This window comes from Pseudomonas fluorescens, from assembly GCF_902497785.1.
GTDB classification, from domain to species: Bacteria; Pseudomonadota; Gammaproteobacteria; order Pseudomonadales; family Pseudomonadaceae; genus Aquipseudomonas; species Aquipseudomonas fluorescens_BO.
The window spans coordinates 115344-229577 of sequence record NZ_CABVHK010000001.1 but is presented as its reverse complement, the minus strand read 5'-3'; the positions used below and the strand labels follow the sequence as shown (position 1 = coordinate 229577).

Annotated in this window: 101 protein-coding genes and 8 pseudogenes (1 of these 109 cut by a window edge); 30 read left to right on the top strand and 79 right to left on the bottom strand. The window is 58.6% G+C overall.

Features of this window, described 5'->3' with window-relative positions:
• Positions 1 to 510: 510 nt before the first annotated feature.
• The 3 genes from F8N62_RS01115 (at position 511) to F8N62_RS01105 (ending at position 2683) form a co-directional block, all read left to right on the top strand.
• Positions 511 to 720, top strand: a complete 210-nt coding sequence (locus F8N62_RS01115) for a hypothetical protein (RefSeq protein WP_150709215.1) — start codon at positions 511 to 513, stop codon at positions 718 to 720.
• Between the two features lie 205 nt (positions 721 to 925).
• Complete coding sequence (locus F8N62_RS01110) at positions 926 to 1828, top strand: FRG domain-containing protein (RefSeq protein WP_150709214.1); 903 nt, start codon at positions 926 to 928, stop codon at positions 1826 to 1828.
• Positions 1829 to 2137: 309 nt separating this feature from the next.
• A complete protein-coding gene (locus F8N62_RS01105) occupies positions 2138 to 2683 on the top strand; it encodes a hypothetical protein (RefSeq protein WP_150709213.1) in 546 nt (181 codons plus the stop codon).
• A 173-nt stretch (positions 2684 to 2856) separates the two neighbouring features.
• On the opposite strand, the gene F8N62_RS01100 is transcribed toward F8N62_RS01105, so the two are convergent.
• The 3 genes and pseudogenes from F8N62_RS01100 to F8N62_RS01095 form a co-directional block, all read right to left on the bottom strand.
• The gene (locus F8N62_RS01100; protein ID WP_412071961.1) at positions 2857 to 3948 is read right to left on the bottom strand and encodes a methyl-accepting chemotaxis protein; all 1092 of its coding nucleotides are present in this window, start codon (positions 3946 to 3948) and stop codon (positions 2857 to 2859) included.
• A gap of 207 nt (positions 3949 to 4155) precedes the next feature.
• Positions 4156 to 4422, bottom strand: a pseudogene (locus tag F8N62_RS32225) (PAS domain-containing protein); the annotation flags it as partial.
• Between the two features lie 140 nt (positions 4423 to 4562).
• Complete coding sequence (locus F8N62_RS01095) at positions 4563 to 5141, bottom strand: lecithin retinol acyltransferase family protein (protein WP_150709211.1); 579 nt, start codon at positions 5139 to 5141, stop codon at positions 4563 to 4565.
• Positions 5142 to 5177: 36 nt separating this feature from the next.
• On the opposite strand from F8N62_RS01095, the pseudogene F8N62_RS01090 reads away from it, so the two are divergent.
• Both F8N62_RS01090 and F8N62_RS01085 read left to right on the top strand, forming a co-directional pair.
• Positions 5178 to 5816: pseudogene (locus F8N62_RS01090) on the top strand (tyrosine-type recombinase/integrase); the annotation flags it as partial.
• A 294-nt stretch (positions 5817 to 6110) separates the two neighbouring features.
• The gene (locus F8N62_RS01085; protein ID WP_057005066.1) at positions 6111 to 7565 is read left to right on the top strand and encodes a tyrosine-type recombinase/integrase; all 1455 of its coding nucleotides are present in this window, start codon (positions 6111 to 6113) and stop codon (positions 7563 to 7565) included.
• Positions 7566 to 7770: 205 nt separating this feature from the next.
• On the opposite strand, the gene F8N62_RS01080 is transcribed toward F8N62_RS01085, so the two are convergent.
• From F8N62_RS01080 to F8N62_RS01000, 17 genes are all read right to left on the bottom strand, one after another.
• Entirely contained in the window at positions 7771 to 8973 is a 1203-nt protein-coding gene (locus F8N62_RS01080; RefSeq protein WP_057005065.1) for an MFS transporter, read from the bottom strand.
• Entirely contained in the window at positions 8973 to 9713 is a 741-nt protein-coding gene (locus tag F8N62_RS01075; protein WP_057005064.1) for an alpha/beta fold hydrolase, read from the bottom strand. The genes F8N62_RS01080 and F8N62_RS01075 overlap by 1 nt, the downstream gene beginning before the upstream one ends.
• 42 nt (positions 9714 to 9755) lie before the next feature.
• Complete coding sequence (locus F8N62_RS01070) at positions 9756 to 10613, bottom strand: cache domain-containing protein (protein ID WP_057005063.1); 858 nt, start codon at positions 10611 to 10613, stop codon at positions 9756 to 9758.
• A complete protein-coding gene (panC, locus tag F8N62_RS01065; protein ID WP_126588901.1) occupies positions 10610 to 11494 on the bottom strand; it encodes a pantoate--beta-alanine ligase in 885 nt (294 codons plus the stop codon). Before panC ends, F8N62_RS01070 begins: the two co-directional genes overlap by 4 nt.
• A 4-nt stretch (positions 11495 to 11498) precedes the next feature.
• Positions 11499 to 12050, bottom strand: a complete 552-nt coding sequence (locus tag F8N62_RS01060; RefSeq protein ID WP_057005061.1) for a glutathione peroxidase — start codon at positions 12048 to 12050, stop codon at positions 11499 to 11501.
• A gap of 24 nt (positions 12051 to 12074) precedes the next feature.
• A complete protein-coding gene (locus tag F8N62_RS01055) occupies positions 12075 to 13199 on the bottom strand; it encodes an acyl-CoA dehydrogenase family protein (protein ID WP_150709210.1) in 1125 nt (374 codons plus the stop codon).
• A gap of 42 nt (positions 13200 to 13241) precedes the next feature.
• Positions 13242 to 14042: a crotonase/enoyl-CoA hydratase family protein gene (locus tag F8N62_RS01050; protein ID WP_057005059.1), complete on the bottom strand. Its 801-nt coding sequence runs from the start codon at positions 14040 to 14042 to the stop codon at positions 13242 to 13244.
• Complete coding sequence (locus F8N62_RS01045; protein ID WP_057005058.1) at positions 14039 to 15112, bottom strand: acyl-CoA dehydrogenase family protein; 1074 nt, start codon at positions 15110 to 15112, stop codon at positions 14039 to 14041. Before F8N62_RS01045 ends, F8N62_RS01050 begins: the two co-directional genes overlap by 4 nt.
• Entirely contained in the window at positions 15112 to 16260 is a 1149-nt protein-coding gene (locus F8N62_RS01040) for an acyl-CoA dehydrogenase family protein (protein ID WP_057005057.1), read from the bottom strand. The genes F8N62_RS01045 and F8N62_RS01040 overlap by 1 nt, the downstream gene beginning before the upstream one ends.
• A 110-nt stretch (positions 16261 to 16370) precedes the next feature.
• Positions 16371 to 17678, bottom strand: a complete 1308-nt coding sequence (locus tag F8N62_RS01035; protein WP_057005056.1) for an amidohydrolase family protein — start codon at positions 17676 to 17678, stop codon at positions 16371 to 16373.
• Positions 17679 to 17791: 113 nt separating this feature from the next.
• On the bottom strand, positions 17792 to 19069 hold the full coding sequence (locus tag F8N62_RS01030; protein ID WP_057005055.1) for a cytochrome P450: 1278 nt from the start codon (positions 19067 to 19069) through the stop codon (positions 17792 to 17794).
• A 139-nt stretch (positions 19070 to 19208) separates the two neighbouring features.
• Entirely contained in the window at positions 19209 to 19712 is a 504-nt protein-coding gene (locus tag F8N62_RS01025) for a carboxymuconolactone decarboxylase family protein (RefSeq protein WP_169850674.1), read from the bottom strand.
• Position 19713: 1 nt separating this feature from the next.
• A complete protein-coding gene (locus tag F8N62_RS01020; protein ID WP_057005054.1) occupies positions 19714 to 20889 on the bottom strand; it encodes a thiolase family protein in 1176 nt (391 codons plus the stop codon).
• A complete protein-coding gene (locus F8N62_RS01015) occupies positions 20886 to 21788 on the bottom strand; it encodes a 3-hydroxyacyl-CoA dehydrogenase (RefSeq protein ID WP_057005053.1) in 903 nt (300 codons plus the stop codon). The genes F8N62_RS01020 and F8N62_RS01015 overlap by 4 nt, the downstream gene beginning before the upstream one ends.
• Positions 21789 to 21801: 13 nt before the next feature.
• Positions 21802 to 22653: a fumarylacetoacetate hydrolase family protein gene (locus F8N62_RS01010; RefSeq protein WP_057005052.1), complete on the bottom strand. Its 852-nt coding sequence runs from the start codon at positions 22651 to 22653 to the stop codon at positions 21802 to 21804.
• The gene (locus F8N62_RS01005; RefSeq protein WP_020300781.1) at positions 22653 to 23717 is read right to left on the bottom strand and encodes an amidohydrolase family protein; all 1065 of its coding nucleotides are present in this window, start codon (positions 23715 to 23717) and stop codon (positions 22653 to 22655) included. Before F8N62_RS01005 ends, F8N62_RS01010 begins: the two co-directional genes overlap by 1 nt.
• Positions 23718 to 24063: 346 nt before the next feature.
• Positions 24064 to 24795 carry a TetR/AcrR family transcriptional regulator gene (locus F8N62_RS01000; RefSeq protein ID WP_057005051.1) on the bottom strand — a complete coding sequence of 244 codons (732 nt, stop codon included), beginning with the start codon at positions 24793 to 24795 and terminating at the stop codon, positions 24064 to 24066.
• Positions 24796 to 24978: 183 nt separating this feature from the next.
• Here F8N62_RS01000 and F8N62_RS00995 point away from each other — a divergent pair, with 183 nt between their 5' ends.
• On the top strand, positions 24979 to 26610 hold the full coding sequence (locus F8N62_RS00995; RefSeq protein ID WP_057005050.1) for an ATP-dependent acyl-CoA ligase: 1632 nt from the start codon (positions 24979 to 24981) through the stop codon (positions 26608 to 26610).
• A gap of 128 nt (positions 26611 to 26738) precedes the next feature.
• Here F8N62_RS00995 and F8N62_RS00990 read toward each other — a convergent pair whose 3' ends face one another.
• On the bottom strand, positions 26739 to 27539 hold the full coding sequence (locus F8N62_RS00990; RefSeq protein WP_126588877.1) for an SDR family NAD(P)-dependent oxidoreductase: 801 nt from the start codon (positions 27537 to 27539) through the stop codon (positions 26739 to 26741).
• Between the two features lie 101 nt (positions 27540 to 27640).
• Between F8N62_RS00990 and F8N62_RS00985 the strand changes: the two genes are divergently transcribed.
• The gene (locus F8N62_RS00985) at positions 27641 to 28381 is read left to right on the top strand and encodes a DUF2889 domain-containing protein (protein WP_057005048.1); all 741 of its coding nucleotides are present in this window, start codon (positions 27641 to 27643) and stop codon (positions 28379 to 28381) included.
• Between the two features lie 84 nt (positions 28382 to 28465).
• Here the strand turns inward: F8N62_RS00985 and F8N62_RS00980 are convergent, their stop codons facing one another.
• The 4 genes from F8N62_RS00980 to F8N62_RS00965 form a co-directional block, all read right to left on the bottom strand.
• A complete protein-coding gene (locus F8N62_RS00980) occupies positions 28466 to 29041 on the bottom strand; it encodes an aromatic-ring-hydroxylating dioxygenase subunit beta (protein ID WP_057005047.1) in 576 nt (191 codons plus the stop codon).
• Between the two features lie 90 nt (positions 29042 to 29131).
• Positions 29132 to 30532, bottom strand: coding sequence for an aromatic ring-hydroxylating dioxygenase subunit alpha (locus F8N62_RS00975; RefSeq protein ID WP_057005046.1), 1401 nt, complete (start codon positions 30530 to 30532; stop codon positions 29132 to 29134).
• Between the two features lie 123 nt (positions 30533 to 30655).
• Complete coding sequence (locus tag F8N62_RS00970) at positions 30656 to 31654, bottom strand: fumarylacetoacetate hydrolase family protein (RefSeq protein ID WP_020300788.1); 999 nt, start codon at positions 31652 to 31654, stop codon at positions 30656 to 30658.
• Positions 31651 to 32352 carry an SDR family NAD(P)-dependent oxidoreductase gene (locus F8N62_RS00965; protein ID WP_020300789.1) on the bottom strand — a complete coding sequence of 234 codons (702 nt, stop codon included), beginning with the start codon at positions 32350 to 32352 and terminating at the stop codon, positions 31651 to 31653. Before F8N62_RS00965 ends, F8N62_RS00970 begins: the two co-directional genes overlap by 4 nt.
• 139 nt (positions 32353 to 32491) lie before the next feature.
• Here F8N62_RS00965 and F8N62_RS00960 point away from each other — a divergent pair, with 139 nt between their 5' ends.
• Together F8N62_RS00960 and F8N62_RS00955 are read left to right on the top strand one after the other, a co-directional pair.
• Positions 32492 to 32890, top strand: coding sequence for a Zn-ribbon domain-containing OB-fold protein (locus F8N62_RS00960; protein WP_020300790.1), 399 nt, complete (start codon positions 32492 to 32494; stop codon positions 32888 to 32890).
• Positions 32890 to 34080 (top strand): thiolase family protein, encoded by a 1191-nt coding sequence (locus tag F8N62_RS00955; protein WP_020300791.1) that lies wholly within the window; start codon positions 32890 to 32892, stop codon positions 34078 to 34080. Before F8N62_RS00960 ends, F8N62_RS00955 begins: the two co-directional genes overlap by 1 nt.
• Positions 34081 to 34089: 9 nt before the next feature.
• Here F8N62_RS00955 and F8N62_RS00950 read toward each other — a convergent pair whose 3' ends face one another.
• The 6 genes from F8N62_RS00950 to F8N62_RS00925 all read right to left on the bottom strand — a co-directional run bounded on the left by F8N62_RS00950 (position 34090) and on the right by F8N62_RS00925 (position 39539).
• A complete protein-coding gene (locus F8N62_RS00950) occupies positions 34090 to 34875 on the bottom strand; it encodes an IclR family transcriptional regulator (protein ID WP_020300792.1) in 786 nt (261 codons plus the stop codon).
• Positions 34876 to 34963: 88 nt separating this feature from the next.
• Positions 34964 to 36550: an MFS transporter gene (locus F8N62_RS00945; RefSeq protein WP_020300793.1), complete on the bottom strand. Its 1587-nt coding sequence runs from the start codon at positions 36548 to 36550 to the stop codon at positions 34964 to 34966.
• A gap of 38 nt (positions 36551 to 36588) precedes the next feature.
• The gene (locus F8N62_RS00940; RefSeq protein ID WP_020300794.1) at positions 36589 to 37473 is read right to left on the bottom strand and encodes a fumarylacetoacetate hydrolase family protein; all 885 of its coding nucleotides are present in this window, start codon (positions 37471 to 37473) and stop codon (positions 36589 to 36591) included.
• Between the two features lies 1 nt (position 37474).
• Positions 37475 to 38425: a VOC family protein gene (locus F8N62_RS00935; RefSeq protein WP_032904513.1), complete on the bottom strand. Its 951-nt coding sequence runs from the start codon at positions 38423 to 38425 to the stop codon at positions 37475 to 37477.
• A gap of 66 nt (positions 38426 to 38491) precedes the next feature.
• A complete protein-coding gene (locus tag F8N62_RS00930) occupies positions 38492 to 39250 on the bottom strand; it encodes an SDR family NAD(P)-dependent oxidoreductase (RefSeq protein WP_020300796.1) in 759 nt (252 codons plus the stop codon).
• 52 nt (positions 39251 to 39302) lie between these two features.
• Positions 39303 to 39539 carry a ferredoxin gene (locus F8N62_RS00925; RefSeq protein WP_020300797.1) on the bottom strand — a complete coding sequence of 79 codons (237 nt, stop codon included), beginning with the start codon at positions 39537 to 39539 and terminating at the stop codon, positions 39303 to 39305.
• 361 nt (positions 39540 to 39900) lie between these two features.
• Between F8N62_RS00925 and F8N62_RS00920 the strand changes: the two genes are divergently transcribed.
• The 4 genes from F8N62_RS00920 to F8N62_RS00905 all read left to right on the top strand — a co-directional run bounded on the left by F8N62_RS00920 (position 39901) and on the right by F8N62_RS00905 (position 43686).
• A complete protein-coding gene (locus F8N62_RS00920) occupies positions 39901 to 41163 on the top strand; it encodes an MFS transporter (protein ID WP_150709209.1) in 1263 nt (420 codons plus the stop codon).
• Between the two features lie 27 nt (positions 41164 to 41190).
• Complete coding sequence (locus F8N62_RS00915) at positions 41191 to 41511, top strand: 2Fe-2S iron-sulfur cluster-binding protein (RefSeq protein ID WP_020300799.1); 321 nt, start codon at positions 41191 to 41193, stop codon at positions 41509 to 41511.
• A gap of 20 nt (positions 41512 to 41531) precedes the next feature.
• Complete coding sequence (locus tag F8N62_RS00910) at positions 41532 to 42767, top strand: NAD(P)/FAD-dependent oxidoreductase (protein ID WP_020300800.1); 1236 nt, start codon at positions 41532 to 41534, stop codon at positions 42765 to 42767.
• Between the two features lie 85 nt (positions 42768 to 42852).
• Positions 42853 to 43686: an oxidoreductase gene (locus tag F8N62_RS00905; RefSeq protein WP_020300801.1), complete on the top strand. Its 834-nt coding sequence runs from the start codon at positions 42853 to 42855 to the stop codon at positions 43684 to 43686.
• A 43-nt stretch (positions 43687 to 43729) separates the two neighbouring features.
• Here the strand turns inward: F8N62_RS00905 and F8N62_RS00900 are convergent, their stop codons facing one another.
• The 5 genes from F8N62_RS00900 to F8N62_RS00875 all read right to left on the bottom strand — a co-directional run bounded on the left by F8N62_RS00900 (position 43730) and on the right by F8N62_RS00875 (position 48753).
• Positions 43730 to 44080: a nuclear transport factor 2 family protein gene (locus F8N62_RS00900; protein ID WP_020300802.1), complete on the bottom strand. Its 351-nt coding sequence runs from the start codon at positions 44078 to 44080 to the stop codon at positions 43730 to 43732.
• Between the two features lie 23 nt (positions 44081 to 44103).
• On the bottom strand, positions 44104 to 45405 hold the full coding sequence (locus F8N62_RS00895; RefSeq protein WP_057005043.1) for an MFS transporter: 1302 nt from the start codon (positions 45403 to 45405) through the stop codon (positions 44104 to 44106).
• Between the two features lie 32 nt (positions 45406 to 45437).
• Entirely contained in the window at positions 45438 to 46226 is a 789-nt protein-coding gene (locus tag F8N62_RS00890; RefSeq protein WP_020300804.1) for an SDR family NAD(P)-dependent oxidoreductase, read from the bottom strand.
• A 166-nt stretch (positions 46227 to 46392) separates the two neighbouring features.
• A complete protein-coding gene (locus F8N62_RS00880; RefSeq protein WP_020300805.1) occupies positions 46393 to 47424 on the bottom strand; it encodes a hypothetical protein in 1032 nt (343 codons plus the stop codon).
• Positions 47425 to 47475: 51 nt separating this feature from the next.
• The gene (locus tag F8N62_RS00875; protein ID WP_020300806.1) at positions 47476 to 48753 is read right to left on the bottom strand and encodes a cytochrome P450; all 1278 of its coding nucleotides are present in this window, start codon (positions 48751 to 48753) and stop codon (positions 47476 to 47478) included.
• A 182-nt stretch (positions 48754 to 48935) separates the two neighbouring features.
• On the opposite strand from F8N62_RS00875, the gene F8N62_RS00870 reads away from it, so the two are divergent.
• Positions 48936 to 49601 carry a TetR/AcrR family transcriptional regulator gene (locus F8N62_RS00870; protein ID WP_020300807.1) on the top strand — a complete coding sequence of 222 codons (666 nt, stop codon included), beginning with the start codon at positions 48936 to 48938 and terminating at the stop codon, positions 49599 to 49601.
• Between the two features lie 99 nt (positions 49602 to 49700).
• Here the strand turns inward: F8N62_RS00870 and F8N62_RS00865 are convergent, their stop codons facing one another.
• The 8 genes from F8N62_RS00865 to F8N62_RS00830 all read right to left on the bottom strand — a co-directional run bounded on the left by F8N62_RS00865 (position 49701) and on the right by F8N62_RS00830 (position 60940).
• Positions 49701 to 51305 carry a phytoene desaturase family protein gene (locus tag F8N62_RS00865; protein ID WP_020300808.1) on the bottom strand — a complete coding sequence of 535 codons (1605 nt, stop codon included), beginning with the start codon at positions 51303 to 51305 and terminating at the stop codon, positions 49701 to 49703.
• A gap of 97 nt (positions 51306 to 51402) precedes the next feature.
• Complete coding sequence (locus tag F8N62_RS00860) at positions 51403 to 52224, bottom strand: SDR family NAD(P)-dependent oxidoreductase (RefSeq protein WP_032904481.1); 822 nt, start codon at positions 52222 to 52224, stop codon at positions 51403 to 51405.
• Between the two features lie 30 nt (positions 52225 to 52254).
• Positions 52255 to 53073 (bottom strand): enoyl-CoA hydratase/isomerase family protein, encoded by an 819-nt coding sequence (locus tag F8N62_RS00855; RefSeq protein ID WP_057005042.1) that lies wholly within the window; start codon positions 53071 to 53073, stop codon positions 52255 to 52257.
• Complete coding sequence (locus F8N62_RS00850) at positions 53070 to 54041, bottom strand: hypothetical protein (RefSeq protein WP_020300811.1); 972 nt, start codon at positions 54039 to 54041, stop codon at positions 53070 to 53072. The genes F8N62_RS00855 and F8N62_RS00850 overlap by 4 nt, the downstream gene beginning before the upstream one ends.
• A gap of 46 nt (positions 54042 to 54087) precedes the next feature.
• The gene (locus tag F8N62_RS00845) at positions 54088 to 56619 is read right to left on the bottom strand and encodes an efflux RND transporter permease subunit (protein ID WP_020300812.1); all 2532 of its coding nucleotides are present in this window, start codon (positions 56617 to 56619) and stop codon (positions 54088 to 54090) included.
• Positions 56620 to 56654: 35 nt separating this feature from the next.
• Entirely contained in the window at positions 56655 to 57785 is a 1131-nt protein-coding gene (locus tag F8N62_RS00840) for a WD40/YVTN/BNR-like repeat-containing protein (RefSeq protein WP_020300813.1), read from the bottom strand.
• Between the two features lie 95 nt (positions 57786 to 57880).
• Entirely contained in the window at positions 57881 to 59248 is a 1368-nt protein-coding gene (locus F8N62_RS00835) for a DUF1329 domain-containing protein (protein WP_020300814.1), read from the bottom strand.
• Between the two features lie 30 nt (positions 59249 to 59278).
• A complete protein-coding gene (locus F8N62_RS00830; RefSeq protein WP_149417026.1) occupies positions 59279 to 60940 on the bottom strand; it encodes a DUF1302 domain-containing protein in 1662 nt (553 codons plus the stop codon).
• 419 nt (positions 60941 to 61359) lie between these two features.
• Between F8N62_RS00830 and F8N62_RS00825 the strand changes: the two genes are divergently transcribed.
• A complete protein-coding gene (locus F8N62_RS00825; protein WP_020300816.1) occupies positions 61360 to 62205 on the top strand; it encodes an SDR family oxidoreductase in 846 nt (281 codons plus the stop codon).
• Positions 62206 to 62269: 64 nt separating this feature from the next.
• Positions 62270 to 63154 carry a DMT family transporter gene (locus tag F8N62_RS00820; protein WP_150709208.1) on the top strand — a complete coding sequence of 295 codons (885 nt, stop codon included), beginning with the start codon at positions 62270 to 62272 and terminating at the stop codon, positions 63152 to 63154.
• Here the strand turns inward: F8N62_RS00820 and F8N62_RS00815 are convergent.
• The 8 genes from F8N62_RS00815 to F8N62_RS00780 all read right to left on the bottom strand — a co-directional run bounded on the left by F8N62_RS00815 (position 63151) and on the right by F8N62_RS00780 (position 72901).
• On the bottom strand, positions 63151 to 63936 hold the full coding sequence (locus F8N62_RS00815; protein WP_020300818.1) for a tyrosine-protein phosphatase: 786 nt from the start codon (positions 63934 to 63936) through the stop codon (positions 63151 to 63153). The two genes, F8N62_RS00820 and F8N62_RS00815, sit on opposite strands and share 4 nt — an antisense overlap.
• Before the next feature lie 2 nt (positions 63937 to 63938).
• The gene (locus tag F8N62_RS00810; RefSeq protein ID WP_082643858.1) at positions 63939 to 65126 is read right to left on the bottom strand and encodes a phosphotransferase; all 1188 of its coding nucleotides are present in this window, start codon (positions 65124 to 65126) and stop codon (positions 63939 to 63941) included.
• Positions 65123 to 66160 (bottom strand): amidohydrolase family protein, encoded by a 1038-nt coding sequence (locus F8N62_RS00805; protein ID WP_020300820.1) that lies wholly within the window; start codon positions 66158 to 66160, stop codon positions 65123 to 65125. The genes F8N62_RS00810 and F8N62_RS00805 overlap by 4 nt, the downstream gene beginning before the upstream one ends.
• Positions 66161 to 66369: 209 nt before the next feature.
• The gene (locus F8N62_RS00800) at positions 66370 to 67731 is read right to left on the bottom strand and encodes a DUF1329 domain-containing protein (RefSeq protein ID WP_020300821.1); all 1362 of its coding nucleotides are present in this window, start codon (positions 67729 to 67731) and stop codon (positions 66370 to 66372) included.
• A gap of 27 nt (positions 67732 to 67758) precedes the next feature.
• Positions 67759 to 69426, bottom strand: coding sequence for a DUF1302 domain-containing protein (locus F8N62_RS00795; RefSeq protein ID WP_020300822.1), 1668 nt, complete (start codon positions 69424 to 69426; stop codon positions 67759 to 67761).
• Positions 69427 to 69490: 64 nt separating this feature from the next.
• Positions 69491 to 70981 (bottom strand): aldehyde dehydrogenase family protein, encoded by a 1491-nt coding sequence (locus F8N62_RS00790; RefSeq protein WP_020300823.1) that lies wholly within the window; start codon positions 70979 to 70981, stop codon positions 69491 to 69493.
• Positions 70978 to 72597, bottom strand: coding sequence for a GMC family oxidoreductase (locus F8N62_RS00785; RefSeq protein ID WP_057005038.1), 1620 nt, complete (start codon positions 72595 to 72597; stop codon positions 70978 to 70980). Before F8N62_RS00785 ends, F8N62_RS00790 begins: the two co-directional genes overlap by 4 nt.
• Before the next feature lie 52 nt (positions 72598 to 72649).
• Positions 72650 to 72901, bottom strand: coding sequence for a ferredoxin (locus F8N62_RS00780; protein WP_154220403.1), 252 nt, complete (start codon positions 72899 to 72901; stop codon positions 72650 to 72652).
• 294 nt (positions 72902 to 73195) lie between these two features.
• Here F8N62_RS00780 and F8N62_RS00770 point away from each other — a divergent pair, with 294 nt between their 5' ends.
• Positions 73196 to 73819 (top strand): TetR/AcrR family transcriptional regulator, encoded by a 624-nt coding sequence (locus tag F8N62_RS00770; protein WP_032904483.1) that lies wholly within the window; start codon positions 73196 to 73198, stop codon positions 73817 to 73819.
• Positions 73820 to 73824: 5 nt separating this feature from the next.
• Here F8N62_RS00770 and F8N62_RS00765 read toward each other — a convergent pair whose 3' ends face one another.
• Positions 73825 to 74736, bottom strand: a complete 912-nt coding sequence (locus F8N62_RS00765; RefSeq protein WP_020300825.1) for a LysR family transcriptional regulator — start codon at positions 74734 to 74736, stop codon at positions 73825 to 73827.
• Positions 74737 to 74878: 142 nt separating this feature from the next.
• Here F8N62_RS00765 and F8N62_RS00760 point away from each other — a divergent pair, with 142 nt between their 5' ends.
• Positions 74879 to 75784 (top strand): helix-turn-helix domain-containing protein, encoded by a 906-nt coding sequence (locus tag F8N62_RS00760; protein WP_020300826.1) that lies wholly within the window; start codon positions 74879 to 74881, stop codon positions 75782 to 75784.
• A gap of 39 nt (positions 75785 to 75823) precedes the next feature.
• Here F8N62_RS00760 and F8N62_RS00755 read toward each other — a convergent pair whose 3' ends face one another.
• From F8N62_RS00755 to F8N62_RS00720, 8 genes are all read right to left on the bottom strand, one after another.
• Positions 75824 to 76750 (bottom strand): quinone oxidoreductase family protein, encoded by a 927-nt coding sequence (locus F8N62_RS00755; RefSeq protein WP_020300827.1) that lies wholly within the window; start codon positions 76748 to 76750, stop codon positions 75824 to 75826.
• Positions 76751 to 76844: 94 nt separating this feature from the next.
• Entirely contained in the window at positions 76845 to 78092 is a 1248-nt protein-coding gene (locus F8N62_RS00750; protein ID WP_020300828.1) for an MFS transporter, read from the bottom strand.
• An 11-nt stretch (positions 78093 to 78103) separates the two neighbouring features.
• Positions 78104 to 78925, bottom strand: coding sequence for an SDR family NAD(P)-dependent oxidoreductase (locus F8N62_RS00745; protein WP_020300829.1), 822 nt, complete (start codon positions 78923 to 78925; stop codon positions 78104 to 78106).
• A 59-nt stretch (positions 78926 to 78984) separates the two neighbouring features.
• Positions 78985 to 80349, bottom strand: coding sequence for a phosphotransferase family protein (locus F8N62_RS00740; protein WP_150709207.1), 1365 nt, complete (start codon positions 80347 to 80349; stop codon positions 78985 to 78987).
• A gap of 38 nt (positions 80350 to 80387) precedes the next feature.
• Entirely contained in the window at positions 80388 to 80837 is a 450-nt protein-coding gene (locus F8N62_RS00735; protein WP_020300831.1) for a nuclear transport factor 2 family protein, read from the bottom strand.
• Between the two features lie 33 nt (positions 80838 to 80870).
• Positions 80871 to 81689, bottom strand: a complete 819-nt coding sequence (locus F8N62_RS00730; RefSeq protein ID WP_020300832.1) for an SDR family NAD(P)-dependent oxidoreductase — start codon at positions 81687 to 81689, stop codon at positions 80871 to 80873.
• 64 nt (positions 81690 to 81753) lie between these two features.
• On the bottom strand, positions 81754 to 83106 hold the full coding sequence (locus tag F8N62_RS00725) for a DUF1329 domain-containing protein (RefSeq protein WP_057005036.1): 1353 nt from the start codon (positions 83104 to 83106) through the stop codon (positions 81754 to 81756).
• A 66-nt stretch (positions 83107 to 83172) separates the two neighbouring features.
• Positions 83173 to 84843, bottom strand: coding sequence for a DUF1302 domain-containing protein (locus tag F8N62_RS00720; RefSeq protein ID WP_090234955.1), 1671 nt, complete (start codon positions 84841 to 84843; stop codon positions 83173 to 83175).
• A gap of 229 nt (positions 84844 to 85072) precedes the next feature.
• Here F8N62_RS00720 and F8N62_RS00715 point away from each other — a divergent pair, with 229 nt between their 5' ends.
• The 3 genes from F8N62_RS00715 (at position 85073) to folE (ending at position 89923) form a co-directional block, all read left to right on the top strand.
• The gene (locus F8N62_RS00715) at positions 85073 to 85522 is read left to right on the top strand and encodes a hypothetical protein (RefSeq protein WP_082643857.1); all 450 of its coding nucleotides are present in this window, start codon (positions 85073 to 85075) and stop codon (positions 85520 to 85522) included.
• Positions 85523 to 85717: 195 nt separating this feature from the next.
• Entirely contained in the window at positions 85718 to 89281 is a 3564-nt protein-coding gene (locus tag F8N62_RS00710; RefSeq protein ID WP_057005035.1) for an indolepyruvate ferredoxin oxidoreductase family protein, read from the top strand.
• Positions 89282 to 89365: 84 nt separating this feature from the next.
• On the top strand, positions 89366 to 89923 hold the full coding sequence (gene folE, locus F8N62_RS00705) for a GTP cyclohydrolase I FolE (RefSeq protein ID WP_057005034.1): 558 nt from the start codon (positions 89366 to 89368) through the stop codon (positions 89921 to 89923).
• A 28-nt stretch (positions 89924 to 89951) separates the two neighbouring features.
• On the opposite strand, the gene F8N62_RS00700 is transcribed toward folE, so the two are convergent.
• Genes F8N62_RS00700 through F8N62_RS00680 form a run of 5 tightly spaced genes read right to left on the bottom strand, consistent with a single transcriptional unit; the run spans position 89952 to position 96120 of the window.
• Positions 89952 to 90707 (bottom strand): SDR family NAD(P)-dependent oxidoreductase, encoded by a 756-nt coding sequence (locus tag F8N62_RS00700; protein ID WP_126588869.1) that lies wholly within the window; start codon positions 90705 to 90707, stop codon positions 89952 to 89954.
• Between the two features lie 18 nt (positions 90708 to 90725).
• Entirely contained in the window at positions 90726 to 91778 is a 1053-nt protein-coding gene (locus F8N62_RS00695) for a phosphotransferase family protein (protein WP_126588868.1), read from the bottom strand.
• A complete protein-coding gene (locus F8N62_RS00690; RefSeq protein WP_057005031.1) occupies positions 91775 to 93070 on the bottom strand; it encodes an acyl-CoA dehydrogenase family protein in 1296 nt (431 codons plus the stop codon). The genes F8N62_RS00695 and F8N62_RS00690 overlap by 4 nt, the downstream gene beginning before the upstream one ends.
• Positions 93071 to 93094: 24 nt before the next feature.
• Positions 93095 to 93832, bottom strand: a complete 738-nt coding sequence (locus F8N62_RS00685; protein ID WP_126588867.1) for an SDR family NAD(P)-dependent oxidoreductase — start codon at positions 93830 to 93832, stop codon at positions 93095 to 93097.
• Between the two features lie 50 nt (positions 93833 to 93882).
• Positions 93883 to 96120, bottom strand: a complete 2238-nt coding sequence (locus F8N62_RS00680) for a CoA transferase (protein WP_057005029.1) — start codon at positions 96118 to 96120, stop codon at positions 93883 to 93885.
• Between the two features lie 192 nt (positions 96121 to 96312).
• Between F8N62_RS00680 and F8N62_RS00675 the strand changes: the two genes are divergently transcribed.
• Positions 96313 to 96720, top strand: a complete 408-nt coding sequence (locus tag F8N62_RS00675) for a VOC family protein (protein WP_057005028.1) — start codon at positions 96313 to 96315, stop codon at positions 96718 to 96720.
• On the opposite strand, the gene F8N62_RS00670 is transcribed toward F8N62_RS00675, so the two are convergent.
• Genes F8N62_RS00670 through F8N62_RS00660 form a run of 3 tightly spaced genes read right to left on the bottom strand, consistent with a single transcriptional unit; the run spans position 96717 to position 99508 of the window.
• A complete protein-coding gene (locus F8N62_RS00670) occupies positions 96717 to 97496 on the bottom strand; it encodes an SDR family oxidoreductase (protein ID WP_057005027.1) in 780 nt (259 codons plus the stop codon). The two genes, F8N62_RS00675 and F8N62_RS00670, sit on opposite strands and share 4 nt — an antisense overlap.
• A gap of 24 nt (positions 97497 to 97520) precedes the next feature.
• The gene (locus tag F8N62_RS00665) at positions 97521 to 98549 is read right to left on the bottom strand and encodes an aromatic ring-hydroxylating dioxygenase subunit alpha (RefSeq protein ID WP_057005026.1); all 1029 of its coding nucleotides are present in this window, start codon (positions 98547 to 98549) and stop codon (positions 97521 to 97523) included.
• A 17-nt stretch (positions 98550 to 98566) separates the two neighbouring features.
• Positions 98567 to 99508, bottom strand: coding sequence for a Rieske 2Fe-2S domain-containing protein (locus F8N62_RS00660; protein WP_126588865.1), 942 nt, complete (start codon positions 99506 to 99508; stop codon positions 98567 to 98569).
• A gap of 376 nt (positions 99509 to 99884) precedes the next feature.
• Between F8N62_RS00660 and F8N62_RS00655 the strand changes: the two genes are divergently transcribed.
• Positions 99885 to 101066 (top strand): HlyD family secretion protein, encoded by a 1182-nt coding sequence (locus F8N62_RS00655; RefSeq protein WP_057005024.1) that lies wholly within the window; start codon positions 99885 to 99887, stop codon positions 101064 to 101066.
• Positions 101059 to 102585, top strand: coding sequence for a DHA2 family efflux MFS transporter permease subunit (locus F8N62_RS00650; protein ID WP_057005023.1), 1527 nt, complete (start codon positions 101059 to 101061; stop codon positions 102583 to 102585). The genes F8N62_RS00655 and F8N62_RS00650 overlap by 8 nt, the downstream gene beginning before the upstream one ends.
• Here the strand turns inward: F8N62_RS00650 and F8N62_RS00645 are convergent.
• A pseudogene (locus F8N62_RS00645) lies at positions 102573 to 103127 on the bottom strand (methyl-accepting chemotaxis protein); the annotation flags it as partial. The gene F8N62_RS00650 and the pseudogene F8N62_RS00645 overlap by 13 nt on opposite strands.
• 50 nt (positions 103128 to 103177) lie before the next feature.
• Here F8N62_RS00645 and F8N62_RS00640 point away from each other — a divergent pair.
• The 3 genes from F8N62_RS00640 to F8N62_RS00630 are packed head-to-tail and all read left to right on the top strand — an operon-like array spanning position 103178 to position 106246.
• Positions 103178 to 104947, top strand: coding sequence for an acyl-CoA dehydrogenase family protein (locus F8N62_RS00640; protein ID WP_150709206.1), 1770 nt, complete (start codon positions 103178 to 103180; stop codon positions 104945 to 104947).
• Positions 104948 to 104964: 17 nt separating this feature from the next.
• Positions 104965 to 105798: an enoyl-CoA hydratase/isomerase family protein gene (locus tag F8N62_RS00635; RefSeq protein WP_032902055.1), complete on the top strand. Its 834-nt coding sequence runs from the start codon at positions 104965 to 104967 to the stop codon at positions 105796 to 105798.
• Positions 105799 to 105808: 10 nt separating this feature from the next.
• Positions 105809 to 106246: a hypothetical protein gene (locus tag F8N62_RS00630; protein WP_032902057.1), complete on the top strand. Its 438-nt coding sequence runs from the start codon at positions 105809 to 105811 to the stop codon at positions 106244 to 106246.
• A gap of 347 nt (positions 106247 to 106593) precedes the next feature.
• Here F8N62_RS00630 and F8N62_RS00625 read toward each other — a convergent pair.
• The 6 genes and pseudogenes from F8N62_RS00625 to F8N62_RS00600 form a co-directional block, all read right to left on the bottom strand.
• A pseudogene (locus F8N62_RS00625) lies at positions 106594 to 106758 on the bottom strand (PfkB family carbohydrate kinase); the annotation flags it as partial.
• A gap of 108 nt (positions 106759 to 106866) precedes the next feature.
• Positions 106867 to 107835, bottom strand: coding sequence for an LLM class oxidoreductase (locus F8N62_RS00620; protein WP_044275553.1), 969 nt, complete (start codon positions 107833 to 107835; stop codon positions 106867 to 106869).
• A gap of 64 nt (positions 107836 to 107899) precedes the next feature.
• Entirely contained in the window at positions 107900 to 108205 is a 306-nt protein-coding gene (locus F8N62_RS00615) for an ArsR/SmtB family transcription factor (protein WP_017735055.1), read from the bottom strand.
• A gap of 106 nt (positions 108206 to 108311) precedes the next feature.
• On the bottom strand, positions 108312 to 109436 hold the full coding sequence (locus F8N62_RS00610) for an alkene reductase (RefSeq protein ID WP_032902060.1): 1125 nt from the start codon (positions 109434 to 109436) through the stop codon (positions 108312 to 108314).
• Positions 109437 to 109602: 166 nt separating this feature from the next.
• A complete protein-coding gene (locus F8N62_RS00605; RefSeq protein ID WP_150578558.1) occupies positions 109603 to 109905 on the bottom strand; it encodes a putative quinol monooxygenase in 303 nt (100 codons plus the stop codon).
• 181 nt (positions 109906 to 110086) lie between these two features.
• Positions 110087 to 111082, bottom strand: coding sequence for a zinc-dependent alcohol dehydrogenase family protein (locus F8N62_RS00600; protein WP_032902064.1), 996 nt, complete (start codon positions 111080 to 111082; stop codon positions 110087 to 110089).
• Between the two features lie 289 nt (positions 111083 to 111371).
• Here F8N62_RS00600 and F8N62_RS31645 point away from each other — a divergent pair.
• The 3 pseudogenes from F8N62_RS31645 to F8N62_RS31640 all read left to right on the top strand — a co-directional run.
• Positions 111372 to 111500: pseudogene (locus F8N62_RS31645) on the top strand (Na+/H+ antiporter NhaA); the annotation flags it as partial.
• A gap of 97 nt (positions 111501 to 111597) precedes the next feature.
• Positions 111598 to 111813, top strand: a pseudogene (locus tag F8N62_RS00590) (chromate transporter); the annotation flags it as partial.
• A pseudogene (locus F8N62_RS31640) lies at positions 111807 to 112025 on the top strand (site-specific integrase); the annotation flags it as partial. The pseudogenes F8N62_RS00590 and F8N62_RS31640, both read left to right, overlap by 7 nt.
• 46 nt (positions 112026 to 112071) lie before the next feature.
• Here F8N62_RS31640 and F8N62_RS00580 read toward each other — a convergent pair.
• The 3 genes and pseudogenes from F8N62_RS00580 to F8N62_RS00570 all read right to left on the bottom strand — a co-directional run.
• A pseudogene (locus tag F8N62_RS00580) lies at positions 112072 to 112309 on the bottom strand (transposase); the annotation flags it as partial.
• Between the two features lie 354 nt (positions 112310 to 112663).
• Positions 112664 to 113926 carry an OprD family porin gene (locus tag F8N62_RS00575; RefSeq protein ID WP_077748054.1) on the bottom strand — a complete coding sequence of 421 codons (1263 nt, stop codon included), beginning with the start codon at positions 113924 to 113926 and terminating at the stop codon, positions 112664 to 112666.
• Between the two features lie 104 nt (positions 113927 to 114030).
• Positions 114031 to 114234, bottom strand: partial view of a 3-hydroxybenzoate 6-monooxygenase gene (locus F8N62_RS00570; protein WP_077748053.1) — the 3' end only. 972 nt of this gene lie beyond the right edge of the window; only the last 204 of its 1176 coding nucleotides appear in the window; the start codon falls outside the window, past its right edge — the gene reads right to left on this strand; its stop codon occupies positions 114031 to 114033.

The following is a 114234-nucleotide window of genomic DNA, read 5'->3' as shown; positions in this document are numbered from 1 at the left end:
ACTTTCTAACTGTTTGATCGTGCGGGAGTTCCGACGAACGGCATGATTCGATTTACGTAAAATTAATCGACGATGCTGTCTGGCCATACGTGTAACAACTAAATCGCTCGGGAACAGGGCGTTGGCAAGGCTATCTGATATGCGAAAACGCTACGAAGGAAGATAAACATCCAACAGGTTTGGTGCTAAAAGCAATGCGATAAGGGTTAACAGAGGCATGAACGCACACATGAGAACTAGCCAAAATTTCTGGTGGGGGTTTTAGTCAGGGTTTTTTTTGATATGAAAAAAGCCGGTACTTTCCCCTAGCACCCCATGCACGCAGTACCCACGTAAGACCTTGTGAAACGGCCGTAAACATTGGCGCTCGCTGCAACCGAATGCCCACAAGTGCTTACAAGTGCGTGAGAGAGTCACGCAAAAGTCACGCACCCTCTTCCGGCGTTCTGCCGACCGAACACCACCCCTACCATGTACTGCTACGCTCTCCTCCATCCAAGGAGGAAAACCATGCCGAACTCTGACCTATTCCCTTCCCTGCTCTACAAGATCAATGAAAATCAGCTAGCCCTCGAAGCCGCTATTCTCGAAATCTCCAATTGGGTCGAGCAGCGAGGCGGCAGGGAAACCGCTGAAAACGTGCGCGGCGCCCTGGACGCCATCGACCGGAATGAGGAATTCATAAAGCTGACGCTGGCAATAATTATGTCGTCCGAGTGAGAGGTGACGGGCAACATTCGACCCGTAGCTGCCGATGATGACCGCCAAAAAAACGGCCTAAAAGCTGTCACCCTGACTTTTCTGCGAATCGAAATGTGATTCCATAGAAGATGAGTTACGATATCGACTATATTACAAACCCAGTTGTTGGGGGGGTGTTAGTTGGGCCTCCCCGGCTATAAATGATTAAAATTAAGATTGTATTATGACGCGTATTGTCGGACTGACCAAGAAGCATGGAGCGTATGAGGCGCGAGATCTAATTTCGTACCTTACTTTAATATATGATCTTGCCGATGAACCTACTGGCCCGCGTTGTTATCGTGGTCAGTCTGACATTGCATGGAAGGTCAGGCCGTCTGTCATGAGAGAGTTAAAGCCAGATGCTGAAAATCAGATATTAAGTGAGCTTTTGGTAGAAGCACCAAGTGAGTTTGGCTCAGACAAAAGCATGTTTGATAAGCTTGTGCGAGCACAGCACTACAGCTTACCTACACGACTTCTCGATGTTACTCTAAATCCACTTGTAGGATTATATTTTGCTTGCAACGAGGAAGTGCACCCGCAAAAAGATGGCGTAGTGCAAATTTTTGATTTCAACAGAAATCGAGAAAAATTTGCAGATAGTGACACCATCAGTATCATTTGCAATCTGTCGAGACTGTCTGACAACGAAAGGAAGAAAATATCAATTAAGTATAAAGAAATTGGAACAAGGGTGGTCGACTGGAACAAGTCTTATAAAGATAAGTTCCGTGCGATGCCTGAGGTCAAGAGGCTTATGCAATTTGTTCGGGTTGAGAAACCCTATTTTCTAGATGTAATTAATCCATTAGATTTGGTCAAATATTATTTTGTATACCCATCTAAAAATAATAAGCGGGTGATTGCCCAGTCAGGTGCTTTTATAGCCGCGGGGCTCTTGGAATACCGTTCGCTCGAACAGTCCTTAGGGCTGAAACACAAAAAAATTATTATCCCTGCCGAGTGCAAAAAGGACATAATAATTCAGCTAGACGCCCTGAATATCAACTCTAGAACAATGTTTCCTGAGATTGAATTCACTTCAAAATACATTAAACAAAAGTGGACTATTAAATCGGATTAGCTTTCGCAGGGGACTTTGACCGTCCGCTTCTGGCCGATTGCTACCCATCGCTTAGGGCAGTAAAAGACCCAAAGCTAACGGTAGCGACAGGCTGAAATCGGCCAGAAGCGGACACTCAAGGGCGTCTACGATAAGCGTGTCGATTCATTCCATAGAGCGCGAGTCAGTGGTTTTCGTGTTATGACGCTAAGTGATTTGACAGTTCATCAATGGAAGATGCCAAAAAGGAATTAAAATTCTCTCAAGGTTGACGCGTTACAGGCACGGCCTTAAATCTAACGTTAGGCACCATTGAGGAGTTGAAACAACATGGAACGTTATATTGAGTTCGACCGCTTTATTGACCTGGAAACATCTCTCGAGCAACTTCTCGCTCAGGTTCAGGGGGCGCCAATGACGGCAACATGTTGGAAGTGGGCGCTCATCGCTGCTCATTCTGCCCTACAGGGTTCTGTATGCATTGCGCTTCGAGGCAGCGCAGGTTTTGATACGTGGAAGCCGAAGCACCTCAAGAAGTGGTTAGAAGCGTATGAAGACAAAGTGGATTTACCTGATCCTCACCTCGATTACTTTATGGAACTATTCGACAGACTATTTGGTAGCGAGTCTGGAATAGACAGGGACTTGATAAACTGGCTAAATGAATCCAGAAATAATTTTATTCATTTTAATTCCGATCACTACTCCATAGAGCGCAAATCTATTGTTAATGCAATTGATGAGTCAGTATCCGCGACGATTGCGGCACCGACACGAAGCAAGGGGGTTTTTTTCTATGAGGAGCGGCAATCCGAGCGGTTTTACGCGCTCTGCCAGAGCATACGCACAAGCCTTAAGATGTTAGCAGATGACTAACAGTAGGTTTCAGCGGACGTCATCTGAATCGCCCCTAGTTTCGTAGACGCACGATGACCGCTTGTGGCCGATTTCTGCCGGTCACCATTGACTGAAATCGACCCAAAACGAACTGATACAAACGCAATTACATAGCCCACGCGGGGCGGGCCGTTGTTGAGTAGGTTAATTGGCTAGCGGTTAAATCGTTCGACCAATGAGTACTGGGTCGTAGCTGTTTGAGTCAATTCCTTACTCAGTTCTGCCGAATTCCTCGCTTGTTCAGAAGTTTGATCTGCCAAATTTGCGATGGTCGTGATGTTGCGGCTAATTTCCTCTGCGACGGCGGTTTGCTCTTCTGTCGCCGCAGCAATCTGGGTGGTCATATCAGTAATGTGCGCTACAGCTTCACTGATACCGACCAATGCTTTATCTGCCTCAAGCACCCAGGCGACCCCTTCTTCGGCCTGACGATGTCCGATTACCATGGTCTTCACGGCATTGTTGGACGAGATTTGCAGTTTGGAGATCAGGTTATGGATCTGGGTGGTTGACTGAGTAGTGCGCTGTGCCAACTGACGTACTTCATCCGCAACCACGGCGAAGCCTCGACCCATGTCTCCAGCGCGTGCGGCTTCGATTGCGGCATTCAAAGCCAGCAAGTTGGTTTGATCGGCAATGCCTTTGATGACGTCGACAACCGTCCCGATTTCATTGCTGTCTTTGGCTAATTGCGCGACCGTCTGCCCCGTCTCACCTACGACGACGGAGAGGCGCTGGATGGCTTCTCGGGTGTCTCGGGCTACATCGCGTCCACGTCCTGTCAGTACATTGGCTTCTTGAGTAGCATCAGCGGTTCGCTGGACGTGGCTCGCGACCTCTTGTGTGGTCGCCGCCATCTGATTTACGGCGGCTGACACTTGCTCAGTCTCGACTCGTTGGCGTTCAAGTCCCCTCGAACTATCGGAGGCAAGGCTGTTAGATCTTCCGGCCAGGCCGGTGAGTTGCTCTGCGGTGTCTTGCAACCGAGTCAGGCAAGTCTTGAGGCGCAATATCTGGCTCGCAAACGCGGTTTCAAGGCGTGCCTGAGGACCGCGCTCATCGCTATACATTTTGGCGATCAACTGGTCAGAGGTTGTGAGGTCAACCATTTTCAGCAGATGCAGCGCCCCTTGGTTTTGCCGGCGCGAGACAATCAATCCGATAGGAACCGATACCCCTACCGCTAGGGTTATCGCCACAGGAGTGCTGAATAATAGTCCCGCCAGGCTACCCACTAGCCCCATCGTCAGGAGCGGCAGCCAGTCCAGGAGGACGGGTTGCCATTTGTCACTGCTGGGGACGGCTGATTTTCCTAGGCTTAGGCGCTTGTAGAGGCCTTCGGCACGGCGGATTTGTTCGGCTGTAGGTTTAACTCTGACCGATTCATAACCAACGAGTTGGCTGCCTTCGAAAATTGGAGTGACGTAGGCGTTGACCCAGTAATGGTCACCGTTGCGGGATCGATTCTTGACGATCCCCATCCAAGGCTTGCCTTGCTTGAGAGCACCCCACATGTGGGCAAATATGGCGGAGGGTACATCAGGGTGCCGAACGATATTTTGAGGCGCTCCTATCAGATCCGACTTGTTGAATCCGCTGATCTCGACGAAGGCATCATTGCAGTACGTAATGACGCCTCGTGCGTCCGTTGTTGAGATGAGTTTTTGTTGCGATCCTAGGGCTATCTCTCGTTGAGTAACCGGTTGATTGTTTCTCATCTGTATTGCTCCTATGCCCTAAGTCAGAGGCATCGGCAACTATGATGAAAACATGAGTGAGTATTTCCATAAGGACGAGCTGCGCGTCGGATAGTGCATTTCTGGGCCGCAACCGAGCATACTTCACCAACGCTCGACCGTCATTTTCTGGAAAAAAGCTTTTTGGCGGCAAAGACAGCGACTGCACCCACGAGTCCTACAGGCCCACCAATTACGGCAGCTGCACCAATCAAGGCGGATTTCCCCGTCACTTTCAGAGCTGCCTCCACCGGCTTCTCTGATTCCGAAGCCGCGTCAAATCCGTTTTTCAATGCCGATCCGACAGCCAGCGCGGTGACCACAGCACTCCCGCCAGGAATGATATGAGCCACCTTACTTCCGGCCACAGAGAGCACAGACCGAACTTGCTCGCTGGTGGTCGTCCCATCGATGCACCAATTTACGAAATGCTCGCAATTGTTCGTAACCAGGTTGTAAGAGTTTTCACCTAAACGTGTATACCCGCGAGCGATGCGCTCCTCAGCGTCATGCACCGCAAATAGATGCGGTTTCACTACGGTCGGCATACCCCCGCTGAATTTTTCAAGACTCACTCTGCAGATAGGCCCAGAGACACTGTCCCCAAAACCAGAATAATGGAGAACCTCGCCGGCACCAATATAGATACCATGGTGCGTATACCCGCACCTCACGCTGACCAGATGATCGCCCCTGCGCATAGCTTAATCCCTGAAAAATATCAGCGATGATGGCATAACCCGGCAGCCAGCACCATCAATCGCATCGAGAAGAAGCAGCGCAAGCGCCACACCGTGGAGGGCTTGAAAGCCATCCGGGAGAAGGCGCCTGAATGGTTGATGAACGCAATCGACCTGGCACTAATCACTGCCCAGCGCCGCACAGACATCCTCGACATGAGGTTCGACGGCGTTCGGGAAGGATTCCTCTACGTCGTGCAGAAGAAAACAGCCAAGGCCAGTGACGCGGCCTGGATTCGCTTTCGCGTGACGCCAGAGTTACAGGCGGTTATCAGCCGGTGTCGTGACAATGTCGCTTCGCCGTACCTGGTGCACCGTAAGCCCGAGCGCAAGAAACAAAAGCAGGCAGAGACCAAGGCGCACTGGACGAAGGTTGAGGAGAGATATTTGACTCGGGCGTTCAAGGACGCCCGAGAGGCGGCGGAATGCTACAAGGGGTGGAAGGAAGAAGAGATGCCGGGCTTCCATGAAGTCAGGGCGCTGTCACTGCACCTGTACAAGAAAGCCGGAAAGGATGGGCAGAAGATTGCCGGCCACGCCAGCGAAGAGATGACCCGAAACTATCAGAAAGAACATGACGAGGTGATCTGGTCGGATGCAATACCCGACCTGAATATCAGCGAAATCACCGGATAGTTTTGCGCAAGTTTTGCGCGGGTTTTGCGCAGACACAAAAAAGCCGATCTGACTGATCGGCTTAAGTGTCTGATTTTACTCAGGAATAATGGTCGGGACGGAGTGATTCGAACACTCGACCCCTAGCACCCCATCTCCTTTTTCATACTTCTTGAAAGATTCCAAAATTTTACTCTGGATTTTTCTAAGCTAGTATTTACTTGAGCTCCAGCGGTGTTCTGCTCTACGAGAGTCCAGGAACGTCCATCAAGAGCCGACGTTTTTGTGGGGGTAAAAGTAGGGGGAGTCCATTTCATGGCCAAAATCACCATCAAAGAACTTGAGTCGCTGACCGTCAATGATGCCGGCCGGATCCTCCGCGAGGATGGTAATCTCGCCGGTCGAATCTCAGTCCGCAAGGACGGCGTGTCAGTCAGCTTTTTCTACCGTTATCGCTGGGGCAATCAAAACAAAGAGTACGCCTGCGGAACCTGGCCGCGCAAATCCCTGACGGACATCCGCAAGGCCCGCAACCAGGCCCGGGCGCTCATTGATGAGCAGATCAATCCCAGCGAGCAAAAGAAAACCGCCAAGGCCCAGGCATACGCCGCTACTAACGTAGAGGCTGAACAAGTAAAAACGACGAAGGTGAAAACGCTGACCGTCCAGGATCTGGCCAGCGCGTGGCTGCTGGATGGCGTAGCGCGGAAAGATGGCAATGCTGAATTGCAACGACGCTTTAACAAGGACCTTTATCCGGCACTCGGCAAGACCGCGGTGAGCAGCGTCTCCGAACACGATGTTCGGGCGCTGATCCGCGCCGTGGTCAACCGCGGCGCTCACCGGCAAGCCATCAGTTTCTTCGCCGACCTCACTCAGATGTTCAGCTGGGCCAGAAAACGTCAGCCCTGGCGGGCCTTATTGATCGAGGGCGATCCGACGGAACTGGTCGACATCTCCCCTCTGATCCCAGCCGACTACGAGGCCGAAAGAAGCCGCATCCTTTCACCGGCTGAGCTGTTGGAACTGCACAACCGCTTCCAGCAAATGACTGCCGATTACAACGCCCTGCCCGCCGGGCAAAAATACGACGGCATACGGCCGCTAAAGAAAGAAACCCAACTCGCACTCTGGATCAGCCTGGGTACGCTGTGCCGGATTGGCGAGTTGCTCCAGGCCGAATGGAAAAATGTCGATCTTGACCGGCAGACCTGGTTCCTCCCCAGTGAAAACGTCAAAGGCACCCGGGGCAAGAAACAGGACCACCATGTGTTCCTCTCGCCATTTGCCCTGCATTTCTTTCAGGAACTCAAGACGCTGACGGGAAACTCTGAATGGTGCTTTCCCAACAAGCAGGATGATGGGCATGTGGATGTGAAAGTGGTGAGCAAACAGGTCGGCGATCGTCAGGCTCGGTTCAAAAACCGTAAGGCCCTCTCTAGACGGCGTCATGACGATACCCTGGTGCTTGCTGACGGCCAGAACGGTGACTGGACCCCGCATGACCTGCGCCGTACCGGCGCGACCATGATGCAGGCCTTGGGGGTCAGCCTGGACGTCATCGATCGCTGCCAAAATCATGTGTTGGCCGGCTCTAGGGTGAGGCGTCATTACCTGCATCACGACTATGCCGAAGAGAAGAAAAGCGCCTGGAACCTGTTGGGCGATCGGCTCAGTGCCGTTCTTTCCTCAACCTACGAGCATCCTCCGGTCGAGTCGATGATGTCCTTTCCAGACTACGCAGCCGCAGAGACTCTGCCGTCGTCATAAGTCGAATTCTTATAACGCTGAACTCCTTGTAGTTATGTATATATCGCTGAGAGCTCGGTTCGGGTCGATTCCGACCCGACATGACACGCAGCAATCGGCCAATAGCGGTATAGCTGGTTCTGTTATTTTCCCGCTGACAGATCGTCGGAGAGCTTACTTGCACGTCAGTTATGTGAAACAGAGGTATGCTATTAAACAACTAACACTAATCGCGTATACGCCCCTTCCGCCATAGGCAGAGCACTACCAGAAACCCGCCCATCGACATCAGTGCTGCACAGAGAAATATCGCAGCAAAACCAAAACCTGACGCAACCAGGCCCATCACCGGACCGGCCATCCCCACTGCAATATCGAAGAATAATGAAAGGGCGCTGAGCGCCGAGTTACGGTTCGCGGCCGGAGTGCTAGCCAAAGTCTCCACCCCAAGCCCCGGATAGACCCATGACACCCCTATCCCGGTTAACGCCCCGCCGGCAATGGCCAGCGCAGGCGAAGGCGCGAGCCATATCAGCAGCATGCCCAATGTCTGCACAAGCAGGCAGCCGCCCACCACTTTGTACCCTCTGAATCGCTGCAGTATTCCTGGCGACGACAATCGGGCAACGATAAAACCTGCGCCGAAACCACTTAAGCAATAGGCGGCGTAATCCCAGCCGAGACTATCGAAATACAGTGCGACGAACGCCGTAAGCCCGCCAAATCCCACCGAGCTGCAAACCAGGACCAGGCCATTGGGCATGACGGCGAACAGGACTCGGTGAAATGCCAGACGGGCGCCTGCAACCAATGGCGCTGGGCGCTTGCCCAGAGCCAAAAGCAGGAACGCCAAGCCAAGCAACACGGTGCACAACCCCACACTGGCGATACCCATCGAATTGCGCAGCAGCACACCCAGTGGCGCGCCAACAGCCGTGCCGCCGTAAGCCGCTATTCCGTTCCACGACATGACCTGTGCCGCCCGCGGGGCACCACATAACCCGATGGCCCAGGTGCAGCAGGGCGTGGAGATCATGGCCGTGGACGCCCCCAACACCAGCCTCCCCAGCAGTAATAGCGTCAGGGTCAACCAGGGTTGGGTGGGCAGGATAATGGCGAGCGCCGTCAGGGCGCCGCTCAACATCAAGCCACTGAACCCGCACACAACCGCGTATTTGGCACCCAGGCGATCGGCCACACCACCGGCCAAGGGGCGGGCCAGGAGCGTCGCCAGGTATTGCGAGCTGATAACCACGCCGGCGAAAACCGAGGTCAGGCCCAGGTCATTGAGGACATAGCCCGGCAACACCGCAAGCGGCAAGCCACTGCATATGTACGAGATAAAGTTGAAGCTGATAATGGACAGGATCAACCAATCGCTGCGGATTGCCTTGCCGTTGCTACGGATTGAAACACCGATATCGCTCATCACTCATGCCGCTCTATACCTCGTATGACATCCGCCAGTAGCTGCGGGTGTGATACGAACGGCTCGTGCGCCGTATCTATCTCGATAACCACGCCCGCGCCAGCACGTTGCGCAAAACGGCGTTGCCAGTCGACGGGCAGGATGTTGTCGCGCAGTGTGATGATGTAACTCGCCGGAATCATTCCCAGGTATCCCGCACGACTGATGGAGTCTGTCGCCACACAGAGTGGCGTCGTGTCCTGGCTCGCTTCGCTTAACAACCAACTCATGGTTTGCTCACTCAAGTCCTGACCGAACATGGCCACCGCCAGCGCTTGAGGGGTTGTGTGCGCGGGGTCCAGCGGCCAGCCGACATGTTCCGGGCTTTCGCCATGCAGCGTTGTGCCAAGTAACTCCAGAATCGATTGGCCTTCACTGGGCAATGCGCAGGCCAGGTAAACCAGCTGCGAATATAGTTGCGGAGCAGCCAGCACCATCATTGGCAGCACGACCCCCGCAATGGAATGCCCAAGCAACACGGCCTGGTTCACACCGAGTGCATGCAGGTCGTCATTAAGCTCCTTGACCACATCGTCGAGCCGCAGGGACGCAACATCTCGACCGCGCTTCTTGCCGCACCCAGGCATATCCAGAGTGATCACTCGTTTGAAACATCCGGGTTGTTGGTTTAACGCCTCCACAAAAGGCTTCCAACACCACGAGCCATGGTTGCCGCCATGCAGCAATACTAAATCAGTCATGCGCACACTCCTTGCTGCGGGCGCCGGTGGTCCCTGTTTTGATCACTTGATTGCATAGCAGCCCACGGCGACGACGTATCCATTAACCCGCTGCAGAAAAGTCCTCTTGTATTCATTCTGCCCCGTCATAGGGTTACGCCATTGATAAGTGATCTCCCCTGCTTCATGCGTGTTCATCTGCTTGAGTATGTCCTCGCCAATCGGCTTGCCGTCGGTAGAGCGCAATGACTTGAAGTCGGTGCCGATCAGCCGGGGCGAAAAGCCGTGAGCGATGAACCGCCTGGTTTTCAGGTCCACCACAAAGGCATAGAGATCATCCTGGGTGAGCTGCTTATCGTGCTGATTAATGCGCCCGACAGTGGCTTTTGCGTCGCTGGCAACTTGCGCCGAAATCTGGCGCAGCAGCTGTTGTGCCTGTTCAGGGCTGGACCGTGGCATGTAGTAACCCACGGAGATCACCCGATCTTTCACACGTTGATAGAACACGCGCTTACGCTCGACCTTACCGTGTTGCCAGTTCCACCAGCGGTATTCGGCGCTACGCACGATGCCGTCGTCTGGCTGCGAAATCGCTTGCTGGAATGCAGCCTTGAGGTCGTCGTCCAGAACGCTGACCACCGGTTTTCCGACCAGTGAAACCGAAGGCCCTCCGCTGGCAAGCATCACGCCGGAGGTATCGACAACGTAGATGTACAGCTCTCCATCGACATAGGCTCCCTGGCGACTGAACTCAGCCAGGGCGGTGTCGCCCTTGGCTTTGTATTCGGCGACAGCTTTTAACAGCAAGGCGTTGGCACGCTGGGTGTCGGCACCATAGGCATCCACTGGCGCTTGTTGAGCCATGCCGACAAGAGAGACAAGGCACAGGCCAAGAACAGTGAACGCTCGATAGAGGCTCATGGGTGTTGTTCCTCTGGTGATCTTTTTGATGGCCGAAGGTCCACCGTCAGATTGTCAATGAGCCGCGTTTTGCCGATGCGCGCCGCCACAAGAATCACAAAGTGAGTATCGGAGCTGGTCAGAGGTTTTAAATCCTGAGCATTCCTGACTTCAAAGTATTCCGGCTGAAAACCGGCGTCGCTTATACGTTGATGACATTCAATCAACAGGTGCTCAGTCACCCGCCCCTCAACCTGGATACTCGCCTCCATTTGCTTCAAACAAGCGTAAAGGACGGGGGCCACCGAACGCTCATGGTCACTCAGATAGCCGTTGCGCGACGATAATGCCAAGCCGTCCGCGGCCCGGATCGTCGGTGCACCGACAACGTCAGTCACCATATTCAGATCCCTGACCATGGAGCGGACGACTGCCAGCTGCTGATAGTCCTTTTCCCCGAAAACAGCCACGTCTGGCTGAACAATGTTCAGCAGCTTGACGACGACAGTGGCCATGCCATCAAAGTGACCAGGACGTGCCGCAGCGCAAAGACCTTCAGACACGTTCGGCACACTGACGATGGCCTGATTGAGCATTCCATCTGGATAGATCTGTTCGACAGCAGGGGCAAACAGCGCATCACACCCGGCGTTGACCAGTCTTTCGCGATCGGCGTCGGGGGTCCGAGGATAGTTGGCCAGATCCTCATTCGCCCCGAACTGGAGTGGATTGACGAAGATGCTGGCGACCACAAAATCGGCTCGCTGCTTTGCGCAATGAATCAGGGCGATATGACCGTCATGCAGGTTGCCCATTGTCGGCACCAGCGCGACTTTCTTGTTTTCACCTCGTGCACGGGCCACGAGCGCACGAAGCGCGCTAACCGTATCGACTGTCAGCACCGCTTCACGCCTCTTGGACCAATTGAGCTTCGATTGCTTCAAGCAAACGAGGATCATCAGCCGCGATGTCTGGAGCGAAACGGGCAACGACCGTGCCCTGCCGATCAATCAGAAACTTTTCGAAATTCCAGAGTACGTCCGTTGTGTTGTCTGACTTGATGCCATAACCCGTCAAGCGCTCTCGGAAAGGACCTTCACCCGTGGACTCGGGCTGTGCAGCAGTCAGCTCGGCGTAGAGAGGATGCTGGTCCGCGCCGACAACCGAGATTTTCGAGAACAACGGAAAGTGAATGTCATAGTTCACTGAACAGAACTCAACGATTTCCACATCGCTACCCGGTTCTTGCTCCTTGAAGTTGTTGGCGGGGAAACCCAGTATTTCCAGGCCTTGGGATTTTTTGTCTTGGTACAGTTTTTCCAAGCCCTCGTATTGCGGGGTCAGCCCGCATTTTGAAGCGACATTGACCACCAACAGGACCTTGCCCCGATAGTCGCCAAGGGTGCGGACGCTTCCATCGATCTGCTTCAGCGAAATGTCGTAAAGGGAATTACTCATCTGTTTGCCTCATGCAAATGTGCTTCAAAGGGTACGGCCGATAATTTCTTTCATGATTTCAGAGGTGCCGCCATAGATGCGCGCGACCCGGGCGTCAACCCAGGCGCGGCTGATCTTGTATTCGCTCATGAAGCCGTAGCCGCCATGTAATTGCAGAAACTCATCAAGCAGCTTGCCTTGCATCTCCGAGCCCAGCAGCTTGGCCATTGCCGCGATTTCCGGCGTCAGTTCACCGCGCATCACTTTGGCCAGACAGTCGTCGACGAACACCCGCAGCATGGTGGCCTGGGCCTTGGCTTCAGCGAGTTTGAAGCGGGTGTTCTGGAAGTCGAGCACCGGTTTTCCGAAGACCTTGCGCTCCCGGGTGTAGCCGATGGTTTCTTCCAGCAGCGTGTCGATGGATTGCGCGGCACGGATCGCGATGATCAGGCGTTCCCAGGCCAATTGATGAGTCAGGTATTTGAATCCCATGCCCTCCTCACCCAATCGATTGCCGACGGGCACCCGGACTTCATCAAAAAACAATTCGGCAGTGTCTTGCCCTTTCAGGCCAATCTTTTCCAGCAGACGCCCCTTGGCGAAGCCGGCTCGGTATTCCTCAACGCAGATCAGTGTGAGTTCCTTGGCCGCCGGATCAATCTTGGTGGCGGTGACCACCAGTCCGGCATTGCCGCCGTTGGTGATAAAGGTCTTCTGGCCGTTGACGATGTAGTCATCACCGTCACGCCGCGCCGAAGTGCGCATGGCACGCAGGTCGCTGCCGATACCCGGCTCGCTCATGGCGATGACGCCGATCAACTCACCACTGACCATACGTGGCAGCCATTGCTGCTTCTGCTCTTCGCTGCCATAGGCAACGATGTAAGGCGTGACGATTTCCGAGTGGGTGGTGAAACCCACGGCGGTAGCGTTGGCCCGCGCCAGCTCTTCGATCATCACCGCCGAGTGACCGAAGTCGCCTCCGGGGCCACCGTATTCTTCAGGCACCGTGGAGCATAACAAGCCGTTCTCACCGGCCTTGAGCCAGACTTCCTTGGGAACGATGCCGTTTTTTTCCCACTCATGCAGGTAGGGCACGATTTCGCGGTCGACGAAACGGCGGGCCTGATCACGGAACATGTTGTGGTCTTCTCGAAATACGCCACGCATTTTGCTTACTCCAGATCGATTCTTGTATTAGGCGATGGGTAATCAGCGGTCCTGGTAATTGGGATCGCGCTTGTCGACAAAAGCCGCCACCGCTTCATGATGGTCTTCGGTGTGATGCGCCAACGCCTGATACGCCGCCGACAATTCCAGCAGCGAATCGAGGCGCATATGTTGGCCTTCGCGCAGCAGACGCTTGCACAGGCGTAACGCATGACCCGGGTTGCTGGCGATTCGGCGCGCGAGCGCCTGCGCTTCCGATTGCAGCGTTTCGTGGGTGCAGACTTGCTCGACAAGCCCCCATTCCAGCGCCTTGGCTGCATCGATAGCGTCACCGGTAAACGCCATCAGACTGGCTTTAGGGATACCAATGATGCGCGGCAACAGCCAGGCGCCGCCGTCACCCGGAACGATGCCCAGACGCACGAAACTCTCGGCAAAGATCGCCTTGGGCGCCGCCAGCCGGATATCGCACATACAGGCAAGATCGAGGCCCGCACCGATCGCCGGGCCGTTAACCGCGGCGATCACCGGGATATCCAGCTCATAAATCGCCAGGGGAATACGCTGAATGCCGTCCCGGTAGGTATTGCGCAGTTCATACGGCGAGCCGGCGAAAATGCCGCCGCGCTCGTGCATGTCCTTGACGTTGCCACCGGCACAGAAAGCGCTGCCATTGCCGGTAAGCACCATTACCCGTACCGACATGTCACGGCGCAGTTCAGCGCAGAGATCGACAAACTCCTGGATCTGCTCGCGCGTCGTCAGGGCATTGCGCGTGTCGGGATGGTTCATGCGCACGGTGACGATGCCGCCCTCACGCTCAATCTGTAGAAACGGGCTCATACCGGATTACTCGCGAGACGGGTTAAGGGTTGTTGGCCATGGCTGGTGAGCAAGGGCCAGTATCCATCGCTGCCGCCTTGGCATATCTGAGTACCCAGGCGTTGACTCCAAAGGCTGGCCGAGCCGAATTCACTGCGCCACGCCCACAACCGACGGGTGAGCAGATGCAGCGGATATTCCTCGGTAAAGCCAATGGCGCCATGCACTGAATGGGCGATGCTTGCGCCGACGCTTGCGGCTTCTGCGGTGCTGATTTTTGCCGCGGCAATGGTCAGCGCCGCGAGCCCCGCACTGGATTCCGTGAAGGCCGCCTCGGCCGCGATGCCGGCGGCGGCAGCCTGCTCAGCGAACACTGCAAGCTGTTGTTGAATGGCCTGGAAAGAACCAATTGCCTTGCCGAACTGCTTGCGTTCACCGGCATAGTTGGCGGTCATGTCCAGTAGGGCGTGCAAAGCCCCGGCGGTCTGCGCCGCGCGCAGCATCGCGCCGCCCAGTTCCAGGACGTTGGCGTCGAGCCCGCCGGGCAACGGTGCTTGTGCCAGTACCTGGGCACTGGTGAAACCCAAATCATCGCGCGGTTCGCCTGCCACATTCAGACTCAACGTCAGTTCACTCGCCGCGATTCGCGACAGCAGCACCACATGCGCCACGCCGGTTGGGCTATTGGCGATGGCGACGACCGCTTCAACGTTGCGCCCCCAAGGGACCGAGTAGACGGTGCCGTAAACGCGCTCGCCCTCAAGTACCAGATCGGCGTTGGCGGCCACGCTGATGGCACCTGCCCTGCCCTCCAGGCCAGCCCTGCTCAGCAGCCAATTGCCGAGCAGGGCTTCACCCAAAGGTGCAGGTACTGAAAAGCGCCCAGCGGCACGGATCAGCACATACATATCGGCCCAACTGGCCTCAGCGCCGCCCAGCGCTTCGGTGACACCCGCCAGGGTGAAGCCCGACTCGTCCAGCGCAGCCCATAACTCGGCCGGCCATTCGCCGCCTTCACAGCTCATCACATAAGCCGGCGTCGCCAGATCGGCAAACAGGCGTTCAATCGTCGCTTCGAATATCTCGCGCATTATCGCAACCCCAGGCCGCGGGCAATGATGCCGCGCAGAATTTCGCGAGTGCCCCCGCGCAGTGAGAATGAGGGCGCCATCTGTGTCAGGTAGGCCAGCACGCGTGCGTGCTCGCTGCCGCCGTCCTGCCGTGGCTCGGTTTCCAGCAACAGCTGGGCTACTTCGGGAATTTCCTGCTCAAAAGCATTGCCAAGGTCTTTCACACAGGAGGCCGCCCAGGCTGGATGTTCACCCGCTGCCAACTGTGCCGTGACCGACAACGACATATTGCGCAGCGTCAGCAGCTTGGCTGACAGTCGCCCGATCTCCCGCGCTTGTAGTGCGTCAGGGGACTTGCCCACCGCGTCGATCAGTGTTTTCAACAACGCCATACAACTGAGGAAGCGTTCAGGGCCGCTGCGTTCGAAGGCCAGTTCGGCGGTCACCTGGTCCCATCCCTTCCCTTCAGTGCCGATCAAAGCGTCGGCGGGTAGCCTTACATTGTCGAAGAACACTTCGTTGAAGTGCTCGCCACCGGCCAGGTCGCGAATCGGGCGAATGGTGATGCCGGGCAGGCTCAGGTCGACGATGAATTGCGACATGCCCTCATGCCGGGCCGCTTGTTTCTCACCGGTACGCACCAGGGCAATCATGTACTGCGAATGGTGCGCGTTGGTGGTCCAGACCTTCTGGCCATTGACGAGCCAGCTATCGCCATCACGCACAGCAGTGCTTTTGATCGAAGCCAGGTCCGAGCCGGAATTGGGCTCGCTCATGCCAATGCAGAAGTAACTTTCACCCCGGCAAATGGCTGGAAGAAAGTGCTGTTTTTGTTGCTCGGTACCGAAGCGATTGATCAGCGGCCCACTTTGCCGGTCGGCGATCCAGTGAGCCGATACCGGCGCACCGGCGGCCAGCAATTCTTCAATGATCACGTAGCGTGCAAAAGGACCCGCCTCGCCACCGCCGTAGGCTTTGGGCAAGGCCATGCCCACCCAGCCCCGCGCGCCGAGCTTCTTGCTGAATTCAGCGTCGAAGCCCATCCAGGACTGTGCACTCAAGGTCGGTGGGTAATCGGCCAGTGTGTCGAGAATGAACGCCCGCACTTCGGTGCGAAGCGCTTCCGCCTCGGGAGGAATATTACTGTAGGAAAATTGACTGATGGCCATATGCGCTCTCTAACGCTGAACACAGGCGCAATCGCTTCGAACGAAGCGACCACAGATCGGCAACCGCTCCACAGTCGCCGTTGGCCGGCGACTGTAGGAACAGCGGCAACTTACAACGCGGTTTGCGCGTCAGCCTCGGCAAACATCGCATTGATGTCGCCGGAGGTGACCGGCTTGTTGTCGTGACGACCATGATCGGCACCACCCAAGCCCAGTGCTGGCTCGGTGCTGACGTGCGTGGCCTGAGCCCGCAGCGCGCCGACCGTGCAGTTTTCCCGACCGTGGATAGCGAACGGATCGAAGGAAAACTCACGCATTGCGTTCAAGTGAGTGACTTTGTCGATCATCTCTTTAGGCAGGTGCTGCAACCCTTCCCAAGCGGTTTCCGGCGAGTTCGGCCAGGTGCAGTCGGAGTGCGGGTAATCGCTTTCCCACGTAACCATCTCGGCGTTCAGATAATCGAGGTTCTTCAGGCCGAAATTATCTTCAATGAAGCAGGTGATGAAGTGCTTGTTGAAGATGTCGCTGGGCATCTTCCCGTCGAAGTTGGAATTGGTCCACGCGTTATGGTGACGGTGGGTGAAGTCAGCACGCTCCAGCAAATAAGGAATCCAGCCGATGCCGCCTTCGGAAAGCGCCATGCGCAGGTCCGGGAATTTCTTCCACATCGGCGCCCAGATCCAGTCTGCGGCGGAGTTGGCGATGGAAATCGGCATGGAGGTGATCCAAGCGTCGATAGGCGACAAATCCGAAGCGTGTTGAGCTTTCACGCCGGTACCGATATGGCAGCAGATCACCACCTTGTTATCGCTGCAGGCTTTCCACAGCGGGTCCCAGTAATCGCTATGGATCGACGGGTAGCCATGAATAGCCGGGTTGTCCGACAGCGAAAGCGCGTGCACACCTTGTCTGGCCAGACGTTCGACTTCGGCAGCCGCGGCTTTCATGTCCCACCACGGCACGATCATCAGCGGAATGAAACGGCCTGGCGCAGCGTTGCACCAATCGTGCAAATGCCAGTCGTTGTAGGCCTGGATGGCCGCCATCGCCACGTCTCGGTCAGCGTGTACCTGGAAACGCTGTCCGGCAAAACCCGGAAAGGTGGGGAAGCACAATGAACCGAGTACGCCGTTGGCGTTCATGTCGTCGACGCGGTCCTTGATGTTCCAGGTGCCACGGCGCATTTGCTCGTAGCCCAGCGGCTCCATGCCGTATTCCTCTTTTGGTCGACCGACCACGGAATTGAGGCCCATGTAGCCAGTGGCCTGTTCCTCGAAGACCCACACATCACGATCACCCTTTTTGACCACATGCGGCTCACGACCCTTGAAGCGGGCGGGCATGTGGCGAGCAAAAGCATTCGGCGGCTCGATCGCGTGGTCATCGACGCTGACAAGAATCAGATCTTCAACTTTCATTGTTTTCCCCTTCGCATTCGGGCTTGTTGTTGTGCCTGAATCATAGTGCACATCTCTATTTAATTAAACACATTTTTTGAATCTGTTCATATTAAATCGAGTGCGCATCTCCATCAGTCCCACAGCACGTGCAAATAGTGCGGACCGCGCAGCTGTGCGCCGACGATCTGCGGCCCGGGTTTGTCAGGGTCGAGACGGATGTTGGGCATCAGGTCGAGGATCGCATTCAGTGCGCAGTTGATCTCGGTTTTGGCCACGAATTGACCGATACACATGTGTGGGCCAAAGCCGAAGCCAAACGAAGGTTTGGGCTTGCGGTCGATGTCGAATTTATCGGCGTTTTCGAATGCATCTTCGTCGCGATTGGCCGAGGTCACGATGCATTGCACCATTGCCCCTTTGGGGATGGCTACACCGCGGATCTCCAGGTCCTTGGCGGCCTGACGCACCTTGAAGGTGGCCACAGGCTCGAAGCGCACCGCCTCGTCGATGGCCTTGTTTACAAGGCTACGGTCATTACGCACCCGCTCCAGCACCTCCGGATTTTGCAGCAGCAACGACATCAAGGTACCGAAGGTGCGAGTCGTGGTTTCGCTGGCAGCCGGGAGCAGTGAGCGTACAAAGGTGGCGATTTCATGATCGTCCAGCGACCGTCCTTGATACTCCGCGTTGATCAGCCGGCTGATCAGGTCATCGCCCGATGCGCCCTCGGCGCGACGCTCGGACACCACCACTTTCACCACATCGTACAGAGCCTGAGCGGCCTGCATGGCCGCGCCGCGGGCCGCGGCGGCTTTTTCCGGATCGACTTGCGGGCCCGCCAGGATGGCCAGCGCCCAGGCCGCGTACTGCTCGATCTGCTCGGGACGATCCTCGGGAAAGCCGATCAACGCGTAAATCACCCGGATCGGAAAATACAGGGCAAAGTCCATCAGATCGGCACCCTTGGCCGGGACCATCGGCTTGAGATACTCCTCGCGAATCACCCGATCGATCTTAGTTTCTTTCCAGCGATTCACCGTCTCGGGCATGAATACCGGTTGCAGCAGATTACGGATGTTCTTGTGAGCATCCCCGTCCATTGCAGTGAGGATCAAGCCATCGAAAAACGCACCCAGCCCCTCGGCGATAAAACCGCTGGTAAAGGTGCCGGCGTCACGCATGACCGCCATGACATCGTCGTATTTGAACAGTGTGAAGGTTGGCCGGCTGGCATCCAGGCCGGCAATCGACGGCACGCCCAGACTTGCCATGAAGTTGCCTTGCAGCACGGGCGAATTGGCGCGCATATCGCGGTAAGTCGCGTGCAGGTCGATATCGCTGGTACCGCGATAATTACTGGCTACGTCGGTGAAAGCCTTCGTCAGATCGTTCTGCACCGGTGTGGACATGATCGTCTCCGCTATTTTTGTCATTATTTTTTGTCAGGTAGCTGCTTAAGGCCATACCTTCTGGCTGATAATAGGCCTGACTAGATCGGTATTGGACACTTATTAATAATTCGATCAACTATTTGTGCTGCGAGACGTGTCAATAGGCCTGCTGCACCAGTGTCATGCGGCCACCCGCCAACATCAGGGCGCAGTACAGCCCCAGCTCTGCCACCTGGGCGTCAGAGAAAAACTCCCCGAGTCGCAAGAAATGCGTGTCGTCGATCTCCAGGTAATCGCTGGCAAACAACTCGGCATAACGCAACGCGGCACGTTCGGCTGGCGTGAAGGACTCGCTGTCCGTCGCCATGCACGCAATATCCTCTTCAGTAACTGAGTCGGACTTGCGCGCCAGTTGGCAGGCCTGGCAAGTGGTGATGCTGGCGATTTTCAGCCGCACCAACTCGCGTAAACGCTCATCGAGCAGGCTGTCGCTGTGCAGGCTCTCCATCAAACCCAGCCAGGCCAGGGCTACCTTGGGTCGGTGAGCCCAGACCTGCACCGGCGTCGTTGAACTGAGCATGCGACTGCGCCGGCCCCGCTCCACCGCGTCTTGCAACGCAGCCGGCATGGCATCCAGTGGGATCAGCGGTAGGCGCGCCATCTCAATCGAGCCGTTCGATAATGGTCGCCGTGCCCATGCCGCCGGCGCAGCAAATGGCTTGCAGGCCAAAACGCCCGCCGCGGCGCTCAAGCTCGTTCAACAAGGTGGTCATCAAGCGTGCACCACTGGCGCCCAATGGATGACCGAGGGCAATAGCGCCACCGTTGACGTTCAACTTGTCGTGCGACACACCGGTCTCCTGCATCCAGGCTAGCGGCACCGAGGCAAACGCTTCATTGACCTCGAACAAGTCGATGTCGTTGATGTTCAGCCCGGCCTGGCTCAACACCTTTTGGGTGGCAGCAATCGGCCCGGTGAGCATTAACGTCGGATCGGACCCGACGGTTGTGAACGCCACAATCCGCGCTCGAGCCCTGAGCCCGAGTTTTTTCGCGGTTTCGGCACTCATCAACAGCAATGCCGCTGCTCCGTCGGAGATCTGTGACGAGTTGCCAGCGGTGATTCGACCGGTGTCCGGACGAAAACTGGTTTTTAGCGTCGACAGTTTTTCCCGCGATGTATCACGGCGAATGGTTTCGTCCTCGCGCAACACAGCAACTGGCTCCGTCAGCACTTGCTCTCGTAGCTCCTCGACCGCAACCGGCACTATTTCATTATCGAAATAACCAGCATCGGACGCCGCGGCAGCACGCTGATGGCTGGCAAAAGCGAAATCATCCAGCGCATCGCGACTGAGCGCCCATTTGTCGGCGATACGTTCAGCAGCCTCGCCCTGACTGGTCAGTTCATAGCGTTGCACTGCCATCCAGCCAAACGCTTCGCCGTGAATTTCACGGTTACTGCCCATGGGCACGCGGCTCATGTTTTCCGCACCACCTGCCACCACGATATCAGCGGATCCAGCCGCGATGGCGCCAACGGCCAAATGCACGGCCACTTCGCCCGACCCACATTTACGGTCGATGGTCAGGCCCGGCACGGTGACCGGCCAACCGGCACCGAGCAAGGCTGTACGGGCGATGTTGGCGGACTGCTCGCCAATTTGCGTGACATTGCCAAATATCACATCGTCGACCAACGTCGGCGACACATCGACCCGTTCCAGCAACCGGCTGAGCACCAGCGACCCGAGGTGATCGGCGCGCACGCCGGCCAGGCTGCCGCGGAACTTGCCGATTGGCGTGCGTACCGCATCAACTATGACGATGTCTTTCATAACGCACTCGCCTTGAGCCCTGAACCTGGTACTTGTTTACCGTCTTCGTAGCGGTAAACCCCCTGCCCTGACTTTCGCCCCAGTCGCCCGGCAGCGACCATTTTGATGATCAGCGGGCACGGCCTGAATTTCTCACCCAGGGTCTGATGCAGATAACGCAGAACAGACAGCCGCGTATCCCAACCAGTCAGGTCACCCAGCTCCAATGGGCCCATCGGATGGTTAAAGCCCAGGCGCAGAGCCGTGTCGATGTCTTCAGCGGTCGCGGTGCCTTCCTGCAGCATCCACATTGCCTCGTTGCCCAACAGCGCAGACATGCGACTGGTGGTCAATCCTGGTGACTCATTGACGATGATCGAGGTTTTGCCAATCTGCTCGCACAAGGTACGCGTGCGCGCCACGACCTCATCACTGGTAGCCAGCCCCCGCACGAGCTCCACCAGTTTCATTTTGTGCACCGGATTGAAGAAGTGCATGCCGATCACGCGATCTGCACACTCCACTGACGCCGCAATTTCGGTCACGCTCAGGGCCGACGTATTGGTCGCTATAATCGCGTCCGGTGCCAGCAGTGGCGCCGCTTGCGCGAGCACCGCCTTCTTCACTGCCAACTGCTCTGAGACTGTTTCAACCAGCCAATTGGCGCCACTCGCCGCTTCAGTCAAGTCGCTGCAGGTCAGTAGATTGGCCAACGATTGCCGGGCTTTTTCTTCGCTGACTTTGCCCAGGCGCACGCCATCGGCGAGGATTTTTTCGATGCTCGCCCTGGCGTTTGTCAGGGAGGCGGCATTGGTATCGACCAACAAGGTACTGAAACCGGAGCTGGCGAACGCATGCGCAATACCGGTGCCCATCAGACCCGCACCGACGACGACTACTTTTTCTTTATTGGCGTTCATGTTTGGCTCTCGATTAGGCGCGGTTCTTTTTACTGACCACATTGCGCAACGTGCCAATGCCTTCGACGCTGGCTTCGACCACATCGCCTTCCTTGAGGAACAGACCGGTGCCCATCCCCACTCCCGCCGGCGATCCCGTGAACAACACATCGCCACAGGCAAAACTCGAGCGCTGCTGGACAAAGCGGATCAGATGATCAACACCCCAGGTCATTTCGCCGGTGGAGCCGTCCTGGCGCGTCTCACCATTTACTTTCAAGGTCAGGCGCAGCGTTGGTGACCCTTGCGCAAATTCATCCTTCGTGACGATCCAGGGACCAAGTCCAGTAGTCCGATCCTGGCTTTTGGCCGCGAACAGATCCATGCCGATGCCCGCCGGCCCACTACGCTGCAGATCGCGCGCGCTGACGTCATTGCCGACGGTGTAACCGAGCACGCAGGCAAGCGGGTTTTCCAGGTCAATCTCGTCAGTACCGATGACCGCCACCAATTCAACTTCGTGATCGAGCTCCTCAGTCAACGGTGGAAAGCGGATCGGGTCATTGGCGCCAATCAGCGCGCCATAAGCCTTGAGAAAGGCGACTGGCTGGGACGGCGCACTCAATCCAAACTCCACCAGATGCTTGGCGTAATTAGCGCCAGCCACGACCACCCGGTTGACGGGTTCTATCGGCGGCAACAGGCGCACTTTGGAAAGGGGGAGCGCTGGCCCGGCGAATCGCAACGAACTGATGCCGCGTCCGGCAGTCACGCCGGGCGCCCAATCTTTGAAATTGCCGGAAATTGGCGTCACCTGGTCCTGGGCCTCATCCACGACAGCCCAAAAAACGCCGGTAGCAAAATACTCACATCGTGCCAGCTTCATCAGGCACCTACCTTGCCCAACTTGGCAGGATCGATGTGCAGCAAGCGGCATGCGTTTTCATAGCGAATCTTGCGCAAGTCGGCGTCGGACAACTTCAGGCCATGGGTCAGGTCGTGACGCACGGCATCGCTACCGCCGAAGTTGCTGCCGTACAGCACATGGTCTGCACCGATGATATCGACCAACGCCTGGCGCATCGGTACTTCATGCAGCTCAACGTCGAAGTAGAAGTTTTTCATGTACTCGAGCAGCGGCTTTTTGTTGTATTTGACGTCGAGGTTCTCGTTGGTCTTGGCCAGACGACCGAGCTGGTACGGGACATAGCCGCCGCCATGGGTGATGTACACCTTAAGGTCAGGGAAGCGATCCAGTACGCCGCCGCAAATCAGGTTCCAGAAACAACGGCTTTCGTCGTACTGCATGCCAACGATGGCGGTGGTTTCGTAACGGTCGTCGTTGGCGTTCTTGCCCCAGGTGACCGACTGGTTGTAGCCGTGAATAAACATCGGCAGATCCAGATCACAGAGGGTTTTCCACACCACGTCGAGTTCCGGCGAATCGAACTCCAGGCCGCCGAAGTTGGCGCCGCCAGCGACCAGACCTTTAGCGCCCAGTACGGTGCAGGCGTAGCGCAATTCAGCCGCCGCCGCTTCTGGCGCATTCAAAGGCACGTGAGCCCAGAACATCAAGCGATCAGGAGCTGCGGAGCAGTATTCAGCCAATGTCTCGTTGACGGTACGGGCGAAAGGCACGGCGAATTCGGCTTCGGTCCAGTACATGTAGCAGTGGGACGGTACGGACACGACCTGCAGGTTTTGTCCCGCCGCATCCATGCCAGCCAAGCGCACTTTCGGATCAGCCCAGCGCGCAAAATACTCTTCAAGCTTGGGCCCCTTGCCGGAGCGCACGGCAGCCTTACGCTCTGGCGACCCAAGACCGAGAATCCAGTCACCGACACGCAGCTTGATATCGCCATCGGCGTGCTGCTCAAAGAACGGCCCCCAGTGAGGGTGCTGGTTGTAATAGCCAGGGTGCGGTGCGTGGGCGTGAAGATCGATAAGCATGTCTAGGTACCTCGAAGTTGGCACTTTTTGTTGGTTATTTGTGCGGTGCCTTCACGTGGCCTGGATCAAATTGCCGCGAAAAGGGGAAGCCGACGGCTCACTGCCAAGACCAGAGCTTAAGATTAAATTGAGCAGAAATCAAAATACTGTTCAATTTATTTTATTTGCGCGCGGAGAGGCCTGACCCAGAGCCCTCGACTCGCGTCGAAAAATGCTTAGAGGGGTCCAAAACTTCGAGTCAGCCTCGAAAAAGAGTGGAATGCAGGAGGGGAAAAATTAGCGTACGGAAACGCAAAGCCCCCGATAAACGGGGGCTTTTGTTTGCGCGATGGGTAGTTCTTTAAGGTCAGCGGCGGGTGCGCGAGGTAGAACCCATGATCAGCGCGCCCAGGAGTTTTTTCACCCGGACCGGGAACAATCGACGCCCCGCGGCTTCTGGCACGAGGATTTCGCTCAACACGTAACGAATGATCATTTCGCAGATCAGCTCACGGTCAAGACGCACCCCGAGGCGTTCGTCCCAGTCGTCGAAAACGATGCCCAGGCCATCCTGAAAGCGCACGATCGAATCGTGGAAAATCCGTCGGAAGAAGCCCAGCGCGTAGTCGGGTGCAACCACCAGAAGACGCCGAGCCCGACTTTGCTCCAGGTAGTTGTCGAGATAGGCAAACAGCGCATTCAAGCGCGCTTCAGGATCACTGATGTGACCGAGTTCCTGGGACAGCGAGCTGTGAAAGCTTTCGCGCTTGTGGCGTGAAAAGGTGTCCAGCAAGTCCTCTTGCGAAGCGAAATAGCGATAAAAGGTGCCACGGGAAACGCCCGCTACCTGGCACACATCCAGGATCGAAATACGATCCGCGCCAGACATCAGCACGACTTCCTCAGTGGCTTTAAGGATGTTGGCAATGGTTTCTTCCGAACGGCGATTCGGCTTGACTTTGGTTCCTGCCACTGAGTTGGCAGCAGCACGTCGCTCGACGGGTTTAGCCGGGCTCGCCCCTGCTTCAGGTGGCGCATTTTTTTTGGGTTTGCTAGCCGGCGCTGGCGCCTCTGCTTTCTTGGGTGCGGCTTTTGGCATGGCGTGACAGGCTCATGAAGAGTAAAGATTGTGCAACGTTAGCACAGGATCTGTGCATAAATAACACTATATGTTCAACTTATTGCTAAAGACATTTAAGACGTTTGTATTTAGAATCAGATTCTCTCTTCAAAATAAAATCAGGCAACCCGACCGCTTACGGATGCCTAAAGGAGAAAACTGATGGGTAGCAGTGGAAATCCAGACACCTGGGCAGTGGGAGAACGAGACACTGTCATTGACGCGTTAGATCGCGCGGTAGCAAGGCATCCAGACAAAATATTGCTGGATTTCAGCGGTGAGTTATACACATATGCTCAGGTTGACTCACTTTCCACCAAGATGGCCAACGCACTTGCCACCCTGGGCGTCAAGGCCGGTGAAACCGTGCTGACGATGCTGGATAACAATATCGATGCCGTCACCACCTGGCTGGCCATCAACAAGCTCTGCGCCGTGAGTGTGCCGATCAACACCGCGCTCAAGGGCGAGTTCCTCCGCCATCAGATCGCCGATACCGGCACCTCGGTGGTAATTTGCGAAGCAGCCTACCTGCCACGCATCACCCCGCTCGCCTCACAACTGCAGGACGTCCACCACATTCTTCACCGTGGCACCCTCGAAGCAGTTCCTGATTGCCCGATTCGTATTGCGCCACTGGATGAATGGCGTGGCCATGACGCCACCCCACTCGTCAATAAACCGCAACCTTCAGACCTCGCCTGCCTGATTTACACCTCGGGTACAACGGGCCCTTCCAAGGGCTGCATGATCAGCTACAACTTCATGTGCAATCTGGCGCGCCTGCAACTACGTGCCGGTCCGGCCAGTGCCGACGACGTCACCATCACGCCGCTGCCGCTGTTTCACATGAATGCGCTGTGTGTATCCATCATTGCCAGCATTCTGGTGGGCGCGCGCGCCGCCATTCTTGCGCGGTTCTCGGTCTCGAATTTCTGGCCGGAAGTGGAGCGCTCGGGCGCGACCATTGCCTCGATCCTGGGTGGCATGGGCGGCCTCCTCGCCCAGGCGCCAGATAACGAAGCGATGTTGCGCTGCGTCGGGCAGATCCATACCGCCCGTGGCAACCCTTATACCGAAGAAACCAAAAAGATCTGGCGCGAGCGCTTCGGCACCAAGCTGGTAGGCGGCAACGGCTATGGCCTGACCGAAGCCTGCGTTATCACTTCGCTGGCTGCCGGGGAATACGCCGCGCCCGGCTCGTCGGGTAAACGTATTGCAGATTTTGACGTTAGGATCGTCGACGACCTCGATCAGGAAGTACCGCCCAACTCCCCTGGCGAAATCGTGGTGCGCCCGCTCCGTCCCGACATCATGTTCCAGGGCTACTGGCGTCGTCCGGAGGATACCCAGAAGCTGATGCGCAACATGTGGTTCCACACCGGCGACGTTGGCAAATTCGATGATGATGGCTTCTTCTACTTTGTCGACCGCAAGAAGGACTACATGCGTCGCAGGGGGGAGAACATTTCCAGCTTTGAAATGGAAGCAGCCTTTGCTTCTCACCCGGCACTGGCCGAAGTGGCGGTGCATGCCGTGCCTTCTGATAAAGGCGAGGATGATGTGAAGGTGACTGCCGTACTGCATGAAGGCGTGACGCTAGACCCGGAGCAGCTGTTCCATTGGGCCACCGACTCGGTGCCCTACTATGCCTTGCCGCGCTACATCGAGTTTCGCAGCAGCTTGCCGAAAAACCCGCAGGGGCGGGTGTTGAAGTATCTGCTGCGCGATGAAGGTAAAACCGCCGCCACCTGGGATCTGGAAACCACATCGATCGTGGTGTCCAAAAAGTAACGGTCCTGCCCGGTATGTCTCGTCGATCCAACGTCGAAAGCCCGCTTTGAAGCGGGCTTTCGCGTCTCTTGGGCCTGGAGCCTTCTTTGCAGGAGCGAGCTTGCTCGCTCCTGCATCAACCGGGGTAATCAATACTCGCGCACGGGAATGCCTTTGGGGCGGGAGTTGTAACCGGGTAAGTGCAGGCCACCATCGACGTGAATGGTCTCGCCAGTGATAAAGCGCGACATCTCCGAAGCGAGGAATACCACCACCGGCCCGATATCAGCTTCAGGCTCGCCACAGCGCCCCAACGGACGCATCGAAGCGGACATTTCGGCAAACCCCGGGTTCTCTGCAGCGAGTTTGTGAAAGGTCGCACCCATCGCAGTCGGTGCGATGGCATTGGTTCGAATGTTGAACCGCCCCCATTCAGAAGCCGCGCTACGAGTCAGCCCCACGATCGCTGCCTTTGCCGTGTTGTAGTCGCCGTGCAACCAGGCGCCGATCTCGATATCGATGGAATAGAAGTTGATAATCTTGCCGCCGCCTCTCGCTTTCATGTGGGGCAGTGCGGCTTTCATCGCCCACCAGGCCGCCCACACTGTAGAACCGAGGGTTTTCTCCAGCATCGCGTCGGTTTTTTCTTCCAGAAGGACATTGGGTGTTGGCGCAAAGGCGTTGTTAACCAATATGTCCAGACCACCGAACTGATCAACGGCCAATTGCACGGCAGCTTCGATATCGGCCTTGCTGCACACGTCGGTCTTGATGAACACCGCTTGGGCACCCAGCGCTTTGAGTTCGGCGACTATGGCCTCGCCACTGGTGACATCCAGCTCGGCGACCACCACAGCAGCGCCCTCTTTGGCAAAGTTCAGCGCGATACCGCGGCCTATTCCGCCACCTGCACCGGTAATCAACGCGACCTGTTCGTTTAGCAGTGCCATAGCCACTCCATTTCTTGTTTTTTAGTGAACATTTTTGGTTATAGTGTTCAAATATAGCTGATTTCGTCAGCCTGAACAGCATTGAAGCAAGGATATTGAGGATGAGTGTATTTCGTCGCCGCGTAGACATCATTGCTCATCCCGGCAATGGCACGGGCGAAGTCCGAGCCGCGCTGGAAGACGACTTCCACCACTTCCGTGTCTGGGTCTGCCACCATCAAGGTGAAGTCACCGCCATTGGCGGCGAAGCGCTTCGCTACCCTTATTCCTTGTGCCCTCAGGCTTGCGATCAATTACAGCACCTGGTGGGCATGAAACTGGACCGGATAGCCCACTCGGTCACCCGTCAGACCGATGCCAGTCATCAATGCACCCATCTGCTGGACCTCGCGGGCCTCGCTGTCGCGGCGGCCGCTCGAGGCCCCCACCAGCGCCGTTATGACATCAACGTCGGCCAGCGTATTGCCAATCACACTCGCGCTACGTTGCTGTGCGACGGCGTTGAAAAGCTGAGCTGGGAAGTCGATGGCACCCTGATCGAAAGACCAGCCCCCTACTGCGGCATCAACCTTCGCGAAGGTATGGCACGCTGGGCACTGAGCACCCTCAATGAAGAAGCCGCCGAAGCGGCTCTTTTGCTTCGCCGCTGCACCCTGATTTCGATGGGGCGTGCGTACAACCTCGACGCCCAGATTCACGCCGCTACCAGCGCCCTCTGCTACAGCCAGCAACCCGAACGTGCGGAGCAGGCACTGCGCATGAAAGGCTCGACTCTGGATTTCAGCCACGAGCAGCTCAAGTTGTGCGCAGAGGATCAGCAATGGCTGAGACAACAGCAATAGCCGCTTCGCTCTTGCGTCAAGAACAGAGCGGCCAATGCCTTCAAGGTACGGCGATCCGGGTTCAAACCAGACCGCCGGTACGAACTAGAGGAAGACGGCCAGATTGGGTGTTCCAAGCACCGCCTGGTCAATGATGACTTCGCGCCGCGCCAACTTGAATCCCACTTCACTCAGGCGCAGCACATCACGCCGTTCGCCACTGATAATGTCGACGTGGTGGTCCTTGAACCGGCTACGGGTCAGCAGCAGGTAACTGGTCACCACAAACTCATCGCTCTTGTCGGTTTCTTCGACAAACACGTTGGTCACCAGACGTCGGGTACGCGAAGGAGGATCTTCCGCCCAGGCACTTTTGCCGGACAGGCGCAGGATTCGGCCCATGATCGAGCGGTAGTCATCGTGGTAATGCTGAACGCTGCGCACGATGGTGGTTTTCAACTCGGCGGCCAAGCGCGTCTGGCGTAGCGGCACTGTGTACACCAGGTCGGTGTCCAGGCGTTCGGCCCACTCCTGCAGGCGAATCTGGTCCAGCAGCGTGGCTTCCTCGTAGAGAAAGGTCACCACATCGTTGTAAATCGGCGAGCCTACCGGTACTCGCTTGGTACCGACTGGGGAACCCGGCTGGATATCCTCCACACCGCGTTGTTGAACCTGAGCCATGAGTCATTCCCTCACTTTTATTCTTGTTAATGCGGTTTCCAGCAACTGCGGCCCCTCAGGACCGCAGTCATACCAGGCGTAACAGACGCTTTACTTGTCGTCCGATGCAGTCATCAGCTCATGCCAGTACAACCACCAGTGCCACTGGGTATCGTCCTTGGTGAAACCTTCGTTGACGATGCCCGGGCCAGGCCAGCCTTCCGGCGCCCCCGTTTCAAAGACTGCCTGGTACTTCATCGTGCTCTTGCGGCCCATCGCCCCCTTGGCAGCCAGCGTCATGTGCGGCCAGGTATCGGAGTCATCCTGCTCGACCATGCCGGACGTGCCGAACAGCTGGATGGTTTGCTTGAGCATCTTGTCGCGCAATTCCGGGGAAGCGTCTTTCTCGGCAAATACCCAGTTGACGAACTCGAGCTTGTCCGGACCTTGCGGCACGTAGGCGTGCAGGGTCATCGAGCCGACGACAGTGCCATCCGGCTGCGGAATGTAGACAAAACCGAAAAGAATGTTCGGGAACATTCCACCGACTTGCGGCGGCATGCTGGTGAGCACTTTCAACTGATCTTCGGTCAAGTTGCGTGCCAGCTGTTCGACCATGTCGGCGGTCATGCCGGCAGGCGGCAATGCTTCGAGCTTCTGCTGCACACTCAACTCTGCCGGATCGAGGCCGGTCAGGCGCTTGATCTTGCGCGCCAGGTCGATGCAGCGCAGGGCATGGCCATGGGGCGAGCTGATTTCAACTCCGATCATTTCCGGGCTGAGGTCGGCTGTTTCACCCTCGCCTTTCTTGGCGTAATTGCCCACTTCGCCCAGCCAACGGTGCAAGGTCAGTGTGTGGAAACCGTCAGCCGCCGATTGCTCGCCAGCCGTTTTCCAGTTGGCGTTAACGATAAAGCGCTGCGGTGGGCCGAGTACTTCCATGCCCTTGTCGGAGCGGCAGAACAGCATGTCGTAATACCACTTGGCATCGCCGAGGAATTCGTCAAACGACGGCCCATCGATATTCCAGGTCGCAAAGACCAGACCGCCGTACAGCGTGACCCGTGCCTTTTTCAGGCCCAGTTCTTCTTTTGGCAGCATCTTGCCGTGCATGCACTCACGCTCGACGGGTGAGCCGACAAAGTCGCCATTCGGGCGGAAGGCCCAGCCGTGGTAGATGCATTTATGAATTTGCGTGTTGCCACAATCGGCGGTGCTGATGCGCATGCCGCGGTGCGGGCACACATTGAGGTTTACAAACACCTCGCCCTCTTTACCACGGGCAACAATGACCGAGTCGGAGCCCAGGTCGCGGACCATGAAGTCCCCGGAATTGGGGATCTCCGACTCGTGACCCAGGAGTACCCAGATCTTGCCGAAGATTTTTTCCATCTCCAGCTCGTAGATTTCGCGGTCAGACAACACGCGCATTTGTACTTCACGGCTAGAGGGATAGATGAGGTCAGAGACCTTGGTTCCATCAGACAATACGGGGCTTGTTCTTGTTAGCATGATTGCCTCCTGATCAGAGCGTCACGACAGTAGTCGCAGCGAAATATAAGACACTTTCTCTATTTATGTACATAGAATTCACTTTGTACTTGTAAGTGAATTCTTCCGTCATTCACGTACGCGTCAATCCTTGTTCGATGCCTTGCCCGCTTGAGTGCGCAGCACACCAATGCCGTCGATCTCCAGTTCAACCACATCGCCAGGCTTCAAATAACGCAATTGCTCCAGGCCGCAGCCGTTGCCGACCGTGCCGGAGCCCAGAAACTCGCCGGGGTACAGGGTTTCCGAGCGGGACACGTGGGCAATCACGTCTTCGAAACTCCAGCGCATATCGCGGGTATTGCCGCGCCCCCACTCCTCGCCATTGACCCGGGCGACCATGTTCAGGTCATAGGGATCACCCAGCTCATCGGCTGTCACCAGACAGGGGCCCATGATATTGGCGGTATCAAAATCCTTGCTCTTGGCCGGGCCGAGCATGCCGGGCATTTCCAGGGCCTGGGCGTCGCGGGCACTCATGTCGTTGAAGATGGTGTAGCCGACGATATGCGCCCGGGCGGCTTCACGGCTGATGTCCTTGCCGCGCTTACCGATGTAGCAACCGAACTCCAGTTCGAAATCCATCGCCCGGCTGTAGCTCGGCCATTGAAATTCATCGTCGATGCCAATCACCGCGAAACGGTTGCCCTTGTAGTAAATAGGCTGCTTGTTGAAAGTCTCGATGACCCGATCGTCAGCGCGGGTGTTCATCGCTTTCAGCGTGGCTTCCGGGTCTTCGGTACGCAGCGCACGGGCACGACGGGCCGCCGCGAAGCTCTGGCGCAGATGCAATTCGAAGCAGGAACAGTCGCGCATTTGTGGAGGCGGCTGGATCGGTGCACGCAGCTTCACGCTGGCACGCTCCAGCACCGCCGCCGAGGGTGCCTTAGCGACCAGTGAGCGGGCCAATTCCAGCGCCGGTTCGCCGGCCTCTACCAAAGCCAGAATGCTGCTCAACGCCACACTGTCACGACCTTCCAGCAAGCGGTAAGCGTGTTGCAGGTCGAGTACCTGCTGATCCCGATTGAGCAATGCACCCGCGCGCTCAAACCCTTCGGCGTCGGTATACGTCACCAGTCTCATACGCGACCACTCACGGGGAGCAGCGCACCGGTTACTGCTGCGGCTTCGTCGGATAAAAGAAACGCCACTACCGCCGCCAACGCCTGCGGAGTGACCCAGCGGCTGCTGTCAGCATCAGGCATGTCGGCGCGGTTGGCGGGGGTGTCAATGATGCTCGGCAGCACAGCGTTGACCGTTACACCACGATCCTTCAGTTCCTCGGCCAACGCCTCGGTCAACCGGGCCACACCGGCCTTGGAGGCGGCATAAGCCCCCATACCTGTTGCGGCTTTGACAGAGGCCAGCGCGCCAATGTTGACGATGCGCCCGGCCTTGGAATCCAGCAGGTGTGTCAACGCGGATTGAGAACTGACCACTGCGGTACGTACGTTCATCTGATAGAGGCGATCCCAGGTCAGCAGGCTGCCACCTTCGACGGTCTCCCAGGCAAACCCGCCCGCGACATTGACCAAACCGTCGATGCCACCCAAATGCCCCGCGACCTGCTCGAACGCAGCGCTGGCCGACTCGCTCGAAGTCAGGTCGACACCACCCAGGCACAGCAGGTTTTCCGTATCCAGCAAGGCAGCTGGGGCCTCGCTACGATCCAGCAACGCCACCCGGGCGCCTCGCGCCAGCAGAAATTTGCCAAGTGCGCTGCCGAGGGCACCAAACCCGCCGGTGACGACTACCCTCTTGTCCAATAGTGATTGGGACATCGCGAAATCCTCTTGTTGTTGTTTTACGGCGCGAACGGTCGATTCGCGCCTTTGTCCGGATGAATATATGACACTTTTAGAAAATATGTACAAATGATACCGTATGACTTCAAGTCAAACACTCACCTGCGGACCGCTGATGCCTAGAAAACTGCCTGCACTCAACGCCGACAACCGCGCCTTCTGGCAAGGCGGTCAACAGGGCGAACTGCTCGTTCATCGCTGCGCAGCCTGTAGCCGGTATTTCCACCCGCCCGCCCCGCTCTGCCCGCATTGCGCAAGCTTCGACGTGGCGCCGCAAGCGGTGTCCGGCAAGGGCACCGTACTTAGCTTCACCATCAACTATCAACCCTGGACCCCCGACCTGGAGGTGCCCTATGTGGTGGCGATCATCGAGCTCGTTGAGCAACCCGGCTTGCAGTTCGTGAGCAACGTGGTGGGCATGCCGGTCACGGATGTACATATCGACATGCCGGTACGGGTCAGCTTCCTCAATGTCGAGGATGTGTGGTTGCCTCTGTTCGAGAAGGATCAGTGATGTTCGATCATCGTTATGAAAAAGACGTAGCCATTACCGGTATCGGGCAATCAGAGATCGGCCGACCGTCTACCAAGTCAGCGATGCGCCTGACCCTGGACGCCTGCCTGGAAGCCATTGCGGACGCCGGCCTGCAACGTAGCGACATCGACGGCGTGGCCTGCTGGCCGGGTGATAACAACAATGGCGACCCGTTCTCACCGGTCGGTCCCAGTGCGCTGAAGAGCGCCCTTGGGCTCAACGTCAACTGGTTCGGTGGCGGTTATGAAGGGCCCGGCCCGCTTACCGGGGTCATTAACGGGGCCATGGCGATTGCGGCGGGCCTGTGCAAGCACGTACTGGTGTTTCGCACCATCACCGAAGCGTCAGCCCGTATGCTCAACAAACAGGCCGGCGCACTGACCAACAAAACCCAGGGTCGCGACAGCAGCTACGCCTGGCAGTGGTTTACCCCGTTCAATGTGCAATCGGGCATCAATCTGATGGCGTTGTATGCCCAGCGTCACTTCCATGAATACGGCACCCGACCGGAGCAGCTGGCGCAGATAGCCCTGACGTGTCGCCAGAACGCCATGCGCAACCCCAAGGCGCTGTACCGCACGCCGATGAGCATGGACGACTACATGGCATCGCGAATGATTTCAACGCCTCTGCGCATGTTCGACTGCGACGTGCATTGTGATGCGTCCACCGCCATCATCCTGTCCCGTCGTGATATCGCCCAGGACCAGCCAAATAAACCAATTCGCATCGAGGCCATGGGCGCAGCGTTGAACCAGCCCTGGTCGTGGGATCAGATCTCCCTGACCAAAATGGCCGCCTTCGATGTTGGCGAGATGATGTGGGCACGCACCGACTACACCCCGCAGGATGTTGAATCTGCGCAGTTGTATGACGGATTTTCGATCTTGACCCTGATCTGGCTTGAAGCCCTGGGCCTGTGCCCCATTGGGGAAAGTGGCGCGTTCGTCGAGGGTGGCACGCGCATCGCACTGGAGGGCAGCTTGCCCATCAATACCAATGGCGGGCAGCTGTCTGGCGGACGCACCCACGGCCTGGGTTACGTGCATGAAGCCTGCCTGCAACTGTGGGGTCGTGCCGAAGGCCGGCAAACCCGCGAACACCGCGTCAGTACGGTGGCAGCCGGAGGCGGCCCGCTGGGGGGTAGCCTGCTACTGGTTCGCGAGTAACGGCGCGCCTCAGTAGAGTACGCCGGCCACTTCGCTGCAGAACTCGATCAGCGCCTTGCCCAGTTCGGCAAGGCCCTCTTCATCCCGTTGGCCACGGAACATCACCGCTGACACGGTGAAATCGATGCTGTTGGTTGGTGAGAAGACCGGCGCCGCAATGGCAAGAATCCCCCCCGAAAAATGCCCATCGTCCATTGCCCAACCGCGCTCGGCGGCCTCTCTCACTTCTTCGCGATAGACCTCGAGCGACAGCGGCTGGGCCCAGCGAATCGTCTCGAAACTGCTCTGTACTTCCGGATCGTCGAGGTCGATCTGCGTAGCGAACAACCGGCCGCTGGCGCCCATCAGAATTGGCAGACGCTGACCTTCAGCCATGTCGATACGCACATCGGTCGGGCTCGCGGCGGAACTGACAATGACGATGCGGTCAGGGCTCATTTTGCGCCACAGGGTGATGGTCACCCGCTGGCGTGCAGCCAGGTTCTGCAACAGGGGTTTGGCCATTTGCACGCGGTGACCCTGAGTCACCAATTGTTCAACCAGGCGCGCCAGGCCCAGGCCCACGGTGTAACGCTTGGAAAGGGCACTGAAATCGACCACCTCCTCTTGCACCAGGGTGCGCAGGATGTTGAAGCAGGTACTTGGATTGATTTTCAGTTGCCGGGCGATGTCCACTGAACGTTCCGGCGTGCCCACCTGACTGAGATAGCGCAAGATGCGTATGGCGTTGGATACAGGCTTGACGAGGGTTGCGCCGGCCGATTTGCTGCTGTCGTTGACGTCAGTGAGTTCCATGCCCAATCCAGTAACTTTAGAGTGGCGCCATTCTAACCTGAGAATGATTGGCGCCGTAAAAGTTTTATCTGGGAATTACTCGAACACTTCAATCGGTTAATTTCACTGGCGGCTGATAGATCAAACGACGGGTTTGCAGATCTTCGCGACGAAAACGCTCGATGAGACGCTCTTGGGCCTGGTCGGCCTGGGTCACCCGAACCTGTTGGCGCAAGTATTCCAGCCATGACTCGACAATAAAGCGCTCGCTGTAGAGTTGCGGGTCCGCCATGTCGCGGTACAAACGCCAGTTTTGCGCACCGTTGCGCCGTCGCGCCTTGCCTACCGCGTATACGGCAGCCAGAAATTCATCGCGGTCCGGCGCCGCCACCTGGTACACAATCTCCACCGATACCGGTCCTTCGGAATGGGACACCGGACTGGCCAGCTGGAGTGTGTCGGTCAACTGCACCTCGGCAAAGTCTGCTTCCTGGCCCAGTTCCACATGGCCATTTCGGGTCAGCGCGATGCCGACCAGCAACAACAGTGTCGAGAGCAGCAAGCTCTGGCTCAATCCCAGATACTCGGCCAATGCCCCCCATATCGCACCGCCGGCCGCCATCGCGCCCATCAGGATCAACACATAGACCGATGCGACCCGTGCGCGCACCCAATTGGCGGCATAGGTTTGCACCACCGTTGAAATGGTCGCGTTGACCGCCATCCAGCCGAACCCTGCCAGCAGCAGCATTGCGCAGACCGCGTAGCGGTTGTTGGATAGCGCGGCAGTGAGGGTGGCGAGGGCAAAGGAAATGGCGCCGCAAACCAGCAGATGACGCATGCCCAATACGCGATACAACCGCGGCAAGCTCAGCGCAGCCAATACTGCACCGGCACCAAGAAACGCCATGAGCAAGCCATAACCACCAGCGTCCATACCCAATTCCTGCTTGGCCACCAGTGGCAGCAAGGCCCATAAAGCACTGGCACTCATGGTGAACACAAGAACCTGCTTCATGGCGCTGAACAGGACCGCTGAATGCCGGATATAGCGCAGGCCACTGCGCATGCCACCGGTCAGGGTTTCCGGTGGCAAGCCCACGGCAGGCGGGTTGGGCGCGATACGAAAGAGGAAGAGGAGCACCGCGAACATACACAGCGCGATCACCAGAAATACCGAGGTCGTGTTCCAGTATGCAATCAGTGCACCCGCCAACGCGGGGCCCAAAGCCCGGGTGGCATTGATGGAAATTCCGTTCAAGGACACTGCAGCCGGCACCTGGTCGCGAGGCAGTACGCCGACCATGGTCACCATCCACGCCGACATGCCCAGCGCACTGCCAGTACCGAGCACAAAGGTAAACGCCAACAAGCCCCAGGTTTCCATGTGCGCGCTGTACGCCAGCACACACAACACCAGTGCGGCGAACAGCATCATGCACTGGGTAATGATCAGCCAACTGCGACGGTCTACCCGATCGGCAATCACCCCACCGGGAAAGGCAAACAGAAATACCGGTAGGGTCACGGCGGTTTGCACCAGAGAGACCATGGCTGCCGACGTCGTCAATGTGGTCATGATCCACGCCGCGGCGACCGTCTGCATCCAGATAGCCATGTTGACCACTGCGGCTGCCAGCCATAAACCGCGGAACGCTTTGTTGCGAAACGGCGCCCACGCCGAACCCTCGCTCATCATCACTCCTCAGCGGCTACGCCAGTCAGTTTCAGGGATTACTTGTCCAGCGGCTGACCCAGTCGCCCCGCCGCACGGGCGGGGATGAGTTGGCGTGGCGCAGCGATGGTATTGCTCTGTCGACCGATACCTGCAATCTCAGCCTCGACCCGATCACCCGGCCGTAAAAAACGCCCGCTTTCCAGTCCTACGCCGTGGGTGGATCCGGTAAACACCAGGTCGCCAGGACGCAGACTGATGCGTGCATCCAGATAATTGAGCAACTCATCCAGGGGAAAAATCATCTGCCGGGTATTGTCCTGCTGGCGCAGTTCATAGTTAACGCTCAGGCGCATATCTAAAGCCGGTTGCCCCGTTACACCCAGTTCGTCCGCGGTCACGATCCATGGACCTACCGGTGTGGTGCGGTCCATGGCTTTCTGGGTCAACAGGTCCAGACGACCAATCTGCTTGCCGGCATCGCGCGCACTTATGTCATTGCCCACCGTATACCCCAGCAGGCAGTCGCTGGCATGCGGTTCATCCAGCAACGGGCGGCCCACTACGGCGACCAGTTCCACCTCGTAATCAAGCTGGGTGGTCAGCGGCGAATAATCGATCTCGTCATAGGCACCAACCAGCGCTGACTCCGGTTTCATGTACGCCAACGGGTGCGCCGGAGAATCACTGCCAAGGCGCTTGAGGTGGCTGAGGTAATTGAGGCCCACACCAAAAACCCGGCTACCGGGTTCCAATGGCGCAAGCAGGCGCGCAGCCGACAACGGCAACCATTCGCCACTCGGGTCGAGGGCGTCTGGCGCAAGATCCGCCCCTAGCCCGGCCCAGTGGGCGAAAGGAGCATTAATTCGCCGAAAGCAATCAGCTTGCGCATTCAGCAACGCCCAGAACGCTTGCCCGGCAACTTCGACCCGCGCCAGACGCATGTCAGCGCTTGGCCAAGTAGGTCGGCAGGTACTCGGCGTCGAGCACTTCTTCCGGCGTCTTGACGCTGGCGCCGAGAATTGGCCCGACCATTTCGTGGCCCCACAGGCTGAGTTTTTCTGGATTCAGCTCATAGGGATCGCCTTGCCATGGCTCGATTTCAGCAATGGTCTCGAAGGCGAACCCGGACGGATTGAAATGGTAGAACGACAGATGGGGGTCCTGGGCATGTTGGCCGAGGGTCATCATCATCGGCAGTTCACGCTGACGCACGATGTCGTAGGTCTCACCGACATCACGCACGTTGCGTACAAACAGCCCGACATGCTGCACGCCCATGCGACCCGGTCCGTGACCATAAGCGATGTCATGGCTGGTGTGATGGTTGAGTTTGGAGCGGAAGAAACCGGTTCGTCCCTTGCCCGCACCAGCGCCATACCAGCTGAAACCCATGACATTAAGCAGGAAGTCTTCCAGTTCCGGAGTGTAGTCCGGGGTGATCAGCACCACATGACCCGCACCCCGTTCGTCGGCAAGGAAACCACTGTGCGGGCGGCCCGGCTGGAACGAGCGCGGCAGCCATTTTTGCCCGTAAAACAATTCGTGCTGATACCCCACCGGGTCACGAAAACGCACTAATTCACGCACGCCACGCTTTTCGCACAGCTCAGCATCACCGCGAGTGAAGTCGACATTGGCGGCTGCCAGCTTCTTGATGCCGTCCTCGAACGCCATGCGCCCCACCGCTTCCCAACCGATGTAGACAATGCGGTCTACCTTGCCAGGATGAAAAGCGAAGCGATGCCGACGATCATCGATCTTGAAGTACAGCGAATCGGGATCACTCTCGGGGTTCTTGCCTATGCCAAAACCCATCACCTGAGGGCCGTACTCACGCCACGCTTGGAGATTGGGGGTCTCAAAGCCCATGTAACCGATACCGATGATGTCCACGTTATTCACCTTGTTATTGTTCGAGATGAAAGGGTGCCGGTAGCCCATGCCAGGGCGCCGCGCGTGCTAGATCGCGAGTAACCCGCCATCGATGACGAAGTCCGAACCGGTAATGAATGAAGCCTCATCCGAGGCGACAAAGACCGCCATTGCCACCACTTCCTCGGGTTCGCCGGGGCGATCCATCAATACGCCATCCAGCAGCATGGCGCGCATTTTGGGGTCTTCCAGAAAAGGCCGGGTGCCAGGCGTCGCGACAAATCCCGGGCTCAAACTGACCGCACGTATACCGAACGGCGCCCCTTCTACCGCCAACTGGCGAGTGAAGGACACCACAGCGCCCTTTGCAGCCGAATGCGCGGAAATGCCGGCCACTTTCGAGCCACCCCATGCAGCGGTGGACGATACATTGATGATCACTCCGCGCTGTTCGGCCAAGTGGTGCCATGCATATTTGGTGGTATAGAACAGCAGGTCGATTTCGTTGCGCATGGTGTACTGCCAATCTTCGATCGACAGCTCGCTGACCAGCCCGAAGCGTGCGGCGGAAGCGTTGTTGTACAGGATGTCGATGCGCCCGTGTTCAGCCACGGCGGCATCGATCCAGGCCTTGGCCTGTTCATGATCACCCAGGTCCACGGGTGCCGAGCCGTACAGGGTAAAACCCTCGGCCTGCATCAACGCTGCAGTCTCCTCGTGACCTTCGGCATTGAAATCGCAACCGACCACAATCGCCCCTTCACGGGCAAAACGTAGCGCCGCAGCCCTGCCCTGGCCGCCGCCTGTACCGGTTATCAGCGCGACCTTGTTTGGTAATCGACCCATTAGCACATCCTCACCTCAGTGGTTATCACGTTTGCGGCAGGCGCTCACGCCATCAAACGGCTTCGTCATCCGGGGTGATGGGCTCAAGCCAGATGGCCTCCGCGGGGCAAGCGGCTGCACCCTCACGAGCCTCCTCCTCCAACTCCGGCGGCACGCGGGCATCGTCGAGGTACACCATGCCATCGGCATCAAGCTTGTACAGGCTGGGGCAAATCGCAGCACACAAACCATAACCACAGCAGCGGCTTCGGTCGGCCACCGCTTTGAACTGCGCTTTTTCTGAACTCATTTTTTTCTCCTTTATCAGGTTCAGCTTTTGCAAATTATGAACACTTATTTATTTTATGTGCAATTAATTTTTAACGCGGATATGCTGAGGCTCATCCGCTGTCCCTGATCATTGCCTTGGCTTAAAAAAAGGGAATCGCAGCAGGATGTTGAACACGGCTGGCTTCAGAGTGATTCAACCGTGGGTGCAACGCATGAAATTCGTTTGTCCGTTAGTCAGATAGCTGCGCTGGACAAAGCCGAATTTCTGATTTTATTCTGATTAAAAAACCAGATTCTGTTCAAAGAATCTGCTGGCGGTGATTCACATCACCACTTGTAGCAGTGCTTGGCTCAACAAAACCTATAAGGAAGCCAACTCCATGCACCCGTCTAGAAACAAAGCGGCAATCGATCTGCGCGAATTCCGCCAAAGCTGGAAAATCCTGATTTTGTCGGTCGCCGGAGTGGCCATCAGCATCAACGCCGCCCTGCTCTATGGTTTCGGCACACTGGTCGTGCCGCTCGGCGATGCCTTTGGCTGGAGCAAAAGTGAGCTGCAAGCCTGCATCACCTTTCTGTTTGGCGGCGCGGTGGTGTCATTGCAGTTGGTGGGTTGGTTCAACCTGCGCTACGGCATGAAGCGCGTTACCGTTATTTCCCTGCTGTTGTTGTCACTCGGTTACCTGGCAACCACGCAGCTGACCCAATCGATCTGGTCGATGTACATCGCCTTTGCACTGCTGCCCATCGTCGGCATGGGCGCGCTGGCCGTAACCTGGACCCAGCTGATCAGTCTTTGGTTCGACAGCAATCGCGGCCTGGCGCTCGCCATTGGTCTGTCCGGGACTGGTGTCACTGCCGCCATCATTCCCCGGCTGATGGCCTGGGGCATCGAGCAATGGGACTGGCGCGCGGCCTTCGTGATTCTCGCGCTGCTCAATCTGTTGGTGCTGCTGCCGCTGATTCTGCTGTGGTTCAAACTACCCTCTGTTGCCGGTCACCGTGACGGCGGGCGTGCGCTGGAGCAATTGCCCGGCATGTCTTTTCGTGAAGGCATGGGCTCGCTGAAATTCTGGACCTGTAACCTGGCGCTCAGCCTGGTGATTTCTTCGATTGTCGGCATGGTCACCAGCACCGTACCCATGCTGCAAGCCCGAGGCCTATCCGCGGGGGACGCGGCCACCATTTTCAGCTGCTTTGGTATTTCGCTGATCTTCGGCCGCATGCTTATCGGCTATCTGCTCGATCGTCTGTGGCCGCCGATTGTGTCTGCGATCAGCCTGGTGCTGCCCGCTATCGGTTGTTTCATCTACCTGAGCCCGACCACCGAATTTGCCCCGCTCATGCTGGCGGCGGTGCTGGTTGGTTTTGGCGCCGGGGCGGAGTTCGATATTGCCGCGTTCCTGATTGCCCGCTACTTCGGCTTGCGCGAATACGGCCGCCTGTTCGGCGTGCATCAGGGCCTCAATACCGTGGCTTCGGCGCTGGCGCCGTTGCTCTTTGCGTACATGCTGGCGCGCACCGGATCGTATAACGCCATGCTGGTTTATAGCGCCGCCTGCTGCCTGATCGGTCCGCTGTTGCTACTGACCCTTGGGCGAGTGCCGCACTTCAACGTGCAAACCATTCCCAGCCAATCCTGAGCCCCCTAACAAGAATCGGAGCAGAACATGCCCACATTGACATTTATTGAACACAACGGCACCGCCCATCAAGTCAAAGGCGACATCGGCCAGTCGGTGATGCAAGCCGCGACCTTCGCCTCGGTGCCGGGTATTTCTGCCGACTGCGGTGGTGCCTGCAGTTGCGCCACCTGTCACACCTATGTCGACGAGGCCTGGCTGGGCAAGGTGCAAGCGGCGGAAGGCATGGAGAACGACATGCTCGAGTACGCTTTCGAACGTCGCGACAGCAGCCGCTTGAGCTGTCAAATGATCATCAGCGAAGACATGGACGGCATGGTTTTGCACCTGCCGTCGTCGCAATTCTGAATGCGCGTGAAGGAGTTCCCATGACCCTCGCCTCAGTCGTTATCGTCGGTGCTGGCCAGGCCGGATTTCAGGTCGCTGCCTCCCTGCGCCAGGAAGGCTTTGACGGGCGCATCACCCTGATCGGCGATGAGCCAGGCCTGCCCTACCAGCGCCCGCCATTGTCCAAAGCCTATCTGCTCGGCAAGATCCAGGCGACCAATCTGCTGTTTCGTCCTGCTGATTTCTACACCACCCAGCGCATTGAACTGCTGCATGACCAGGCGACCGCGATCGACCGCCTGAACCGACGCGTGGTGTTAGCCTCGGGTGCTGCTGTCAGTTACGACCATCTGGTACTGGCGACCGGAGCCCACAACCGCCCCCTGCCGGTTCCCGGCGCAGAGTTGCCGCAAGTGTTCGGTATCAAAACCAAAGCCGATGCCGACGCCCTGGCGCCGCTGGCGAAAGAAGCGCGCAACGTGGTGGTGATTGGAGCCGGGTTTATCGGCCTCGAGTTTGCGGCGGTGGCCGCTGCCCTAGGGGCTAATGTGCACGTACTGGAGCTGGGCGAGCGTCCCATGGCTCGTGCCGTGTCGCGGGAAATGTCGGAATTGTTTCGCCAGGCCCATGAAGCGTGGGGCGTCCATTTTGACTTCCGCCAGGGTTTAAGCCGCATCGACGGCGATAACGGCAAGGTGTGCGCGGTACAAACCGGTGACGGACGTGCACTCCCTGCTGACCTGGTGGTGTTTGGTATCGGTGTGATTCCCAATGCGCAGCTGGCGACTGAAGCCGGTCTGGACATCGAGAACGGCATCAAGGTGGACGCCAGCCTGCTGACCTCTGACCCGCAAATTTCCGCGGTAGGCGATGTCGCCAGCTTCCCGTGCCTGCAAAACAATGAGTTACACACCCGCCTCGAGTCGGTGCAGAACGCCATCGACCAGGCCCGCACAGTGGCTGCACGCTTGATGGGTAAACCGGCACCTTATAGCGCCCTGCCCTGGTTCTGGACCGATCAAGGCAACTTGAAACTGCAGATCGCCGGACTCTCGCATGGCTATGACAGTACCGTCGTGCTCGGTTCAGTCGAAGAACATCAAGCGTCTGTGCTGTGTTTCCGCAATGACCGTCTGGTGGCCGTGGAGTCCTGCAATCGCATGGGCGATCACATGGCGGCGCGCAAGATTCTTGCTCGCGCGCCCAAGCTGACGGCAGTTGAGGCCGCCACTGACGGGTTCGATCTGAAAGCTTGGGAAGCGGCCAACCGCGACTGAACGTCGTACTGATCTTTCACACCCGCTGCCGCGCCCGCCTTAAAGCTGACGCGGCATTTTTTTGCACAACGACTGGAGCGATGCAATGAACAAAGTCTGGTTTATTACCGGTGCGGCCCGAGGCTTGGGTGCTGCCATTGCCAAAGCCGCATTGGCTGATGGTGACAGCGTGGTGGTCAGCGCCCGGCGTATCGAACCGCTGGAAATTGTCTTTGCCGAGTACGGCGAACGCGTGCTGGCAGTGGCCCTGGATGTGACCGACGAAGCCCAGGCACTGGCTGCCGTAGAAACTGCCGTGGCGCGTTTTGGCCGAATCGATGTGCTGGTCAACAACGCCGGTTATGGACAACTGGCGCCGTTTGAAGACAATTTCGCCAGCGACGCCGACCAGCAGTTCGCGACCAATGTGTTCGGTGTGTTCAACGTCTGCCGCGCCGTGCTGCCTGTCATGCGTCAGCAACGCAGTGGCCGGGTGTTCAACGTGTCTTCAATGGGTGGCATGGTCGGGATGGGTGGTGCGGCGCTGTACTGCGCGTCTAAATTTGCTGTGGAAGGTTTTTCCGAATCCCTGGCCCAGGAAGTGGCGCAGTTCGGGATCAAGGTCACGCTGGTGGAGCCCGGGGTTTTCCGTACCGACTTTCTCGACCCCAGCTCCGCGGTCTTCGGTACACGCGGGTTGGAGGATTACGCTGCATTCACCGCCAAGGTCAAAGGCGCTTCGGCCGCCTACAACCATCAGCAAACCGGCAACCCGGCTAAACTGGGCGATGCGCTGGTGCTCCTGGCCAACAGCGAACATCCACCGTTGCGTTACCTGGCGGGTTCAGACGCTTATCAGCAGGTCAGCGACAAGCTCAACAGGATGCTCGCGGAAATCGAGCAATGGCAGCAGCTGTCCCATTCCACCGATGGCGTCTAGGCGACGACGCGCACAGCCTTTCTGACAAGGCTGTGCGCAACGATTACTGGTTGATGAAGTAACGTACGGACAACTTTCCTTCTTCAAACCGATACAACTCGATCGTCTCGATACCGCCTTCCTGCTCGCGAAAGGCGTTCAGGTGATGGCACGCCGCTTCATTGCCATTGACGATGCACTGGCGCACTTCAACGCGAATCTTCGGTTGCTGCTGCGCCCACATGCCTTCCAGTACCTGCCAGGCATCGGCCTGGGGCTTGCCGACGTATTCGATACTCAAGCCGTTGGCCGAGACGCTGCGGTAGTGAGCGAAAAAGCCGTCTTTGTCGCCCCGGTTCCAGCAGTCGATCTGCCCGTGCAGAAAGTGCTCGATGGTGTGTTTGTCCATGCTCATTTCACGTTCATCCTCAAGTGGGTTCAGGCATGTGGTCGTAGCTGGAGGTTTTGCTGACGGGCGAGGAATTTTGGCTCCATTCTCAACCACAGCAGAATGGTCGGGCCGACAATGGCGCAGCAGAAACAGCACACCAGCACAGCGGAATAGCTGCCGTACAGGTCATAGAGATGGCCGAACAGCATGGGTACCAGACCGGAGACAATGGTGATCAGGCACAGGTGCAGACCAAATATCCGCGCGTAGTCTTTCAAGCCGAAATAGCGCGCCATCAGGAATGCCGCCAGATCGAACTCAGCTCCGGCACTGGCGCCGATGCACAGGGTCGCCAGCACCAGCAACGGTGTGTTTTGCGCCCCGCCAAAGAGAAAGATCGCGCAGCCCAATGCGGGTAGCGCCAGGCTCACGGCGGCCACTACTGAAGGTGAATAGCGGTCCAGCAGATAACCCACCAACAAGCGCCCGCCGATGATGGAAATACCAAAGGTACTGAAGATCTGACTGGCTTGCTGCGCACTCAGGCCCTTGCTTTGCAGCATCGGCACCATGTTGGTGACCATGCCGACGGTCAACGACACCGACAATATCAATGCAACGTTAAAGCCCCAGTACATCCCTGAGCGCACTGCTTGTTTGAAGGACATGCCGGACAGCTCCGGAAGTTCCTTCTGCGTTGTCGCGTCAGGACTGGCGAGCAGCGCCGGCATGCGCAGCCACATCAATGACAAGGGCAACGTAAACAACAAAGGCATCGCCCCCAGCGCAATAAACCCGGCTTGCCAACCGTAGGCGGCAATCAGCCGCGACAACAGCGGTGGCAGAATCATCGCCATCAGCCCGGTGCCACACAGAATCACGGCCAGCGCCAAACCACGGTTACGCTCGAACCAGAGGTTGACCAGTTGCGTCCAGGTGATCGCAATGGTTCCGGCACAAATGATCGGCATGCTGAAAAACGCCAGGTACAACCAGCCGATCGAACCCTCAATCCGCGTGATCGCAAAGTAACCGACGATCTGCAGCACGATCGAAACAATCGCTACCCGGCGCAGCCCGAACCGACGGTACAGCCAGCCGACCAGTTGCGTGGAAATCGCCACACCGGCGAACAGAAAGGTGATGGAGGCCTGCAAGTCGCCCCGGCTCCAGCCGAACGCCTGTTCCAGCGGAATCACCAGGGTGCCGAAGGCGTACAGCAACGCAGCGGTAATACTGGTGCAGATGCCAAACAGGCCCAGGACAACCACGCGCCAGCCGCGCTTGAACTCGGAAAAATCATTGCCGGCGTGGGCCGTGGTGTTGCTACTGCGTGTATCCGATGTCATGACCTGACTCCCATCGCGGACGTGCGGGTTGATTAATGGCCCTTGAGGATTTCTTCGACCTTGGGCAGCGCGATCATGGTGGCGCCGCCATCCACCAGCAGCGAAGTGCCAGTGATATAGGAAGCCTCGTTGGAGGTCAGAAACAGCACGGCGTTGGCAATGTCGGCGGACTCGCCCAGACGCCCTACCGGGAAATGTGCAGCGAGTTTATGCGGCAGTTCATTGCCCAGGGTTTCGAGCATGTGATCAGTGCCGATCAGTCCGGGCTCGACGACGTTGACCAGAATATTCATGGCACCGAATTCCACCGCCAGGCCGCGGGCGAAGGCATTCATGAAGGCTTTGCTGGAACCATAGGCAATCAGGCGAGGGGTGTATTTGCGGTTGGCTTCGCCGGACGAGATGAAAATCAGCCGGCCTTTGTCGGCTGCTTTCGACAGATAAGGTGCGCAGTCCTTGGCCAACCAGAACAACGATTGAATATTGCTGCGAACGATGTGATCAAACGTATCATCGGCCATTTCGGCGATCAGCCCGTGACTGGTATCGGCAGCGCAATGCACCACGATGTCCAGGCCACCAAAGTGCTCTACACCATCTTGCACCATTGACTTGATCGCCTCGCGGTCGGCGATGTCGCCACCGACCAGGCAGGCTTGCGCGCCCAGGGCCTTGATCTGTGCGATCGTTTCTTCACCGTATCGAGCGGTGCGTGCCGACACCACCACCTTGGCGCCTTCTCGGGCATAGGCCAGGGCAATGGCGCGACCCATGCCTCGACCTGCACCGGTGACCAGCACGACTTTGTCGCGGAATTTCATCGTGATTCCTCATTGTTGTTATTGGTGGAGGCTACTGATACAACGCGTACGCTCCCCTGTAGGAGCTGCCGAAGGCTGCGATCTTTTGATCTTGCCTTCAAAAGTCAAAGTCAAAAGATCGCAGCCTTCGGCAGCTCCTACAGGGGTAAAGGTTTCGGTCAACTGTTTACAGGTCTTTGCCTGGCACATTGCGGGCCGAGCCATTACGCCGGTCCGATTCACCCCAGCCCAGCCAGTGTGAAGGCTCACGGGTATCGCCAACCCGACGCCAACGGCCTTCCTGCTGCGCAGTGATCGGGAAGCCACCGACGAAGTCGATCATCTCGCCCTTCTCATCAGGCAAAAACTCCCACTCTTCCTTGCCTTCCAGCACGATTTTCGCGGATTTGAGGAAGTAGCTTCCGTCCTTGTGTTCGGTGTTTCCTTCGATATCGGTGGTGACCCGAACCTCGCCTTTTTCATTGTTGAAAATGGCGTAGCCCAAGTGGTCGTGACCGACCATGAAAGAGCCGGTATCCCAGGTGCCATCTTTATAAACGGTGACGAAGGACCACCAGATCACATGCTTGTTGTTGTTCACCACCAAGTCTTTCTTGAAGTGAATGGCGCCGCCTTCGGCCATGTAGAACTGGTCCAGCGCCATGGCGCCTTTCACCGGACGCCCCTCGCAGACACCGGCGATATCCCACAACTGCGAAACATAAAAGGTGCCCCATTCCACGCCTGGCAGGTACCACTGCAAACCTGGGCCAAGCAGTCGGCCTTCGAGGTGAAACAGGCCTTCTTCCTTCCAGGTCAGGCGTTCGCTGCTGGCGGTGATCTCCCAAGAGTTGCCGGGTTCGCCCGGGTGGCTGGCCCAACGTGCGACATCGCCTTCCAGGCTGTGTACCGGCAGTGGTGTCAGCGCCTGGCGGGCCATTTTTTCGTGGTCCATGCGCAGGTTGACGTTATCGACGTGATTGTTCAGGTAGAAGAACTTGGTTGGGTTGGGGGTGCCATTGGGCGCCATCAGCGACCGTACGAATGAGTAAATGTTGCCTTGCTCATCGCGCACAGAACCGAACGGCGAACTTTTGCTCAGGTGCAGGCCGAAGAAGCCGCGTTCGGCTGACATCGAAGCGCCGGTGACCTTGTGCGGCCCAACCAGTTGTTGAAAGCCGAAATCACCGCGTTCTGGAATGGTTTTAAACGTTCTCATGATGCCCTCTGTTGTTTTTGTTGAGGCAGGGAAACGGGATTACAGCGTGATTCAGTCCCAGATCACCGGGAGCGTGGACACGCCTCGCAATTGCGCTCCGCCGATCTGCGGGACGGGTTGGCTCGGGTCGAGTCGCAAGTTGGGAAAGAGGTCGAGGATGGCGTTGACAGCGCAGCTGATTTCCACTTTGGCGACGAACTGACCGATACACATGTGCGGGCCGAAGCCAAAACCAAAGGAGGGTTTTGGCTTGCGATCAATGTCGAATACCTCAGGGTTTTCAAACGCATCTTCGTCGCGGTTGGCGGACACCACCATGCACTGGACGAACGAACCCTTGGGGATTTTCACGCCGTGAAATTCCACTTCCCGGGCGGTTTCGCGCACCTTGAAAGTGGCCACGGGTTCAAAGCGCGTGGTTTCGTCCATCAGCTTGCCGATCAATGAGCGGTCGGCCTTGACGCGTTCCAGCAAGCCGGGCGTGGTCAAGAGCAAAGTCATTACCGAGCCAAACATGCGCGTGGTGGTTTCGCCCGCGGCTGGCAAAAGCGAGCGAGTGAAGGTGATCACCTCGTGGTCATCCAGCGTGCGCCCTTCGTACTCCGCGCGCAGCAAACGCCCGACCACATCATCGCCCTGGCTGCCCTCGGCACGACGTTGCACCACCACCTCGGCAAGCGCGTCGTACAGACCTTTGACAGCGATGCCGGCCTGACGTCGCGCTTCAACCATTTTGCTCGGGTCAATCTGGTTGCCGCCGACAATGGCCAAGGCCCACGCGGCGTATTGCTTGTACTTGGAGGGCTCATCCGAGGGGAAGCCCATCAAAGCGTACATGACGCGAATCGGCAGCTCGAGGCCGAACTTCATCAAGTCGGCCTTCTTTGCCGGCAACATCGGCTGGATGTACTCCTCGCGAATCACTTGATCGATCTGCGGGCGCCACTTGTTCACGGTCTCCGGCATAAAGGCCGGTTGCAGCAAGGCGCGCACCTTACGGTGCTCGTCACCGTCCATGGCAAGAATGATCAAACCATCGAAAAACGCGCCAAGACCTTCGGCAATAAAACCGCTGGTATAGGTCGCACCATCGCGCAGGACAGTCATTACATCCTGGTATTTGAACAAGGCGAAGGTCGGGCGAGTGCCCTGCTGGGTGCCGGCATTCGTCGGCACGCCAAACTGGGTGATGAAGTCGCCTTCATAGATGGGCGATTTCAGCCGTTGCTCGCGGCACACCGCGTGAATATCCAGGTCGGTGCCCCGATACATTTCCGACACAGCGGAGTATGCGGTTGCCAGGTCCAGTGCTGCGCTTTCGTTGCTCATCAGGAGCTCCTGTCTTGTTTTTATTCTTCTTGCACACCAAGATTGTCCGGCTGCCGACCCATGGTATGTGGTTGTGTCTGCGCCGGTAGTCCGCTTCGTTTGACTTGGGGTCAAACGAAGGCCCCCGGGGAAATGCTTCAAGGTGTGAATAACCTGGCCAAAACTGGCATGAGGAGGACGAGGTGGCGGTAAAGGCAGGAGAAGGTGGCGAACAGGGCAAACGCAATACGATGAATCGCCTGCTCGCGGCAGCGCGCGTGGAGTTCGCCAGAAAAGGCCTGGCCGGTGCGCGCGTGGAAGAAATTGCCCGGGAAGCCGGCGTTACCAAACAGCTGGTCTACCACTACTACAACTCCAAGGAAGGCCTGTTTGTAGCGGTACTGGATGAGTCTTCGGACAACATCATGTCCGAGCTGGTCAACCTCAATGTCGAAGAGCTTTCACCGCCAGTGGCGATGCGCGCCGTGCTCAATCATTTTTTTGACCAGTACCGTCTGGACCCCTTCCTCGGCAGCCTGGCGCTGGAAGGCATTCGCTACCATGACACCCACGAAACACCTCGCAACCATTTTCTGGAAATGGCACCGAAGCTGATCGCCAAGCTCGACGCGATTTTGTTGCGGGGTGCGGCCAGTGGTGATTTTCGCGCAGACATCAACCCGCGCCTGTTGTTGGCCAGCGCTTCGCTGGTGACTACTGGCTGGTTCACCAACCGCTATTCGATGTCGGCACTTGCCGGGCTGGATACGGACTCGGAGCAAGGCATGGCCACCTGGCGTCAGTACTCGGCGGATTTTGTGCTGGCGAGTATTTCGCTGGGCGCAGAAAAAAACGTCGACGGCGTTTAAGCACCGTTCACACACTCTCGCCCAATGAGCTTTCCCTGTGGAAGCAGGCTTGTTCCCACAGGGGGGGGTTGCTTAGGGGCTTGGAATCAGCGACCCGCTTCAGTCAGCCTTTTTACGCAAATACTTGCTCACCCGCTTGGCCGCCAACCGCCCGGCCATGCCGTTTACCCCACCGCCCGGATGAATGCCGGCACTCCCTAAATACAGTCCCGCCACCGGCAAGGTATCGCCTCCCAAACCGTACGCCGGGCGCATGGTGCTCGAGCGCATCGAGGTGGTGTCGATATGCACCACGCAGCCATTCACCGTGTTCAAGCGCGCAGTAAAATCCGGAGCAGCCTCGATATGTCGGCCAATCACCTGCCCCTCGATCCCATCGATGTAGTCATACAGCTGTTCCTGCACCTGGTCGGCCACCCGCTCACGCAGCGCGTCCCAACCTTCATTGGGATTCACCGGCATCACCGGCGGATAGATGTACAACACATCCTGCCCGGTTGGCGCTTGTGAAGGGTCGGCCGCACTGGGTGCGGCCACGGTGATATAGGGCAACTTCGGTACTTCACCACGGGCGCAGGCGGCGAAGTTTTCCAGCACGGCTTCTTCGGTGCCGATCAGCATGACGGTTTTACGCAAATCCACGCCATCGCCGCGAATGGCAGCAAAACGCGGCAAAGAAATCTGCCCACGCAGGGCAACATCCACCTTCAATGGTCCCGACCCTCTGCCGTTAGCAGGTGCCATGGCGATACGGGTCAGCAGGTGTTGAGGGATTTCACCACGGGTAACCATGTCCAACGCCGGCTTGGGGTGGCAGCCGGCAATGACCGCACGTGCGGTGAACTGACGACCATCAGCCAGTTTCACGCCTTTGATCAGACCGTCCCTGGCAACGATTTCACTGACGCTGGCCGACACCAGCACTTGCCCGCCCAGCTCTTCCAGTCGAGTCTGCATGGCATTGCTCAACTGCTGCATGCCACCCAATACCCGGCCCACGCCAAAACGATGAAGGAAACCGAGCAAGGCGTAATAGATGCCACCGCCATCGGCGCTGATATCCCCTGCCAGCCCAGTGAGTGCACACATCGCGGAAATGGTCACCGGATGCTCGAAGCGCTCACGTGCCGCCTGCAACGCGGAGCCTGTCATCAGCGCCATCAGCTCGGGTTTCAGCGCTTTGTGTTTGATGGCGGTGCCAAGCATTTTCAGCTTCACGCCGAGGTTTGTTTTGGCCGGGTCGACACGCATCATCGGCAGCGCGATATCGAGGAACATGTCGATGACTTTCATGAACTGCAGAAACGCCTCGGCATCCTTGCTGCTGAACCGGCGGATCTCGGCGGCGGTTTTCTCGCGATCGCGCCAGAAGATCAGAGATTGGCCATCCGGATGCAAGTACACATACCCCGGCGCAAGCTCTATCGATTTGAAACCGTGTCGATCAAGTCCCAGCTCCGCTGGCACATGGGAATGCACGCGCATCGACATCATGTCCAGGGCACAGGGATGAACCAGATGCTGCGGCGCTTCGGGTATCAGGTAACCCGAGGAGGCCATCCCGCCGACCTTGTCCAATGCCTCCAGAACCAGCACCTTCTTGCCTTCCAGGCCCAGGTAGCAGCCAGCCGAAAGGCCATTGGTGCCACCGCCGACGATGATCACATCAAAATCCGTAGTGCTCGCATTTTGGTTCTGGTTCATCAATTAATTCCAAGTCGAGTTCAACCACAGCGGCGCGCGGCGGCTATGGCGGCAAAGATCAGCCGCGGCGCACCGCACGGGATGCGCCGGGCAAGGGTTACATGCCGGTGCGGCCCATCTGCGCAAACAGCGCGCGCATCGCCACCAGGGAGGGGGTGTGGCTGCTGAAACCACCATCAGCGACCAGCGTGGTGCCCGTGACAAATGAGGATTCGTCACTGGCCAGGAACGCCACCACATCGGCAATCTGCCGAGGCGTGCCCAGCTCGGCAGTGCAGTGGTTGTCGCGCAGGATGTCGAGCAAGGGTTCAGGCATGGCGTGTTCCGAAGGCGCCAGGCCGATCTGCACGGCGTTGCCGCGAATGCCTTGTTTGCCGTATTGCGAGGCGACCATGCGCGGCAGCATCATCAGCCCCGCCTTGGAGGTGGCGTAGCCGGTCAGGGACATATCGCCCTGCATGCCCAGACCCGAGGTGGCGAAGATAATCGAGCCCTTGCCGTTCTCCAGCATGACCGGAATCACATGCTTGGTGCACAGCACCGCGCCACGCAGGTTGACGGCGATGGCGCGGTCCCAGGCCTGCATGTCGAGGTTGACGAAATCGCGGTCTAGCTGACGTTGCTCGGCGTTCAGGATCGCCGCGTTGTTGTGCAGAATGTCGATACGGCCGAAATGCTGTTTAACCTGAGCAACCATCGCGCGCACGGCGTCTTCCGAGGAGACGTCGGTGGCGATCGCCAAGGCTTGATGCCCCTCGGCGAGGAGTGACTGGGCCACAGCTGTGGCCCCCTCGAAATTGATATCGACCACCGCAATACTTGCACCATGCGACGCCAGCACCCGTGCGCACTCAGCGCCCAGGCCGCCACCGGAGCCGGTAATAATGGCCACTCGTCCTGCCAGTTTTCCTGTGCTCATGCTCTGTTCCTTATTGTTTTGAGTGGCGCTTTACTCGCCGGTAAATCGCGGTTCGCGCCGTTCACTGAACGCCTGGGCCGCCTCGCGGGCATCCTTGGTCGGGGCCAGCAAGGCGAACAGATCAAGCTCCAGGTCCAGGCCACGTTTGAGGTCCATGTCCAGCGCCGCCCGTGCTGCCTGTTTGACAAACGCCGACGCGGTGGGTGGTTTGACGGCGATGCGCTGAGCAAAGGCCCGTACTTCGTCCAGCAGGCTGGCGTTGTCGCTGGCCAGGCGGCTGACCAGACCAATGCGCTGCGCTTGTTCGGCGCCCACCCGGTCACCGGTGAGCAACATGTCCAATGCCTGACCCGGCGCCACCACTCGGGACAGTCGTTGCGTACCGCCGCCGCCGGGAATCAGCCCCAGGCCGGTTTCCGGCAGGGCGAACACGGCATCGGGCGCGGCGAAGCGGATGTCACACGCCAGCACCAGTTCCAACCCACCGCCCATGCAATAACCATGAATGGCAGCGATCACCGGTTTGCTGATGCCATCCAGCGCTTCGATCCAGCGCACCTGTTCCATGCGCTGCCGCACTTGCAGGCTCGATTCCGGGCCACGACGCTCCTTGATATCAGCACCCGCACAAAAGCCTCGCTCACCTTCCCCGCGAATCACGATCACGCGAATGTCCGGGTCTTGCTGCAACAGCGCCAGTGCTTGCGGCACGCCCTGACGAATATCGTCGTTGATGGCGTTGATCTGCCGGGGCCGGGTCAGTACCACCCAACCCACCATGGCATCACGCTCAAGGCGCACCGCATCGTTGATCAAAACGGGAGACTGCGGTTCTTGCGCTGTGCTCATACAGGGCACTCCTCGAACTCGAAGACCTGGCCATTGAGTTCTTGTGGGTCGATCTTGATCAACGCACGGCCGCCGACGGCCTCGGAGGATTCGATCCACTGGAACCGCGTGCCGCGTGACCGCAGATCCTCGGCCTTGGCAGCCAGATCGTTGACACCGATGCGGATGTAGTACGGACCCGGCCCCCAGTTATTGACGTAGTGGCCGGCGTCGGTGTTCCAGTAGGTCGCCTCGAGGACATCGAGGGTGGCACTGTTCGGCACGGTGAAACCCATACGCGCACGGCGGTAACCTTCGCTGCCGATGCTCTCGACCGGCCCGCTCGGTTCCCAATCGAGGTTGGTCGAGACCTTACGCAGGGTTTCATCGAGGTCGCGTACCAGGAAGCCACGGGCGGTGACGCGGACCATGTCGCCGGGCTTGAGATCACGCGGCTGCATCGGTGGCAACTGATACGTTTCCGGCGGCATCTGCAAAGGCTCGGTCGGCATGATCTCAATGCACAAACCGCCATCCACCGTGGGCTGGTAATACGGTTGCTCGGGAGTGGCACCCAGCCATAAGCGGTCGAAGGGCATTTCCGGGGTGCGCTGCGCCATGCGGAAAGGCAAGCGACGACGCATCAGTTTGTCTACCAGCGCGTCGAACTTGTCCCCGTGCAGGGCCAGCACGATGGAGTGCGTGATCATCGGCCGATGATGCCCCTGGAAATCCTTCAGGCTTTCCAGAAAGTCATGGAACAACGGATCACCGGGGTTCGGCCGATCCAGGTGCCACTGCGGTTCGATGCGCGTAGGCGACACCGCGAGGGATTTGTGTACCCGCAGGAAATGCGCAATATACGGGTGATTATCGAACGCCTGGCGCCAGCGTTCGTGTTTGTAGATGCCGAGCTTGTCGACCAACATTTCCGTCATGCCGTCCGGGTCCGGAACCATCATGTCGGCACTCATCAATAACTCGAACATTGTTCTCTCCTTGCAGTTGCCAGCCAGGTCTGTGCCCGGCTATTAGTCAGCGGACACGCCGGGGTAAGGCGAGCTCGGTCAATTGGGGTGCAGGTGCGCTGGCCGCGGGTTTGCGCGGTTCCTGTTGGGCGCGCGCGTCCTCCAGATCGAGGGTCACGCCGGCCTTGGAGTTGCCTTTCGGGTTGAGCAGGTAATGCGAGAGGGCCGGGATCAGCACCAGCGCACCGAGCATGTTCCACAGGAACATGAAGGTCAGCAGAATGCCCATGTCCGCCTGGAACTTGATCGGCGACCAGGCCCAGGTAATCACCCCGGCGGCCATGGTCAGGCCAACGAGCGCCACGACCCGACCGGTGAAATCCAGCGAGCGGCGATACGCAACCGCCAGGCTTCCACCGCGTTCCTGCACCGCCAGTTGCACACTGAGCAGATACAGCGCGTAGTCCACGCCGACACCGACACCCACGGCGATTACCGGCAAGGTGGCTACTTTCAGGCCGATCCCCAACCAGACCATCAGCGCCTTGCAGATGATCGTAGTCATCAGCAAAGGAATCAGCGCCACCAGGGTTGCGCGCCAACTGCGGAAGGTCAGCAGGCAGAGCAAGGCCGTAGCGCCATACACGGCCAGGTACATGGTGATGATGCCCTTCTCTACCTCAATGTTAGTGGCGGCCTCGATCCCGGCATTACCCGCAGCCAGGAGGAATTCCACAGGCTGCTCGGCGCCAGCGGGTGTGTTGTTTTCCTTGGCGAACTCTTCAGAAACTTTCAACACCCGGCTCAGTGTGTCGGCTTTGTGATCAGCCAGGTAGGCGATCAATGGAGTGACCGAGCACTGCTGGTTGGTGATGCCCGGTGCAGAAATCATCGCGGCATCCACCGCCGAGTTGGTGATCGCCTGGTCGCGGCTGATGCTCAACCATTTCGGGCTGCCTTCAGCCATGCCGGAGCTGATCATGCGCACGGTTTCGGCCAGCGACTGGGTGGTTTGTACACCAGGCGTCTGGCGCAGGCGCCAGGCCAGTTTGTCCATGCTTTGCAGCGACTGGTACAGACGGCAGCTGTCTTCGTTGGTCTTCATGATGACCACGAACTGGTCACTGGAAAGTCCGTAGTGGCTGGTGATGTAGGCGTTATCGCGGTTATAGCGCGAATCCGCACGCAACTCCGGTGCACCGGGATCCAGATCACCGACCTTGAGGTGCATCATCACCACGCTGCCAATCAGCGTCACCACCAGCGATACGGCAATCACCGCCGTGGCCATCGGCCGTTCGGTGAAGCGATCCAGGCCGCTCCACAGACGCCCGAGAAAACCGCGGTTTTCTGCGCCGGCCTGATCTTTGGCGATGGCGATACGCGCGGCTTTCTTACTGACGCCCAGGTACGACAACGCCACCGGAATCAGCAGCAACTTGGTGAAAATCAGCACGGCGACACCAATGCTGGTGGTCAGTGCCAGGTCGCGAATCACCGGAATATCAATGATCACCAGCACGGCAAAACCAACGATATTGGTCAGGAGCGCAGTCAAGCCAGTGAGAAACAAGCGGCGGAAGGTATAGCGCGCAGCAATGTATTTATGGGTGCCACGGCCAATGTCCTGAAGAATGCCGTTCATTTTTTGCGTGCCGTGGGAGATCCCGATGGCAAAAATCAGGAACGGCACCAGGATGGAGTAAGGGTCCAGTTCGTAGCCGAGGAGTTGCATCAAACCCAGCAACCACACCACCCCCGCCACTGCCACGCTCACCAGCAGCAAGGTACTGCGCAGGCAGCGTGTATAGAAATAGACGAACAACCCGGCGATCAGTACCGATGCGCCAAAGAACAGCATGACCGAATACAGGCCGTCGATCAGGTCGCCCACCAGCTTGCTGAAACCCACAATGTGGATGCCCACTTTGTCACTTTCCAGCGAGCGAATCTGCGCTTCCAGTTGCTTGGAAAAATCACCGTAATCCAGGGGTTGTCCGGTCTGCGGATTGGTATCGAGCAGCGGCGCGACAATCATGCTCGACCGGCCGTCGTTCGCCACCAGGTTGCCAATGATCCCGGAACGCATAATGTTGCGGCGCAAGGCCGTGATCGATTTGTCACTGCCGTCGTAATCCGATGGCATGACCGCACCGCCATCAATGCCCTCCTCCGTCACTTCTTTCCAGCGAACGATGGGCATCCACAGCGATTTCATCCAGGAGCGGTCGATGCCTGGAATCAGGTACAGGGTGTCGTTGACCTTTTGCAGCGCCAGCAGATAGTCGGCGTCGTAGATATCACCGGATTTGTTTTCCACCACGACGCGAATGCTGTTGCCCAGGCCTGGCAACTGGTTTTTATACGCCAGGTAATTCTTGATGTAAGGGCTGGAGCTGGGAATCATTTTTTCGAAGCTGGCATTGACTTGCAGCCGTGTAGCGAAGAAGCCCAGCACCACAGTGGCGAGCAAGCAGGCAACGACGACCACCATGCGATGACGGAATATGACCCGTTCAAACCAGCCACCGGAGTTTTTGTCAAAGTCCTCCAGGTTGGCAATCACTGGCATCCCGCTGTTGAATTTTTGCTCGACCATTTTTTCTTTCTCGTAGGGGAATCGTGCCGGGGGCTTTAGTTGGCCTGGGCGATATCGATGACCTTGGCGCCGCTGAAGCGCGTGACAAGCAGGCTCCCAGCCTGTTTGGTGGCACTGGCTGCATACACCTCGCCTACCCGCGCATCTGCCAGCGGGGTGACCTGCAAACTCTGCCGGTCAACGCTGACCAGTTGCCCACCCTGGCTCACGACGATCAAGGCATCACCCTGCTCGACAATGCTGACCAGGCTGCTATTGAGATTGGTTGCCACAGGCTGCCATTGCTGGCCGTCATCACGGCTGGCAAACAGGTTGCCGCGCAGCCCGTACGCCAGCAGCAGACCGTCGAAGGCGCGGACGCCGAAGTAAGTGCCGGTGTAGGGCGTATCGATTTTCACGAAACGTTGTTGCGGACCATCCAGACGCAGCAGCAAACCCTGCTCCCCGCCGATGTAAAAAGTGCCCGCTTGTTCCGCCAGTCCATACAGGTGCATGCGCCGATCGTTATCACTGCGCTCGGTCCACGGCTGCCAGTTCTGGCCGTCATCCGTGCTGTGCAACAACATGCCGAAGGCACCCACGGCAAATCCGTTGCCGTGCTCATCGAACATCACATCGAGAAAGGGTGCGGCCAACACGTCCGGCGTCGCCGAGGTACTGGCGGCCATAGCCACTTCCTTAAGCATCTGGGCTGCGGCTTCATCACCTTGTTCGGCCCGTGGGCCGTAGTAAGCGTTGAGCAAGGTCAACAAGCGGCGCCCGTCGAGCTGCACTTGCCAGCTTTGACCGCCATCGGTGGTGTGCATGACCACCGCATCGTGACCGACGATCCAGCCATGACGCTCGTCGCGAAACCGCACTTGCACAAGATCGCTGGACACCGGGCTATCGACCTGTTGCCAGGTGCGGCCCTCATCGATGGAGCGCTGGATCAACCCGTGCAGGCCGACGCCAATCATCGCGTCGCCCGCTGTGGCGACCGACAGCAAGGGTGCGGGCAGGTGTTCATCGATCCGCTGCGCCGGCACGTCGAGCGAATCGGCCGACAACGCGACGGCGCTGTAGGCAGGCGTCGTCAGCAATGAGCTCGCGCCGACCGCAAACGCGACTGCCAGGAGCAGACGCGAAGTGCAGAGAAGAAAAGAAGCAGGGCAAGGGCTAGTCATTATTTTTATTCCTTAACCATCCCGCGTGGCAAACACACCTGTTCTGCCTGCCCGGCTTGATGCGCAAACCGGCAGGCAGGACAGGCGAAATCACATCAGCGCTGGGTGACCCGAGCCACAATGGCTTCAGGATTCATGTCACGCTCGGAGAGTGGTTTGTCGATGAACTTGTAGCCGCCCTTCAAACCATCGTTGAGCAACGCGTACATGCCTTTGTTGAAGTCATACACGACGTTTTTCACGTTATAGGGAATGTTTTTGTCGTAGAGCTGGACGCCGCTGAGGAAGATCGAGCGATACAACGCGCCGCTCTTGTCCCAGGCGTCATACAGGCCGACGCCGAAAGTATCTTCATCCAGGTAGTAGGTGCGTTTGCTGTAGACATGGCGCATACCCGGCTTCAACGTGGCTTCCACGACCCACACCCGATGCAGCTCCCAACGCTCGTTCGCCGGGTTGGCGTGGTGCGGCATGAACTGGTCTTCCTGCTTGCCGACGCCGAAGTAGAATTTGTAGGCGTTGTACGGGATGTACATTTCCTTGCGACCGACCAGCTTGTAGTCAAAGCGGTCCTGGCTCCCGGAAAACATTTGCAGTTCGTCGAACAGCGTCACGCCACCCTGGCTGGCAACGGGTGTATCAAAGGCAAATTCCGGTGCGAGTTTTACCCGGCGCTGGCCTGGGGAATAACTGAACGAACGACGGGCCTTCGCCAATGGATCGAGGAAGTCAGTGAGCACCACCACTTCACCGGAGCGCCGCGCCGGATAGTCGTTGCGCGAGAACACTCGTGCGTACATCAGTGGATCGCGATCCGCCTGAGTCACCTGGTAGTACGGGGTTTCTTCGAATGTCGCCTGTTCAGCGGTCTTGGTGATCGAGCCGTTGGCGTCGACTACCCAGCTGTTGGACGAAGTCGTGGTCGAGTAGCCGGTGCCGATTTTGTAGCGCACCTGCTGGTTCCACATCACTTCATTGCCGGTCTTCGGAATCGGGAACGGCAGGCCGCCACGGCAAGATGGATCAACGGCCAGGCCATCTTTCTGGATCGCGCAGCTGCTGGCGTTTCGCACGGTGGCATCGAGTACCGCTTTGGGATAGGCAGTCGTGCGATGGCTTGGGTAAATGTCGATGTAGTAAGTCGGGTATTTCTTGATCAGGGTTTTCTGCCCCTCACTGAGCTTGTCCGCATACTTGTCGACGTTTTTGGCGTCAATGCGAAACAGTGGCTTTTCATCTTTGAACGGATCAACCCAAAACCCGCTGTCGGGCTTGAAACCCGCCGGAGCGGTGGTAAGGCCGCCCTCGTAAGCGGGGATCGTGCCATCGGCGTTACCGGCCTGAATCGCTCCGAACTGCGTCAGGCTCTTACCCAGGTCCGAGGCGTCGCCAGCAGCGGCGGCTGTGAGGCTACAGGTCGCAAAACTCATCAGGACGGCAGTTAATGCAAGTGGACGTTTCATGAACACGTTCTCCGATTCTTGTTTGATTTATCAGAAGGAGGTCTTGAAGGTAAAAGCCAGCCAGCCGCGGTCTTCACCGCCTACGTTGCCGTTACCGGCGACGGTGCCATTGGCCAGGTTCTTCGGTTGGGCCGCTGTGTCGGCATAACGCAGGCCGAACTCATACAGCTGGGCATAAGTGAGTTTGACGCCGACGGAGTAAGCCAGCGCGCCTTCGCTGCCGCCACCGGCTGTTGGTGCGTTGCCATGCAGGCCGTAGTTGACGGTGAGAGGTACATCCATGTCCCAGGAGGGGAAGATCGAGATGTATTGCGGAGTGTAGTTGACCGCGACCGCATAATAATCTTTCGAGGAGCAGCCATCCGACTCGCTGCCGGACCCGGCGATACCTGGCGTTCTGGCATTGGTACAAGCGGCTTTTCCGACACCTTTATAGAGCTCTTCGTGTTCAGTCACGCGATCCAGGTGGCTGTAGGCGAACTCACCCACTAGGGTCGCGTTGTTCGAAATGAAGTTACGCGGCACGCCGTAAACGGCGTTGGCAATAAAGTGAATGGTGTCGCCGCGCGGGCCTTCGTCGTCCAGCGCGCTGACGCCAGTGGCATTCAAGGCACCGTTCATGCGGTAGGACAGTTCAGAGCCGACCGCAACCGTGTTGAAAACCCGAGCAAAACTGACGCCTGCCAGCTTCACGCCACGCGGGTAAACAACCCGGTACGAACCCAGCGCTGCCTTGACCTGTGGGGCCAGCCAAGGCTGGTAGTCGTCGAACTGGCGATAGTAGGCGCCGAACGTCGATTCGACATCTTCAACGTTGAGTTTGGCCATCACGCCCCAGTTTTTGCCATCGCGACCGAAGCGCGAATCCTGACGCTGCAACGTCGCTCCGTTAGGCGCTACCGGCAGTTGGTCCGGACCTTCGAACAAAGGGTCGGCCGCGCCGAAATAGGTACCCCCATAAGGAATGCGCGTGGGCTCCCATTCGTAGAAGTATTGACCGGCAACCGAAAGGTGATCAGTGACCTGGGCCTTGGCCGAGATCTGCCCCACCGGCAGAAACACTTCCTTGGTTTCGATACCCGGGCTGGTCGAGGCTTTCACGCCATCGCTGGGGGCCTGGGAGTAGGACACGGCGTGAGCGCCGAACAACAGGCTTTCACCCCAATAGTTGGTGTGACGACCGACTTTCACGTTGACCGGTGTGTCGCCGATGTTGAAGTTGCGCCAGACAAAGGCATCGAGAATCTCTCCCGACGGGCCGTTCATGTAGCGCTTCACTTCGTCGCTGTAACGATTGTTGTGATAGCTGGTGGCGTAGCCGGGAACGTTACTTTTCACATCGTGATCGTTATAGGCCTGGTCAAACCAGCCGGCACCACTGAGGCGTCCACCCCACTCGTTGAGGTAGGAAAAGTCGAGTTCGCTCAACACATCGAGACGATTTGTAACAATGTCGCCTTTATCGAACTTGCCGTCGGACTCGTCGAAGTTCGGCGTGTTCATGATGCGACTGTCCTGACTGTCAGTCCGCATGCCCAGGTTGTAGCGGACCGTGTTGTCCCAACGCAGGCGATAATCAGGGTTCGGCAGATCGAAAGAGAGCGCCATGACGCCTTGAGAGCCGCCAACCATCATCAGCGTAAGCGCACCTTGAGCCAGTACCAGCCGACTCTGCTTGGTCTTATGATTCATACACACTACCTTTTATTGTTATTTTCAGTCGCTATGTGCGTTCAAACGGTCGCTCCAGCGATATGCGCTACCCCACAATATCGTTGAATGTCTCGCCTGGACAGTCCGCTGAAGAGGTCTGGCACGCATCCAGACCCACTTTCCTCCTCAGTTGAAAGTCACCGTAACGGATCACAAAATAAAATTCCACATAAAGATTTGCATTCTTCATATAGAATTTCACACCCGTCAAGGTGAAGAATCGTTCCAGCAAAGGCGTTTCGCCGGTAAATACTGCACACAAAACAGATAACCGTTCAAATAAACTTTGACGCTTTTGTGCTTTGGGCTTTCAATAGCCCCTGCCATCCCACAGAACGCCTGGCGTTGCGCGGGTAAAACGGCAGTGAACCGCCAGAAGAAAAACAAGAGGAGCCACCATGAATATTGATTTGAGTGCCAAACGCGTGATCATCACGGGCGCTTCGCGGGGCATTGGTTTGGCCATCGCCCGGGCATTCGCAGCTGAAGGGGCGCGGGTAGCGATATGCGCCCGTAGTGCGTCAGACGTCCGGGAAGTCGGCGCGCAACTTGCGGAACACGCCCAGGCGGTGATTGCCCGGGCTGTCGACGTGACGGACAGTGAGGGGGTCAAGGCGTTTGTTGCTGAAGTTGCACACGCGTGGGGCGGGGTCGATGTGTTGGTGAACAACGCCGGTCAAGGCCGTGGCGGCAACCTCGACACCCTCACTCCGGAAGTCATCCTCGAACATGCCAACATTCTGCAGATGGGGCATTTCCGATTCGTGCAGGCGGTGGTGCCGTTCATGCGTGAACAGCGCTGGGGACGGATCATCGAAATCAACGCCTTGGCCGGGGTGATTCCGACGCCCGACGGAATTCCCTCAGTAATCAATCGCGCATCGTGCATCGCCCTCTCCCGCTCATTGGGCATGTCACTGCCCAAAGACAATATCCTGGTCAACAGCCTGAACATGGGTTGGATCGATACCGGTCAATGGGATCGTCACTACAAGGAAATGGGACCTGGCGTCAGTCGCGAGGAGTTCGACGCCATGGTGATGAAGGTGGTACCGCTCGGGCGTTATGGCAAACCTGAAGACGTTGCCGGTATGGCGCTGTTCCTGGCCAGTGAATATGCCAGCTTCATCAGCGCCGCCTCGATTGACATTGCCGGCGGCATGGGTGGGCAGATTGCCTACTTTCCAACCCTCAAACGCGATTTTGCCGCGACGATTGCGGCACGTAACGCTGCCAGCGAATAACACCAAAACATATCGACAAACTCTCCGGTGCGTAGTGCGCACCCTCAACGTTGGCGCCCCCGTGATGAACTTGCTGTTCCCTGTTCTTGCCACGCTGATCTGGGCCGCCAGTACCGTGGTCAATTGCCTTTCGGTTGGGGTGATTGACCCCGCAGCCATTTCCTTTTACCGCTGGCTGGTCGCGTTGCTGGTGTTGTCACCGGTGATGTTGCCCAAGGTCTGGCGGTTGCGGCAGCAGATTCGGCCGCACCTGCCCAAGTTGTGGCTGCTGGGCTTGCTCGGCATGTCGCTGTACCAGTCGCTGGCCTATTTCGCCGCGCACACTGTCAGCGCCACTTCCATGGGCCTGATCCTGGCGACCATGCCCCTGCTCACCGTGCTGCTCGCCTTTCCCCTGCTCAATACCCAACCGACCGCGACGTTATTGGTCGGTGCTCTGGTGTCGTTTGCCGGGCTGACGTGGTTGCTGGCCGCAGGCGACCTGCCCTCGCTCTGGGCACACGGGGTTGGCCAAGGGGAATTGATGATGTTGCTGGCCTCGCTGTCGTACGCGTTGTACTGCGTGCTGGTCAAGCGCTGGCAGATTCCCCTGCCGACCTGGGAAAGCCTTTACGTGCAAATAATCTGCGGCACCCTGCTGTTGGTGCCGCCCTTTGTGCTGGCCCCTTCGATAGCCCTGACAACCGCAAATGTCCCGCTGGTGTTGTTCGCGGGTCTGTTTGCCTCAGCGCTGGCGCCCGGCTTGTGGATGCGTGGTTTGCAAACCCTGGGGCCAGAAAAAACCGCCGTGCTGATGAACCTGGTCCCGTTATTTACCGCGGTGTTGGCGATTGTGTTGCTGGGGGAAACATTGCACCTGTACCACGCGGTCGGAGGCGGATTGATTTTACTGGGAATTGGATTGGCGCAATGGAAACCCGCGCGGGTAGTGACCGAAGTCGTGACCTAGGCGACCAGCAAGGTATCGCGCAATGTCTGCAAGCCTTTCTGGCTCAAACCACTGAAGCGCTGCAGGTAAAGATCCAGTCCACCGTACTCGGCGTCGATCACTGCATACGCAGCATTCAAGTACTCGGGACGGGCATCCAGCACTGCATCAATGGCCGCCTCGCTGACCGCTTGGCCGACCAGGTGGCTCACCGTGGTGCTCATGGCCTGCTGACGCGCCACCTCCAGCTGACTGAAGCGACGTGCCGAGAGCACATAGTCGGCCATGATGTGCTCCGGTGCGACGCCCAGTGCGTGCAGCAGCAACATCACCGCGACCCCGGTGCGGTCCTTGCCCGCCGTGCAATGAATGAGCACCGATGCATTGCGGGTAGAGAACAGCTCGAACAGCGCTGGCAACAACGGCGCCAACAGGTGCGGAAGTTGCCGGTAGACCTCCAACATCATGTTTCGCGCGCCCTGAGTCTCTGGATTATCAGCGAGCATGGCGGCAATCCGTGGGTCGGCACGAACATCACCAAGCACCTCCAGGTGGAGTTGCGCGATAGCCGAATCGGGTACGCCGCTCGGGTAACGCTCACGCTCTGCGGCGCTGCGTAAATCGCAGACGGTTGTCAGGCCGATCCGCCGCAAGGTCTGCCAGTCTTCAGCGGTCAGTCGATCCAGCTGTTCTGCCCGTAACAGGTAATGGTCGCCGATACGACGACCACAACCGGTGGGAATACCTTTGAGGCTGCGAAAGTTATCCGCACCCTGCAAGCGCAACTCTTCCTGCCCGACCATTCTCAATCCTCCAGTAGATGTTGATAGGCCTGCGTTAACGGACGCGCGCCCTGCCCCAGTGTCGGCGTACGGCGAGGCTTACGCCCATGTGTGAGCAAACGCACGGTATCAAAATCTTCTGCAGCGGCGAAGAAACGTTCCACCATCGGCAAACCGTCCTGCCCCCAGTCATCCATATTCGACATCCAGGTCTGCATCCCCCAAACCGGCCAACGGCGAAACTGTTCCCAGGCAGCGTCCTGGTCAAGCACGCCTTCGGCACCGAGGCTGATCAGTTTTTCGCGGTACACCCGCAGCAGGCGTTGCGCATCGGCGCGCCGTTCCTCGACGGTTAAGGCCCCCAGCATAAAATAGGCGATATCGCGCCATGGCCGGCCACGCCTCGACAGTTGCCAATCCAGCCAGATACGTTGGCCGTCGCTGCGTAAAAAACTGTTGCCCTGATGCGAATCACCATGGATCAGGCAGCTGGGTGACGACTGTTCGCGCTCGAAAGCTGCCAATTCATCAAACGCATGGCTGAACAACTCCGGTGTCTCATACATCCATTTCGGCAACAGGCGTTGGTACTCCGGTTTGCGCAGATTGACCTTGATGTAGTTGTACATACGCAGCAGGCCGTCGCAGTCCACCGGGTTGGCCATTGACACCGGCAGCCAGCCCTGGCCCCGTAGCTGCGGACTGTTCCAGGTGGCAGCATGCAACGTCGCCAGTGACTCCAGCCCCCGAGCGACGCCATCCACGCCCAGGTGATCGGTGCTATGGCCAAATTTCCCGGCGGCCAGACCAAGGTCTTCCATCATCACCACGCCTCGACCGCCGCCATCGGCGTCCCAGTCGGTGAGATAGGTGTCTGGCAGTGGCGCATCGGACCAGCCGTGCGCCAAATGATAAAAGCGCGCTTCCAGCTCACAGATATCGCCGCTCTCGAAACCCTCGGACCAATTCGACTTCAGGCACACGTGCGCAGGAATACCCGCGTGCTGACCGACCTCATTCAACTCAAGCCTGACGCGGAATTTGGTGGTGTGACCGTTTCGAACTTCCACTGCCGTTAACGCCAGCACCTCGACGCCCGGATAACGCGGCTGCAATAGCTGAGTTAGCCAGGCTGCGGTAATTTCGCTCAGGTGCCGTGGCAACCGTCCGCTGCGCTGCGGGTAGGGCCGCCCCAGCGAGCTATCCGTCACGGCGTCAGCACCCGACCAGCGTTGGCCGGCACCTTCAGCTTGAGCAGTTCGATCGCGTTACCGCTGCGAATCCGCTCGCGGTCTTCAGCGGACAAGCCGATGCCTTCGGTCAGATCGCCATGGTCGTAGGCCCCGCCAAAGTTAGTGCCGTACAACAGGCGCTCCGCCCCCACCACCTCGGCAACGCCACGACGCAAGCCCGGCGCATGAACGTCAAGGTCGAAGTAAAAGTTCTGCAGGTAATCCATCAACGGACGCTGATTGCGCGAGTCCGGTGCCATGGCCCGGTTCAGTTCGCTCAGGCGCCCCAACTGGAAAACCGCCATGCCACCGGCATGGGTGATGTAGGTTTTCAAGGTCGGGAAAACATCCAGCGCGCCACCGCAGATCAGGTACCAGAAGAACAGTGTTTCATCGACGCAGTCACCGACGATGGAGGTGGTTTCAAACTTGTCGTCCGTGTGTTTTTCGCCCCAGTAAATCGACTGATTGAAGCCATGCACCATGATCGGTACATCCAGCTGGGTGAGTTTTTCCCAGACGGGGAACAGGCGTTCGTCGTGAGCCTCCAGGCCATTGAAGTTGGCCCCGCCGACGCACACACCCTTGGCGCCCAACTGAGTCACTGCGCGTTCAATTTCCTTGGCCGCATTCAGCGGATCCGCGAGGTTGGCGTGGCACCAGAAATCGAAGTGGTCGGGATCAGCCCGACAAAATGCCGACAACTCGTCATTGCAGATGCGCGCGTATTCGTTAGCGAAATCTCCCGCCCAATACATAAAGCAATGAGACGGCGTGGACATCACCAGTTTGTCGACACCCCGCTCGGCCATCAGCTGGCGACGGCTGGCGTGGCTCATGCGCGCGAGGATATTGGCCTGCGCTTCGGCATCCGTCGCGGCTTTGACCGGTTGCTTGGTGCCGAGGGAAAAATGCCCCACGGTCAGCCCCTGCACTTTCATGAATGGCCCCCAGAACTCGTGACGGTTCAGCATGCCCTCAGTCAGCAAGTGGGCGTGGACATCAATCAGCATGGCGTTCTCCTTGTTGTAATTAGCCAGCAGACCGAACGACCCGCTCGCAGGGCATCCGGATCAATTTAAGGGATAACTGCACCCTCAATAATATAAACACATTTCTAATATGTGTTCATTTAAATATGAGTCGCAGGGCTACCTTTTATAAAATCCGCACAAAAAAAAGCGGCCCTCTCAGGCCGCAAATGCGTGTTCAACCGATGAAATCAGCGTTGGGTCTCCTGGGAAACAATCGACTCAGGCTTCATGTCACGCTCCGATAACGGCGTGTCGTGCACCCGATATCCGCCCTTGAGGCCATCGTTGAGCAAAGACCACATGCCTTTGTTGAAGTCATAGCTGACGTTTTTTACCGTGTACGGCAGGTTTTTGTCGTACAGCTGCACGCCACTCTGGAACAGCGCGCGATACAGCACCCCGCCCTGGTCCCAGGCGTCATACAGGCCGGCACCAAACGTGTCTTCGTCGAGGTAGTAGGTGCGCTTGCTGTAGACGTGGCGTTTGCCCGGTTTCAGAGTCGCTTCCACCACCCACACCCGGTGCAGTTCCCAGCGCTCGCAAGCCGGGTTGGCATGATGCGGCTTGAACTGTTCTTCCTGGCCGCAACTGAAGTAGAACTTGTAGGCGTTGTACGGGATATACATCTCCTTGCGGCCCACCAGTTTGTAGTCGAAACGGTCCTGGCTACCGGAGAACATCTGCAATTCGTCGAACAGGTTCACACCGCCCTGGTTGGGCACCGGCGTGTCGTAGGCGAACTCCGGCGCCAACTTGATGCGGCGCATGCCTGGGGTGTAGCTCCAGGCACGCCGTGGCTGGCTTTGCGGGTCGAGGTAGTCAGCGAGGATGATCAGTTGCCCGGCGCTGCGGGCCGGATAACTGTCCAGTGCCCAGGCGCGGTAGTACAACTGCGGATCGCGATCGGTCTGTTGAGTCTGGTAGTACGGCGCCTCCTCCATGGTCGCGGACTCGGCGGTCTTGGTCACCGAACCCTGAGAATCCACTACCCAACTGTTGGACGAAGCCGTGGTGGTGTAACCCGTTCCCTTGTAGCGCAGTTGTTGATTCCAGATGACTTCATTGCCGTTCTGCGGAAGCGGGAACGGCAGCCCGCCTCGGCATGCCGGATCGACTGCGAGGTTGTCCTTGGTCGTGCGGCAGTTACTGGCGTTGCGCACAGAGGCATCGAGCAACGCTTGCGGGTACGCCGCGGTCCGGTGGGTCGGGTAAATATCCAGGTAGTAGTCGGGAAATTTACTCAGCAGCATTTTTTGCCCGCCGCTCAAGCGGTCGGCGTATTGCTCCATGTTTTTCGAGTTGATCCGCAGCAGCGGTTTTTCATCCTCGAAGGGGTCGGCCCAGAAGCCGCTGTCGGGCTTGAAGCCTGGCGGGCTCTGCGTCAGGCCGCCGGTATAGGGAGGAATGCTGCCATCGGCATTGCCCGCGATAATTGCGCCGAACGGCGTCAGGGTTTTTCCGATCTGTGCAACCTGGTCGGCCGGTGCCGCAGCCAGGCTGGCGGTGGCGATGCTCAACAGCGCCACCGCCCATGCAAATTGTCCTTTCATAAACAGATACTCCGCTTCTTGGCTTTTTTAGATGGAGGTTTTGAAGGTGAAGGCCAGCCAGCCACGGTCGGTTCCGCCCACGGCGCCGTTGCCCCCGACGGTGTCCCCGGGAATGTTCTTCGTTTGAGCGTCTGTATCGGAATAACGCAAACCAAATTCATAACGCTGGGCATACGTCATCTGCACGCCGGCAGACCAGGTCAGCGCGCCTTCGTTACCACCGCCGGCACTGGCTGCGTTGCCCGACAGGCCATAATTGACGGTCAACGGTACGGTCATGTCCCAGGACGGGAGTACCGACAGGTATTGCGGTGTGTAATTGACGGCGATGGCCGCGTAATCCCGGGTCGAACAACCGTCGCGCTTGTCCCCTGAACCGGGTGTGCCGACGCGGGGGTCAACGCAGTTATTGTTGTTTTCACCCAGATAAAGCTCTTCGTGCTCGGTCACTTTGCGCAGGTGGCTGTAGGCGAACTCGCCGATCAGCGTGGCGTTGTTGGCGATAAAGTTACGCGGCACACCATACACAGCGTTGGCGACGAAGTGGTACGTATCGCCACGCGGTCCTTCGTTGTCGGAAGGATCAACGCCGACCGCGTTCAACGCACCGCCCTTGCGATAGGAGATCTCGCTGCCGATCGACACCGTGTCGAGCACGGTCGAAAGACTCAGGCCGACCAGTTTGACGCTGCGCGGGTACACCAGGCGGTAGCTGCCGGTAGCGGCCGAAACTTCTGGCGCCAACCAGGGTTGGTAGTCATCGAACTGGCGGTAGTAAGCGCCCACCGTCGATTGAATCGCCTCGACGTCGTATTTGGCCATTACGCCCCAGTTGGCGGAGTCACGACCGTATTTGGACTTCTCCCGGTTAAAGGAAAAACCAGGTGCTACAGGCAAACGGTCCGGGCCTTCGAAGAACGGGTCCGCTGCGCCGAAGTAGGTGCCGCCGTACGGAATGCGCGTGTAGTCCCATTCGTAGAAATATTGAGCGGCCAGTGTCAGGTTGTCGGTGGCCTGAGCTTTGACGGATATCTGCCCGATGGGCAAGAACACTTCCTTGGTTTCAATGCCAGGACTGGTCACTGCCTTGGCACCATCCAGAGGCGCTTGCGAGTAGGAAATCGCATGGGCACCGAACAGTAGCCCCTCGCCCCAGTAATTGGTATGCCGGCCGATCTTGACGTTCACCGAAGCATCGCCCAGGCGCAGGTTTTTCCAGACGAAGGCATCGAGGATTTCCCCTGAAGGGCCTTCGACGTAACGCTTCACTTCAGAGCTGTAGTGGTCGTTGTCGTAGCTGGTCTGGTACCCGGCAACATGACTGCGCACCGTGTCATTGTGGTACGCCTGGTCGTACCAGCCGGCGGCGCTGAGGCGTGCCCCCCAGTCTTTACGGTAGGCAAAATCGAGTTCAGTGAGCAAGTCGATGCGGTTGGTGACGATGTCACCCTTGTCGAACTTGCCGTCCGATTCATCGTAGTTAGGGTTGTTCATGATGCGCCGGTCTTGCCCCTCCGTTCGCATCCCCAGGTTGTAGCGCAGGGTGTTATCCCAACGCAGATGAAAGTCTGGATTAGCCAGTTCGATCGGCGCAGCCATCACCGCTCCACCGTAACCAAACGCCATTTTCCCTACCGCCAGCAGTACCATGGCCCGCTGGGCTCGCATGCGTCCCTGTTTGCTCATCTTTTTCATGCAAACCACCTTTTGTTTTTATTGTCAGTCGTTTTGTCTGCTCCCCGCTCGCGGGGTGTCATGGCTAGCGGCCGATGGGGTAGATGATGGATTTCTCCTGGGTGAATTCTTTAAGCCAGTTCGGCCCGAACTCACGGCCCAGTCCTGAACGTTTGAAGCCGCCGATGGGCGCATAAGGCAAGCTGCCGCTACCCCCATTGAGGTACACACTGCCGGCACGAATTCGTCGAGCCATGGCATAGGCGGTGGCGGCATCTGCAGAGGAAACAGCGGCGTTGAGGCCAAACCGCGAATCGTTGGCAATGGCAACCGCCTCGTCATCACTGTCGAAACCGATCACCACCCCCACCGGCCCGAAGATTTCCTCCTGGGCGATGAGCATGTCGTTGCTTACGTCATCGAACAGGGTGATGTCGCTGAAGAAGCCCTGGCGCAGATGCGCAGGTCGTCCACCACCGCAGACCAGCGTGGCCCCGGCGTCGCGGCCGCTGGCGATGAAATGCTCGACCTTGGCGCGCTGCGACTCGCGGATCAGCGGGCCCATCATCACGCTCGGGTCCGCCGGGTCACCGACCTTCCACTGCCCGGCAATGGCTTTGGCGCACTGCACGAATTGCTCGCGTACCGAGTGATGCACAACGAAGCGGGTGAGCAATGCACAGCCCTGCCCCGCGTTGACCGCCAGCCCGGCGACAGCTCCCAGCGCGGTGGCCTGAATGTCGGCATCGGCGCGCACGATCAACGCCGATTTGCCGCCCAGTTCCAGATGCACGCGCTTCAGGGTCGGCGCCGCCTGACTCATGATGCTCATGCCGACCGTTTCCGAACCGGTGAACGAGACCATGTCCACCCGCGGGTCGCTGCTCAACAAGCCGCCCACTTCAATACCGCCGGTGACAATGTTGAGTACGCCCTGGGGCAGGCCGATTTCTTCAGCGATCTGACCGAACAACAGCGCCGAGTACGGGGTAAATGGCGAAGGCTTGAGCACCAGGGTGTTGCCGGCCAGCAAGGCCGGAAACACCTTGGCCAAGTTAAGAAGAAACGGAAAGTTATAGCCGGTGATGCCGGCCACCACGCCGATGGCCTCACGCTCCACCGTGCCGCTGCCGAGAATCATCGGCCCTGCCGGGTTGAACGGATTGGGATTGGCCTGCACCGGAATCTGCAAGCTGTCGCTGTGCACAGACTGCTCGATCGCGGTCAGCACATGGCCCAGCGGCATGTCCACCTGCATGGCATAAGTCACGCCTTGGGAACAGCCGACCTCAGCGATAATCAGCGCGGCAATTTCCTCCCTTTTTGCCACCAAAGCTGCGTGCATCCGCCGCATGTACCCGGCCCGTTCGGCCATGCTCAACCAGGGCCAAGGGCCGTTATCAAAGGCGTTGCGTGCGGCGGCGATGGCTGCGTCGGCGCTCTGCAGATCACCATTCGGTGCATGACCGATGACCGCTTCGGTGGCCGGGTTGAGCACTGCTTCGCGCGGACCGTCAACATCCACCCACGCGCCATCGATGTACAGCTTGTCCAGCTGGGTAAAGGGAACACTCATGGTGTTGGATCTCCTGAGACTTTGCCGGTGATAATTTCTGCAGCGCGCATGGCAATGGCCATGGCCGGGGCATTGGTGTTACCGGAAACCAGGCACGGCATCACCGAAGTGTCGACCACACGCAGGCCCTCGACGCCGCGCACACGCAGTTGCGGATCGAGCACCGACGCGCTGTCGGCACCCATGCGACAGGTCCCGGAAACGTGATAGGCGGTCTGGCCGAAGCGGCGGAACGCAGCAAGAATTTGCGCGTCGCTTTCTACCTCCGGTCCCGGTGTCAGCTCGCCGACAATGAATGGCTTGAGCACCGGCTGTGCAGCCAGACGGCGGAACCAGCGAAACAAGGCAATTGCGGAAGTGCGATCGATCTCGGCGCTCAAATAATTGGCGTTGATCCGGGGTGGAACCGTGGCGTCCGCCGATTGAATGCGCACCTCACCCTGGCTCTGCGGACGCAGGAAATAGCCACCGATGGTCAGGCCGGGCTCCTTGTCGATTTCGACCTTGTTACCGTCGCCATCCATGGAATAGAGGCTGACGCCGATTTGCGCGTCCGGACGATCCAGCTCCGGGCGCGTCTTGATGAAACCACCGGCCTCGTGAGCGGCGTGGGTCATCGGTCCTTTCTTGCGCAAAAAGTATTGGGCCACTGCACCGAGTAACCCAATCCCATGGAAGCAGTGATTGAAGCTGCCACGGGTGACCCGATACTGCATGGCCATGTACACGTGCTCACGCAGGTTACGCCCGACCTCGGGGGCGTCGTGCAGCACACTGATACCCAGCGAGTTCAACAGTGCGGCCGGGCCGATGCCAGACAGTTGCAACAGCTTCGGCGATTCAATGGCACCGGCGCACAACAACACCTCGCGGCGCACTTCGAAGCGTTCCTTGCCGGCGCTGTTGTTGACCTGCACGGCACAGGCACGGTGATTGCTGAACTCGATGCGTTGAACATCCGTGCCGGTCATTAACGTCAAATTCGGACGTGCGCGCACCGGATCGAGAAAGGCCTTGGCGGCACTGAATCGCTGGCCTTTCCAGGTGGTTTGCGGCTGATAGCCGAAGCCACCCTGAGTGACCGAGTCGATATGATTGGTGTCTTCAGTGCGCGCCACACCCAGCTCACCGGCCGCGCTGATGACGGCATCGCACAGGGCGTGGCCCGATGGGTGCACCGTGACTTTGAGCGGGCCACCGACTCCGCGCCATTGGCTCTTGCCCAACTGGTGGTCTTCGAGGGCGACAAACTGCCGGCCCATGTCTTTCCAGCCCCAGCCCGCGCAGCCTTGCGCTTCCCAATGATCATAATCAGCGGGTGCTCCCCGTACATAGACCATGCCGTTGACCGAACTGGAGCCGCCAATCGTTTTGCCTTTGAGCCATTGCTCATCGCTCATACCCTCACCGCGTGCAGCCTTGTAGCTCCACACATGCGGATTGCCGGGGCTGAGCAGTTTGCCAATGCCACGGGGCATGGCAATCAACGGACTGGTGTGATCCGGTCCGCTCTCGATCAGCAGCACCGAAACGTTCGTGTCGGCAGACAAGCGATTGGCCAGGACGCAGCCGGATGACCCCGCACCGATGATGATGTAGTCGTAGGTTTTGCTCATTGTTGTTCTTCTTTTGCGGGTTGCTGAAAGTCTTCCATTACCAAGGCGGCACTCACCGGTGTTCGTCGGATGTATCGCGAACCTCGATGACCCGTTCCGGGCAGGCACGGGCACCGCGGGTTGCCAGCCGCTCTTGCCCAATCGGCACACTTAAGCCGTTGCTGGCGATGTAGCCGTTGTTATCGAGTGGATAGAGCGCGGGCGCGACGTTGTTGCAGCGGGCATGACCTACGCAGCCGGATTGGTTGATAGGCGTTTTCGCCGTGGGCGGTGAGCTCTGCCCATAGATCGAAATCGCGGGCAAGGTGCTTGGGAATGTGCGCAGGAACAGGTGCAGGCGTTTCAGGAGCGTTATTCATTATTGTTCTCCAGGTCTCTATCGGACTGGAGAAACGGTAAGGCCGCAGACGCAAAGCCACAACGAACAGAAGCGCAAATCTGTACGGCATAGACGGAATTAATTAACACTTTCGCCGAATATGTTCTAAAAATAATCCTGCTGGTGCAAAAAATCCTCTGTCATTGTGTTCTGATCACCGCCGGGAAGCTCTTGTACCCGCCGTCATGAAACCAATAAAAAGCGCTGCCGAGGTTAAGAATGTCTCACCTAGCTTCCGTGCAAACAGCCGATAAAAATCACGCCAGTCAACGCCACGCCTTGCGTTCCCAACGCACCCGGGAATTGTTGCTGGACCACATGTATCGCCTGGCGCTGGAAAAGGGCTACGAAGGAATTACGGTCCAGCAATTACTGGACAGTACAGGGGTCGCGCGCTCCACCTTCTACGCGCACTTTCGCGACAAGGAGGACCTGATCGTCGCCGGGTACGAAGCCATTGGCGTTCCCTCGACCAAGGTCACCGAAGTTGATGGCGACCGCCGTGTCCTGCTGGATGTTTCGGCCTGGCTGTTCAGCGCCACCGAACGTCATGCGGCACTGACAACGGCGTTCTTCAGCGGCCCGGGACAGAACGTGATTCTCGCGCACCTGGAAAATATCCTGATCATCCAGGTCCGGGAACACTACCGGAAACAGGGCCTGTACCAAATCGATCAACTGCGTGGCGAGGCCGCCGTGCGCTGTTTCGTCGGTGCCCTGGTGGGGCTGTGGTTGTGGTGGGTGCGCCACGACTATCCGAACCCGGCGCGGGAAATGACCGAAACCTTCGACAGCCTGATGAACAACGGCACCTGGCCGCCTGACAACAACGTGCGCCAGTAGCGGGATCAAGAGGCGCAGGCCATGATCAGAAACTGTCGGAATGCCTGGGTCGGTGCCGACAAACAGTTATCCGGCAGCCAGATCAGCCCCAGTTCCATGGGTGGAATCACATCCACCAGCGGCCGGATTTCAATCTTCTTGCCTTCCAGAGACCAGGCCCGGTACAGCATGTCCGAGAGAATGGTCACACCGAAACCATGCCCCACCAGCCCGCGCAATGCCTCCATGGATGAGGTACGAAAAGCCACCTTGGGTGCCAGTCCGCGGGATTCCCAATAGCGCATGGTCGAGGTCTCCCCCTCATCGACCGTGGCCAGGATATAGGCATGCTCGGCGACGTCTTCGAGATTGATCGAGGTGGCAGACATCAATGGGTGCTGACTTGCCAGCCAGAGTTGGCGGCGCGAACGAATTAGCACATGGTGAGCGAAACCGTGCAAGTTCGGCGTATTGGAGACAATTGCCAGGCCCAAGTCGAGGTCGCCATTGCTCAGGGCCGCTTCAATGCTCTGGCGGTCCATGTCGATCAGGTCGATCTCTACCTGAGGGTAGCTACGTTTGAAGCGTGCCAGCAGCGCTGGCAGAAAGTAACCGAGCACCGTGTAGGAGGCACCCACACGCACGGTTCCTTGCATCGCATGGCCGAGAAACAGCGGTTCACTGAGAGCGTCCTGCAGCGTGTCGAGAATGTGCCGCGCATGCTGGGAAAACTTGTTGCCTTCAGCGGTCAGCGCCACGCCATGGGGCAAGCGGTCGAACAAGCTGACGCCCAAGGACTGTTCCAGATGCAACACCGCCGCAGTAATCGCCGACTGCGATACATGCGCCTTCAGCGCCGCCTGGGAAAACTGGCCGGCGTCGGCGGCGGCAACGAAATAGCGCAGTTGGCGCATGGAAATATCTTTGCCTTTCGTCATCTGATTTTCTGATACCTGCCGCCTGAATATATGAAACAGCTCGGTCCACGGGCTGGTTACACTCGAGACCGGGTAGCTGCCCTGACGTATCGTTATCCTTCGAATTTCAGCGCCAATAATAAAAATGGCTGAAGGTTGAAAAATGAACGCGATCCACTACAGCGAGTACGACTGTGAAGCGTCAGGTAATTTCCTGACCGAAGCTTCATTGGCCAGGCAAGGCTTCGACATCCGGGTCGAACACGCGCAATGGTCCAACACTGGCACTGCCTTGATAGAAACCGGCGACAGTTGCCTGTTGCGCTTGATGCTGCCGGCCAGCTCGCAGATCAAGCCTAACTGCGGCGGTTTTTCCAGCCACGGTGCGCCTCAATTCCAACCCCTGGGCAAGCTGTTGTTCATTCCCCATGGCACCGAGTTCCACCTGCGTCACGATGCCGGAGAGCAAAAGGCCCTTGTGTGTCTATTCGACCCCTCCTCACTCGGCGTCCTGGGCAGCTATCGCTGGAACTGGCAGGACAACGTCAGCGCAGCCATGCTCAACCTGCAAAGCGGCTACTTGCACGCCTCGTTGCAACGGCTGGCCGAAGAAGTCGCCAACCCCGGCTTCGCCAGCGAGCTGCACACCGAGTGCCTGCTCACCAGCATTGCCTTGGACCTGCGCCGCGAATTTATCGACGCGCCCGACGATGCCACTTGTTCCTCACACTGCGCTGAAAAACTCAGCCATCGTCAACTCAACATCCTGCGTGAATTGCTCGACAGCGCCAGTGACGAAGGCCGCTCACTGGGCCACTTGGCGCGGGCCTGCGAACTGCCGTTGCGGACCCTGTCCAGTCGCTGCAAAAACACCACCGGCATGACCTTGCGCCAGTACGCCGCGCAAACCCGTTTGCAAAAAGCCGTGGCGCTGTTGGCTGACCCACGGTTGCTGATCAAACAAGTGGCCTATCAGGCCGGCTTCAACAACGCCGCCGCTTTCAGCGCGGCCTTCCGTAAAGAGCTCGGTGTCACACCCGAGGAATTTCGCCACCAGCGCCAGCGCTGAAAGGCACCCGGACAAGGGCGCCTTCCAGCAATACGGGCTTTAACGACGAATCGTGGCGGTGATTTTGGCGTGTGGCCCATTGACCTGCGCGGCCCAGGCTTCAGCCGCCTGATCGAGGGTAAAATCCAGGTAATCCACCTGAATCTGCTGCTCTTTGGCGATCTTCAGCAGACGCAGCCAGATCTGTTCACGGTCTGCGGGCGGGCGCTGGCCAGTGCCGATGCACGACAGATTGCGAAACAACAGATCGGCAATATCCAGATTGAGCTGGCGGCCGGCTCCCGTGCCAATGGTCATGATCCGTGCGCCCCAGTTGGTGGCCTTCAGCGACGTCAACATCGGTTGACCGCACACGAGGTCGAGCACCACATCAAATCCGCCATCGGCCGCATCCTTGAGCGCCGCGACGTCATCGCTGCCACCCAGGGTCACCACTTCATCGGCAAGGCCTCGCGACTTCAACCGCCCCAGTGCTTCAGCGGACCGGGCAGCACCGACCACTTTGCCTGCACCCAGACCGCGCGCCAGTTGCAGGGCGATCTGGCCGAGCGTGCCGGTGGCGCCCAGGATCAGCACCTTCTCACCCTTCTGAATCGCGGCTTTTTCCAGGGGCACGATGGCGCCGGTCGCAGCGATGCCCATGCTGATCGCGGTTTTATCGTCCACGTCGTCCGGCACATTCCATACTTCGGCTTGCGGCACCAGGGTGCGCTCTGCCCAGGCACCAAACGGCAACACCGAGCGCTCGCCGAAATACACCCGGCGGCCATCCGGCGCACGGCCAACGCCTTCTCCGCGAATGACACAGGGATATTCAACACCCAGACGGTAGGCGCCGAGTACATCCCAGCCACCAAGGCCAGCGGTATCGACATCGATCAGCACCGAGCCGTCTAGCGGCTGCGGATCACGAAACTCGCCCACTACCGGCGGCGCATTGCGCTCGGAAATGATTGCTGCACGCATGGCATTCTCCTTGTCTGTTTTATTGTCAGGCTGCACTCGAGGCAATAATTGAACATTATTCTGTTATTTGTCTATATTTACTTCGGCAGCTTCTCTAACTGGCAACTAATGGCTCGGACTGATATCGCGGATACCCACCCAATGTCAGCAGCAGCAATGGGCCGACGACAAAGCAGATAAAACTGAACAGCAGCATGGCCGAGTAGCCACCGGTGAGCTTGAACAACCCGGCGAACAGTAACGGCGAGATCGCCGCACCTGCGGTAATCAAGCCCAGGTGCGCGCCAAACAAGCGGCCGTAGTCGCGCATGCCGAAGTAACGGGCGATCAGGAAAGCAGCGATATCGAACTCGGCACCGGCACCCACGCCGACCAGCAACGTGGCGAGGGTGTACATCGCAATACTGGAATCCCCATAGGCAAAAATGCCGCAGGCAAATGCCGGCATCAGCAGCGCGACAGAGGCAACACCGGGCGCCCACAACCGGTCAATCAGGTAGCCCACCAATAGTCGGCCAAGGATCAGCGACACGCCGAAGCTGGCGAAAATCTGACTGGCCTGCAGGGCGCTCAGGCCACGGTCCTGCAGCAACGGCACAATGTTGGTGACCATGCCCACCACGCACGACACCACCAACGTCATCGACAGGTTGCACACCCAGAAACGCCAGGAGCGCATCGCCTCGCGCAGCAGTAGACCGCCGGTTTGTTCGCTGGTGGCGGGGAGTTGCGTCGAGTTGTGGCTGACATTGGTGGTCGGCAACAACCAGCGTAAGGCCAAGGGCAACGCCAGCAGCACCGGCAATACACCCAGCGCGAGGAATCCCGCCTGCCAATTCCACCGGCTGATCGCCCAGGCGGTGATCAGCGGAAGCATGATGGCCGCCAGTCCGGAGCCACTGAGGATGATCGCCAGCGCCAGACCACGGTTTTCCTCGAACCACAAGTTCACCAGGTGCGACCAGGTCACCTGCAACGTACCCAGCCCGGCTAGCGGCACCAGGAAAAAGCCAAGGTAGAGGGTCCAGATCGAGCCATTGATACAGGTCAGGGTGAAGACACTCAGGGACAACGCGAGCAGCGACAGCAACGTGACCCGGCGCAAGCCGTAGCGCGAGTTGAGCCAGCCGGCCAATTGCGACGCGACGATGGTGCCCAGCGATAACGCGGTGATCGCCGCCTGCAACTCCGCCCTGCCCCAGCCCATGGCCTGTTCCAGCGGAATCACCATGGAGCTGAAGCTGTACAGCAGCAACGAACTGGAACTGGTGGCAACGCCCACCAGCGCCAGAATCAGCACCCGCCAGCCGCGTTTGAATTCTGCGTTATCAAAGCCTTTCATGGTGTGTGACCTCAGTCGTTGCCAATAAACACAGCCGCTTGCGCGCTCTTGCTCAGTACCTGGGCACGACGTGCCGGGCCAGGTGCGGTCTCGACCTGAACAAGGGTGTCTTCGGGGTGAATCAGCGTCGGGCCATTACCCAGTTGCTCAAGCGCCAGAAGCGCCAAGTCATCTGCTTTGGGCAAGGTCATGGTCAGGGCGTCGGCAATGTTCAGTTTGACCATGGCATCGCGCATGGTGGGTGTGTCGACAGTGCCGATGACCAAATTGAGCACGTCGACGCCACGGTCTTTCCACTCCGCCCATAACGATTCGCCGAGGTTCAGCGCAAACCCTTTGGTGGCGGTGTACATCGCCAGTTTGCGAATACCCCCCAATGCAGCCTGGGAACCCACCAACAGCAAGCCGCCCTGCCCGCGCTCCAGCATCGCGGCACCAAAGGCATGGCTGCATTGCATCACGGTCAAGCAATTGAGGCGCAGCAACGCGCCCCAGTCCTCGGTCGAGGTATCGAGGAAGCGCGTGATGTAGGGATCGCCACCCGCGTTGTAGATAAACAGACCAACTTGACGTTCACCGACAGCCGCGAGCAATCGCTCACAGGCATCGGGCTGAGAAAGGTCCTGGATTACCACCAGCACTTCGATGGCGTAACGTTGCTCCAATTCGCCTTTCAATTGCGCCAGGGCGTCGCCACGGCGCGCCACCAGGACGCAGTTGAGGCTACGCTCGGCGAGGGCACGGGCAAACGCCGCGCCCACACCATGGGAGGCACCGGCAATCACCGCCCACGGACCATACCGATGCAGGAAGGCATTATCAGGAACAGACATAAACACTCCGAATACGAAGGCCCGGCGACCAGCCACCGGGCGAGAAAGGTTTCACCCTGTCAGGCCACGGGTGGCAGGTCGATGTGGCGGGCGGAGGCGCCAATGGCGGTGCTGCCGTAGACCAGGACGCGCCGCTCGATGTGCGCCATGAACAGGCGCAGCAAAGGCCCGTCGTATTCAGGCCCGGCGCTTTTGACAAAGGCTTCCAGCGCTGCATCAATCTCGCTGTAGTCACTGAAGGTGCGGTCCAGCAGGACTTGCGCCTCCTGTTGTTCCAGCTCGCGCAAGTGCAATTCCATGGCATCGCCACGGCCCAGGTACTCCACCAGTTTGCTCACGGCGCGCAGCTTGGTTTTCTGGAAGTCACTGCCGACTTCCACCTGCGCCAGGGCATCGGCGAGCATGGTCAGCAACTGGGCATTCGGGCCGCTGCTGACCATGTCCAGTTTCGGCGTTTGCAGAGGCACACCCATGGCTTCGGCCAGCGCATGCACCACCACCCGGCGCAGGGCGATGTCAAACTCGGTGTAGGTGTCATGTGGGTCGCCCGGTTGTGGCGTGGCCACCGACGCCGAGAACTGCATCGTGCTGACGGTGGCAAACAGTGCCGTGTGGTAACGCACCACATCGGGCTCCGCCGGTTCGCCGGTTACTTGCTGGTAGTAGCGATACAGGGCGGCGAAGCTGTCCCCGAGCGGCTCGTAATTGTCACGCATGCGCGCCGACGCCAGGTCGGCCAAGGGATCGCCGATCATGGCAAATTCGAAATCGTAGAGACCCTGTACCTGTCCGCTCTCGAACAGATATTGCCCTGAATCGTACTGCACGAAAGCAGGCCGGATACGGTGCTGCGGCACATTGCGGCGCAACCAGCCGAGGGCGAATTCAACCAGCGGCTGAGGCCTGGTTTTATTGCGTGCATACAGCGGGTAGTAAGCTTCCAGACCTGCGAGGGTAATGTCCTCGGCACTGGTCGGCAGGTGAATGCCCTGCTCAATGAAGGGTTGCAACGGCAATTGGTGCATGCGCGCCATGGCGTCGACCCACTGGCGTGCGACAGCATGGCGCTCGGCATCACTGATCGCCGTGCTGATATCACGACTGCCCGGCAATAACTCCATCACGATGGCTTGCGGGTCTTCGCAGAAGCCGTAGATACGCGGCACCGGCACACCTTGCTGGCCGAGCAAGGTGAGAATATCCGCCTCCCGGCGCAGATCCGGGAATGGGCTGACATCACCACCTCGCTCGCCACGAATATGCAATTGAAGGGTTTCGCCATCGCGTTGCAGTTCAAGGTTCCACGCCGGACGCCAGCGCAGCAGGCGTTGCATGGCCGTGATGTTTCCGCCCAGCAGCCCTTCGACAAAGGTGCGCAGCTTTTCTTCGACCGGATCAACAGTCGTATTTATTGTTGTTGGCATACGGGGTATTCCTCAGGCGCTGATGTCCAGCGCCGCTCTCAATGGGTGCTGGTGCTACCAGCGTTCGGCCCGCCTACCTGCTCCAGCGGCACGCCCTTTTTCTTCGCCAGGTCGGCGGTGTCCAGGTACTCGCGCCAGGCACAGATCAGTCCGTGTTCGTCCAGCTCATACACCGCCACCATCGAGTGCGGCATGGGGACGCCGTTGCTGACGCAGTAATCGTCGCGTTCGGTCATCACCACGCGCTCCGAAGAGACGATGTGGCGCGTGGTGCAACGGTTATGCGTGACATAACTCATCTGTCGCTCTATCTCCCGGCGTAACGCATCGCGCCCCCGGATCACGGGACCACCGGGCACCCACAGTTGCCAGACGGCGTCGTCGGCGAAGGTGGCCATGATGCGTTCGATATCGGGGCGGCTGCCGTCGCTGCCATCGCCCCAGGCGGCCAGCATGTCGAGGATGAAGCGTTCCTGTTCGAGTGCCATGAAACGGGCTCCAGTGCAGTGAATGGATCGGGATCAGACCGAGGTTTGAGGCAGCAGGAAGTTGCGCACCACCGGCACCATCGGTGTGCCGCAACTCATACCGCCGTCCACGCGCATCAGCGTCCCGTTGACATAGGCGGCGTCGTCGCTGGCGAGGAAAGCGGCCATGGCGGCGATGTCTTCCGGCTCGCCCAGTTGCGGTACGTTTTGCAGGTCGAGAAAGGCCGACTTCATCGCCTCGTTGGCCCAACTTTCCATGGCTGGCGTGCGAATCACTCCCGGCAGGATGCCGTTGCAACGAATGCCGCGTTTGCCAAAGGTGGCGGCAATGCTTTGCACGTACCAGTTGAGCGCGGCCTTGGAGGCGCCGTAGCTGAACTGAGAAATTTCGCCGGCAATCGAGCTGGTGGACGAGGTGAACAGAATCGAACCGCTGCCCTGGGCGAGCATGTGCGGCAAGGCGTATTTGCACGCCAACACGCCACCCAACACGTTGACCCGCATGCAGTTGTGGAACAGCTCGGTGTTGAAGTTGATGAAGTCGATATCGCGGGTGGTGGCCGGGTTTCTGTACACGGCGTTATTGAACAACACGTCGATACGACCGAAGGTCTCGACAGTCTGCTCGACCATCTCCCGCAAGGCGCCTTCCTCACCAACATCCACTTGCATGGCCATTGCCTTGGCACCTATTTCAGCTGCCACGGCCTGCGCCGATTCGGCGAAAAGGTCGGTGACCACTACCGTGGCGCCCTCCCGGGCAAAACGCAGTGCCGAGGCGCGGCCGATGCCACTGCCGGCGCCTGTGATGACGCAGACCTTGCCGTCTAAACGTTGCACAATCTCGCTCATAAAAGGGTCTCGGGACGGATAAAAAAATCGGCGCCTGTGACAAGCGCCGAAAAGGAGCATGAGGTCAGCGGGTCTGGCCACCGGCAATGGTCTGCGGATTGGCTTCACGCTCGGCGACCGGTTCCTGGCGGTAGCGCGTCGGGCCGTTGCCGAACATGCCGTACTGGTCACGGGTGAAGTCGTACAACGAGTAGGAATCCTGTTGCGGGTTATTGGGAATGCCATACGCCTCGATGTTGTATTGCGAGCCGGTACGGAACAGCGCGCCGCTGTCGTCCCAGGCGTCGTAGACCGCAGCACCAAAGGTGTCCTCGTCGATGTAGTAGCGGCGTTTTTTCTGCGCGTGGCGGACGCCGTCCTTGCGGGTCGCTTCCACCACCCAGACACGGTGCAGTTCCCAGCGTTCACACGCGGGATTGATGTGTTTGGGCATGAGTTTCTTGTCCATGTCGCAACCCCATTTCAGCGTGTAGTTGCTGTAGGGGATGAACATTTCCTTTTTACCCACCAGCTTCCAGTCGAAACGGTCCATCTTTCCGGAGAACAGGAAGATTTCGTCGTAGAACGCCACCCCGCCGAACGCCGAGTTGGGGGTGTCGTAGTTGAATTCCGGAGCCTTGCGCACGCGGCGCTGGCCGGTGCTGTAGCTCCAGGCGTAGCGGGAGTCGGCGACCGGGTCGAGATAATCCCAATACCCGGATGCCTGGCCGGCCGTACGGGCCGGCGCGACGATGCGCGACCAGATACGCTGGGCGATTTTCGGATCACGCCCGGGAACATCCATCTGGTAGAAGGGTTTTTCGCCGGTGGACCGATTGGTGTTGGTTAGCGTCGCGTGGCCTTCATTAACCACGTAGGCACTGTGGTTCCAGTCCCAGCCATTCACGCCCTGATAGTTGAGGATGTAGTTCCACATCAATTCCCGGCCATCTCGCGGCAGCGGGAATGGCAGGCCGCCCCGGCACCCTTCGCTGATCGACAGCCCGTCGTTCTCGGTTTTGCAGTCCTTGCGGCTGGCGTTGCGCTGGGTGGCTGCCAGGAAATTCGCCGGAAAGGTTGCCGTCCTGTGGGTGGGGTACACCTCAAGATAATAAGTGTCGGGGTTCTGCTTGAGCAGTTGCAGCTGCCCGGCCGCCAATTGGTCGGCGTACTGGTCGGCGTTAGCCGCCGTAATGCGCAAGCGGGGTTTTTCATTGGCAAACGGGTTGGGCCAGTTGCCGTCGCCGGGCACCAGCCCTGCGGGCACTTTCAGGCCACCGTCGTAGGGCGGAATAGTGCCTGCCGCGTTACCCGCCACAATCGCGCCAAAGCTCGTGAGCTTACCGCCCAGGTCGGCGGTGGTAGCGCCCTCATCGGCCACAGCCGCCCCCGCCAAAGCAATGGCCACAAGGCCCATCGCATATGCATTAACCGTCATAACGTTCTCCATTCAGATGGGTGATCGCCGAGTCCGGTGATCACTGCATTGCAGTTCAGGCGCGGCTCAGAACGCAGTGCTGAGGGTCAGCGAGACCCAGTTGCGGTCGGTCAGGCCGACGTCGCCGGTGCCCCCGACGACGGTTTTTCCGACGCCGGCAACGTCTGCATATTTGCGTTCGCTGCCGTAGCCGATGTACGACAGAGTCACGTCGACGCGCTCGTCGTAGGTGCCCTTCACACCTGCTTTCCAGGTGTATTTGCCTTCGTTGCCACCGCCCGTGGCGGCATTGCCGTTGACGCCGTAATCCACACTCATGGGCGTGGAAATATTCCAGCCAGGGAACACCCCAAGCCATTGCGGCGCAAAGCTAACGGCCAGGCCGACATAGTTCTTGGTAGCGCAGCCGTAATGCTTGTCCTGCCCCGCCGGGCAGCCGCCATAGCCTTCTCCTTTGAACAGTTCCTCGTGCTTGGTCACCCGTTGCACATGACTGAACGCCATTTCGGTGATCAGGCTGCCGGTGTCGAAGTAATCGGTGCGCGGCAGCAACCACAGGCCGTTGACCACCATGTGCCACGTGTCACCGCGAGCGCCCTGATTGTCGGCAGTGCTGATGTTGCTGGAGACCAGCGAGGTGTTCTGGCGATACGACAGGTCGACGCCGAGGGAACCTCCGCCCAATACCGGACCTGCGGAGTAACCCAGGCCATAGAGCTTGACGTTCTCGGCGTACACGTAACGGGCGAAGGTCGGCGCTACTTGCAGGCCCCACGGGTTGTAGTCATCGAACTCGCGATAGAACGCGCTGACCTCCGAATGCAGGAAGTCGAAGCTGTAGGTGCCCATCACGCCCCAGTTGCCCCTGTCCTTGGGTTTGACCGGATCAATCAACGGCCGCGAAACACCGCTGAACAATGGCAAACGGTCCGGCCCTTCCAGGGCGACGTCGGCGGAGGCCAGATAGGTACCGCCTTCAGGCGCGCGCGTGGTGTCCCATTCGAAGAAGTATTGCGCTGCCAGCGACAACTTGTCGGTGACCTGAGCCTGGGTTGAAATCTGCGTCAGCGGCAGGAAGATTTCACGGGTCTCGGTACCAGGGTTGCTCACCGCCTTGCGCCCATCCAACGGTGCTTGCGAGTAGGACACCGCATGCCCGGCAATCAGCAGGCCGTTGCCCCAGTACACGGTATGCCGGCCGGCACGCACGCTGACCGGAATCTCACCCAGGTCGAAGCGGGTAAACGCAAAGGCGTCCAGCAACTCGCCGCTAGGGCCACGGTGATAGCGTTTGGTGAAGCTGGAGTATTTACCGTTGTTGTAGCTCGGCGTGCTGGTACCGGGGAACGCACCTGGGTAGTAAACATTGCCGGGGCTGGTTTCGACATCAGTGTTTTCATATGCCTGGTCGTACCAGCCAGCGCCGCTGATGCGAAAGCCGTTGTACTGCTTGTACGCGACCTCCATTTCGCTCATCAAATCGACACGATTGGTCACCACATCGCCCCGATCAAACTTGGCGTCGGACTCGTCGTAGCTGGCGTTATTGGCCAACGCGGAGTCGCGCCCCTCGGCCCGTATGCCCAGGTTGTAACGTACGGTGTTGTCCCAGCGCGCGGTCCAGTCCGGATTGCCGGTATCAAACTCGGCGGCCTGCACAGCGCCAACAGTCAAGGCACACCCGGTCACGCTGAACCAGACAGCCAGGCTTAACGGCTTTAGCTTTGCGTCGATCATCAACACTCCCATTACTTTTTATTGTTGTTGGCAGCCGAAGCGTTGGGCCGTCTGGACCGCGCCAATGAGCGCTCGTCTGTGGGCTTTCGGTATGGACTGAAGTAGACGGGACGGGGAGGTTCGAGACAACGATTGGGAGTATTGCTGAAATGCATTTTGGTATTGGTCAAATACTCCCGACCTATACTCAAAGGTCCTGGATCGTACTTTTTGAGTACAGGAGGTGACCATGAAATCGGGAACCCGGACAGCGACACTCCTAGCCGCTGCGATGATCGTCGGCTGTACGACTTCATCAAGCCAGACAGTGACTGTTCCCTTGAACGCTACACCACGCAACGGCGGTCAGATCGCCAATGCAACGCTGGCCGTTCAGGGCAATGAGACAGCGTTTTCCTTTGTCGTCAGTGGAGTTCCAAGCGGCACCCTTCGGCCCTTGAATCTCTACACCTTTATCAACAAAGGCAGCTGCGAGCGCCCCGGGACTGTCGCCTATGCAATGAATGACCGGATCAACACCAATCGCATTTCTGCAACGCGCGGCTGGACCTATTCACGAAGTGCGCCAGTGACGCTGGCAGAGCTGCTTTCTGGTGGATATTACTTAGTAATAAGGACCACTCCGGCCGATGGCAACGTGGATATTTTCTGTGGGGATATCAAGCCCGAAACAAGGTGAAATGACACCAGACCGATAACCGGCTTTATCTACAACAGCGTGAAGAACAGTGTGCGTTGCGGTATTTGAATATCCGATACCGCCCCATTGTTTTTGTGATTTTACGATGGCAAAACTGCTCCCTAGACTCCAGCCAATAACTAGGCAACGCCGCTCTCCTGGCGCCGCCATGACAATAAAGCCTGGAGGATGAACATGAGTGCGCCCCCGTCTCTGGATGACAAGTACGTCCAGCACACTGGAAAAGTTTTGCTCACCGGGATTCAGGCGCTGGTGCGTCTGCCGCTGATGCAGCGCCAACGCGATCTGGCCAATGGCTTGAATACCGCCGGTTTTATTTCCGGGTACCGTGGCTCGCCGCTGGGTGGTTTCGACCAGGCATTGTGGAAGGCGCGCGACTACCTCAAGGAACACCACACGGTGTTCCATCCAGGCATGAACGAAGACCTCGCTGCTACCTCAATCTGGGGTACGCAACAGGTCAATCTCTTCGAAGGCGCCACCTACGATGGCGTGTTTGGCATGTGGTACGGCAAGGGTCCGGGCGTCGATCGCTGCGGCGATGTGTTCCGCCACGCCAACGCCGCCGGCACCTCGAAATTTGGCGGCGTGCTGGCCATTGCCGGCGACGACCATGGCGCACGCTCCTCCTCGCTACCGCACCAGACCGAACACATTTTCAAAGCGGTGATGATGCCGGTGCTGGCGCCATCGGGGGTGCAGGAATACCTCGACTACGGCATGCATGGCTGGGCCATGTCGCGCTATTCCGGCTGCTGGGTCGCCCTCAAAGCGGTGGCCGATACCGTAGAGAGCGCGGCCGTCGTCGACATCGACATTCATCGCGTACAACCGATCATTCCCGATATCCCGCTGCCCGAAGGTGGCTTGAATATCCGTTGGCCGGACCCGCCCCTGGCACAGGAACAGCGCCTGCTGGAACACAAGCTATATGCTGCCCTCGCCTATGCACGGGCCAACCGCCTCGACCGTGTCGTGATGGACTCAGCGAAAGCGCGCATCGGCATCATCACGTCAGGCAAATCGTACCTCGACGTTTGCCAGGCACTGAAAATCCTCGGCATCGACGAAACACTCGCCCAGCAGATTGGCCTGCGGGTCTACAAGGTCGGCATGGTTTGGCCGCTGGAGGCTGAAGGCGTCCGGCAGTTCGCCGAGGGCCTGGAAGAAATCGTGGTGGTGGAAGAAAAACGCCACATGATCGAGTACCAGTTGAAGGAAGAACTCTACAACTGGCGCGAGGATGTGCGCCCGCGCATCGTCGGCAAGTTTGACGACAAGGGTGAGTGGAGCCTGCCGCACACGGGTTGGTTGCTACCCGCCATCAACGACCTGACCCCGGCTATGATCGCCCGGGCGCTGGCCAAACGCATTTTGCGCCTGCATCAAAGTGGCCCGCTGCAAGTGCGCCTGGCGGTGCTGGATGCGCAATTGGCGAGCAAAGACCAGTTCAGTAACCTGATGGAACGCGTGCCCCACTACTGTTCCGGTTGCCCGCACAACACCTCGACCAAAGTCCCGCAGGGCAGTCGCGCATTGGCCGGCATCGGCTGCCATTACATGGCCGCCTGGATCTACCCGCAGACCCAGACGTTCAGTCAGATGGGGGGCGAAGGCGTGGCGTGGATCGGCCAGGCACCGTTTACCACTACTCAACATGTGTTCGCCAACCTCGGTGACGGAACCTATTTCCACTCCGGCATTCTCGCGATTCGGGCTGCCATCGCGGCCAAGGTGCAGATCACCTACAAGATTCTCTACAACGACGCCGTGGCCATGACCGGCGGCCAACCAGTGGACGGCAGCCTCAGCGTGGCGCAAATCAGCCGGCAACTCGTTGCAGAAGGCGTGCAGCGTGTGGTGGTGGTCAGCGAAGATGTCGAGAAGTATCAGCACATCCATGATCTGGCAGACGGCGTGCCGGTGCTGCGTCGCGACCAGATGGACGAAGTGCAGGAACAGCTGCGCCAGTTCCAGGGCGTATCCGCAATCATCTATGACCAGACCTGCGCTGCGGAAAAGCGTCGGCGTCGCAAGCGCGGCAAGTTTCCGGATCCGGCACGCCGTGTCGTAATCAATGAAGCAGTGTGTGAAGGCTGTGGCGATTGCAGCAGCAAATCCAACTGTATGTCGGTGGTGGCGGTGGAAACCGAGTTCGGCCGCAAGCGTGAAATCGACCAGTCCTCTTGCAACAAAGACTTCACGTGTCTCAACGGTTTTTGCCCGAGTTTTGTCACGGTCGAAGGTGGCACCTTGCGCAAACCCAAGGCCTTGGCGGCCGCGAAGGATGACGTGTGGGATTTGCCGACGCCCGCGACCGTCGCGCTGGATGAGCCTTACAGCATCCTGATCACTGGCGTGGGCGGTACGGGCGTGGTGACCATCGGTGCCCTGCTGGGGATGGCGGCGTTCATCGAAGGTAAAGGCACGCTCAATCTGGACATGGCCGGCATGGCGCAAAAAGGCGGCGCGGTGTGGTCGCACATCCGCATCGCCGCGCACCAGGAACAATTGTTTGCACCGCGGATTGCCGAGGGTGAAGCGGGCTTGCTGCTGGGTTGCGACCTGGTGGTCAGTGCCAACACCGAAACCTTGTCCAAGCTGCGTCACGGCGTCACCCATGCCGTGGTCAACAGCGAGGAAAGCATTACCAGCGCTTTTGTGCGCACCTTCGCCCAGCAAGCGGAAAGTGGTGATTTGCTCAAACACCCGGACCCGAAATTCCAGACCCAGAGCATGTCGGCACAAATTGTCGAAGCAGTGGGCTCCGACCAGGCGGACTTTGTCGACGCCAGCAAAATTGCCACGGCGTTGTTGGGTGATTCGATAGCCACGAACACCTTCATGCTCGGCTATGCCTACCAGAAAGGCTGGTTGCCGGTGGGTAAAGCGGCGCTGCTACAGGCCATCGAACTGAACGGCACCGCGGTGCCCTTCAACCTCTCGGCCTTTGACTGGGGCCGGTGCAGCGCCCATGACTTGCCACGGGTTTTACGCAAACTGGAAGCCGGCAAGGTGCAAAGCCCGGACCGCTTACTGTCGCAAAGCCTGGAAGAAACGCTGGCACGGCGCATGGAGTTTCTCACTGCGTACCAGAACTACGCCTATGCCCAACGCTACCGGTTTCGTGTCGAGCAATTCATCAAGGCGGAAACCGCACTGTTCGGACAACCCGGCAAGCTGTCGGCGAGTGTCGCCCGATATTACTTCAAAGTGCTGGCGATCAAGGATGAATACGAAGTGGCGCGCCTGTTTACCGATGGACAATTCCTGGAAAAAATCCAGGCCGGCTTCGAGGGCGACTACCGCCTGCGCTTCCACCTGGCACCACCGCTGCTGAACGATAACGGCTCCGGTCGCGAACCGAAAAAACGCAGCTTCGGCCCGTGGATGCTGCAAGGCTTCAAGCTGCTGGCCAGGCTCAAGTTCCTGCGTAATACCTGGCTTGATCCGTTCGGTCGTACCCATGAACGCAAGGTGGAACGCAACTGGCTGGCCAGTTACGAACGCGTCCTCGATGAAGTACTCACTGGCTTGACGGCCGACAAGCTGAGCCTTGCTCAGGAGTTGGCGGAGTTGCCAGACAGCGTTCGCGGTTATGGTCCGGTGAAAGAGCGTTTCCTCGGCCACGCCGAAAAGCGCCAGGCGCAATTGCTTGAGCAATGGCGTAATGGTCCGAGTGTCACGTTTCACGATGCCAGCCAGGTCACCGGCAAAATCGCCATCACTCAACTGTAAATATCCCGGCCCTGGGCCAGGTGCCAGGACCCGGGTTGCATGCGATGCCGCCCGGGAAGTTGGCTAAAACAATAAGGTCGACCCATGAACGAAGAGCTGGCCAGAAACTACCGGGAGATTCTTCACGGAGTGGGCGAAGATCCAGAGCGAGAAGGCTTGCTGGACACGCCAAAACGCGCGGCGAAAGCCATGCAGTACCTGTGTCATGGCTATCAGCAAAGCCTCGAACAGATCGTCAACGGCGCGTTGTTTGAATCGGACAACGATGAGATGGTCATCGTCCGTGACATCGAACTGTACTCACTCTGCGAACACCACCTCCTGCCGTTTATTGGCAAGGCCCATGTCGCCTATATTCCCACTGGTAAGGTGCTGGGGCTGTCGAAAGTGGCCCGCATTGTCGATATGTTCGCTCGCCGTTTGCAGATTCAGGAAAACCTGACACGGCAGATTGCCGACGCGATTTCCCTAGTGACCGATGCCGCCGGAGTGGCGGTAGTGATCGAGGCAAAACACATGTGCATGATGATGCGCGGTGTGGAGAAGCAGAACTCGGTGATGAGCACCTCGGTAATGCTCGGCGCGTTCCGCGAGTCGTACAACACCCGCCAGGAGTTTTTGCAGTTGATCCGCGGTCGCTAGGAGAGGCGCCAGGCGCCCCACCTTCAACTCAACTGAGCATCAGCATGCCGCCATCAATCATCAACGTTTGCCCGGTGACAAATCGCGAACCGTCTCCGGCAAGAAATACCAGCACAGGCGCCAGATCCCGGGCCGGTTCACCCAGCTGTCCGCCGATGGGCACTTGCCTTGTCATGTAGGCATCGTGCTGCTGCAATTGCTCGGTGCTCATGCTCGCGCGAGTCGCCTCGTACATCGGCGTCCACATCGCCGGGGCGATAGCGTTGACGGTAATGCCCAAGGGGCCCCATTCCCGCGCCACCGTGCGCGTCCACGCCAGCACCGCCCCCTTGCTGGCCGCGTAATGGGCTTTGCCGGGCTGTCCGATGACGCCTGCCGCAGAGGCGAAGTTGATGATCCGCCCACCGCTGCCCTTCAGCAGCTCATAGGCCGCGCGGTTGGTCAGGAATGTGCCACGGGTATTCACCGCAAAGACTTTTTCCCACTCGTCCAGCGTGATGCTGTCGGCACTGGCATTCGGCGCGATACCCGCAGCATGTACCAGCACATCCAGACCATTGAGCCGTTCGTTGGCCCAGGCGAAAGCGGCATCCACGGATTGGCTGTCAGCGATATCGCAGACTCGTGTATGCGCCCACCCGCCACCGTCCCCCGTCATCAAGGCGGCTTCGCCCAGGTCGAGGCTGACGACATAGGCTCCCTCCTCCACAAATGCTTTGACCACTGCCGCGCCGATACCCCTGGCGCCTCCCGTGACGATGATTCGTTTACCGGCCAGTTGCATGGGCTTTCCCTCTGGTTATCAGGCGGTTTGATCGATGCGCTGCAACGCCGTAGCGAATAGATGCAACGCTGAGGCGTGGTGTTTTTCACCCGTGACCATCGAGGCTTTACCCGCACACGCACGGGCGTAACTGACTTCGAGAAAGATGCCGAGTTTGAAACCCGCCAACACCAGGTACCAGGTGAAGTCCGCCAACGAGCGCGAGCTGCCGGCGTGGTAATGGGCGACCAGTTCGTCGCTGCTGCAAAAGCCGTCCCAGGGATGCACTTCGATGGTGCCGGCACCACGACCGTCGGCACAGGGCCAGGTGACCACCAGCCAGGCAAGGTCGAGCAACGGATCACCGATGGTCGCCAGCTCCCAATCGACGACCGCGGCCAACTCCCCGCAGTCATGCCGGAACATGACGTTGGACAGGTGAAAGTCGCCATGTTGAATACCGGCCTCAAACTGCTGCGGGCAATGATCGCTCAGCCAATTGGCCAAACGTGCAAGTCCCGGCAGGCTGCTCGCCCCCGGCCAACCGGGGTAGTCTTTGACGCTGTCCAAGTGTGCCAGCCAGCGTGAGACCTGACGCTGATGAAAACCGTCCGGGCGGCCAAAGTCCGCCAGCCCCACCGCCTGGTAGTCAATGTCGCCCAGACGCAATAGCGCATCCACCATGGCAAAGCCCATGCGCCTGCGCAGCGCCGGCCGTTCAGCATGGGGTGCTGGCAATCCTGCGGCGCTATTGGGGTTGAAGCCCTGCACTGGTTCCATTAAATAAAAACTGGAGCCCAGAACGGCCTGGTCAGTACAGTCGGCGATCAAACCGGCATGGGGCACTTGCGATCCGGCCAATACCTTGAGCAGGCGCGCTTCACGGACGATGGTTTTACCGCCGACTTCGCGCAGTTCCAGGGAAGGCCGGCGCAACACGAATTCACGCACGCCTCGCCGAAAGCGCAGCAGCAGATTCTGCGTGCCGCCGGCTAAACGTACCGCAGCCTTGATCGGGCCACTTTCCAGGTCTTGGGTGTCCATCCAGTCGGCCAGGCGCTCGAGGTCGACCAGATCCTGCCAATCGTTCATACGTCGCGCTCGCCGAGACTGGCCAGCACGCCGGCGTATTTTTCCCGGGCGCGGGCCGCGGCGGTGGGCCGATGGTAATCGGGGAACAACTCGTCGCAGGGCTGATAGTCGCGCAGCAGCTGTTTGGCCACCGTGACTTTGTGCACTTCGGTGGGCCCGTCGGCCAGCCCCATCTGGAAGGAGCGGACGATGTACCCGGTAAACGGCATTTCTTCGCATACCCCTAACGAGCCATGTACATGCAGGGCGCGCGCGGCGATGTCATGCAAAACCTTGGGCATGGCGGCTTTCACCGCAGCGATGTCCTTGCGCACCCGCTTGTAGTCCTGATACTGATCGATGCGCCACGCCGTACGCATCACCAGCAAGCGAAACTGCTCCAGTTCGATCCACGAATCGGCAATTTTTTCCTGGACCATCTGCTTGTCCGCCAGGCGGCTGCCCTGGGTACTACGCGACAGGGATCGTTCACAGAGTGCATCAAGGGCTTTTTGCGCCTGGCCGATCACCCGCATGGCATGGTGCACGCGGCCACCACCGAGCCGCACCTGAGCCACGACAAATGCCTGGCCGGGCGCACCGAGCATGTCGCCCGCAGGCACTCGCACCTTGTCGAATGACAGGTAAGCATGGGTGGCGGCGGGGTCATCGGCGATACCGACGTTACGGATAATGCTCACCCCGGGCGCGTCAGCGGCGACGATGAACATCGACATGCCTTCATACACCGATACGCTTTTATCAGTGACCGCCATCACGATATAGAACGCTGCGTAGCGGGCATTGGAGGCGAACCATTTTTCGCCGTTCAGCAGCCAGTCATCGCCATCGCGCACCGCTTCGGTGGTGAACACGGCAGGATCCGCGCCACCTTGCGGCTCGGTCATGGCGAAGCAGGACACGATATCGCCATCGAGCAACGGTTGCAGGTAGCGCTGCTTCTGCGCCGGGGTGCCGTAATGGGCGAGGATTTCCCCGTTGCCTGAATCGGGGGCCTGGCAGCCAAACACAATCGGGCCGAACAGCGAGCGGCCGAGAATTTCATTGATCAATGCCAGGCGCACCTGGCCATACCCTGCCCCGCCCAGTTCCGGGCCCAGGTGACACGCCCACAACTTGCGAGCCTTTACCTGCGCTTGCAGCGGTTTGACCAGTTGCTTGAACAACGGATCGTGGATATTCCACGGGCTGCCCAGCACATGATCGAGGGGCTCGACTTCCTCCCGTACAAACTGCTCGATCCAATCCAGTTCCGCCTGTATCTCGGGGTCGGTCTGAAAGTCCCAGGCCATGGTGTGTCTCCTAGCAAATAGCGATCAGGCCAGCAGCATGCCGCCGTCGACCAACAGGGTTTGGCCGAGCACATAGCTGGCCAGCGGCGAGGCAAGGAACAGGGCCACGTTGGCCATGTCCTGGGGCGTGCCCAAGCGCCCTTGAGGAATGGCGCGCAATGCGCCTTCGAGGCGCTTGGGGTTGCTGGTGGTCACCCGCGTCAGCTTGGTTTCCACCAAACCGGGGGCAATGCCATTCACCCGGATGCCGTCACGTGCCCAGGCTTCGGCCAGGGTGCGAGTCAGTCCGAAAGCACCGGTTTTCGAGGCGTTGTAGGCCGGGTTGCCACGCGTGGAGTGGAAGGCGGCAGCGGAGCTGACAGTGATCATCGAACCCTTGGCCTGCATCAGCAGTGGGTGAAATTTCTGCGCGCACACCATCAGGCTGGTGAGGTTGACGTCGAGTACTCGCTTGAAACCCTCGGTGAGAAATTCCTGACGGTCGTAGAGCACCGTGCCTTGTGCCTGCACCAACACATCCAGGCGGGTGAATGGCACACAGACCCCTTCGATCAATGCCGCATCCGCGACGTCTACCTGGGCGTAATGCAGGCCTTCAAGATTAGAGTCAGGTGAGTCGTTATAGGCCGCCGCCGAGGCACGCGTACCCCAGACATGCACCTCGGCACCGCGCTGGCGAAAGTTCTGCGCAATGCCATTGCCGATGCCACTGGACCCGCCAACTACCAGCACGGTTTTACCGCTGAAATCCAACTCGTACATGGGTATTCCTTGTGCTTGTCGAAAAATCCTGTCGGGCAATAGGCCCACCGTTACAGCGCCACCAGGCCAACCGAGGCCAATCGTTCGAGCTCGCTGCCGGTAAAGCCGAGGCCTTCCAGAACTTGCCGGGTATGTTGGCCGAGGGCGGGTGGCGGACGCTGCAGCGATAACGGCAAGTTGCCGAAGTCCCAGAACGCGCCGATCTGTTGCAGGTCACCGTAAACAGCATGTGAGTAATGAGCGTGCAGACCCGCTTCGGCGTGTTCGGGGCTGTCGAGAAAGGCATCCATCTGCGCTTCCAGCACTGCCTGTGCAGGAACCTGCGCTGCGACCAATGAGGCGAGCGCCGCTTGCCGGGTCTGATCGGCAAACCAGGTTTCGGGCTGATCATCCACCAGCCTCTCGAAACGTTGCACCTCATCCGGTTGCAGCGCTGCCACCACCAGCCAGGAATCGCTACACCGATACAAACGATGGGCATCACTCAGACCGGTCTGTTGCGCGTCCAAATGATCGATTGGTGTGAGGCTGCCGTCTTCCAGCACCACCGCTTCGCTCATCGACAGCATCGTGGCGCCCAGCAATGACGAGCTGACCATTTGTCCGACGCCACTGCGGTTGCGCTCATACAACCCCAGGAGCAAGGCGTAGAGCGAGGACAGACCGGCAAAAAAATCACCCACGCCGAAGCGCAGCCACATGGGCGCCTGGCCCTCACCGCCCTGCTCGACTTCCCAGCCGCAAGAGGCCTGCATCAGTTGGTCAAAGCCCGGCCAATCCGTGCGCGGTCCGGTCGGTCCGTAGGCACTGACATGGCAATACACCAGCTGCGGGTTGAGCGCTTTGAGGCTCTCGTAGTCGACCTTGAGCTTGCGTGCGGCGGGAAGCCGCATGTTGTGGTGTACCACATCGGCCCAACGTGCCAACGCCTCTACGGCGGGCTCGGTCTGCCGATCGCCCAACTGCAACGCGACGCCCAATTTGCCACGCTGGGTACCGCTGAAAATCCGCTCCAGGCGGCGCATGGCATCGCCCTTGGGCGCCTCGATTTTAATGACTTCTGCCCCCAGGTCCGCCAGCAACATGCAGGCAAACGGCCCGGCCAGATAGGCGCCCAGATCCAGTACTTTCAGACCGTGCAGCGGAGGCAAGGGCGCCGGACTCGACCTGGGCAGTTGCGAAGGGATCACAGCATCGGCGCCAGACAGTCCGGCGTTCCCCTCACCTGCCAGAGGTGCGCTACCGCCAACTCGTGCGGGTGGCTGCACCTGCCAGGCAGGGCCTGGTTGCAGTGTTTTGCCCAACTGCACATCGTCGACTTCAACCACATAGCCATTCAGGCGTGCTTGTTCGTCGAAGTAGATATCGCCAAATGGAGCGGCAATTTGCGCAGCAACGTCGTGCTGCCAGAAATGCTCGACCCATTCCTGTGCCGACCGTGTGGCAATGATCGCCTTGTTGGCGCCGAAGTTTGGCGCCACATGGCTCGATGGCCACAGCGCGTTCAAGCGAGCCACTTCGGTTTCGCCGAACTCACTGAGTGCCGCGGCCATCCAAGGGGATTTGTCCGGCGAATAATGCACATGCAACCAGCGGCCATCAGCGCACTGGTGCAATGGAATTGGAATGTGTTTATCCAGACCTTTGGCAAAGGCCGGGGTCGGTGTTTGTGCGCGGTTCCAATGCATGGTCATTGGCACCAAGGCTGCCTGAGCCAAACTCGTATGAGCGATGCCGCCGCAGCCGTCACGGTCGCGCGCCAGTAACCGCGCCATCACCCCGACCACACACAGCCAGCTGGCCAGCCAATTGGCAAATGGCATGCGTACGAACACCGGGCCGGGGCGATGCGCCGGCTGTTCGTCCAACAGGCCCAGGCGCGCCAGGATAAGCGTTTCCCGGGGAATGGAATTCGCCAGTGCATGCCGATGGGGCCAGCCGCTGATCGCTGAGATAACCAATCGAGGGAAGTCTGCAGTGAGCTGCGCGTCTGCCAGACCATGGGCCTGCGCTACCGCGGGGGTGAAGTCATGCAGCAGCACATCGGCGCTGGCTAGCAACGAGTTCAGTTGCTGGCGATCTGCGGCATTTTCCAGGCAGAGGATGACACTTCGTTTGCCACGGTTAAGCACAGCAAACAGCGCCTGTTTCTCTCTGGCACGGTTGGCGGGTGGCTCGATCATCACCACTTCGGCACCCGCTTCGCAAAGATGCATGCCAGCGGCAGATCCGGCAATGCCGGAACACAGACTGATGACGCGAATTCCTTCGAGGATTGCCTGGCTCATTCAGCACCTGTCTTCTTCTGCGCTTAGCGTTTTGCAGCAGAGCTGCAGAACGAATCCATGGCGTTACCCTAAGCGATCGGCGATAAATTCCATAGATAGATTAGTATTCCGAATATAGAATCATAAGCATGAATATGAACAATAAATAACAATTCGTCTAAATATCACTAAAAGCCGATTAAGGGCGTTGCGATGATCCTGCGCATGGACCACTTCACCATCGTCTCCGACCAACTGGAGGCGACACGAAATTTCTATGTTGGAGTACTCGGGTTGGTGGAGGGGCCACGCCCGCCCTTCCCGGTTCCCGGATTCTGGCTGTACACCCAGGAACAACCAGTTCTGCATGTGGTGGGCGTATCACAAATGCCGGAGCCGCGACGTGGCGTGCTTGACCATATGGCGTTTCATGCCCAGGGCTTGCAGAGGATGTGGAAACACCTGAGTGAGCACGGCGTGCGATTCAAAGTGATCCGTGCGCCCGGCGCCGAGCGCACGTGGCAGCTGTTCATCCAGGACCCCAATGGGGTTGAAGTGGAGTTGGATTTCGACGCCAGCGAAGTGCCGCCCGCCGACTGGAAAGAACGCCGGGGTGGCTAAATCAATCCGGCATAGCTGCCGCCGTCGATCTGCAAATTTTGCCCGGTGATATAGCCGGCTTGCGCCGAACAGAGAAATGCGCAGGCCGCTGCCAGTTCGCTCGGCTGGCCAAATCGTCGTGCGGCTATCGGCTTGAGCATTTCCACCCGTGCTTGCTCAAAACTGAGCTGGCGAAGTTCCGCCAGTTGCTCGGTCATAAAGCGCAGACGGTCCGTCTCAATGCGCTCCGGCAGCAGATTGTTGATCGTCACATTGTCCCGCACCACCTCGACCGACAGAGCTTTGCAAAAAGCGGTCAGCCCCGCACGCGCCGCCGTGGACAAACCCAATGGCAACCGGGGCGACTTAACCATCGCCGAGGTGATATTGACGATACGGCCGAAACCTCGCGCACGCATACCAACGACCACCGCCTGAATCAGCAGGATACCCGAGAGCATGTTGGCCTCAATGGCCGCCAGCCAGGCAGCATGATCCCAATCCTCCGGACGACCCGGCTCTGGCCCGCCGTTGTTGGTCACCAGAATATCCATCACCGGACAGGCAGCCAGCAGCGCCTGTCGCCCGGCGGCGGTGGACAGGTCGGCCACCACGGTGCGCGGCAGCCGGCCGGTGCTGCGCAAGATGTCCTGCGCAGTGTGTTCCAGGCTCTCGGCATCGCGGCCGTTGATCAGCACCTCACAGCCCTCCTGCGCCAATGCCAGCGCACAGGCTTTGCCAAGTCCCCGAGAGGATGCGCACACCAGAGCAATACGTCCGCCAATACCCAGATCCATTGCAGCACTCCTCGTACATTGGTGTCAGTCGTTCATGCCGAGCAAGGCCGTGATGTCGCGCCCGGGTTCAGCATCGCCGCCGTAGGTGAATTGGCCAGCGCGCTGGCGTTCGGCCAACTGCTCCATCTGGTAGCGATAACGGGTACCCGGCGTATCGAAGCGCGAGTGCAGGTCGCGACGTGGGTCGACCTCGAAATAACGTTGGTTCTGCGGGCGCACCACCGAGTTGTCCTGGGGCTGGATGATGTAGTTGATGCGCGGCATCACATAACGAAAAGGTGCGGGTGCAGCGGTGGTGTTGAAGGTGACGTCACACCGCGAGCGATGCTTGCCCACCGGCAGGAAGGGTTGCAGGTTGGGCACGTCGTAACCGGGGCGAAAGCGCGGATAGGAGATGCATACGTTGCTGCGTAGATGAATGTGCAGCACGGCGCGAAAATCCTGATACCTGGCGCGCACGCCGCCGACCCAGCGCATGATCGGCGCCACTGACTTTTGCGCCACGGTACGGGTGCGAGTCACGGTCTCGGAGGTCCATTGCACTTCCACCACGTCCGACTCGCTTACACCGTCGCCAATGGTATTGGCATGCAGGAAATCGGCATGGGTCAGATCAATCAGGTTTTCCACCGACAGCGCCGAGGTCGCATCAAACCGCACGGTTCGCTGGGTGTAACCGGGAAGACTGCCATCCTGGGGTAGAAACGGAATATGCGGGAGCAACTGCATGTCGGCAGCGTCCGGATTACCGTACCAGACCCAGATGTACCCGTAGCGCTCAACCAGCGGATAAAAGCCCCGTCCCCCGGTAAACGCTGTGAGTGTCAGCTCTTTATGGGGGAAATGCGGGTGAAACTCGGCCGCCACCGCACGCCCGTTGTCGCGCCACAGGTAATAGGGCTGAGCATGAATGATCCGGCGAATGGGCCGGGTACCCAGGTCGCGGCTATGGGACACCGGGAACCAGGTGTCACGCAGGTCGTAGTTGATTGGCGTCCAGTCACCCCGAACTTTGCCAGGGATCGTATCGGTGGAGGAAGGCACGGCATGCATGGTGGGAGCTCCTGTGCTCAGACGACTGCGCTGACGGGAATCAGGGTCGGTTGGCGCAACTCACGCAGTTCGCGGGATGAGGTTTGCAACAAGGCCGCGACGGCTGTGCCGTCGATCCGGCTGTTCACCTGGAACGGCGCCTGTTTGCGCAGGCGGGCCAGACGCCAACGCAGGGGTGCCCTGAGGTGTACGTGCTCATGCACAAAACCACGCCAGCACAAACTGGTTGTGCCACGACGGTTGGCACCGGTGGCGATCATCAGCGTCACCAGCGGCAATTCATCTTCGCTCAGCAAATCCACTCGAACAGTACCGCCGTTAAAGGGGACCGCGGTGCGCACGATCAAGGGGTAATCCACCACAAACTGCGAAGGCAGGATTTGTGTGGTCCATACCGCACCTCGCTCCAGAACCACCCGCCCCTGCTCGCTGCGCAGATCGCCAAGGAAAAAATCGGTGAGGCGCACATGGGCAAACCCGAGCAAGCATTCCGGGCCGTCGAGCATCGCGTCCAGGTACTGGTCGTGACTCATGTTGACGATGGTGGAACCGGTAAATTCGCGTCCGCCCGGTTGGTAGTCGCTGCTGGGCAATTGCCCTTGCGGTGCCCCTTCACCCAACCACACATGGACAAAACCATTCGCCTCGCTGACCGCAAAGGCACGCGCGGCATAACGTGCAGGCACACGCTCATCGGTATGCAGGTTGGGGATCTGCGTACAGCCACCACTGGCGCCATCAAAGGTCCAGCCGTGATAACCGCACTGCAGACCGGACTCGACGACTCGCCCCAAAGCCAGCGGCACCCGCCGATGTGGGCAACGGTCTTCCAGGGCAAAGGCCTGGCCGGCTGCGTTTCGGAACAGGACCAGTTCCTCGCCGGCAAAGGCCACGGCCAATGGCACTTGATCTTTCACGGCCTCGCAAAGCGCCATGGCCCACCAGCCAGGGGTCATCATCGGGCTGCCTCTTTGTTATTGGTCTTGGGCAAATGCGTTGAACGCAGTCAGCGCTAACGGTAGTGCTTCGCGGCAGAGAGAGCAAACACAAATAAACAGTATTTTGTTTTCTGTTGAAATTATTTACAGCCAACGAAAACCGCAAGATGTGGCCACAACCCTCTACGAACCTTGGTTCAATAGACACATTTCCGCTCTTTAGGCCACCTACAAATGGACATTTCTTCTATTAGTGATCATGTTCTAATGGAAAATAGCTAGCGAGCAATCCATAAGCCTGATTACCATTAGCTTGCTCATTAACTCCAAGGTGCGCTGACGATGACCCAATCCACCCTCGGCTTTGTCCTCCATGACGTTGCGCGCGAGGTGAAACATGGCTGAGCCGACATTGCAGCGCCCTGCCGTGCACGCCGAAGCCCGACCGCTCGAGCCCGTGGAAAAACCCCGGATGCAGGCGCCCGAGGCTTCCGCCCTTGATGGCGATGCTCAAGAACCGAATGACACGGCGCGCCAACGCTGGCGCATCGGTCTGTTTTTGCTGGCACCGATCAGTGTCGTGGCCTGCGCCGCCTGGTATGTGTTGGGTGGCCAGGTCGTGAGTACCGACAACGCTTATATCCAGGCCGAGCGGGTGGGAGTTTCAACCGATGTCGCCGGGATCGTCGCGGCCATTGAAGTCAGTGACAACCAGACCGTGAGCAAAGGCCAGGTCTTGTTCCGCCTCAAGCCCGAGCCGTTTGAAATCGCCGTGGCCAGCGCCAGGGCGCAGCTGGAGAACGCGCGCAACCAGATCCTCTACCTCAAGGCGAGCTACAACCAATCTCTGGCCGAAATCGCCCAGGCTGAAGCCAAATTGCCGTTTTACCAGACCAATCTGCAACGGCTGGAAAAGCTGGTCAGCGTTGCCGCCGTCTCAAGGACTATCTACGACGACGCCCACCAGGACCTCGACAATACCCGTCAGCAAGTATCGGTCGCCAAGGCCCAGGCTGCCGCGGCGTTGGCCCAACTGGGTGGGCGCCTGGACAGACCACTTGAGCAGCATCCTTCCTACTTGCAGGCGCTGGCGGCCCTGAATGAAGCCGAACGCAACCTGCGAAACTCCGTGGTCATCGCCCCGTTCGACGGCGTCGTCACCAACGTTGACTCGCTGCAAGTGGGCGCGTATCTGCAACCACCCCAATCGGGCTTCAGCCTGGTCTCCAGCGAGCGACTGTGGGTCGCGGCGTCCCCGAAAGAAACCGAGCTGACCAACGCCCGGATTGGCCAGGGCGTCACCATCGAGGTAGACACTTATCCGGGTATCACCTGGCATGGCACCGTGGAAAGCATCAGCCCGGCCTCCAGTTCGAGCTTCTCCCTGCTGCCGGCCCAGAACACCACGGGCAACTGGGTGAAAGTCGTGCAGCGCATTCCGGTACGCATCCATATCGACGATGCTGTCGGCAAACCGGCGCTGCGCCATGGCATGAGCGCCGTGGTAGATATCGACACCGGCACCGCACGAGGCCTGCCCAAGCCACTGGCAAACCTGCTCGCACGCCATCATGAATGACGTGTCCGGACCGCTGCCGCCCTCGCCGCTGCGGGTACTGATCACACTGTGCGTGGTGCTGGCGGTGGTCATGCAGGCGCTGGACACCACCATCGCCAACGTCGCACTGCCCTTTATGCAGGGCAGCGTATCGGCCAGCGCCGATCAGATTAACTGGGTGCTGACTTCCTACATCGTCGCCACAGCCATCATGACGCCGCCCTCGGCATTCCTTGCCCGACGCTTCGGTCGCAAGCGCGTATTGCTGTGGTCGATCTTCGGTTTTGTATTGGCCTCGGTGCTCTGTGGCATCGCCCGCTCCCTGGAAGAAATCATCCTGTTCCGCCTGCTGCAAGGGGTGGCCGGGGCGGCATTGGTGCCCTTATCGCAAGGCATTCTGCTGGATATTTACCCGCAGAAAGACCGAGGGTCGGCAGTGGCCCTGTTCGGGGTATCGGTCATGGTCGGCCCGGTATTAGGTCCGATGCTCGGCGGCTGGCTGACGGAACACCTCAGCTGGCGCTGGGTGTTCTTCATCAACCTGCCTATCGGGTTGCTGGCCTTTATCGGCATGACCCGCTTCATACGGGAAACCCCGGCCGACAAGACTGCACGCCTGGACTGGCTGGGCTTTGGCTCGCTCAGCGTGGCGATCATGTCGATTCAATTGTTCCTCGACCGCGGCGAACAACTGGGCTGGTTCGACTCCGGGGAAATCATCCTGGAAGCGCTGGTGGCCGCCGTCGCTTCGTACATCTTCATTGTCCACACCTTCACTCATGACAAGCCCTTTATCAGCCTGAAGCTGTTCAAAGATCGCAATTACTCGGTGGCGGTGGTGTTTATCTTTATCATTGGCATCACCTACCTGGCCTCGCTGGCACTGATGACACCCTACCTGCAAACCCTGATGGGGTACCCGGTGCTCACCGCCGGCATGGTCATGGGGCCACGCGGACTGGGGACGATGCTCAGCATGTTCCTTGCCGGGAAGATCATCGGCAAAGTGGATATTCGCTGGATACTGTTTTGCGGTTTGTTGCTGTCCGCCTGGTCGATGTACATGATGACCGGCTGGACGCCGGCCGTGTCCATCGACACCATCATCTACGTCGGCTTTATTCAGGGCGCGAGCCTGGGTCTGTTGTTCGTCCCGCTGACCACCATCGCCTTTACCACCCTGCCCCCGCATTTGCGAGGCGAAGCCACGGGCCTGTACAACCTGTCACGCAACGTCGGTTCGAGCGTTGGCATCTCGATCGTTACGGTGCTGCTGGCGCAAAACACCCAGATAAACCATGCCGAAATCGGTGCATACGTGACGCCGTTCAACCGCCTGTTCGATGCCTGGCCTGTCAACCATCAGCTCAATCCATTGACCGCCAGCGGGCGTGCAGCACTGGATGGCTTGATCACTGTGCAGGCCAGCTGGGTGGCTTACCTGGATGACTTCAAGCTGCTGATGTGGTTATCCATCGGCGTCATACCGCTGCTGCTGATATTCAGGACGGCGAAGTCTCAAGCGAATCAGGCCTCGTAGCGAAAACGTCCCACCGCCACATTCAGCTCATCGGACAGCTCGCGCAAAGACACCACGGCTCCGGATACCTGATGGGTGATCGCATCACCCTCGCCGGCCATGCGTGCGATGTGCTCGACGTTGGCCACGATGCCTCGCCCACCCTCGCTCTGCACGCTTACCGCATCGGCGATCCGGTCAACCCCGCGCGTAGAGTCACCCACCAGTTCCGTTGCCTGCTGCAGGGTGCTTTCCAACTCACTCAGCAGCCGGCCGCTTTCTTCCAATGCCACAGTGCCCGCGCTCAATGCCTGGTCGACGATCCCGGACTGGCTCTCCAGCTTCAACGTCAGCTGGTTGATCGAGTTGGCCGCCAGCGCAGAGCGTTGTGCCAGGTTACGCACTTCGTCGGCCACCACGCTGAAGCCGCGCCCCCTCTCTCCGGCACGCGCCGCTTCGATGGCCGCATTGAGCGCCAGCATGCCCGTCTGCGCGGAGAGGTCCTTGACCTGACCGATGCTGGCGGTAATCGCTGTCGTACTTTCGACAAAATCGCCCACCGAAGCGCGAACCGGTGTTCAAAGGTCGTTAACCAATAAGGCAGGGGCAAGAGATGCTGCAGTACCAAGCACCACTGGAGGAGTTCAACTTCCTCGCTCACAAGGTTCTTCGACTTTCAGAGCTGTTGCCTCTGCTGCCAGAGCACCACCATATCGACGCCGACCTGTTCAGGGCCACTCTGGAGGTCGGTGCCGAGCTCACCCAAGAGCAACTGCTGCCCTTGAACGGCAGCGGCGATGCCGAGGGTTGCAGGCTTGAACAGGGTGGGGTCAAAACCCCACAGGGCTTCAAGTCAGCTTACCGCCTGTTTCAGGAGAACGGCTGGCCTGCTCTGACGGTCCCACTGTCCATTGGGGGGCAAGGTTTCCCAGGAACGGCAGGTGTCTTTTTTGACGAGATGCTCGCCTCCACCAACCTGTCTTTCAGCATTTTCGCCAACGTGCGCGAAGGTGTTCTCCGTTGTGTCGACCGATTCGGCGATGAGCGGGTTCGATCCCTGTTTTCCGACAAGCTAGCCAGTGGCGAATGGCTTGGCACCATGTGCCTTACCGAGCCTCAGGCTGGCAGCGATCTTGGTTTGATTCGCACGACTGCAGTCACACAGTCGGACGGCTCCTACCTCCTGAGTGGAACCAAGATATTCATCTCGAACGGCGATCACGACCTGACCGAGAACATCGTTCACCTGGTGCTCGCCAGAACGGAAGGGGCCCCGGCAGGTACTGGCGGCCTCAGCCTATTCGTCGTGCCGAAATACCAATTGGAGGTTCCTGCCTCAGCCAACGGGGTGTCGGTCATCGCGCTTGAGCACAAGCATGGCATTCGTGCCAACGCCACATGCGCCCTGGCATTCGAGAATGCCAGGGGCTACCGCGTCGGCGAATTGAACCGTGGCCTTGCCTGCATGTTCCTGCTGATGAACAGCGCACGGCTCGCCGTCGGTGTCCAAACCGTAGGTTTGACCGAGGTCGCTTACCAGAACGCGCTGCGCTACACCCAGGAGCGCTTGCAAGGCCGCGCGCTGAATGGTGCCACGCACCCCGATCAACCCGCTGACCCTCTGTTAAGTCATATTGGCGTCAAGTCGAGCCTTGTTCAGCAGCGGCTGTTTATTGAGCCAGCACGCTTGCTCTGCGCCTGGGTCGGCACCCTGCTTGATGAAGCGCGTTGCCACCCGGATGACGCGCGACGTAAGCAGGCCTCACAGCTGGCAGAGTTGTTGACCCCCATCGTCAAGGGCTACCTGTCTCAGCACGCGGGTACACATATCTCGTCCGCTCTCCAGCTGTTCGGTGGGCACGGTTACATCGTCGAAACCGGCATGGAGCAGCTGCTGCGCGATGCGGCCATCTGTCCGATCTATGAAGGCACAAACTACATCCAGTCTCTGGACTTGCTGGGGCGCAAGACCCTGAGCGATCAGGGACAGCGCTTGGGGATCTTCCTCAGCCACATCCCCGCGCTAGCCGAGCGTCTGCGCCAGCGTCCAGGACTGGAAGGGGTCGTCACGACCTTGGCGTCATGGGGGGCCGAGTTCGAACCATTGGTTCAGCAACTATCGGTCGATACGGTTTTCAACCGGGACGTTGTGGGTTTGGTTGCGCCGGACTTCCTTGAACTGCTGGGTACCGTTGTTTTTGGCTATTTGTGGGCATGGATCGCGGATGCCGCCGCGCCGTCAACTTCTGATGAAAAATTCCTCAGAAGCAAACCTGCCCTGGCCCGTCGGGATGCCGGGAGAACGCGCGGTCTACAACCCACGGTTGCGCTTCCCGCTCAATCAGCGCGTGGCGTGGCATTGATCATCCGCACAGAACAATAACAAGAGGGCTAGCTGCTATGGCTTTTACCCAAATCGACTACGAGACACACGGCCCTATCAGGGTCATCCGTTTCAATCGCCCAGACAAGCGCAACTGCATTGGGCCAACCACCCACTTGGAGCTGGTGGAGGCCTGGACACGTTTCCGGGATGACCAGAGTGCTCTGGTTGCGATCATCACTGGTGCCGGCGACAAAGCTTTCTGTACCGGTGGAGACCTTGAGGCAGGATTTGACCTGGTGCCTTCCACCGCGGACGAGATTGCTGCGCACGACCGCGGCGAGCGCCCGGGTATTCTCGGACCCAGCCGTTGGACGGACATCTACAAGCCCGTGATCGCTGCTGTGAATGGCGCTGCCTACGCCGGCGGCCTGGAATGGGCCTGCTTCGCAGACATGCGCATCGCCGAGGAGCACGCCTCCTTCGGTGTGACCTGTCGCCGCTGGAACATTGGCCTGGCCGATGGCGGCAGCCAACGCCTGCCGCGCATCGTGGGGTTGGGCAGGGCAATGGAGCTGATCCTGACAGGCAAGGTCATCTCGGCCTCTGAAGCCCTCTCCATTGGCTTGGCCAATGAAGTGGTCCCCAAAGGGCGCTCACTGGAGCGTGCGATGGAGCTGGCCAAATTCCTCTGTGCCCTCCCTCAACCCGCCATGTGCGCGGACAAGGAGGCCGCGATCCGCGGCTATGGTCAACCCCTGGCTGAGGGCTTGCGCATCGAGGCGGAGTGCTTCAACCGTTCCATCCATCAACCCGAGACCCGCGAGGGGCTGCGTCGCTTTCTTGAGCGCGATCATCCCGACAGACGCTCCGATGCACCAACTAAGACGCCAGGTTTGATCAGGGACTGAGGAGAACACCATGCGATTTAACCTTTTGCTTCAACTACATCTTTTCGCCGTGGCCTTCTGGCTGGGCGTCGTAGCGGTCGAGTACCTGCTTGAACGCACCCGAGCACAGAGTCGGAGTCAGGGCTTCACAGTCGCCAGGCTGCACAGCCAGATCGATCTGTTCTTCGAGATGCCCGCCTTCAGCGTGGTGCTGGTGACCGGATTGCTGCTCATCGAGCCTGCGCGCTTCGACGGCATTTATGCCCTAAAAGTTGTGGCAGGAGGCATCGCTGTTCTCGGCAATGCACTGTGCCTTGTGCCCGTACTGAAGCGACGTGCATCCGCAGAGACAGACGACCTCGCCGATGTCATTTATCAGTCCAAGCTGATCGACCGGATCTCCTTGCTGGCCATCCCGGCTGGGCTAATGGCACTCGCCTGCGGTGTCTATTTGATGGTACTTCGCTGACCCTTTGATAGGTCACGTGGGCTGCGGAGGGTTGGTCACCGACCTCTGATAGACGAGTGACATCTGCACCAGCAGAGCCATGATGGGCTATTCGCGCGTCGGTTCCCAATTGCTATTACGTACTTTACGCACCTGGTCATTCGAGGGTTTTGCCGACGCCGGTTCGACCGGTTTACTATTGTTCGGGTTGCTTCGCAATCGCGGTATGAGGGTGCTTCTTTCGGGATGAATGGGTCGGGCAGTTGCCCGATCCGGTTGATTATCAGTGCCGTTGCGTAGCATCGCCTACCAGCTTCACCGCGACGTTACCTGAGCCATTCCGGCCGGAGTCAAACGGCTACATGTTGTCAATCCGGCATCACCTCCCTTGCAATCAATGCCCCCGGATACTGAATCACCCGCCCGGCCAGCCTATGGCCTTCGGCAGCTGCATGTTGTGGAGTGCCGCCGTCCAGCCTGCTGGCGAGATAACCCGCGTTGAACGAATCGCCAGCGGCCGTGGTATCAACCAAGCTCAGTCACACGAGCAGAGAACCCCTGCTGGTCCTTGTTAAGCAATACTGCCTTGAAACTCATGAGCAATCCCCACGGATAATGATTTGATGCCTCACCACGCCGGCTTATGCTGACATGACGAAGTCAGGTAGAACGAACTGACCGAGTTCCTCAATGACCTCACCTGCGGGGCGTTGGCCGTATTTCAAATTGATGATCACATGGTTAACGCCGATCTCCTGCAAGCTGTGCAGCAGCGGGATCAGGTGATGTCGCCCCAGTTGATAGCCCAGGTGGATCGGCCGAGGTGGTGTCTGCGGGTTATCTGTCAGGTCGATGTATAGCGACTGGGTGAAGGGTTTGAACAGTTCACCACATTCGGCACGAACCGCCTTGCGCCAGTCCTCGACAATCAGCTGCTGAGTCTTCGGTGCACGCGGATAGCTGATCCAGCCATGACTGCAGCGGGCGATCCACTCCAGCGTCTGGCGGCTATGGCCGGTGACGAAGAAAGGAATTTCCGCCGTCGTCGGCTTGGGAATCAGATCGGCCCCCTCAAGCGTGCCGCCGGACCAGGTCAAAGGCACGAAACTGCTGCGCTGAACCTCGCGAAATACCTTGAGGTATTCGCGGAACAGGCTGTCGCGTTGCTCCGGGTCGACACCGAATGCCGGAAACTCTACTGGACGGTCACCGGAAGCCACGCCGAGTAACAGGCGGCCACCGCTGAGCTGATCGACACTAGTTGCGGCCTTGGCGGTGTGTAGGGGATTGCGGATTGGCAGGATGACCGACGCGGTGCCCAGCGCAATCGAGCGAGTGTGTGCCGCCATAAAACCCAGGTAGACCCAGGGATCGAAGACCTGGCCCGAATCACCGAAGCTGGGGTCGCGTAACGGCACGTCGCGAAACCAGAGGGCAGAGAAACCCAGCTTCTCGGCGCGTTGGGCCAGGTTCACTTGGTCGAGCATACTCGGCGTATCGCCGGTAAAGGCTTCGAGGGGGAAGAAAAGACCTAGGCTCAGGCGGCCTTGGCGGTAGGTGTGCTGAAAGCCAGGTTGTTGCTGATAGGGAATGGAATTCGGAGTTAACATCTTCTCTCCTACATATTTCAAAATATAGATTTTGAAGGGCTGAAAAAACGCCTGCGAGCAGGCATCAAATCAGCGCTTTCAAGGCCACCTGGAACGCCGCGATGTTCTGCTCATGGCGTTTGTAATAAGTCCAGGGACCGATGCGTTGTGAGGTCACCAGTTGCGCCCGCTGCAAGGCAGCGAGATACAGCGAGACGGTCGACTGCGACAGGCCTACCCGATCCTGGATGATGCTCACGCAGACACCGACCTGCTCAGGATCCACCTCCTGCTCGGGGAAATGATGACGCGGATCCTTCAGCCAACTGAGGATGTTCAGGCGTGTTGGGTTGTCTAGCGCCTTCAGCGCTTCGCTTACGTCGATACTCATAGGTCACGCACGATAACTATTTTTTGCTATATTACGATATGCCCGCTCAACCGACAATGCGCCGGCCCCCGAACCGTATCGCTCGGGGGCCGGCACCTCGAGCGGACTATCCGCCATAGGTCGGATAGTCGGTGTAGCCGACAGCGGTTCCGCCGTACATGCTGGCCGGATCGACCGGGTTCAGCGGCCAGCCATTGGCAATCCGCTTGGGCAGGTCCGGGTTGGCGATGAACGGACGGCCGAAGGCGACCAGATCGCCCCAGCCCGCCTCGAGCACACGCTTGCCTCGCTCGGCGGTGTATTTGCCGGCATAGAGGATGCGCCCGCTGAAGACCTCGCGCACCGCGCTGCGGAAGCTTTCCGGCAGCTCCGGTGCGTTTTCCCAATCCGCCTCGGCCAGCGACAGGTAAGCGATGCCGACTTCTTCCAGCACCTTGACCGCTTCGACATAGGTCTCGTGTGGGTTTTCTTCGACCAGGCCGAGATATACGCGGGCCTCGTCGGTGCTGGCGAACAACGGGGCGAAACGCACGCCGAGCCGGTCTTTACCGACCACCGCGGCCACCGCCTGGGTCACCTCACGGAGGAAGCGCAGGCGATTTTGCAACGAGCTGCCGTACTCGTCGTCGCGCTGATTGCTGTGCGCGGAAATGAACTGGTTGATCAGATAACCGTTGGCGGAGTGGATTTCCACGCCGTCGAAACCGGCGTCGAGGGCGTTGCGAGCGGCCTGTGCATAGAGCTGTACCAGCTCCTTGACCTCGGCGGTGGTCAGTGCACGTGGCATCGAAGGCGGCGCCAGGGCGCCGGTGCCGGGACCTGTCTCGATGAATACGCTGACGCCCTCGGCCGGGATCGCCGATGGCGCCACCGGGGCTTCGCCATTGGGTTGCAACGAGGTGTGCGAGACCCGGCCGACATGCCAGAGCTGAGCGAAGATGGTGCCGCCCTCGGCGTGTACCGCATCGGTCACTTTGCGCCAGCCGAGGATCTGTTCGGCACTGTGGATGCCCGGGGTCCAGGCGTAGCCCTGGCCGCGCGGCTCGATCTGGGTGCCCTCGGTGACCATGAAGCCGGCACCGGTACGCTGGCGGTAGTAGGTCGCCATCAGGTCATTGGGAATGTTGCCTGGCTGCGAGCTACGCGAACGGGTCAGCGGCGGCAGGACGATGCGGTTTTTCAGGCTGTAGGGGCCCAGCGTGGTGCTTTCGAAAAGAATGGAATCTTTCATGTGTAACTACCTATATATTTGCGTTTGTAGATAAATAGATGCTAGTGCCTGGACAGGCACCTCTCGAGCGCTCCGTTTAGAACAGGCCGGTGGACGTCCAAGCCCAGTCGCGTCCCTGCCGCCGCAAAGCGGCAGGGACGCGACTGGAGCGCCTTGTTGGGTTTGCTTAGCCGGGTAGCTTGGCCGCCAGGACGTCAACCTTCTCGATTGACGGCGGTTTGGCAAACAGCTCGGCAGCCTTTGCCATAAGCGCCGCTGCGACCTTGCCCGAAAGATGAGCCTGCCGACCTGCTTCATCCGGGAAGGCGTCAAAGATGCCAAAGGTGGACGGCCCCAAGCGGATTCCGAACCACGCCGTAGTGGCTGGCTCTTCCTCCACTATTGGAAGGCCATTCAAGAGAAAGTTCTCTACCTCTTTCTCTTTCCCAGGCTTTGCTTCCAGACGAACGAACAACGCTACTTTGACCATGACGTACCTCCTGTTGTTACGACGACATCACCATGCGTGACGTATTCCAGTAAGCCCAACGCGATATTCGCCGATTTGCCGCCCAGCTCCAGCGTGGCGGGGATGAAGGGGCAGCGTCGAGTCATTTCCGCAGTCGCGGGAAAGGCGACTCTGCCCTCTCCTGGTCTTTCACGAACTGCCTCTACCGAGATACCGTGACGACGATCTTGCCGAACTGCTGGTTCGATTCCATGTAACGGTGCGCTTCGACGATCTGCTCGAAGGGGAAGGTCTTGGCAATGATCGGCTTCAGCTGTCCGGCCTCGAGGCCGCGCGTGATAAAGGCTTGCGCAGGCGCCAAGCGTTGCGGATCACCGGTCAGTTCGAACAGCGTGTAGCCGCGCACGCTCAGGGCCTTGTTCATCGCTACCAAGGCCGGGAACGGCGTCTCCTGACCGCTGAGATTGCCATAGATGAAAAGCAGGCCCTGCTGACTCATCGCTTGCGCCAGTGTTTCGACTTGCGGCCCCGCGACCGGGTCGAAGGCGATGCGCGCGCCGCGGCCGTCGGTGATCCGCATTACCTCCGCGACCAGGTCCTGCTCCTCGGTGGCGATCACATGCGCCGCCCCCGCCTCGCGTAGCGCCGCCTCCTTCGCGCGCGTCCGGGTCGTCGCGATCGGAATGGCGCCGACGCTGTTGGCGATCTGGATCGCGGCCAAGCCGACGCTGCTCGAAGCCGCCGTGATGATCACCGCATCACCGCGCTTGAGTTGGGCAATCTCGATCAGTGCGCCATAGGCGGTCAGATACTGCATCCAGATCGCCGCCCCCTTCACCGCGCCGACGCCCGCCGGCCGCTTCAGAACCCCCGTGGCCGGCACGATCGCCTGCTCGGCATAGACGCCAAACTTGTTCATGGAAAAAGCCGGAATCACGCTGACCGCTTCGCCAACCTCGAAGCCGTGAACGCCGCTGCCCAGCGCCTCGACGATGCCGGAAGCTTCGTAGCCGAGCCGGGCCGGCAGATGCGTCGGCTCCAGGTACACACCCGAGCGGAACATGGCTTCCGCGCGATTCAGGCCGATCGCCTCGACGCGGATGCGCAGCTCGCCGGAGCCCGGAGCGCCAACTTCGAGCTCTTCGATCTGCAAGACTTCGGGGCCGCCGATCTGATGAAAACGGACAACACGGGTCATTTTGGGTCTCCTTCTATTGAGGGATGGGAGCAGCGAGCCAGCCCTTGGCTGGCGCAGGTTAGCCGCCCCGCGCGTTACAACGTCGCTTCGGTCTGTGTGTCCGGTGCGTGGCTACTTCACGGACATGCAAATGCTATTCGCCATATATAGATTTGTAAATATGTAATTTTAATAATTTTATGCCCGTCCCTGCTCCCCCTATCTACGCTGCCTATGAACTCTCCCTGTCGAAAAAAATGCTGCCATCCGCTAAGTGCGCCACGGCGTGGTTCGCTCTTCGCCGGTCATCTGGGTCGCCTATGTAATCATGCCGTTATTTGCGCTCGCCAATGCCGGCGTAAGCCTTGATGGCGTCAATCTGGCCAATGAAGGCTCTTTGACGGTCATGCTCGGTGTGTCGTTGGCACTGCTCCTGGGCGCAAGAGCGCCAGCTATTCAGCCCAGCAGGTTTGCCTCACTCGGACGGCCGGGTACCTGGCAAACCTTCGGCTACTTTCATGCACGAAGGCAAACGCATGACAAACACCCACACTGACCACCACAGCCCGTGGTCTGTCTTTCTCATCTTTCTGCGCCTTGGACTGAGCTCCTTCGGCGGCCCCATCGTGCACTTAGGCTATTTCCGTGACGAGTTCGTCACACGACGGCGCTGGTTGTCCGAACGCAGTTATGCAGACTTGTTGGCACTGTGCCAATTCCTGCCAGGGCCTGCAAGCAGTCAGATCTGGATGTTATCGATCGGTGCCAAAACCATGTACTGGCCGGATCTCGGGTGAGACGTCACTACCTGTATCATGATTACGCCGAAGAAAAGAAGCGCGCTTGGAACCTGCTGGGTGATCGACCCAGTGCAGTTTTGTCCTCCACTTACGATCATCAACCGACCGAATCAATGATGTCTTTTCCAGCGTACGCCGCCACTGGATCACTACCACTTTCATAAGCCGGCATCATTAGTGCTGAGTTCTCATAGATTCGTAGATTACGTCCATGCAGCGACCCAGCACTTCATTAAACAACCAGCGAAAGAGATCGCTGTCGCGAAAACGGCCGTGTGGATTTTTAAAACGTCGAATGATTGGGTATTTCATCTTCAAGGCTCAACCGGCAGAACCAGCGATACGCCATATTCAATGGGCCTTCGCACAATCGCGGCTCTGAGCGAATGCCGTAGCAATAGCCCACGTCCAGCATGCAGATCATCAGTTCAAGATCAATCGACGGACGGACGGCCTATCTAGCTATAGAAATCCGCGAGAAGCGGACATCTAGCGTGAAATCCACGACTGCCATTCTTGGGTCGTGTTTCCCCCGGAACTCGTACCAGAGCCAGTCAAAACTTTGTGGGATAACACATCCAGACAGTGCTCACAGTTTCCTTGGGTGTCCCAGGATCGCGCGTGGATATCGACTGTACTGACCGTGCTAACAAGCAAGGTCAAGCTCCTGCAAAACCTTCCCCCCACTAAGTAGTGGGGTGCAGCCGCGAGGGGGGGGGCTGAGCAGAAGACCCACAGTGACCGCGCACGGGTCCTGGGGTTAAGCCTGATGTTGGCACGCAGGGCTGGGGCGAACGCAACGCTATAGGAGCTTCCAGGTATAACTGAGGACGACGCGATACTCGTCAATATCAGTTCTGTAATTAGACCGCGCTACCGCGTCGCGAAGCCTGATGCCGAATCCCTTGACAGGCCCGCTCTGGAAAACATAAGACATATCGATATCGCGTTCGCTGTCTTTACCTTCATAGCCGCGCCCTGTCTCAACGTTGTTCCCCACGACGTATCTAGTCGAAAACAGCAGGCCCGGTACCCCCACCGCCGCAAAGTCATAGTCGTAACGCACCTGATAAGACACCTCGTCTTGTGATGAAAAGTCATAAGTGGGCAGTTCATTGGCCAAGGGCGCAATATTGGCGAACACCCGGGGGAACGCGGTGTCACCGTACATTCTTTGGTACCCTACGGTCACAGCATGCCCGGACCTTGCCACCCCGAGTGTGCCATACAGAGCGCGGTTATCGACCTTCCCGATTAGGTGATCACCATCTTCAACAGCATCATACTGTGCCAACGTACCGCTTAGTGACCAACGCCCCACTAACTGCTTATGCTTAATGCCAACATAACTCTGCCGGTAAATGTCCTCCAGTTGGGCGTACCAACCACTGACGGTGGTACGTGACTCATTAAAACTATAGTCACCCCCCATATAATTAAAGGCATCACTGGGCGACGCGCGTTGCGGGATATAGCCCAACATGGCGATCAATTTTTCGTCCCCGGCTTCATTTCGAAGGCTAGTCGATTTGATACGCCCGCCTTGAAGGGTCAGTCCAGCAAGTTCGCTACTGGAAAAGGAGACACCCTGATAGGATGGTGGAAGCAACCGAATGTCGCTGAAGGGCAACACGGGAATGTCGGGTTGAAGTTCACCCAGTCTCAGCTCGGTTTTAGAAAACCTGGCTTTTAAGGTTGGCCCCAAACGACTGTAATCGTCGGCAGGGGCCCCGCTATCCTTGATAGACAGCAAGCCCGTCCCTACCCGCCCACGGCCACTATCGAGTTTGAGACCCAAGGTGGCAACAGCATCGATACCAAACCCAACAGTACCTGGGGTATAACCGGATTTGAAATTAAGAATGAAGCCTTGAGCCCACTCTTCAGCCTTGGGTTTCTCGGTCCCACGAATATCTAAGTAGTTGCGTTGAAAGTAGTAATTTCTGGCTTGCAGTGTAGCGGTTGAATCTTTAAAAAAATCCGAATCCTCAGCCCATGCCAAGCCCGGCGCACAAAAATACAGTAACGCCGGCCACACGAGTGGCGCGCAATTTTTGTTGTTCACGATTTCACCCTTTTTATTTTTATAGAATGATCATTGCGTGCAGCTGAAAGCGACGATCAACCCGGCAACTGAGCACCGTTGAATAATTGATCGTCACTGGATTTCTAAATTACCGCGTCATACAACCAAGAGAGACCGGCATACGCCTGTTCAGGAGTACGGGTGCCGAGCATGTTGTTACGTAGTTCGGCCGCAACTCCCTCGGCGTGGTAGAACTCACCATGAACACGTGCCATGACCTGACAACGGCCCGTGCGAAGGTATCGGCGAGCCTGATAGGCTTTAAAAGCCGACTCAAAATCACCCTG

Excerpts from the sequence above, each read along its gene's own strand:
- F8N62_RS00830 (WP_149417026.1), bottom strand. The coding sequence starts at position 60,940 with ATGAATCATAAGACCAAGCAGAGTCGGCTGGTACTGGCTCAAGGTGCG.
- F8N62_RS00745 (WP_020300829.1), bottom strand. The coding sequence starts at position 78,925 with ATGTCTGTTCCTGATAATGCCTTCCTGCATCGGTATGGTCCGTGGGCG.
- F8N62_RS00605 (WP_150578558.1), bottom strand. The coding sequence starts at position 109,905 with ATGGTCAAAGTAGCGTTGTTCGTTCGTCTGGAAGCAAAGCCTGGGAAA.
- F8N62_RS00610 (WP_032902060.1), bottom strand. The coding sequence starts at position 109,436 with ATGAAAGATTCCATTCTTTTCGAAAGCACCACGCTGGGCCCCTACAGC.
- F8N62_RS00695 (WP_126588868.1), bottom strand. The coding sequence starts at position 91,778 with ATGAACGATTGGCAGGATCTGGTCGACCTCGAGCGCCTGGCCGACTGG.
- F8N62_RS00875 (WP_020300806.1), bottom strand. The coding sequence starts at position 48,753 with ATGAGCAACGAAAGCGCAGCACTGGACCTGGCAACCGCATACTCCGCT.
- F8N62_RS00635 (WP_032902055.1), top strand. The coding sequence starts at position 104,965 with ATGGCTTTTACCCAAATCGACTACGAGACACACGGCCCTATCAGGGTC.
- F8N62_RS00685 (WP_126588867.1), bottom strand. The coding sequence starts at position 93,832 with ATGTACGAGTTGGATTTCAGCGGTAAAACCGTGCTGGTAGTTGGCGGG.
- F8N62_RS00930 (WP_020300796.1), bottom strand. The coding sequence starts at position 39,250 with ATGGGTCGATTACCAAACAAGGTCGCGCTGATAACCGGTACAGGCGGC.
- F8N62_RS00955 (WP_020300791.1), top strand. The coding sequence starts at position 32,890 with ATGTTCGATCATCGTTATGAAAAAGACGTAGCCATTACCGGTATCGGG.
- F8N62_RS00840 (WP_020300813.1), bottom strand. The coding sequence starts at position 57,785 with ATGACTAGCCCTTGCCCTGCTTCTTTTCTTCTCTGCACTTCGCGTCTG.
- F8N62_RS00905 (WP_020300801.1), top strand. The coding sequence starts at position 42,853 with ATGAACAAAGTCTGGTTTATTACCGGTGCGGCCCGAGGCTTGGGTGCT.
- F8N62_RS00765 (WP_020300825.1), bottom strand. The coding sequence starts at position 74,736 with ATGACGAAAGGCAAAGATATTTCCATGCGCCAACTGCGCTATTTCGTT.
- F8N62_RS00710 (WP_057005035.1), top strand. The coding sequence starts at position 85,718 with ATGAGTGCGCCCCCGTCTCTGGATGACAAGTACGTCCAGCACACTGGA.
- F8N62_RS00860 (WP_032904481.1), bottom strand. The coding sequence starts at position 52,224 with ATGAGCACAGGAAAACTGGCAGGACGAGTGGCCATTATTACCGGCTCC.
- F8N62_RS00925 (WP_020300797.1), bottom strand. The coding sequence starts at position 39,539 with ATGAGTTCAGAAAAAGCGCAGTTCAAAGCGGTGGCCGACCGAAGCCGC.
- F8N62_RS00990 (WP_126588877.1), bottom strand. The coding sequence starts at position 27,539 with ATGGCACTGCTAAACGAACAGGTCGCGTTGATTACCGGTGCAGGTGGC.
- F8N62_RS01000 (WP_057005051.1), bottom strand. The coding sequence starts at position 24,795 with ATGCCAAAAGCCGCACCCAAGAAAGCAGAGGCGCCAGCGCCGGCTAGC.
- F8N62_RS00655 (WP_057005024.1), top strand. The coding sequence starts at position 99,885 with ATGGCTGAGCCGACATTGCAGCGCCCTGCCGTGCACGCCGAAGCCCGA.
- F8N62_RS01025 (WP_169850674.1), bottom strand. The coding sequence starts at position 19,712 with ATGGCGCGCCTACCGCTGATCCCACTGGATGCCATGCCGGCTGCGTTG.
- F8N62_RS00915 (WP_020300799.1), top strand. The coding sequence starts at position 41,191 with ATGCCCACATTGACATTTATTGAACACAACGGCACCGCCCATCAAGTC.
- F8N62_RS00890 (WP_020300804.1), bottom strand. The coding sequence starts at position 46,226 with ATGAAATTCCGCGACAAAGTCGTGCTGGTCACCGGTGCAGGTCGAGGC.
- F8N62_RS01080 (WP_057005065.1), bottom strand. The coding sequence starts at position 8,973 with ATGAGCGATATCGGTGTTTCAATCCGTAGCAACGGCAAGGCAATCCGC.
- F8N62_RS00680 (WP_057005029.1), bottom strand. The coding sequence starts at position 96,120 with ATGAGCCAGGCAATCCTCGAAGGAATTCGCGTCATCAGTCTGTGTTCC.
- F8N62_RS01030 (WP_057005055.1), bottom strand. The coding sequence starts at position 19,069 with ATGTCCACACCGGTGCAGAACGATCTGACGAAGGCTTTCACCGACGTA.
- F8N62_RS00690 (WP_057005031.1), bottom strand. The coding sequence starts at position 93,070 with ATGGCCTGGGACTTTCAGACCGACCCCGAGATACAGGCGGAACTGGAT.
- F8N62_RS00900 (WP_020300802.1), bottom strand. The coding sequence starts at position 44,080 with ATGAGCATGGACAAACACACCATCGAGCACTTTCTGCACGGGCAGATC.
- F8N62_RS01105 (WP_150709213.1), top strand. The coding sequence starts at position 2,138 with ATGGAACGTTATATTGAGTTCGACCGCTTTATTGACCTGGAAACATCT.
- F8N62_RS01040 (WP_057005057.1), bottom strand. The coding sequence starts at position 16,260 with ATGGCCATCAGTCAATTTTCCTACAGTAATATTCCTCCCGAGGCGGAA.
- F8N62_RS00820 (WP_150709208.1), top strand. The coding sequence starts at position 62,270 with ATGAACTTGCTGTTCCCTGTTCTTGCCACGCTGATCTGGGCCGCCAGT.
- F8N62_RS00665 (WP_057005026.1), bottom strand. The coding sequence starts at position 98,549 with ATGCATGCCGTGCCTTCCTCCACCGATACGATCCCTGGCAAAGTTCGG.
- F8N62_RS00910 (WP_020300800.1), top strand. The coding sequence starts at position 41,532 with ATGACCCTCGCCTCAGTCGTTATCGTCGGTGCTGGCCAGGCCGGATTT.
- F8N62_RS00980 (WP_057005047.1), bottom strand. The coding sequence starts at position 29,041 with ATGGCTCAGGTTCAACAACGCGGTGTGGAGGATATCCAGCCGGGTTCC.
- F8N62_RS01035 (WP_057005056.1), bottom strand. The coding sequence starts at position 17,678 with ATGAAAGTTGAAGATCTGATTCTTGTCAGCGTCGATGACCACGCGATC.
- F8N62_RS00730 (WP_020300832.1), bottom strand. The coding sequence starts at position 81,689 with ATGAGCGAGATTGTGCAACGTTTAGACGGCAAGGTCTGCGTCATCACA.
- F8N62_RS00835 (WP_020300814.1), bottom strand. The coding sequence starts at position 59,248 with ATGAAACGTCCACTTGCATTAACTGCCGTCCTGATGAGTTTTGCGACC.
- F8N62_RS00880 (WP_020300805.1), bottom strand. The coding sequence starts at position 47,424 with ATGAGAACGTTTAAAACCATTCCAGAACGCGGTGATTTCGGCTTTCAA.
- F8N62_RS00975 (WP_057005046.1), bottom strand. The coding sequence starts at position 30,532 with ATGCTAACAAGAACAAGCCCCGTATTGTCTGATGGAACCAAGGTCTCT.
- F8N62_RS00795 (WP_020300822.1), bottom strand. The coding sequence starts at position 69,426 with ATGAAAAAGATGAGCAAACAGGGACGCATGCGAGCCCAGCGGGCCATG.
- F8N62_RS00785 (WP_057005038.1), bottom strand. The coding sequence starts at position 72,597 with ATGAGCAAAACCTACGACTACATCATCATCGGTGCGGGGTCATCCGGC.
- F8N62_RS00770 (WP_032904483.1), top strand. The coding sequence starts at position 73,196 with ATGTCTCACCTAGCTTCCGTGCAAACAGCCGATAAAAATCACGCCAGT.
- F8N62_RS01085 (WP_057005066.1), top strand. The coding sequence starts at position 6,111 with ATGGCCAAAATCACCATCAAAGAACTTGAGTCGCTGACCGTCAATGAT.
- F8N62_RS00790 (WP_020300823.1), bottom strand. The coding sequence starts at position 70,981 with ATGAGTGTTCCCTTTACCCAGCTGGACAAGCTGTACATCGATGGCGCG.
- F8N62_RS01050 (WP_057005059.1), bottom strand. The coding sequence starts at position 14,042 with ATGAGCCCGTTTCTACAGATTGAGCGTGAGGGCGGCATCGTCACCGTG.
- F8N62_RS01020 (WP_057005054.1), bottom strand. The coding sequence starts at position 20,889 with ATGAAAGACATCGTCATAGTTGATGCGGTACGCACGCCAATCGGCAAG.
- F8N62_RS00715 (WP_082643857.1), top strand. The coding sequence starts at position 85,073 with ATGAAATCGGGAACCCGGACAGCGACACTCCTAGCCGCTGCGATGATC.
- F8N62_RS00670 (WP_057005027.1), bottom strand. The coding sequence starts at position 97,496 with ATGGATCTGGGTATTGGCGGACGTATTGCTCTGGTGTGCGCATCCTCT.
- F8N62_RS00675 (WP_057005028.1), top strand. The coding sequence starts at position 96,313 with ATGATCCTGCGCATGGACCACTTCACCATCGTCTCCGACCAACTGGAG.
- F8N62_RS01010 (WP_057005052.1), bottom strand. The coding sequence starts at position 22,653 with ATGAAGCTGGCACGATGTGAGTATTTTGCTACCGGCGTTTTTTGGGCT.
- F8N62_RS01055 (WP_150709210.1), bottom strand. The coding sequence starts at position 13,199 with ATGCGTGGCGTATTTCGAGAAGACCACAACATGTTCCGTGATCAGGCC.
- F8N62_RS01070 (WP_057005063.1), bottom strand. The coding sequence starts at position 10,613 with ATGAGCCTCTATCGAGCGTTCACTGTTCTTGGCCTGTGCCTTGTCTCT.
- F8N62_RS00850 (WP_020300811.1), bottom strand. The coding sequence starts at position 54,041 with ATGTTCGAGTTATTGATGAGTGCCGACATGATGGTTCCGGACCCGGAC.
- F8N62_RS01095 (WP_150709211.1), bottom strand. The coding sequence starts at position 5,141 with ATGCGCAGGGGCGATCATCTGGTCAGCGTGAGGTGCGGGTATACGCAC.
- F8N62_RS00960 (WP_020300790.1), top strand. The coding sequence starts at position 32,492 with ATGCCTAGAAAACTGCCTGCACTCAACGCCGACAACCGCGCCTTCTGG.
- F8N62_RS01110 (WP_150709214.1), top strand. The coding sequence starts at position 926 with ATGACGCGTATTGTCGGACTGACCAAGAAGCATGGAGCGTATGAGGCG.
- F8N62_RS01100 (WP_412071961.1), bottom strand. The coding sequence starts at position 3,948 with ATGGGGCTAGTGGGTAGCCTGGCGGGACTATTATTCAGCACTCCTGTG.
- F8N62_RS00630 (WP_032902057.1), top strand. The coding sequence starts at position 105,809 with ATGCGATTTAACCTTTTGCTTCAACTACATCTTTTCGCCGTGGCCTTC.
- F8N62_RS00720 (WP_090234955.1), bottom strand. The coding sequence starts at position 84,843 with ATGATCGACGCAAAGCTAAAGCCGTTAAGCCTGGCTGTCTGGTTCAGC.
- F8N62_RS01075 (WP_057005064.1), bottom strand. The coding sequence starts at position 9,713 with ATGACTGATTTAGTATTGCTGCATGGCGGCAACCATGGCTCGTGGTGT.
- F8N62_RS00940 (WP_020300794.1), bottom strand. The coding sequence starts at position 37,473 with ATGCGTCTGGCGCGGGTCGAAGTTGCCGGGCAAGCGTTCTGGGCGTTG.
- F8N62_RS00920 (WP_150709209.1), top strand. The coding sequence starts at position 39,901 with ATGCACCCGTCTAGAAACAAAGCGGCAATCGATCTGCGCGAATTCCGC.
- F8N62_RS00815 (WP_020300818.1), bottom strand. The coding sequence starts at position 63,936 with ATGGTCGGGCAGGAAGAGTTGCGCTTGCAGGGTGCGGATAACTTTCGC.
- F8N62_RS00865 (WP_020300808.1), bottom strand. The coding sequence starts at position 51,305 with ATGAACCAGAACCAAAATGCGAGCACTACGGATTTTGATGTGATCATC.
- F8N62_RS00985 (WP_057005048.1), top strand. The coding sequence starts at position 27,641 with ATGAGTGTATTTCGTCGCCGCGTAGACATCATTGCTCATCCCGGCAAT.
- F8N62_RS00800 (WP_020300821.1), bottom strand. The coding sequence starts at position 67,731 with ATGAAAGGACAATTTGCATGGGCGGTGGCGCTGTTGAGCATCGCCACC.
- F8N62_RS01060 (WP_057005061.1), bottom strand. The coding sequence starts at position 12,050 with ATGAGTAATTCCCTTTACGACATTTCGCTGAAGCAGATCGATGGAAGC.
- F8N62_RS00995 (WP_057005050.1), top strand. The coding sequence starts at position 24,979 with ATGGGTAGCAGTGGAAATCCAGACACCTGGGCAGTGGGAGAACGAGAC.
- F8N62_RS00735 (WP_020300831.1), bottom strand. The coding sequence starts at position 80,837 with ATGGCACTCGAACAGGAACGCTTCATCCTCGACATGCTGGCCGCCTGG.
- F8N62_RS00620 (WP_044275553.1), bottom strand. The coding sequence starts at position 107,835 with ATGTTAACTCCGAATTCCATTCCCTATCAGCAACAACCTGGCTTTCAG.
- F8N62_RS00825 (WP_020300816.1), top strand. The coding sequence starts at position 61,360 with ATGAATATTGATTTGAGTGCCAAACGCGTGATCATCACGGGCGCTTCG.
- F8N62_RS00945 (WP_020300793.1), bottom strand. The coding sequence starts at position 36,550 with ATGAGCGAGGGTTCGGCGTGGGCGCCGTTTCGCAACAAAGCGTTCCGC.
- folE (WP_057005034.1), top strand. The coding sequence starts at position 89,366 with ATGAACGAAGAGCTGGCCAGAAACTACCGGGAGATTCTTCACGGAGTG.
- F8N62_RS00615 (WP_017735055.1), bottom strand. The coding sequence starts at position 108,205 with ATGAGTATCGACGTAAGCGAAGCGCTGAAGGCGCTAGACAACCCAACA.
- F8N62_RS01015 (WP_057005053.1), bottom strand. The coding sequence starts at position 21,788 with ATGAACGCCAATAAAGAAAAAGTAGTCGTCGTCGGTGCGGGTCTGATG.
- F8N62_RS00755 (WP_020300827.1), bottom strand. The coding sequence starts at position 76,750 with ATGCGTGCAGCAATCATTTCCGAGCGCAATGCGCCGCCGGTAGTGGGC.
- F8N62_RS00855 (WP_057005042.1), bottom strand. The coding sequence starts at position 53,073 with ATGAGCACAGCGCAAGAACCGCAGTCTCCCGTTTTGATCAACGATGCG.
- F8N62_RS00660 (WP_126588865.1), bottom strand. The coding sequence starts at position 99,508 with ATGATGACCCCTGGCTGGTGGGCCATGGCGCTTTGCGAGGCCGTGAAA.
- F8N62_RS00740 (WP_150709207.1), bottom strand. The coding sequence starts at position 80,349 with ATGCCAACAACAATAAATACGACTGTTGATCCGGTCGAAGAAAAGCTG.
- F8N62_RS00805 (WP_020300820.1), bottom strand. The coding sequence starts at position 66,160 with ATGCTGATTGATGTCCACGCCCACTTGCTGACTGAGGGCATGCTGAAC.
- F8N62_RS00895 (WP_057005043.1), bottom strand. The coding sequence starts at position 45,405 with ATGACATCGGATACACGCAGTAGCAACACCACGGCCCACGCCGGCAAT.
- F8N62_RS00700 (WP_126588869.1), bottom strand. The coding sequence starts at position 90,707 with ATGCAACTGGCCGGTAAACGAATCATCGTCACGGGAGGCGCCAGGGGT.
- F8N62_RS01005 (WP_020300781.1), bottom strand. The coding sequence starts at position 23,717 with ATGCTTATCGATCTTCACGCCCACGCACCGCACCCTGGCTATTACAAC.
- F8N62_RS00965 (WP_020300789.1), bottom strand. The coding sequence starts at position 32,352 with ATGTCCCAATCACTATTGGACAAGAGGGTAGTCGTCACCGGCGGGTTT.
- F8N62_RS00750 (WP_020300828.1), bottom strand. The coding sequence starts at position 78,092 with ATGAAAGGCTTTGATAACGCAGAATTCAAACGCGGCTGGCGGGTGCTG.
- F8N62_RS00640 (WP_150709206.1), top strand. The coding sequence starts at position 103,178 with ATGCTGCAGTACCAAGCACCACTGGAGGAGTTCAACTTCCTCGCTCAC.
- F8N62_RS00950 (WP_020300792.1), bottom strand. The coding sequence starts at position 34,875 with ATGGAACTCACTGACGTCAACGACAGCAGCAAATCGGCCGGCGCAACC.
- F8N62_RS00600 (WP_032902064.1), bottom strand. The coding sequence starts at position 111,082 with ATGACCCGTGTTGTCCGTTTTCATCAGATCGGCGGCCCCGAAGTCTTG.
- F8N62_RS01045 (WP_057005058.1), bottom strand. The coding sequence starts at position 15,112 with ATGCGCGAGATATTCGAAGCGACGATTGAACGCCTGTTTGCCGATCTG.
- F8N62_RS00725 (WP_057005036.1), bottom strand. The coding sequence starts at position 83,106 with ATGACGGTTAATGCATATGCGATGGGCCTTGTGGCCATTGCTTTGGCG.
- F8N62_RS01115 (WP_150709215.1), top strand. The coding sequence starts at position 511 with ATGCCGAACTCTGACCTATTCCCTTCCCTGCTCTACAAGATCAATGAA.
- F8N62_RS00845 (WP_020300812.1), bottom strand. The coding sequence starts at position 56,619 with ATGGTCGAGCAAAAATTCAACAGCGGGATGCCAGTGATTGCCAACCTG.
- F8N62_RS00650 (WP_057005023.1), top strand. The coding sequence starts at position 101,059 with ATGAATGACGTGTCCGGACCGCTGCCGCCCTCGCCGCTGCGGGTACTG.
- F8N62_RS00760 (WP_020300826.1), top strand. The coding sequence starts at position 74,879 with ATGAACGCGATCCACTACAGCGAGTACGACTGTGAAGCGTCAGGTAAT.
- F8N62_RS00970 (WP_020300788.1), bottom strand. The coding sequence starts at position 31,654 with ATGAGACTGGTGACGTATACCGACGCCGAAGGGTTTGAGCGCGCGGGT.